Origin of the sequence: Gemmata palustris (genome assembly GCF_017939745.1) — a bacterium.
Lineage (GTDB): Bacteria > Planctomycetota > Planctomycetia > Gemmatales > Gemmataceae > Gemmata > Gemmata palustris.
Genome location: NZ_JAGKQQ010000001.1, coordinates 1,093,406 through 1,208,748, shown reverse-complemented (window position 1 = coordinate 1,208,748; position 115,343 = coordinate 1,093,406). Strand labels below are relative to the sequence as shown.

Sequence of the window (115,343 nt, the reverse complement as noted above, 5' to 3'; positions counted from 1 at the left end):
TTCGATCAACTGTCCGCTGCGGCCCGCGCGAAGGGCCGTGCCACGCGCGTCAGAGAATTCGACGTGTTCATAACCGACATCAAGGCCATGAAAGCCGAAACAATGAAGCCGGATCGGTTAAACCAGTTGCTCCTCGGCGGAAAGGAGGCTGCGCAAGCAAGGGGACAAATAATCGGCGATGTGTTGGCCGGCTTACTTCTACCCGCAGCGTACAAAGTCACGGACGCCGCAGACCGTGCCCAACAAGGCTTCGACACAACAATGGTCGCCTACGCACTCGCGTGGTACCAGCGGGTCAACGGCCGGTACCCCGATTCTCTCGCCAAACTCGCACCGACTTACCTGAGTGCGGTTCCGGGCGACCTCTTCAGCGGTAAAGAGCTGATCTACAGGCCCAACGCGCACGGTTTCCTGCTTTATAGCGTCGGAGTCAACGGCGTGGACGATGGTACTCACGGGAAAGACAGCAAGCCGCCCGGCGACGACATTATCGTGCGCATCCCGCACCTGCCGAAGCCGTGAAAGGCCCACGTTGTGCGGTGCGGCTACGCGGGGAATGGAAGTTGCGATAGAGTAACGGTAAGGAGGCCGCGAAATGTCCCTTGCCGACCAGTTCCCAGAAATTACTCAGCGGAACCAGCCGCTCGCCCCGTTCACGCACCTGAAGATCGGCGGCCCGGCCGAATTCCTCATCCAACCGCGCTCACTGGACGAACTCAACGCCGTCCTGTCCGCGTGCCAGCGCGACCGCGTCCCGGTGCGGATGCTCGGGGGCGGGTTCAACCTGCTCATCCAGGACGACCCCGTTCCGGGCGCGGTGATCCGGCTCACCGCGGAGGCGTTCACGTTCCTCCAGCGCGACGGGAAGCGCGTCACCGCGGGGGGCGGCGGTCAACTGTTCGACCTCATCGCGTTCACCGTGAAGCACGGGCTCGGCGGGTTGGAAACGCTCGTCGGCATTCGCGGTACGGTCGGCGGTAGTGTGCGGTGCAACGTCGGCGACCGTAGCGGCGAAATCAGCCAAACGGTGCGCAACGTGACTGTGCTGACGGAAGCCGGGAAAGTGCAGGTCCGCGGGCGCGACGAGCTCACGTTCAGCGAGCACCACAGCGACCTCGACGAGCCGGTGATTCTGTCGGTCGAGTTCGAGCTCGAACCCGAGGCCCCGGCCCCGGTTATGAAGCGAATGCTGAAAGCCTGGATACAACGAAAAGCCGCCGAACCGCTGAGTTTCCAGGCGTCCGTCCGGTTGTTCCGCAACCCGCCGGGCCACACCGCCGCGACCCTCATCGACCGCGCGCAAATGACAAAGGCCCGGGCCGGCGGCGCGGAACTGAGCGAGCGGAACTCGAACTACGCGGTCGCGCACCCCGGCACAACCGCGCGCGACATTCTGCAGCTCACGGAACACGTCCGCGTTAAGGTGAAAGAGCGCACCGGCGTCGCGCTCGAACGGGAGTTACACGTCTGGTGAAGCGAGCCAAGAAAGCGCCCGCCCCGCCCCCCAAAGCTCCACGAACCGCGCGGCCCATCGTCGCGGTCGTGCTCACGCTCGGCGCCGCGGGCGCACTGTTATTCGGTCTGTCGCGCCTGGGCGACGAGGCGCGCCGGAACATCGGCGCGCGCGACCGCTACGCAGCGCGGTTCGCAGACATCCGATGCGAACCACCGCCGAACACGTCACGCGAAACGTTCCTGACGGAAGTGCGATACAGCGCACAAGTTGAACCGACGTTCCAGGTTCTCGACCCCGATTTGAAGAAGAAGTTGGCAACGGCGTTCACCGCGCACCCGTGGGTCGCGAGTGTCGACGCAGTAACGGTCGAACCGCCCGACGTTGTGACGGTGGTGCTGACGTTTCGCAAGCCGATGTTGGCGGTCCTGCAACCCACCGGCAAGCGCGCGGTGGACGCCAAAGGCGTGCTGCTCCCGACCTCCGCGCCAACTGACGGCTTACCCGAACTGCTCAACGCCCCTGCACTGCCCACCGACGCGGTTGCCGGGCAGTTTTGGCCTGGTGATCTGGTCGTGCGTGCGGCATCGGTCGCGGCCGAGTACAAACCGCAGACGATCGAGAGTACCCCACAGGGCTGGCAGCTCGTCCAACGCAGCGGCCAAAAACTGATGGTGGCGAAGTAGAGTCACAGTTTCTGCGTATCGCTCCGCAGTTCTTCTAGCGCGAACTGTGACCATGTCTCGAAATGTTCCGCATCGCGGAGCAGTTCCGCGAGCGGCGCGAACCCTGAATCCACCAGCGCGTCTTCGCGCGAGCGCGCTGCGGGCGATTCCAACTCGAAGACGTGAACCACGCCGAGGTGAACGCTGCCCACCGGGGTACGGTCGTCGTTAATGAACCCGACGCACCGCTCGCGAAAACCGCAGCCGAGTTCCACCTCTTCCGTCAACTCGCGCAACATGCCGGTTTGGTAAGGATCGTCTCCACCCACGGCGTCCGCTTCACTGATGTGGCCGCCGATGCCGATCGATCGCAGTGCTTCCAGACGCTTTTCAGTACCCGCAGCGCCGCGTCGGTAGTGGAACAGTTGGTCGCCGCACTTCAGCACGATGTACGGGATGAGTTGCTTGAACGACGGATCGGTTTCGACTTCATAACGCGGACGGAACTGGAACGCGGTCGCATCGAGAATGGTCGCGCGAAACGCATCGTCTGCCGCGCGCAGCCCGTGAAAATAACCCGCAGCACGGAACTGCTCCGTTGGGATCACGAGCACCTTCTCGTCGAGCGGCATGAGCGCCTCCATCCATTGAGTGCGGTCAACACGCACGTGCTATCGCTGCTCAGAACACGAACTTCAGCACCGCCGCAGCGATGAGCGCAAAGGCGAGAATGTACAGCCCCAGCCGAATCGTGTCGTCCGCCGTGCGCCGTGCGAGGAGTTTTCGCAGCGCGACCCGGTCGCGGGATTCGATCGCGATCTGCAGGCCCAATTCGTAACTGCTCTGCGGATAATCCCGGATCGCGTCTTCTACCAGAACCTGCACGCCGTGACGCGGCGTCGGCAGCGTCGGACCCACTGCGGCGTGGAATCCGAGTTCGTCCGAGAACGCGAAGGTCGCTGGCCACAGGTCGCACCGCGTGCGGTCCGGGAGCAACTGCCATAAGTCGCGAATGAACGGCGCCGGCTCGTCGCGTTTCAGCAGCACGCGATTTCCATCCACAAGCGCCTGCACGCTTCCTAGCAAAAGCGCCGTGTCGCCGGCCTTCAGGATCGCGTCGAGGTTTTCGAGTGTGCGTTCCGGAAGCACTTCCAGCGGCCACGCGAGGTCGGCAAGTTTGCCCGTCGCGGTCCAGTCGGGTGGGTAACGGTCCGCGATCGCAAAGGGGTCGCCCAGGTGCTTGTAGAGATCGCGTGACAGCACCAGGAAACGGAACCCGAGTGCGCCGTCGGGCCGGTCCTCGACGCGCACCACTGCAACGTGCTTCTTCCCGAAGGGACTGGCGAAGTCCGCACGCGGACACGCGACCCCATTCGGGCGCGCGCCGAACAGCACCGCGATCCGCTCGGCTTCCGCGGTGTCGAACTCATCGGTTTGTGCAACAACCCGAACGCCGCGCGTGCCCAAAACGAGTGCCTGCTGAATACGAAGGTCGGGGGTCATGCGGACCCCAAAACATCGGCCATGCGGACCACGCGGTGCTCGGTCGCGGCGGCGAAAACGGCCTCGCAGAGTGCGACCGTTTCCACGTTATCGCGCCCACTGATTTCCGCCTCGGTGCCGTTCTCCACGGCAACGAGGAGCTGCGCCATCGTGCCCACGAACGCATCCGGGAACCACACGTCGTCCCACTTCGGGCGCACCCAGGTGTCGGGCTGCTGTCGCGTGCTGTATTCCAGCGTACTCGGTGTGCGGGCCGGGTACTTGGGCCAACCAATTGTGCCTTGCATCAAACCCTCTGTGCCTTCAATGCGCCACTTGATCCCGATGTCTCCGGCCGCGCCTTCCTTGCTCGGCCCGGTCCACACGTCGTCCCACGACGAAGCCCGCGCGCCCGACTCGTACTCCAGAATGTAAAGATTAATGCCGTCCCGGTGCGGGAATTTGGTTCGCGGATCGGGCCGCGTGGATGCGAGCACTCGCTCCGGCGTGCCGAGCCAGTAGCGGAAAGTATCCAGGTGGTGAATGCTCATCACGAACGTGGAGAGCGACGGCAACCCTTCGGCCCACGGCATCCAGTGCGGAATCGCTCGCATGTCGATCGTGGCCAACACGATCTCACCGAGCCACCCGCGATTGAGCACATCTTTGGCGGCGCGCACCGACTGGTCGAACCGCATGTTCTGGTTCACCGCGAGCACGATTCCCGCGTCCGCACACGCCTTCACGAGTTCCTTCGCGACCGTGATCGATAGCGCGAGTGGCTTCTGTGCGAGAATCCCTCGAAGTCGGCCCTTCCCGAGTTCCACCGCCCGGCGAATCAAGTCTGCTTGTGCATCTGGTGGTACGGCCACATCAAGGATTTCGACCTCGGGATTTGCGAGCAGCGCGTCGATGCTCTGAACGGTCGAAATGTTGTGCTGTGTTGCGACTTCCCGTGCTGTCGTCTCGTTCCGCGAAGCAATGGCGAAGGGATTGAACCCGGCGTTCCGGTACGCGACGAGGTGACAGTCCCTCATGATGAACCCGGACCCCACGCAGCCGATCCGCCAATCCAGGCGGCGGGGGAGTGTCGGCTTGTAGTTCAGTTCCACAACGGGAGAGGCTGACATCACTTCTTCCCCAACAGCAAGTCCACGACCCAGCAGCCCCGGACGTGCGGCCCGTCGCCTCGGCAGTGGCTCAGAACGTCCTCGTCATCGCAACCGGCATCCTGAAGGGCATCGGCCAGGATCGGCATCGGGGAAAAATCACGATTTTCGTACATCTGCCTTGCAAGAGCAATCACTGTGTTCGTGCGCCAGGTGTCTTTGAAATTGATCGTTCGGCGGAAGGGATTGCCGAAAATGTCACGCAAGAATGCTGCAAGGACACTCTTCTCAGCACTGACAACAAGGTCTGCTTTGTGGTGCTCTTCTTCGTCCAGCTCTACGAGTCTGAAATGCAAATGGTAGAGAAGGAACTCATCGGCCTTGCGACCCAATGCTTGTGCTCCTGCTATCAGGGCAACATAAGCCGCGGTGTTTTTCTCCTTCTCTGTAACGTGCAACGATCGCCAGACGGTCGTGAATGCGGCACGGACTATTTGAAGGCTGAATCCATTCCTTGCTGCAAAGTCGTCGTCCATCAAACGACCATCACCCCAACAGGCAGAGAGTTCTTCGACGGACAGTTCCCCGTCAGCACATTGCTCAGCGGCTTCGAGAGCAGGCCGCCAATGTTTGTCGTCGAGATACCGCCAAAGTCTACGGCAGCAACCCACAGTGAATAGCCGCAACTTCCGGTCACTCGCCTTGCCTCGGAGGAAGTCAAGCATCGGTGCCGGGTCGGTCGCCGATAGCCATTCCGCTTCGGTCATCGCACGCTCTCCGAGCTACGGTCAGCCGCGCCCACTGTTGGCTCACGCGCTCGTGAGGACACGCAGTTCGCGCGGGAGCGGGAAGCTCACGTCTTCTTCGCGAACGACGCGCGGTTCAACGGTCGCGCCGAACTTCGCACAGAGGTAGTTGATGCAGTCCTGGACGTGTTCTTCGGGCGCGCTGGCTCCCGCCGTCACGAGAACGGTGTCGCTCGGGCGGAACCACTCGTCCTTCAGTTCCGAAACGCGGTCGATGAGGTACGCGGGCTTACCGTTGGTGCGCGCGAGTTCCGCCAATCGTTGACTGTTCGAGCTGTTCTGGCTTCCGAGCACCAAAACTGCGTCGGCTTCGCCCACGAGCTTCTTCACCGCGTCCTGGCGGTTTTGAGTCGCATAGCAGATGTCGTCCTTGTTCGGCCCCACGATTTGCGGGTACTTCAGCTTGAGGGCGTCGATAACGACCTTCGCTTCGTCCACGCTCAGGGTGGTCTGCGTGAGGAACGCGAGCTTCGCATCCGCCGGAAGGGTGAGCGCCTCCACGTCGGCCGCGTCTTCGACGAGGACCATGTTCGCGGGGGCTTCGCCCATCGTGCCGATCACCTCGTCGTGCCCCTCGTGGCCGACGAGCACAATCGTGAACCCGTCGCGCGCGAACTTGATCGCTTCCTTGTGAACTTTGGTCACGAGCGGGCACGTCGCATCAATGGCCCGCAGGTTCCGTTCTTCGGAGTGCTTGCGAATCACCGGAGAGATGCCGTGCGCACTGTAGAGCACCGTTCCGCCGAAGGGGACTTCAGAGATATCGTCCACGAACACCACGCCGAGTTTCTGGAACTTCTCGACGATGGGCCGGTTGTGAACGATCTCGTGGTAGACGTACAACGGGCTGCCGTAGTGCCGCAGCGCCGTCTCCAGCGCCTCGATCGCCATGTTCACGCCAGCGCAGAACCCGCGCGGGTTGGCGAGGATGATCTTCATGCGTTACCTCCTGTGAGCGTTGTTATGGTACGCCAACCGTAACACAAGTCGAAGAGCAACCCGAGCCACGAAGGACCTAACCCCCAGCCCCCTTCCCTAAAAAGGAAGGGGGAGAAAAACCAAAAACCGAAGAGCCCCACCACCGATTCCGATTTAAGCCCCTCCCTTTTTAGGGGAGGGGTTGGGGAGAGGTTCTTCGACGCCCCGTCCCCTTCCCTTCAGGGAGGGGGTTGGGGGGTAGGTCGCCTTCGCTCCCTGAAACGCCAAACGCCACCCATTTGGGTGGCGTTGCGTGCGAGGGTTCCCGCAATCTTAACTTACTTGATTTCGACCTTCGGTTCTTCGATGTGCTTCTTCTTGTCCTTTTCGACGATCTTGCCGGTCACGGTCGCGTCCACGTCGGCCTTGCAGCACTTGCCGTGGTACTTCTCGGCGCCACCCTTGTCGTCCAGGTAGTACTTCACGTCCTTGCCGCCTTCCTTCACGATCAGAGCGTGACCGCACTTGTCGGTTTCGCTCAGGGCGCACTTGGTGCAGGTGAGCTTGCCTTCGAGCTTCTTGACGTCCTTCTTGTCTTCGGCCTTCGCGGTGAAGCCGTTCCCGCCGAACCCAACGACAACAGCGAACCCGAGCGTGAGTGCTAACGCGGCGCGCAGCATGAGAGGAACCCTTGTGTTCGGTGATTCCGGCAGCGCTGGCACTCGACGCGAGCGCCACAACCCCACCGGTCGGAGACAATATACCTATCGGTTCGCGCCCGTGCAAGAAGCGACCAAAATCGTCCATCGTCCAGCGGCCGAATGTAACATGGTATTTCGGGTACTGCGAATTCCCCTCCCCCGCCTCGTCTTATTCACAGATAATCGGTTCGCCCCAATCCGGCGGAGGGATTTCATGCGCTGGCTCGCGTGTGTTTTGGTGTTGTCACTCTGTGCGGCGATCCCCGTGTTTGTGCTCGCGGGGGAAGACGTCATCCAGCTCGGGGGACTGGTTCCCCCTCCGTTTCCCGGACCGGGCGGCGACCCGACCAACGACGCGAACTACAAGGCACCCAGGGCGGACGGGGCGGTCGTCGAGTTGCTCGACGAGGGCGTGGACCCACTGCTCCCCGTACTCATTAACGACGGCGGGGGCGAAGCCGGTACCGCCGTGCGCGAGGACCGCGACGTGTTCGCGGGCGTCGAGGCGGTCCGCGTCACGCCGATGCAGAAGTACCGGTCGAACATCCCCGGCTGGAACTTCAAGATCGTCGAAACGCCCAAGAATGCCGGCGAGTTCCGCTACCTCCGGTTCGCGTGGAAAAAGTTTGGGGGCAGCGGGTTGATGATCCAGTTCCACAACCCGGCCACGGGCTGGGGGCACCGGTTCCACGCGGGGAGCAACGTGTACGGCTGGGCGCCCTCGGTTCAACTCGCAGCGAAACCGGCGAAGGAGTGGGAAGTTCACACCCGCGACCTCTTCAAAGAGTTCGGCGCGATCAACATTACGGGCTTCGCGCTCGCGCCCCTCGACGGCACATCGGCCCTTTTCGATCACATGCTCCTCGGGCGCTCGATCGCAGATTTGGACAAAGCCACCGACGCGGCACTCGGCCGAGTGAAACCCGCAAAAGCAATGGAGAACCAAGAGCGCGACACCCACTGGGAAAACCTGATGGGAACGGATCGAGTCAAGGCGGCATCCGCGCAGCGAGCGTTCCTCGCGGCCGCGCCGAACTACGTCGCGTTCATTGACACGCAACTCGGGAAGCTTTCTGTTGATAAAAACGAGCGCGCGCGCATTCGCAAGTTGGTCGAAGAACTGGATGCGGAATCCTTCGATGTGCGGGACGGCGCGACCGACGAGTTGGTGAAACTCGGCGCGCCCGCGACCGAAGCGGTCCGCGCGCTCCTGAACAGTGCCCCCAACGACGAGATTCGGTATCGCACTAGATTGATTCTGCGCAAACTCAACGGCGAGAACGGGCCGGTGAGTCAGTCGGGTCGGCTGGCGCGGGCGGTCCGGGTGCTGGAGCGGGCGAACACGGAGAAGGCGCGCGAACTCCTCGCGCGCGTCGCCGACGGCGAGTTCGGCTTTGATATCGCCCCCGACGCGAAGGCCGCGCTCGCGCGCCTCCCGAAGGCCCGTGAGTGACTACTTGAATTTCGCGAGTTCCTGAACCGGGCGCGGGTCATCCGGTTTGAGTTTCTGCGCGGTGCGAAGACTCTGCTCCGCACCGGTGCGGTCACCCGTCGCCGCGAGCGCCTGTCCCAGTGCGAGGTGCATCTCAAACTCCTCGGGGCGAATGACCAAGCCCTTCCGTAGCGGTTCGATCGCCGCCCTCGGGTCGCCCAAGTGCTTCAGCGATAGCCCCCAGAACAGATACGCTTGTGCGTAATCGGGCTTCAGATCGATCGTCCGTTTCGCCTCTTCGACGACCTCCCGGAACCAACTCGCCGCGTCCGCGGAATTCGGGTTGGGTACCCACTCGCGCTCCGCCTTGTTGAACAACACCAGAGCCAACGTGTAGTGGGCTCTGGGATCGTTCGGATCGAGTTCCACGGCCCGGCGGAGCGCGTCGATGGCCCGATCGTAATCGCGGAGCCGGGCCAAGTTCACGCCGGCGCCCGTGAGTGCCTTACTCGTGGGGGTCCGTTGCGCTTGGGCCAGGTACAACTGCGCGGCCTCTTGGAACCGACCGTCGCGCTCCAAAACCCCCACCCGCCGATCGTCCCCGCGCGCACCGACCTGAAGTGTAACAACCTTGTCGAGATAGGGATCGGGCCACGGCGGGTCGGGGTCCAGCGCGTTCGCTTCGGACTCGTACTGTTTCGCCGCGGCCACGTCCCCGCGGACACGGGCGAGTTGCGACAGGTGAGATCGCGCCTGTTTCCGGCAGCACGGGTTGTTCTGAACAGCGGCGAAACGAACGGCCGCGGTCGCATCGTCGCCGCGCAGCAGGGCCACCGTCCCCAAACCGAAAATCGCGCGCGCTTCGCCGGGCGCCACAGCGAGTTCCTGTTGTAACAGGTCGGCCGCCCGATCGATCTCCCCGTGCTCGAGCAGCGCCTCGGCAAGTGTCAGCACACAGGCGGTGCGATATTTCGGTTGCGCGCGCGCCGCCTCGGACGCGGTCGTCAATAAGGCGATCGCACTCGGGGGATCGCGCTTGAGTGCGATCTGACCCCGCGCGTAGGGCCAGCGCGGGTCTTGGGGATCGAGCCGCGCGGCCACAACGAAGCACTGGTCCGCTTCGCGATCGAACAGGTGGGCCAGGAGGATCGTCCCGTAATCGCCCCAAGCCTCGCCCGAGCGCGGGGTCGCCACGACGCGCGCGCGGGACTTCTCCACGACCGCACTCACTTCCGCGTCGGTGATGCCCGGGGGCAGCGGCGGTTCGGGCGGTGCGTCTTTCGTTCGCCACCAGACGACCGAACCGATGACGAGCGCGACCACGGCGACGGCCCCGCCGCGCTTCCACCGGCGCCCCATGCGCGGCACTTTGGGCGCCAACGGTGCCTTTGATTGCGGCGCGCGGGGCGGGAGTGGTGATGGTGGTGGGGGAGGAAGGTTGGCCCTCATCGCGTCTTACCCTCGCCGCGCTTGAGTGTCAAGAATTGGTTCGCGCCCCCACCGGCGAACTCTTCCGTCTGAAATTTCTCGCCGTCCGGCCAGGTGACGCGCACCCACTCGACCGCGCTCGCCCCCCCGATGCCGAAGTGGAGGACCGGAGAACCGCTGCACAGGTAGCTCTCTGCCGGGTTGACGACGCGCAGGTACTCTTTTCCGCCGGCCCGGACGCGCACCTCGGCCCCGTATGCGTCACGGTTACGGACGGGGTCGAAGGCGCGGACTTTTAACCAGTTCCCGCGGTCGGGCGCGACGTTGCGCAACAGTCGCGCCCGACCGCCGATGGTCGTCACGAACAGGTCCGGCGCGCCGTCGTTGTCGAAATCGGCGCACACCAGTCCCCGGGCCACGTTCCATGAGTCGCAGAACACGCCGTTCTCGCCGGAAGCATCGCTGAACTTTCCGGTCCCGTTGTTGACGAACAACTGGTTCTTTTCCGCGTAGGTTTCCCAGAACCCGAGGCCCGTGTCGCGCCCGGGTCCGCCGCGGTGGACCTTGCCGTTGACGACCGCAATGTCCAGGGCACCGTCGTTATTGAAATCGGCCATCAGTGTCCCGAAGCCGGTCGCGCGCCACCGGGGCGAATTCAGACCCGATTCGAGAGAGCGGTCGCGGAACTGTCCGCGCGCCTCCTGGCACCAGAGGTTGTTCATCTCGGTGCCGAGGTGGGTGACGTACAGGTCCAGTTTGCCGTCGTTGTTGACGTCGCCGAGGGCCACCCCCATGCCCGCGAACGCTTTCCCCGCGATGGTAAGAGCGACCCCGCGCGAGAGCGCCTCATCCGCGAACGTGCCGTTCTTCTGGTTCACCCACAGCCGGTTCGGTTGCCCGTCGTTCGCGACGAAGATGTCCGGCCAACCGTCACCGTCGAAATCCGCGACCGAGACGCCGAGACCGGGTCCGCGCACCGCCCCGATTCCGGACGCGAGGCTCGCGTCTTCAAACTTTCCGCCGGGTTGTCGGAGATTGTGGAAGAGCTTGCTGCCCACGCCACCGAACGAATTGGGACCGCAGAAATCGAGAACCCCTTCCGGGGAGCGGCACTCGACTTTCTTGTCGTAATCGAGGTAGTTCACGACGACGAGATCGAGCCACCCGTCGCGGTCGTAATCGAGAAACGCGGCCGACATGCCCCACGACAGGTTCGCGAGGCCGGAGGCCTCGGTGACGTCCCGGAACTTCGCACCACCGAGATTGATGAAGAGTTTGGTACTGCCGAACTGCGTGAGCAAAACGTCGGGCTTTCCGTCGTTATTAACGTCGCCCACCGCCACGCCGTGATTGTGGCCGGGCACCCCGAGGCCGGAGCCCTCAGTGGCGTCTTGAAATTTCCCCGGCGCGACCTGTCGGTACAGCCGGTTCACCGAACGGGAGCCGGGGCCACCGAAATTCAGGACATAAAGATCGAGGAGGCCGTCACCGTCGCAGTCGAAAACGGCCGCACCCGACCCCATTGATTGGGGCATGAAGTACGTGCCCGTCGGACCGGGATCGTGGGTGAAGTCCAACCCACACGACTCGGTCACGTCTTGAAACCACCCGGGCGGTGGCTTTTCGGGCGCTGTCGGGTGGTCCCCGGAGGGCTTCTGACAAGACGGGACACCAACGACGAGGCACGCCGCGAGCAAACCCACGAGCGGCGCGAGGCGCCTACTCATACCGCACTCCGAAAGAGAGGTGGAGATATGAACCGAGCGCGACGACCGCAGAAAGCACCACTCGCAGGATTTTTGCCTTACTTGCCGACCGATTTCTTATCGAGATCGACGGTGATCGTCTGGCCGGAGTCCTTGGTGACCTCTAACCGAAGAGGTGTTGAATTGATCGAGAAACCGCCGAACTGCTGCTGGAACTCTCTGCTCCGGTCGGCACTCTCCTTTTGCCCACCTTGCCCCGGGTAGACCTGAACAGTCACACCAATCTTATATTTTCCGGGAACCAATTTCGCCGTAAACGATAGATCTTTCAGCGACGCGGTCGCATTTTCACTCTTGCCAGACTCCTTATCTTCCGGCTCGAAAACGAGTGTAACGATATCCGTATCAACCAGCTTCGTCTTCGGGGGCATTGTGATCTTGCCCGAGACGGCAACAGGCGCCGGAGAACCGCAACCCGCAAGGAGCATCAGGGCGAGTGAAAGAGAGGCAGTCACTCTTGAGAGCGAGAGAGTGCGAGGCATTGCGAAACGACTCCGAAAAGTGCGAGGACGGGAACGAACACGTGCCTCCCCTTGGTTGAGGAGGCACGCGAGAGAACTGCCGTATTCTCGAACATCAGAACGGATCAATAGTTATCGGGCAAGCTCTGATTGTCCTTGTAATTGAGCTGGGACGCGGCCGTGGTGTTGGTTCCGCGTTGGCTGAACGGCACGCTGCGGACGCTACCGTCGCAGAAGACGAACAGCGCACCGCTGGTGTGCGTGGAGCCCCACATGTTGCCCTGACCCACGGAAACATTATCCCGTTGGATGTCGAAGAAGCACGTGTTGTTGTTCTTATCGCCGCCGTTGCACCCGCGACCGGTGCCCCCGTACCCGCCGGAGTAGATGAGTTCTTCCCAGTTGCTACCGTGGTCGCGGCGGTACTCGTTCGGATTCAGGTACCCTTCACCCACGTAAATGGTCTGGCTCGTACCCTTCCCCGACGTGACCACAGTCAACGTCAGCCGATTCGGGTCGCCGTTCGAGCGATTGTCGAACGATTCCCAGTTCATCTTGTAGTCGGTGAACGGGCCGTTGTAACCGGGCGCGTTCCCGATGTTGTTCGAGCCGCCCGTCGAGTATCCGCCCCGCGACCGAGCCGGACACAGGTACGTCTTCACCGCAGTGGCGCTCATATTATTCGGAAGGTTCGGCGCGGCCGGCACGGTCGCGGTCCCGTTGAGGAGGGTGTTGACCCCCTTGTACAGGTTGTCTTGCTCGAGCCCCGGCAGGAGGTGGAACCCCCAACAGAGGTAGTCGGTATTAAAGGGCGGTGCGCTGTTGTTGGCCGCGTTAGCTTGGTTCGAGCCGTTGTGCGCGAGCCGCCCTCTCGTGTCGTGGTAGTTGTGCGACGCAAGACCGATTTGCTTCAAATTGTTCGAGCAACTCATGCGAGCGGCCGCTTCGCGCACTTTCTGAACTGCGGGCAAGAGCAGCCCAATCAAGATCGCAATGATCGCGATGACGACGAGCAACTCGATCAGCGTAAACGCACGCTGTGAGCGAGGGAGAGAGAGACGCATAAAAGTGTGTACCTCAAACAAGAACGGAGAAATCGAACGACCATGAAGACGCGAATCGAGCTTGCACGTGAGCAGATTGCTCTTAAAGCAAAGGTGAAAATCGCAATTTTACTTATTCTAGTTTAACACGAAGTTAAAGGCAAGTGAAAGAAACGTGGCGACAGTGAGCGATACACCTGATTATCATAATTTCGTAATATCGTGGCTTCTCATGACATGAAAGTGAGCACGACGAAGGCCAATATAACAGATTACACATTTTCTTGAAGCGATGTTCCTGAAGGTTCGGCTACCACGCGGCAAGACTTTCACTGCATTTAGGCTAGAGTGCCCATTTTTAAAGCACCGGGTCCGAATCGCAACATTGCTTATTCGTGTAAATCCAGGCTGAGAACAGGTTGAAAACCTACCCAGTCACATCCACACTGTCGCAAGTACGGATGTTTCTCCTGTTCGCTTCTCCCTGGTGTCAGATGCCGCTCCTGCTCACGTTTTTAATCTCTTCGTATTACGCACCACCAATTGCCCCTCCCCCGCGTCCGGTCCCTCCCGTCGTCGCCTCCGATCTCGCGGACTGGACCCCCAAGCCAGCCACCGGGCACGCGGCCCCGTGGGAGAAGATGACCGACAAGGACTGGATCGATGCCCGGTTCCGCGAAACGAACACCGGGCCGTTCCTGAACTGCACGATGCGCTACCCGCTCGACAAGCGCCACGAAATGGTCTACAAGGCGACCGTCGTGAAGCTCGGCGGAAAGGCTGACGCAGCCGCAGTTTTCGACCGCAACACCCTCCGAATGAACGCCGCGTGGACCGGTGGGCACCTCAACCACAGTGACCGGCGGTTCGGGCTACTGAATACTCCCACCCCGAAGGGACCGGTGATCTCGGCTTCGACCTCGGCGCCGGGTTGGGCCGACCCGCAGGGGAAATGGGACGCCCGCGTTCCGCGGTTCACCGCGCCGATCGCGCGCGAGTGGGCCCAGTACTGCGGGCTGCACGTTCACGATGACCGCGTGGTCTTCGCGTACACAGCCGGACCGCGTGCGGTCCTCGAGAGCGCAGAGTCGGTGACCGCGGGCGACTACCAGTTTGTGGCCTCGGCCCTCGAAGTCGGCCCCGGCACGACGGAAGCGAAGCGATTTCTCTGTGACCTCGTGGGCGGAAACTCGACCTCCCTTGAGGTGAAGGGGCTTTCGGTCATCATTTCGGGCACCGGCGAGCGAGTACGGCTCGCGTGGGTGCGCCACACGGGTGGAATCGCACTGGACGTCGGCGCGGCCGTCAGTGTCACGGTTGCAGCAAGCCAGAAGCCGTTGCGTTTCACGGTCGGCGTGGCCGATGTTGCGGCGAAGGACGTCGACAAGCTCGTCGCCACGCTCGCGAAATTACCCGGAACGGCCGATCTCGGCACGCTCACGAAAGCCGGATCGAAGCGCTGGGGCGCACCGCTCGTCACGAAGCTCGATCGCGGCAACGAGAGCGGGCCGTTCGCGGTGGACACGCTCACGATCCCCTACAAGAACCGGTTCAACGCACTGTTCTTCTGCACGGGACTCGATTTCCTGCCGGACGGTCGCGTTGCAATGTGTACTTGTCACGGAGACGTGTGGCTCGTCACCGTGGACGAAAAGGCCGGCACCTGCTCCTGGCAGCGGTACGCAACCGGTCTCTACCACTCACTCGGACTGAAAGTGGTGGACGGCAAGGTGATCGTTCTCGAGCGCGGACAGCTCACACGGTTGCACGATTTGAACAACGACGGCGAAGCGGACTTCTACGAGTGCGTGAACAACGACTGGCACTGTAGCGGCGGCGAGCACTCCTACGACACCTGCCTCGAAACCGACCCGCAGGGGAACTTCTACTTCTTCAAGACCGGCGACACCGACACGCCCACGGGCGGCAGTTTGATCAAGGTGAGCAAGGACGGGCGGAAGTCCGAAGTGTTCTGCACCGGGTTTCGGCACCCGATCGGGATGGGCATGTCGCCGACCGGCACCCTGACCGGCGCGGACCAGGAAGGGAACTGGATGCCGGCCACCCGCATCGATCAGTACAAGCAAGGTGGCTTCTACGGCGACATGCGAGCCCACCACCGCACCACCGCGCCGACGACCTACGACCCGCCGCTGTGCTGGCTCCCGCGCGAAGTGGACAACTCCGCGGGCGGGCAGACGTGGGTATCGAAGGACACCTTCGGTCCGCTCGCGGGACTGCCGATTCACTTCTCCTACGGGCGCTGCCGGCCGTTCGTCTTGCTCCGCCAGGAGTTGCCCAACGGTGGTGTTCAAGGCGGGGCCGCGGCGCTGGGCGTACAGTTCCTCTCGGGGGTCTGCCGCGGGCGGTTCGGCCCGGACGGGCACCTCTACGCCTGCGGGCTGAATGGCTGGCAAACTGCGGCGCAAGCGGACGGGTGCCTCCAGCGCGTGCGGTACACCGGCAAACCGCTCGACATCCCGACCGCGCTGGAAGTGAAGGGAAACACCGTTCGTTTGACGTTCAGCCGCGATCTCGATGCAAAGGCCGTCACTCCCAGCGAAAGCTACCGCTGTGCGTGGTGGAACTACCGCTGGAGCGGCGAGTACGGCTCGAAACGATGGAAGGTGTCCGACCCGAACGTGGAGGGGCAAGATGAGGTGCCCGTTCGGAGCGCGAAGTTGCTGCCCGACGGACGCACGCTGGAACTCACCTTCGACGCGCTCAAACCGGTGATGCAGATGCAAGTGGGCTACAACGTGAAGTCCGCCGACGGCAAACCGGTGGCGGGATCGGTATTCCTCACGATTCACAGCATCGGGAAGTGACGGTCCGTCGGAGACGCTTTATTCTCGTCGCAACGCCCGGCGACGAGATCACATCACCCCGCTGCCGGGTTGAGCGTCGCCGCCCACACTGCCAGCGCCACTAGAATCGCAACCGCAACGACAATGAGGGTCCACTTGAGAGCGCGCGGCATCCGCGCCTCGACAGGGGGGCGGCGGGGCGCGGTTCGTTTGATCGCGGGTTGATACCTGGTTACGGCACGGGAAGGGAGAGGCTCGATAACCGCGAACGCATCCTCAAAGGCGGGCGGGCGCGGGGTTTTGTCGGACGGGGCGATCGGTTGCGGTACGGGAGCGGGTTCGGGCGGGATATCGAGGAGCAGTCCCGATCCGGTGGAGGAGCCGCTCGGGGGCGGGAGCGTGCTCCGGGGGGGTACCGTTTCGCCCGAGGGCGTTCCGACACTGACCCGATCTTGAACCGAGACAACGGGCACCGCGGGCGAACCGACCGGATAGAGTGTGTGCGGCTCGATCGCGGCAGCAAACGCGCCGGCCGTGGCGAACCGATCGTCCGGCTTCTTCGCCATCAACCGAGCTACGAGTTCGGCAACCGCCGCCGGAACAGCGGGCCGAATCGCCTGGAGCGGCGTCGGCCGGTTGGTCTGGTGCTGGATCAGCTTTTCGATCGCGTTCCCGGTCGGGAACGGCGGGTGCCCCGTGAGCAGGAAATAGATCGTACACCCGAGCGAGTAGAGGTCGGCCCGGGCGTCCACGAGTTTGGAATTACGGGCCTGTTCGGGGGCCATGTAGTCGGGGGTTCCGACGACCGTGTGGTCGCGCGTGAGGTCGGGCGAAACCATGTCGTCCGGGTCGATCGCGCGGGCCAGCCCGAGGTCGAGAACCTTCACCACCGCCGGCTCGGTCGCTTGCGGCAGGTGGCGCTCGCCGGCCACCACAATGTTGCTCGGCTTGATATCGCGGTGGACTAGGCCGTGTTCGTGGGCGTTCTGTAAGCCCAGCGCGGCCTGGCGCGCGTACTCGCACACTTCCGTTACTTCGAGCGCCCCGTAATCGCGAATCATCCGGGCGAGATCGAGCCCGTCCACGAACTCCATCGCGAGGTAGAACTTGCCATCGACCTCGCCCGCGTCGTCCACGCGCACGATGTTGGGGTGGTCCAGTTTGCCGGTAGCTTGCACCTCGCGCGCGTACCGCCCGCGGACGGTGGGGTTCGTGACCAGCCCCGGGCGAATCACTTTCAGCGCGACCGTGCGGTCCAAACGGGTGTGGCGCGCGCGGAACACCTTCCCCATGCCGCCCTCGCCGATCTTGTCGAGGACGACGTAAGGGCCGACGACGAGGTCCGTGACCCGTCCGCGGAAAATCTTGCCGAGTTGGTACCGGGTCACGAGTTCGTGGTGAACGATGTGCCGCATCCCGCCCTGCAGGTCGGTCCCGAACGCGCTCAGGGCGCGGGACACCGCACGGAGCTGTTCGGGAGTGAACAGCCCGCTGGCCCGCAGAGCTTGGATCAGGTCTTCGGCCGATTCCAATTGCATTCCGATTCGGGCGCCGCCGGTCTCGAATCGAGGGCCGGCGCGAATGCCGGCCGATCCCGTTGCCATCATTGTAGCGCGCGAATGTCCAATTTGGTGCCACAAATCGAGCCCGGCACAACGCCCCTCGAACCGTGACCCGACGCGGACGCAAGTTTCCCAATCGACCGCGACGGACCGTCCCCAAGCTCACATTCGGGGCGCTTGGGGAGTGCCACCCGTCCCGCACGCGCAGAAATTTGCGACCACTTCATTCGCTCGAATCACGCGGAATCTCTTCAATTTGTGGGTGACGTGAACCTGGGCCGAAGGGCAAGTTGTTCCGATTGGAGCGCGAGCCGTAAATAATTCCACAAATGGCGGAATTGGTTCGTCCAAGGTAAGAGCGGATCGGTTATGATCGTTTTTGGGTGGGAGCACCACCCGACAGGAGTAGACCGCTTCCGCCGCACTTCGATTTGATTGTTCTTGGTTCTATTCCTGAGCTAATCCCTCTCGACCCCCAAGACCGCCAAACCGTCACTGCCGCAGAGGAGCCGCGTGCCCGTCCGGGCGCGTCCGGCCGTCCGCTCCCGTCGGCACGAAGCACTCGGCTCCGTGCCCTCCGATTCCGGGCCGCTCGGCCCAGCAAGGTGTGAGACCGTGGGTAAGAAATTGTACGTCGGGAACCTCGGGTACGGTGTGACGGACGAGCAACTGCGCGGGATGTTCGGCCCCTACGGGAGCGTTCAGACGGCCCAGGTCATCATGGACCGGGACACCGGCCGATCGAAGGGGTTCGGGTTCGTCGAGATGAACTCCGACCAGGAGGCCCAAGCCGCCATTGCCGGGATGAACGGGCAAATGAGCGAGGGCCGCGCGCTGACGGTGAACGAGGCCAAGCCGAAGGAAGCGCGGTCCGGGGGCTCGGGCGGTGGCGGCCGGGGCGGATCGGGCGGCCGTTACTGATCCGCAGTGGCTGTGAAGGCATTTGCCCCAGAACTTGTTTTTGGGGCTTCGCCTCTCTGCCAAGTGAACTGAGTTCCTGGCCGCCGATGAATTCCCAGCGCGGAACTCGGCGGCAACAACTCCGATCGACGTGCCACCTAACGAAGTTAAGAAATAGCCCGCCCGTAATCGCCTCGTGCTCACCGCTTCAGCACGGGTTTCGGGGTCAGGTACAGGTCCGCTTCGGCCATTCCGATCAGCACCCCGATCGTTTCGCACCTCACGTACACCGACACGAGCGGGCGCTTGGGCGTGCCGTTCGCGTGGGCCTCGGGCTTGTGCTTCAGTGCGTTGCGGAACAGCCCGGCCGGGAGGTCGATGGTGGCTTCGTCAAAGTCGAAGACCTTGGGCACCGTGACCTCGTAGTAGCCGTACTTCTCGGCGAGTTCATTGGCGGCTTTCCAGCTCGCCGCGTCGGGCCTCTCGGCGCCCGGGTCGACCTTCTTGGCCCGGTACGCGGCCACCTCTTCGTCGTACTGCTCCTTCAGGGTTTTCTTCTGCGCGTCGACCTTGTCGCCGGCCCACTGCCACTCGGCGCGCAGTTGGTCCGGCACTTGCGGGCACGTGTGGCTGACCACGCGGACCGTGACTTGCACGCCCGGCGGGGTGTTCTTACCCACGCGGAAGATCGAGCACGTGAGCTTCGCCGGTACGACGTCGCCGGGCGCCGACTTCACGCCCTGCGGGAGCGTGTCGAAGCCCCAGACGGCGCGCTCGGTCGAATTGGGGTGGCCGGAGATGTACTTGCGCACGTTGCCCGCTCGCCCGACGTCGGTTCCCGTGAAGGCGGCCGCGCGGCTTTGGAACTGGAGCGCCCCGAGGAGGCGCTCTTCCGCGGGCTTCTTCGGCGCCGGGAGCGATTCGTCCGCGCGAGCGCCCGGGGCCGCCGACACGAGCGCGATCAGCGCCGCCAGAAACAGATTCGGGCCGATGAACGCGCTCACAGACGTGCCCCGCACGGGGTGCTTTTACTGAGACAGATTCATTACGCGGTGAGGTGGCGAAGGGTTCGTGCGATGTGCCGATCGGGGCGCCGGGAGAGGTCGGCGGTTTCGGATCAGTGCTATTTGCGGGTGACGGTTTCGACGGTGGTGACGTGCAGGAACCGGGGCGGCGGCGCACCATTACCTCCCAGGCCTACGGTGTACGACACGAAGCACTCCCAGCGGCGCACGAACCAGACCGTGGTTTGTCCGTCGACGGTCGCGGTGGTGATTTTGGTCGAGCGCAACTCTTTCGCCATAGCGATGTCGTTGCGTATGGCGAACGGCAGCGTGATGAGAACCTGGGCGTCGGTGGGCGGTTCGACGTCCACCACCGCCGGCCCCCCGACCCCGATCGCCACGGCTGCAAACAATCCGATCATCGGCCCGGCCCTCGTGAATCGCGCTGCACCGGACGGGACCATAGCCGCCGGGGGCGGTGCCGTCAATCACGCGACAGAGGGGCACGTTTGGTCCCTGGCGTGGCGCGCCGGTCGGTGGCTGTGGGGGCTGTCGTATTGCGGTCGCGGGTTGTTTTTGGGGTGCGGCCCCCTGCTTGTTCCCAGGGCGCGCTCGCTGCGCGATCGACCCTGGGCTGAGGAGTCTAACCCCTTGGGGGTACCGGCACGGGTTCACCCGCGGCTCGGGAGCAACGGGCGAACCACCAACGCGCTGCGCGGTCAGTCCGCGATTTTGCAGTTTGGTAGCGCCGACTGGAGGTCTCTGATCCCCGTGGCCGTTATCCTGGGGGTGCTGCGCAGATTGAGCGTGGTAAGGTTTTTGAGCGCGGCCAGTTCCTTGGTTCCCGCGTCCGTTACCTGGGTGGAGCACAGGTCGAGCGCTTTGAGGCTCTTGAGTGCGGTAAGATCCTCGAGTCCCGCGTCCGTTATTCCCGCGCCGCTCAGATGGAGTGTGGCGAGGTTCTCGAGCACGGCGAGTTCTTTGATTCCCGCGCCCGTGACCCCTGTGCCCGCCAGTAAGAGCGTCTTGAGGTTCTGGAGTGGGGCGAGTTCCTTGAGCCCCGAGTTCGTCACCCCCGTGAAACGCAAATCGAGTTCCTTGAGGTTCTGGAGTGGAGCCAGTTCCTTGAGCCCCGCATTCGTTACTTTCGTCAAGCTTAAATCCAGCGCGGTGAGGTTCTGGAGTGGGGCCAGTTCCTTGAGTTCTGCAGCCGTATCCCCCCGGAACCTCAGTTTGAGTTCCTTCAGGTTCTTGAGCGCGACAAGTTCCTTGATTCCAGCAGCCTTGGCCCCTTTGACTGTCAGTTTGAGTTCCTTCAGGTTCTGGGCTACGGCCAGTTCCTTGAGCCCCGCCGCGGTCATTTCCGTGCGACCCAAGTCGAGCGCTTTGAGGCTCCGGAGCGCGGCGAGTTCCTTGATTCCCTCGTCCGTGATCTCCCAGCAGTCTAGCCTGAGCGTGGTGAGGCTTTTAAGCGCGGCCAACTCTTTGATCCCCGCGCCCGTTATCGCGGCGGCGCGCAGGTCGAGTGTGGTGAGGTTCTGGAACGCGGCTATCTCTTTGAGCCCCGTGTCCGTTACCCGGCAAAACAGGTTGAGTTTGGTAATGCTCTTGAGCCCGGCCAGTACCTTGAGATCCGCGTCCGTTACTTTCGTGTGGAGGAGAATAAGCTCTGTAACCGGTTTACCGGGCGCGTTCTCGTCGCGGACTGCTACCCCGCCGAGCTTCTTGACGAACGCGACGGCCTTGTCTTCGGCGTTGTCGGCGCGTGCCGAAGTGCCGAGCCACAGGGCCGATGCGGTCAGAACGAGGGCCGAGATCCTGAACATCGTTGCTCCCAGTTGCTGACGCGCGAGCAAACACCCCGAGCCCAACTCCCAACAGGGTAAGCGATCGGACGTAGCACTCAGGCGAGAATTCGGCCTCGGACGCGCCGGGCGATGCCCAGTGCGCCCAACCCGATGCCGGCGATGGCCAGCGTGGTCGGTTCCGGGGTCGCGGTCGGCAACGCGGACAGCACGAGCGTCCCGTTCGGGCTGGTGCCCATCCCGCCGCCCTCGCCCCGCAGGGTATACACGTTCCCGCCGAGCGTGACCCAGTCCCAACTGGACGGCTTGCCGAACTCCGAGCTCTCGTGAATCCAGTCCCAGTCCCAGGTCGGGTTCCCGTTCTCGTCTTCGCCGGTCCCCTTCTTGTCCCACTGCGATGCGTACCACCCGCTGTATCCCAGCACTGCGGACTCGCCCGACGCGGTGTCCTTCAGCGTCAGCCGGACCGCGAAGTTGTACGTGATGAGCCCGCTCGCGTCGGCGTCGCGGGGCGGGCCGGGGTACGCGGTCGTCGTGAACAGGGAGCGATCGACGTACTCACCGGCCTCGGACGTGACCGTTCCGGTTTGGTTGGTCCACTGCAAGAGGAAGTCGTTCCCGTAGTCGCGGGAGTATTCGACCTCCGCGGTGTACGACCACTGGATCGGCCCGGCGGTCGCGGTGCCGGCACCGGCGCCGAGGACTATCAGGTTGGCAAACAACAAAGCGCGCTTCATAGCAGCTCCGAACGAGGCTTGGGGTGGGGAGCGTAACGGAGCGGCAAAAAAGAAGCAAGGCGTGATAAGAATCTCTGACGCAGCAAAGCGTTCGCTCATTTCCGGCCCGTGAGCAGGTCCACGACCCAGCACCCGCGGACGTGTTCGCCCGGGTGCCGGCAGTGGGTCAGGACGTCGTCGTTGTCGCACCCGGCGTCCTGGAGCGCGTCGGCTAGGATCGGGAGCCGGTCGAAGGCGCGGTCCCTGTAGGCGCCCTCGGCGAGCGCGACCACCGTGGACGTGAGCCACGAAGGGTCAACAGTCACGGCGCGGAACGGGTTCCCGATGACGTCGCGCAGCAGTTCGGCTTGCCGGGCCTCTTCCCGGGCCATTCGCTCCGGGGCGTCGGGCCGCTTTTCCCGCGCGCCCGTTTCGCGGTTGAGGGTCGCGACGGCGTGGCACGCGTACCGGAGCCCGGTCGCGATCACGCGGTGGTAATCCCGGCGCAGGTACGAGCATGTGGCGGCAATGGCGGCGTTCACCTGAAGGAACTCCCGGCCGCTCCCGGAATCGTTGTGAGAGATCAGCGCGAAGTACATCCGGTCCCATTCGCTGTCGCTGGCCGCGCCGTCCGCGTAGCGCTCCGCGAGTTCGAGGGCGGGGCGGGTCAGTTGGTCCGAGAGTAGGGACCAGATCCGTCGGCAGCACCCGCAGGTGAAGAGGCGCAATTTGCGCTCGCTCATCGTGCGCCAGACGGTCTTGAACATCGGGCTCAGGTCGGCGCACGCGAGCCATTCCGCTTCGGTCATCGCGCGCCCTCCGAATCGGTGTGGTCAACTTACTTCGTGGCGCCGGTGTGCGCGTCCAGGCGCGGCGCGGTGGAGCCCGGGCGCCGGCCGTGATTGCGGATTACCTTGCCGACCCATACGAGATAGCCGAACACGAGCACCAAGTAGAGGTGTGTGTGGTCGGAAAAGACAATCGACTTGCTACCCCCACCCGACTCGCGCTCGTTCCCGCGCTTCCACTTGCTTTGAATCGTTCGGCTCTCGCTGGTTTGCGAAATCTCGAACTGGTAGCTCCGTCCGTTGGTGCCCGTCCCGTTCCCTTCAAATCGACCGTCCGGTAAGTGCGCGAGCTGCAGTTCGTGGAGGTCGAACTCGCTCCGCAGGTGGGCTTCCAGTTCCTCGAACGAGAGCGGGCGCTGGATGCCGTGGTACCGGTCCCACTCGGTAACGCCGACCGCGAACGCCAGCAGGAGGGTGGGTAGGGCCAGCTTCAGCAGCATGGGCGCGCCTCGGACTGATGTTGTGGGTGGTGCGCGGCCTCTTCCGGTGGAGGCGAAAAGGGTATTTGGGAACGACGCGCACGTTTTCCGCTCCCGGCATTTGGACCGGATCTGGTTCGCAGTCCGGCACCGGATCAACGGTCCTATGGGCGCGACCAAACCTAAAGATGCTCGCCCAATACTAGCTCCGAGGACACGCGGGCGTTACAACGAATTTGCCCCCGGCCATTGTGCGGGTCGAGCACAACGGTTCCCATTCGCGAACGGTTCACCATGCCAACACCGCAGGCCTTGATTCTCCGAGCACCCGGCACCAATTGCGATCACGAAGTGCAGACCGCGTTCGAGATGGTCGGCGGGCGCGGCACGCGCCTGCACCTGAACGCGCTCCGCGAAAACCCGAAGCAGCTCCGCGACTACCAGATACTCGTTCTCCCCGGCGGCTTCTCCTACGGCGACGACGTGGGGGCCGGCAAAGTTCAGGCCCTTTACATGCAGCACTTCCTCGCGGACGCGATGCGGAAGTTCCGCGACCAGGAGAAACTGATTCTTGGTATTTGCAACGGCTTCCAGGTGATGCTGAAAGCGGGACTACTCATGCCCCCGGATGAGGACGGCCCGCTCGCGACGCTCACGAACAACGACAGCGGCCATTACGAGGACCGCTGGATTCACCTGCAAGCCACGCCCGGGAAGTGCCCCTTCCTTAAAGGCATCGACCGCGTGGCCATGCCGGTCGGCCACGGTGAGGGCAAGTTCGTGTGCCGAAAAGAGTGGATCGCAAAGGGTTTGGAACAGGCCGGACAGGTGGCCCTGCGCTACGTGGATACGAACGGTGCTCGCGGTGGCTACCCCACCAACCCGAACGGCGCACAGGACGACATTGCGGGCATCTGCGACGCGACCGGGCGCGCGCTGGGGCTCATGCCGCACCCGGACCGGCACCTGTTCCCGACCCAGCACCCGCAATGGACGCGCCACGGGCTGAAATCCGAGGGCGACGGGCTGCAACTTTTCCGGAACGCGGTGGAGTTCTTCAAAGAGTGAAGCGGACCCGCGGGTATCGCGGGTTCGTTTCGCGCCACCGGTTTCGGACAAGCGCTGCATTTGCCTGAACGGGAAGCCGGTGGCGCAGAAACAGAATCACATCACGCCGGCAGTGCCCCGCGCAACACGAAGATCACCGACACCGCGTTGAACATCGCGTGAACGAGTACGGGCACGAGGAGCCCGTTGGTGCGCACCGCGAGCCAACCCAACCCGAGCCCCAACACGAACAGCGGAATCGGATTCGGCCAGGTGGAGTGCATCAGCGCGAAGAACGCGGCCGTCGCGTACACCGCTCGCGCCCGGCGCGCGCCGGTTCGCGTGAACTGCCACAGCAGGCCCAACCCCGCGGCCAGCACGCACGCCCAGACCACCGGCTGCCATTTCCCGCTCTGTGCCGCGAGCGCTGCGGCCACGAACATAATGATCCACGGGCGTAAACTCGTGACCTGTGACACGCCCGCACCGGGAAACTTCATGCGCCCCACGCACCACCAGAGCATGACGCCGCGAACTATGATCTCTTCGCACAACGGAGCGCCCACACACGCCTGCAACACGAGCAGAACTTGATCGCGTAGGGGGCGCCCTCCGAGCTTCGCGAGCGAGTGTTCCTCGGGGGGCAGACCGAGGTTCTGCGAGACCGTGTTCACGACCGCGTGCAGTAGCAGCACGACCGGAGTGAGGGTGCTCCAGGCGAGGACTGCGAGAGCAACTTTCCCAGCGACGCTCCCGTTCGCCCGCGGCCGCCACGTCGGGTAAAGGGAGTGGCGCGTCAGCACGAGCACACCGAGCTGAAGCGGCAGCGCGAGCACACCCGCCCACAGCATCCGCAGCGTGGCGGCTTCCGCCTTGAACTCGGGATCAATGTCCTTCGCTCCCAGTGGCGGGAATTCGGCACCGTAGACGAGTTGATAGAACCCGCTCTCGTTCAATACTTGAAACAGCACGGGCGGTACGACGAACAAAACCACGAGGACCGCGACCGTCACCTCGAAACCGCTCCACGGCACCGGAAACGGCTTCCACCGCGGGAGGAGCGGTTCGCCCCCGGGCCGCAGCGCGCGAGCCACTAACCCGGCCGGTAGCGCAACTGCCGCGACGAGTGCCCCCGCCGTCGCCATGCGTGCGACTTCTGGATCAATGGTCACGGTTGTCCCGTCCTCGCTCACTGAGTTTGGTGTCGGCGCGTGGGGCTTAAAATAACCGTCCCCGCGCCGACCGAACAGAGACCCCGGCACGAGTGACCCGCGGCCACCGGACGCGCCGCAAAATAATTTGAATCGCTCCGCACTTCGTGGACACTTCTCTGTTGAACCGGAAATGATCGGGGTGTTTGCATGCGCGGACTCTTGGAGCGATTGCTCGCCCGGCACCGTCGGGCCGCGGATCAGGGTGTGACCGACGCCGAGTTGCTCCGTCGGTTCGTCCGCGACCGCGACGAGGCGGCGTTCGAGTTACTCGTTTGGCGCCACGGCGGGATGGTTCTCGGATTGTGCCGGCGCACGATCCGCGACGAACAACTCGCCGAGGATGCGTTCCAAGCGGTGTTTCTCGTACTGGCACGAAAAGCCGGGGGCGTTCGCGGGAACCTCGGTGGTTGGCTGTTCAAAGTCGCGCGCCGGGTTTCGGCCCGGGTTGCTTCGCGGCGCGGGCCGGTCCTTCCCGTAACGGAAACGGCCGCGGAACCGAATCCCGATCCCGTCGAGCGCCAGGAACTCACAAACCTCCTCGACGCAGAGGTTGCCCGGCTCCCAGAGCGCCTCCGCAAGCCCGTCGTGCTCTGCTACCTCGGCGGACACTCCACCGAGGACGTGGCCCGCGAACTCGGGTGCCCGCGCGGTACGGTCTTGTCGCGCCTCGCAACCGCGCGGACGCGACTGGCCGAGCGCCTCGCGCGCCACGGGGTCGCCTTACCCGCAACGATCTCGGTCGCGGGCGTCGGTCTTACCGGTCGCATCGTTTCCTCGGCCACTACCACCGCGCGCCGATTTCGACTCGGTTCGCACACCCCTGGTCCTGCCACTAACCTCGCCGAAGGAGTCATTCAAACCATGAATCGTGGTACTCTACTCACCGCGTTCAGCGGAACCCTGCTTGCCGTGGCACTCGCTTCGGGGATCGGTTGGGTCGCGGCCCAGCAAGGCACAAGGACCGAACCCGTAGGAGACGGTGCTGCACCCGTCGCCAACGCGAACTCGGAACCGGCCCACACAACTCCCAAGCCGCCGGAACCGGGAGCACTCGATGAAGATAAGAAGATTCGCGACGAACGGGTGAAAAAGCTGGAATCGCAGGCTCGTGAATTGAAAGAACAAGTCAGGGCGCTGGAAAATCGCATCGAACAGTTCGCGGAAGTGATCGATAAGCACACAGCTCAGCGTACCGTCGGTCAAAAACAGTTCGACGATATCGAGACTGAACATCAAAAATTGAGTCGCGAAATTCTCAAAATGGAAGCAGAATTTGCAGTCCTCAAAAGGCGTGCGGAGAAACCCGCACCCGAACCCGACGCCGCTTTGATTCAGCAGGAAATTAACCTCGACGCGCGGGTCAAGGATTTGTCAACGGAACTCCGGTCTGCTCAGAAAGAGTTGAGAACGGCCGTTGAGCTGGGCATCGGTGAAACGACGCCCGCGATCCAAAAACAAAAAGAGAAGCTCGCCGAACTCGAAAAGCGCAGTGCGGCCCTTCAGGGCGTCGTTCGGGCCGAGATTGTTGCGCGTCTCAAAGCCGAGGCCCTCCAAACACTGCGCGAGCGGGCTGCGAAATTGTCGATAGAACTCGAAATTCAAAAGGAAATCCTTGGGGCACTGAAATCGAAACGCGACGCCGTATCGAAAGCACTCGACGAAACATTTGCCGGTGCGCGTGACATTGTCGCTATGCGAAGGGCATGTGAGACAGATTGTGTCGAATTGCGCGACGCACTCGGAAAGGTGCAAGCCGAGATCACACGATTGAATCTTCAGCGCGAAGGAATTGCCGCACCGCGGGTGGACGGAGCCGAAGCCAAACTTGACCTACTGATTCGCGAAGTTGCTGAACTGCGTAAAGAAGTTCGTGAGTTGAAGAGCAAGAAATGAAAAAATGGTCGGGCCGGTAAGTTTTCGGGGACGCTGCCAACCCCTCAACCTACCGGCCCAACACAGTCGCTCCCACATGAGCAGGAAGACGCTGCCAAACAACTCCCTGCTCACCATTTCCGATGCGCGCCGCGCCGCGGTTATTGCCGCGCTCCCGAACTTTTTTCGCTTGCGGTTGCATCTTCAACGCGCATCATTAGTTCCGATCCGCACTTTTCTCTTCGGAACCGGAACATGAGCACCCTTTCCCGCCGTGCGTTTCTTGCGACCGGGGCGGCCGCGACCTCTAGCAGTTTGTGGCCCGCGCTCGCAAACGGTGCTGAGGATGCCGCAAAGTTCAAACTCGGGCTCGTGACGTACAACGTGCCAAAAGATTGGGATCTACCGACCATTCTGAAGGTGTGCAAGGACGTCGGAATCGCGGCGGTCGAGTGCCGCACGACGCACAAACACGGCGTCGAGTGCTCACTGACAGCGGACCAGCGAAAGGACGTCAAAAAACAGTTCGCGGACGCGGGCGTCGTGTTTTGGGGGTGTGGTACCGTGTGCGAGTTTCACTCCGCCGACCCTTCTGTGGTGAAAAAGAACGTTGAGGATTGTAAGGCGTTTGTGAAGCTCGTTCACGACATCGGCGGCACGGGTGTGAAGGTGCGCCCTAACGGTATTCCAAAGGGCGGCGACGAGCAAAAGACCTTCGAGCAGATCGGCAAAGCGCTCCGGGAGTGCGGTAAAGCAGCCGACGATGCCGGCGTCGAAATCTGGGTCGAGGTTCACGGGGCCGTCACGCAACTCCCCAAGAACATGAAGACCATCATGGAGGCGTGCGGCCACAAACAGGTCGGCGTGACGTGGAACTCGAACGGGACCGACATCGCGAACAAGTCCGTGGCGGCGGGGTTCGAGATGCTCAAGCCGTACATCAAATCGTGTCACATCAATGATTTGACGAACGACGCGAAGGGCACGTACCCGTACCGTGAGTTGTTCAAACTCCTTCGCGACACCGGCTACGACCGCTACACGCTGTGCGAAGTCGGCACCGCCTACGACGTCGAGAAAGGAACCGCGTTCTTGAAGGGTTACAAGAAGTTGTGGGACGAACTGGTGAAGGGCTAAGCGAAGAACCGTGAGGCAATTCTGGGTGAACCCGCCGGTGGAAGAGATTCTCTCTGCCGGCGGGCTCACCCAGAATCGTTCCTACGGGAAGACCGGTTGAGGCACGATGCCCATCCCGGGCACCCCAATGGCACCCGGGGGGCCGATGAGGTTCCGGATCAATTCGTCCTTGATGCGATTCAACCCGGCCCCGTCGAGGTCGGCCGCAGTAAACGATCCGGGTACTTTGAACTGGCCGCTCACTTCGGCCGGGTCTTCAATGTTCGCTCGCAGCGTCACGTTCACGACGACCTGGAACTGCCCGTTGCCCACGTCTTCCACCGCGTAGGCGACATCGAAGTGAACCGCCTTCGCGTCGTCCGGCGGTTCGACGAACGCGATCAGTTGGTACCCGATTGGAGGGAGCGTTTCCGTGGCCACGAACCCGGGCGGGAGTTGGATCGGGTGGCCCCAAGACTGCGCCGCGAACGTGGTATTCACGCCGTCCGCGAACTGCGTGCGAAGTGTATTCTCGCGCGTCCCCTTGGAATCCGCCTTGCCCGCGGGCGACCGAGTTTCGGTGATGCGCAGTGATACGACCGGTTGGTCGGCACTGCTGAGCCCCTTGAGCACGTCGGCCATCCCCTGACCGAGCCGCCGGTCCGCGGCGTTCCTCTGGACGTGGGCGACGGCGGGGTCGTAGAACCGCCCGAGTTTCTCGATCACCTGCTTGCGGTGGAGCGTGTTGCGCGAATCAACGAGATAGGTCCGCAGGAACCGCGGTTCGATCGACGGCGGGCTCGTTTCTTTCGTGACGAGATCGTAGAGCGCGTCGTCCCGAACCACCGGGTTGATGACGAACCCCATGAAGAAGAAGCACACGACGCTACCGAAGAAGATGAAGACGTAGGGCAAGAACGAGGGCATCGACCCGCCCTCGCGCGCCGGGGCATCGGGTACCTCAGTGATGTCGAGCTCGATGATCCTCAGATTGACGTTGCCCTCAGCGTCCTTCGGCTCGTCGCCGTTCTTGGCCACGTACCGCGCCAGCCCCCCGAGGTCGGCCGGTTCGATCTCCCCTCGCGCCCCCCCTTCCGGGCTGCGCGCCCACGCCAAGTAGTTCAGGTACGTCACCATGTGCTCGGCGCGGGACTCGTGTTTGAGCGTAACCGAGGCGCTCCGGCGCCCGCCCAGCAGCACGTTCACAACGCTGTTCTGGTAATTCCCGTTGCTGTCGTAGTTGTGCGTGTAGTTCGCATCGACCACACCATCGACGGGCGTGACGGTGACCTGCTCGCGGTAAGCCTCGTACAGGTTGAGCGGATCGACGTAGACCCACGTCCCGGCGTTCTTCCCGCCCCGCCCGCGGAACTTCGCGAACAGGAGCCAACTGCCGACGAGCAGCCCGGCGGTTTGCAAGAACGCGACCCCGATGGGGTCGTTGTAAATGATCCCGAGCCACGTCGTGAGGGTTAACAATAGCGTGGTGATGATGATGATCGGACCGGCGACGCACCCGCACCCGGGGAGCTGGTCGGTGGTGTGAACGAACACGCCCGGCGACCCGACGCCCTCACTGTCGCGGACCGCGGTCAGGTACTCGCGGGTTCTGTCGTCGAGTTCCTCGAAGATAAACGTCGTGGACATTCCGCCTCTCCGATAGTCTCAAGTCGCGCGATAAAGTCTCGAGTCTCAAGTCGTAACGTCACGAGTCGTAAGGTCGAACTAAGGGGTCTTCAAGTCGAAGTCGTACATTGGGTCGCGTTCCGGGTCCGACTTTACGACTTTCGGACCTTACGACTTGTGACTGTGCGATTGTGCGATTACCCCACCATCTGGTGCGGGAGAAAGCGGCTCGTGTTACCGGTCACGAGCGACTCGTCTTCGCGGATGCCCATGCCGCACGCTTCGCCGTTCACGACCCAGCTCCCGAGTACCGGGTAGCGCCCGTCGTGCGGCTTCAGTTGGCTCGCGAGCGCCTGGTACACATACGGCCCGCCCTGGTACGGCCCGTCCGTGCTGTGCGCGACCCGGCCGCCGATGACGACCTCGATGTTCGCGCCCTCGCGGGCGTGGATCGGCTTTTTCACGTAACTCCCATCCGTCAGCGCGTCGAACGAGGCCGGGAGCAGGAACGGGCTGTCCGGGTGCCGCTCGTACAACAGCGGCAGGATGCTCTTACAACTGAGGATCATCTTCCACGCGGGTTCGACCCACTTGGTCGGCGCGGTGCGGAGGTGCGGCCCGAACTCCTCTTTCGTCATCCACTCCCACGGGTACAGTTTGAAGCACCGGTGGATCGGGAACCCGGTGTTGTCCACGAACACGCGGCGCGGCTTGTCGTACCCGATGTCGGTGACGTCGATGAACGAGGTCTTCGCGCCGGCCTGGATCGCCACGTCCCGCATGTACTCCGCGGTGATGTAGTCCTCCGGCGAGTCCAGTTTGGTCATCGCGGCGAAGTGGATCGGGCCGCTGTCGCGCTTGAGCACTTCCTTCCACGCTTCGATCAGGTGCTCGTGGATACTGTTGAACTGGTCACCGCGCTCGTCAATGTCCTTGAGCCACATCCACTGGGCGACGGACGCTTCGACGAGGGCCGTCGGGGTGTCCGCGTTGTACTCCAGCATCTTGGGCGGGCCGACGCCGTCGTAGGCGAGGTCGAACCGGCCGTACACCGACGGCTCGTCGTTCTCCCACGACCGGATGACGTACTCTTCAAACTCTTCGGGGATTAGGAACAGCCCGAACAGGCGCTTGTCGATGACCTCTTGCACGAGGTCGAGGCACATCTTGTGCAGTGAGTTGGTCGCCTCTTCGATGACGTCGATTTCGTAATTCGTGAACTGGTAGAACGCGGACTCGTCCCAGTAAGGCTCGCCGCGGAGCGTGTGGTAGTAGAGCCCGAACTCTTCGACCCGTTTCTGCCAGTTGGGTCGGGGATCGACGGTGACCCGGCGCACGGTCCACCTTCTTGAGAGTGAAGGGAAATAAAAAAGGTAAAAGGCAAAAGGAAGAAGCACCCGCAAAGTGCGGGTTCGGTTCCTTTTTACCTTTTACCTTTGGAATTGTTCATTCCGCGGGGCGCGGATCAGCCACCGAAGCCGCCGCCGACGCGCCCGCCGACGGAGCCGAAGCCGCCCTTCGAGACGCTGGCCATTGCCGGGGAGCGCCCGCCGCCACTCACGGAAGAGGGGCCACCGCCACCAAAGTGGCCGATGAAGATGAAGGCACCACCACCGCTCCGGGAGCGGCCGCCGACGCGCTTTTCGGCCTGCTTATCGACTTCTTTGTCGTAGTTCTGCTCCGGCCACATGAAGTACCCGGTGGTCATCAGACCGGCGCCGAGCAGGACGAGCGAGAACTCACGGGACATACGGGTCATGGCGAATCACCTGGGAGACGCGCCCCGTTGCTTGGGCGTTACTGATACTATTCGTAACGGATCACCTACATCTTTACCACGTCCGTCGAGTCTTGTGTAGAGTTTTTTCGGAGATCATGGGCAGGCGATTAGAACCGGGATCGGTCCCCGCGGAACCGATCCCAGCTTCTGCGCCACTTTTGCAACTCGCGTCGCTGGCCCCGAATACACCCGATCACTCGCAGAACATCCCGGAGACGTTCTTATCCTAAAAGCGTCCCCGGCTGAGAGTTGTTACGAGTCTCCCTGACAAATGATGCTATCCGCGGAGCATCATTGAGACGTACTTTGTCTCCAAATAGGCTTCGAGCCCCTCGTGGGCGAGTTCGCGCCCCATACCGGATTCCTTCATGCCACCGAACGGGCATTGAGGCGTTGCGGGAACCGGGTCGTTCAGACCGATGATCCCGGCCTCCAGCCCCTCAGCCATCCGCCACGCAATGCTCAGGTCGTTCGTGAACACGTATGCCGCGAGTCCGTACTTCGTGTTGTTCGCGGCGGCGATCACGTCGTCGAGTTTCGTGAAGTCCAGAACCGGCATAACGGGCGCGAACGGCTCGTCCGTCAGAATCCGCGCGTCCTGCGAGAGCCCCGTGAGGATGGTCGGCTCGAAGAAGTAGCCCTTCTCGAAGCGCGTGGACTTCCCACCCCCGGTCAGAATCTTCGCCCCCTTGCCCTTCGCGTCGTCGATGAGGGCCTGCGTGCCGTCCATCGCCTTCTTCTCGAACATCGGTCCTACCACGACGCCCTCGTCGAGCCCGTTGCCCATCTTGAGGTTCTTCGCCTCGGCGACCGCGACCTCCGTGAAGCGCTTCTCGATGTCCTTGTGAACGAAGAACCGGCTGGGGCTGATGCACACCTGACCGTTGTTGCGGAACTTGCCGAGCACCGCGGCCTTCGCGACGACCTCGGGGTCCGCGTCCGGGAACACGATGAACGGGGCGTGCCCGCCGAGTTCGAGGCTGAGGCGCTTCACTTGATCGGCGGCCTGCTTCATGAGCCGCTTGCCGACGTCGGTCGAGCCGGTGAAGCTGATCTTCCGGACCGCCTCGTTCTGCATGAACTCGTCGCTGATCTCGCTGGCCGAGCCGATCACCAGGTTGGCGACGCCCTTCGGTAATCCCGCGTCGATGAGGCACTCGAACACGCCGATGAGCGAGAGCGGGGTCTGGCTCGCGGGCTTGCACACGATGGTGCAGCCGGCCGCGAGTGCGGGCGCGATCTTGCGCGCCTGCAGCGTGATGGGGAAGTTCCACGGCCCGATCGCGCCCACTACCCCGACCGGGTGCTTGATGGTCATGTGGCGCTTGGCCGGGTTCGATTGCGGGATCACCTGCCCGTAGGCCCGCTTGCCCTCTTCCGCGAACCACTCGAAGGTGTCGGCGGAGTGCATCACCTCGCCCTTCGCTTCGACGACGGGCTTGCCCTGCTCCATCGTCATCGTGCGGGCCAAGGCGTCGGCGCGCTCGCGCATGAGGTCGGCGGTCTTCTTTAGCACCTTCGCGCGGTCGTAGGCCGTGAGCTTCATCCACGCCGGCAGCGCGGCCGAGGCCGCAGCGACGGCCCGCGCCGCGTCCGCGCGGTTCCCGAAGCTGACCTCCGCGATGTTCTCTTCCGTGGCCGGGTTGATGACCCCGAGCTTCTTACCGGTGGAGGCGTCGCACCACGCGCCGTCGATGTACAGTTGGCGGTTCTTGACGGGGGGAACAGCGGACATGCGAAACCTCCAAAATGCAGTGGCGATATGGAGGTATGCTACGGATCCGCGCGCAATCGGTTACGCACACGCGGAGAAGGGCGCGCGGGGAAATCGTCCCCGCGCGCCCTTCCCCTGTCTCCCAGCCGGCGCGACTCCCGCCACCGGCCTCGAATCGGACCGTTTAGCGCAGAATAACCCGGCGGAAGCCCTGCTTCTTTAACTCTGCGACCCGCGTTTTGGTGACTTTGGTGTTCCGCAGCCACAAATCGCCCGGGTAATCCAACCCGCGAACGACCTCGTCGTCCAACCCGTCATCGGTAATCAAGGTGCCCTCGAGCCGGATCGACCGCACGTTTTTGAGTTGAGCCAGTTCGCGCAGTTCTGCGTTACTCACTTTCGTGTTGTTCAGATCGATTCGGTCGAGAAAGGTCAAACCGGCCAGTTTGGAAGCGCCCTTGCCCGTGACGGGCGCGCCATCGAGGTACAGATCCTGCAACGACGTCAACCGTGCGAGTTCCTGAAACGCCCGATCGGTCACGCGGCTCTGGCTCAGGTCCAAAACTCGAAGGTCACTCAAGCCGCCCCACACGCTTAAAACCGCATCTGTAACGGGCACCCGGGTTAGGTCCAGCCTGGTCAACTTCTTCAAGCTCCCCAGTTCTTTTAAGCCCTCTTCGGTTGCCTTGGCGTTCTTCATGTGCAGATCCTCGAGGCTCGACACGCTAGCGAGCGCCTTCATACCTGCGTCCGTCAGGGTCGTGTTGTCCAGTTTCAGTTCCTTCAGGTACTTCAGACCGGCCAGTTCCGCGAGCCCCTCACCCGAGATCGAGGTGTTACTCAGGTCGAGGTACTTGAGTGCGCGAAGTCCGGCCAGCCCCTTCAAACCCGCGTCGGTGACGTTCGCCCCCGCTAGGCTCAGACTGAAAAGTTCCGGGAGCTGGGCCAGTTCTTTCAGGTCCGCGTCGCGCACGTCTGCCGCGGTCAGGTTGATCGTGTTGATGACGGGAAACGCGGCGATTTCTTTCAGCCCGGCGGTCGTGACTTTCGTATGGGCCATATCGAGCCAGAGCAGGCGCTCCACTCCAGACAGTGCGGCGATGCCGGTTCCTGTCACGGCCGTGTTGTTGAGGATGAGGTGGTGGAGGTGTTTCAACCCGGCGAGTTCTTTGAGGTCTTCGTCACGAACACGAACGTCCGAGAGGTCGAGTCGTTCCACGAACTCGAAACTGGCCCGCACCCGGAGCAGTTCGCGCGGGTTGTTTTTCGGAACCTCCTCGAAGACGTGTATGCTCTTCACCACTTTGGGCCGCAGCGCGAACCGCCCCCCGCGCTCCATCACGAATCGCAAGGCGCGCTCCGCGGCCTCGTTTTTACCCCACGCGGCCCACGTGTACTCCTTGTCCACCTGTCTGCATCTCGACCCGGCGGCGGATTTGTAAGTCCCCATCAACCGGTACTGTGTCGGTTTCGCATCGGAAACCGGCACCAGTGTGCCGACCCACGACTGGTAGCCCGTCGCGTCACCGGCCTTCTCAAAGCGGGTGAATGTCAACTGACCCGTGCTGTGATCGTAAGTCCCGGTGATCGGCTGGTCGTAAATGGTGCCCGCCACCTTTCCGTCCTTGATTTCCTTGATGACGAGTTCGCCGTAGAAATCGTTACCCTCGACCCACCACGTCCCCACGGGGCTGGCCTCGGGAGGTGGGTCGGGAGCTCCCGTGGCGATCGGCGCGAGGCCGAGCAGGGCAACGCCCGCGATCAGCACACTTCGGCACACGAACATGACTCGAACTCCTCGGGCGATTGTTGACTCACTTCTTCAGCGACGCGCGCCGGAAGCCGCCGACCGGCGCGTGCGGCGCAGCCTCGAACGCCGACAGGAACAGCAGATCCTTTTCCCGCTCCGCGCCCGGCACGAGCATCACGGTCGCGGCCTCCTCGCAGCTCCATTCGTCCCGGTCGTGCGGAACGAAGTAGACGAGGAGCGCGTTCCCTGCGTGCTCGATCAACAGGAACCGGTGTCGCACCGGTTCGCGCGAATCACCGACCACCGCCATCACCCCGGCCAAGTAGACCCGCTTGTCCGCGAACAGCGCGCGGTACGCGGGCGGTACATTACGAGCGGTGGTCGGGTCACTCGTGAAAGTGAGTGTGGTTTTGCTCGGCGGATCGCGCGGCGCTCGTTCCGCCGCGAGGCCCAGGCGCCCGTTCAGCACGGTGTCCGCGTCCCACGAACCCGCGAGCCGCGAGCCGACGACATTTTGCGGCGCTGGAGCGACCACCAACTTGTCCGGGGTATCGGCCGAAGCGACCTTCGAGAGCACCAGTCTGCAGTTCACCGCCTGCACCCCACGAGGGCTGCCCCGACCCAACTGCGGCTCGTCCCACGACAGCGTGAGAGCACCCTCCCGAAGCTCAAAGGCGACGCGGATCGCTCCCGCCTTATTTCCATCGGGTGGCGTCAACACGAGCGCCGGTGGCGTGGCATTCGGCTCGATCGCCCAGGTGAACGCGCGCTGGTCCCGGATCAGTCCGCGGTGAACGGCCAGAGCGCCCGATAGGTTGAAATCGAACCGGAACCCGCTCTTCTCCCAATCGGTCAGGGGGCGCTCGTCTCGGGTGCCCCCGTCCACCTTCCACTGCCCGGCTAACCTCGCACGAAGTGTGGCATTGGGATCTGGGACCGCGAGCGGCTGCGTTTGCTTTGCAGCGTCACCGTTCGTCGGGCTTGCTCGTTCGGAGTCCGGTTGCGGGCGGGAATCACCTATCGCGGCCCAACCACCGACGGCCGCCACCACAACCACCAGACCCGCGACGAGAAACTTGAGTTGAGCACCGTTGGCACGCAGGATCGCGTTCACGAGCGCCAGCGCGCCGGGAGAAGCGGACTCCGCCAGGCGCCCGGTACCGAACTCGAACGCCGCGCTCGCGGTTCTCGCGAGTAACTCGGACGGAGCCGCGACACCCACATCTGCGGACAAAACGGCCGCCACAGCACCCGCCGTCAAGCCCATGCCGCGCCGGGTGAGTCGTGCGGCGAGCATTTCGCGGGCACGAGCGAGCCGACTCGCAACCGTCCCTTCCGGCAGATTCAGCAGCGCGGCCACGTCGCGCCGCGTGCGCCCCTCCATGTCGCAGAGGATGAGCACCTGCGCGAACGTTTTCGGGAGCCGGTCCAGTTCGGCATCGAGCACGTGTCGCACGTCCGTCGCGACGGGTTCCGGGATCGGCTCGCGGGGCACCACACGACTCTCCTTCGCTCTCCGCCGAGCGGCCCGTCGGAGGGCCTCCCGCGCGGTCCGGAACGCGACGCCATGCAGCCACTGACCGACCGCACCCGCGGGCCGGATCGCCCCCGCCTTCCGCGCCAGCACCATGAACGTGGCCTGAAAGACGTCGTCCGCGTCGGCGGAGTTGCGCAGCACCCGGCGGCACACCGCCAGCACCATCGCCCCGTGGCGCTGAACCAGTTCGGCGAACGCCCCCTCGTCGCGCTCGTGGACGTACCGGTTCACCAGCGCGTCGTCGGGCACGCTCTCGTAGCGGCACCGCGCGAGTTCCGGGAGGATGTGAGCGAGCGATTTCTCCGACATTGCCACGGCTTTCTCCTGACGCCCACGGGCCGCGTCGGGGAACATTGGTCGGCCAGGGCCGAATTGTTCCCACTATTTTCACCGACCCCGAATCTCGGGCCGGCCGGCAGCGGGGCTAACAATTGCTAACATTTTCGGCCGACCGACCCGGTACCTGCATTGGCAAGCAAAAACACACTTCGAGCGGCTAACAACAACTAACATTCGCGCCTGAACTGCGACGGTTTGTGGTCATTTGTGATGACCGCGAACGGCCCTGGCACTACCGGGGTTTTTCAAGACACGCCCGATAGGGGAATTATACGCATTCAGTGAACGGAAATTCAGTAAATATTTCTCGCCCACTCGAGCGGTATTCGGGGTGAGAAAGTACGCCGGGCAGAAGCCCAGTGCTATGAAAGGTGGCTCTCCAGAGCGAAGACAGAAACGCCTCTGCCGCCGCGGAGCGGCCGGCGTTTGTAGCACCGGGCGGAAGCCCTGTGCGTTCTGTGGAGCGACAGGCAATAAAAACGCGGCCGACCCACTATTGGGTCGGCCGCGCGATTTGTTCAATCAGTTGATGTTGTGTGCGATTCGTTTAGTACCGGTCGCCGCGGCCACCGCCGCCCCCACCGTACCCGCCGCCGTAGCCACCACCACCACCGCCGCCCCCACCATACCCACCACGGTTACCGCCACGGCCGCCACCGCCACCGTAGCCACCTCCGCCCCCACCATACCCGCCACCACCACCACCACCGCCGCCGTACCCGCCACCGCCGCCCCCACGCGGGCGCTCTTCGCGCGGCTTGGCTTCGTTGACCGTCAATCGACGGCCCTGGTACTCGGCGCCGTTCATTGCGGCGACGGCTTCGTCGGCCCCGCTGGACATCTCGACGAAGCCGAACCCGCGGCTCCGACCCGTTTCGCGGTCGGAGATCACCTGTACCTTGGTGACCGTGCCGTACTGCCCGAAAAGTTGCTCCAGGTCCGCCTGCGTCGTCGTAAACGGCAGGTTCCCCACGTACAGATTCTTGCTGGCCATATCATCCCTCCCCGGACGGGCTTCTTCACCGACCCGGCCGGGAGCTCAACTGAACCGAACGCGGCATCGCGCCCGGGAAGACGTGTGTGAACAGGCCGCCGCGCGCCTTGGGGTTACCGTCGCGAAAGTGTGTGTTTAATCGCGAGAGCGGGACCATCGACGACGAGGGCGTACCGTGGAACGGGCCAGCTTGACGAGCTTGGGAGCGTGTGCAAGGCAGTAATGAACTGTCGCTAGGCTTCAAAGCCGATCCGCCGAAATACCAGACCGAGTACGCGAAGACCTGTTCAAAATCTTCCTGGCCATCCGGGGTCCGCCCCCGGAGGCTGATTTGACTATACCCGGTGAAAGAAGAAAAAATAGACGAAATCCGAAATTTCCCGCGTCGAGGGTAGACGGAGAAAGATTTTCAGACTACGCGCCCGCGTAGAGCGAGTGTTCTCTCTCCGCCCCACCTTTTCAACACGGCAATGACCGCATTTGCGCACAACTTGAGGCGGTTCGCCCACAACGATTTTTACTCTAGATGAAGGCACCCGCCGCACTTAACATAAGCTTGTTCGACCCGCCTACGTCCTCTCCGCACTTAATTCTCGGTGACGGTCATGCACGTCGGAAGCATCCCGACCGCACTTGCGCGGGCGGCCGGGTCGTACTGCGGCCGGGTGCGGCTCGCCGCGGCCCTCTTGCTCGTCGCTCTCGTGCCGACCAATGGCCGGGCCGATGAGGGCGCCGACTTCTTCGAGAAGAAAGTGCGGCCGGTCCTGGCCGAGCACTGCTACTCCTGCCACGCCGTCAGCACGAAAAAGGCCAAAGGCGGGCTCGAACTCGACACCCCAACTGGCATCCGCAAGGGCGGTGAATCCGGTCCGCTCGTCAAAGCCAAAGACGAAAACAGCTTGTTACTGAAGGTCGTGGCGCACGCCCCGGACTTTCCCGCGATGCCGCCCAAAGGGAAGATCCCCGACACGGCCGTTGCCGATCTCCAGCGGTGGGTGAAGATGGGCGCGCCGCTCCCGGCCGCAACCGCGAACCCGTCCGCGGGTACACCCGCCCGCGAGTTCTGGTCGTTCAAACCTGTAACCGAGCAGCCCGCCCCGAAGGTTTCGGACCCGAAGTGGCCGGCTCAGAAAGCGGACTTCTTCATCCTGAAGAAGCTCGACGAACAGAAACTTACCCCCGCACCATTGGCCGATCGCCGCACACTCGTGCGACGAATCTACTTCGATCTTATTGGGCTTCCGCCCACGATTGAGCAGGTCGAAGCGTTCGTCTCGGATACTCGGGCCGACGCCTACGAGCGACTGGTCGATGAGTTGCTCGCGTCGCCTCGATTCGGGGAGAAGTGGGCGCGCCACTGGTTCGATGTGGCCCGGTACGCAGAAGATAACTCCACCGGTGAATCGACGTGCCGGCCGCCGCGATTCCCGTACCGCTACCGCGACTGGGTCATCGGGGCGTTCAACGCCGACGTTCCGTTCGATCGCTTCATCCGCCTTCAACTGGCTGCCGACCTGCTCCCCGACACCCCACCGGCAGATTTCGCAGCGCTCGGGTTCCTGGGGCTCTCGCCGGTCTACCACAAGGAACCCAAGCTCTCGAAGGACGTGATCTCCGCGTTCGTCGCCGACGAATGGGACGAGCGCGTGGACGTCATTACGCGCGGGTTCCTCGGGCTGACGGTCGCGTGCGCGCGGTGCCACGACCACAAGTTCGACCCGATCACCGCGGAAGACTACTACGCGCTCGCCGGGGTGATGGCGAACACGCAGCTCGCCGAGCGCCCGCTGAAGCCCGACGCCAGCGCGAGCCAGGACGCGCTCACGACCGTCCGGCTCGACCTGCTCGACGCGAACATGCGGCTCGATTACGCGAAGGAGATGCGCGGAACGGCCGTGAAGGAGAAGAAAGACCCCACGCCGTTCGATCTGCAAATCAAGAAATTCGAGGCGCGTGTCGCGGACCTCAAGAAGAAAGAGAAGGGGCTGGATACGGGAACGATCGCGAACGTGGTTCGGGACGCCGGGACGTGGGTCAATGGGGACAACCCGGACTGGACGGTGATCGACTACCAGCCCGGTAAGTATCGCGACCTTCCCGTGTTCATTCGCGGCAACCCGGCCCGACCGGGCGCGATCGTCGCGCGCCGGTTCCCGACCGTGCTCTCGCCGAGCCAACCGCGCTCGTTCCGCGAAGGCAGCGGGCGAAAGGAACTCGCCGATGCGATCGTTTCCGACGCGACCGGGTTGACCGCCCGCGTGTTCGTGAACCGGACCTGGGGTTGGGTCTTCGGTCGGCCCATCGTTACGACTCCGAGCAACTTCGGCGCGCTCGGCGACCGCCCGACGCACCCCGAACTGCTCGACGACCTCGCCGCCCGATTCGTCGCCAACCGCTGGTCGATGAAATGGCTCGTTCGGGAACTGGTGACGTCCGCGGCGTACCGGCAATCGACCCGACACGATGAGAAGTTCGCAGCCGCCGACCCGGACAACCGGTGGTTGTGGCGCGCTCCCCGCAAGCGGCTGGAACTGGAAGCGTGGCGCGACGCGACCCTCCAGGTGAGCGGCCAACTCAACCTCGCTGGTGGCGGGCCATCGGACAACCTGGACAGCCCGCGGAGCGTTCGCCGAACCGTTTATGGCAAGGTGAGTCGCGGAGAGCGCCCGGCCGACATTCACCGACTGTTCGACCTGCCCGACCCGAAGGCCCACGGGGAGAAGCGCGAAGCGACGACCACACCGGTCCAGCAACTGTACTTCCTCAACAGCCCGTTCGTTCGTCAATCGGCCGTGGCACTGGCCAAAGCGACGACCGCGGGGAAGACAACCGAAGACGGCGTTCGCGCACTGTTCCAGCGCGTGCTCCTGCGCGACCCGACGTCCGATGAGTTAGAAACCGCCGCGCGACTGGTCCGGCCCGCACGAGAAGGTGCCCCGCCCGCGTGGGAGTTGCTCGCCCAGACGCTCCTGGCGAGTAACGAGTTCCTGTTCCTCAACTGACCGCGAGCCCTCCGATGATCCGACCCGATCTGACCGACCCGTTCGGACCGACGCGCCGGCAGTTCATTCGCGAACTCGGCGGCAGTGTGGGCTTGCTCGGGCTGGCGAGCTACCTGCAAGCCGCCGAGCCGTCCGCGGCGCCTGCGCCAACTGCCGCGTTGGGGAAGCCGCACTTTAAACCGCGTGCGAAGCGGGTCATCTTCCTGTTCATGGCGGGCGGGCCGTCACACCTCGACACGTTCGACCCGAAGCCGGCTCTCGCCAAGCACGCCGGTCAGCGCCCCGGAACGGCCGACCTGCGCACCGAGCGCGTCACGGGCGGGCTACTCCCCTCCCCCTTTAAGTTCCGCCCGGGCGGGAAGTCTGGATTGCCGGTGAGCGACCTGCTCCCGAATATCCGGGAGTGCGCGGACGAGTTGTGCGTGCTCCGAGGTGTCCACGCGATCAACCCGAACCACTCGCCGGCCGCCAACTTCCTGGCCAGCGGGCGAATCGATGCGGTCAACCCCGGGATCGGGTCGTGGGTTTCTTACGGGCTCGGCTCCGAGAACGCGGACCTGCCCGGGTTCGTCTCGCTCGGCGGCGGGTTCGGCCAAGCGGGGTTCGAGCGCAGCGGCTACCTACCCGGGCAGTTCCAGGCGACCCGCGTCGCGGCCGCGGAAACCGACCCGGAGAAGATGATCCGGCACCTCCGCAACCCGACCATCGGCCTCGAAGACCAGAAGCGCCAGCTCGAAGCACTTCAGTCGCTCAACCGCACCCACGCCGCAGCAAACGGGAACGACCCGCAACTGGAAGCCCGCATCCGGGCGATGGAGACCGCGTTCCGAATGCAGTCCGCGGCCGGTGAAGCGTTCGACATCCGGCGCGAGTCGGTGCGCGTGCGGGAAGCTTACGGGAACGGGGAGTTCGCACGCGGGTGCCTGCTCGCCCGGCGACTGGTCGAGCGGGGCGTTCGGTTCGTGCAACTGTCGATCGGCGGATGGGACCACCACGCCCAGATCAACAGTGAATTGAAGAAGTTGTGCGGCACGATCGACCAACCGATCGCGGCACTGCTGAAGGATTTGCGCCAGCGCGGGTTACTCGACGACACGCTGGTCATTTGGGGCGGCGAGTTCGGTCGCACGCCGGTATCGGAGAACGGCGACGGCCGGGACCACAACCACTACGGGTTCACCGTGTGGATGGCCGGCGGTGGGGTGAAAGCGGGTACGAGTTACGGGGCCACCGACGAGTTCGGGTTCAAGGCGACGGAGGGCCGCGTCAGCGTTCACGATCTGCACGCGACCATCCTGCACCAACTCGGGCTCGACCACGAGAAGCTGACGTACCGCTACAGCGGGCGCGACTTCCGGCTGACGGACGTCCACGGCCGCATCGTGAACGAAATCCTGGCGTGACGGCGGTCGCCTCGGTGCTGGGTCGCGCCTGCGCCCAGTGCCCTCCCCTTCCCTCACGTTTCTGAGCACTTCGGTACACATTTTGGTGCCCGACCGCGCGCCCATCCGCACCTCGATCCGGGATGCCGGCGGTGGGTGAGTCGCCCGTTCGCGGGAATTTCGGACCGTGAAGATAAGAGAAATTCACGCCCCGCAGGTCAACATGCCCGCGCCGTTTACCGATACATGCGGTGTTACCGGCTTGTCCGGGTTAGCGGGCTCGTTCCGCGCGCCGAGGTCGCAGGGGGTTAAGTGGCGGCCGCAAAGAGGATGTGTCGCGCGGTGCGGGTACTCGTCGGCGCGGGAGCTTTGATCCTGCCGGCCTGTAGCACGCTCGATACCCCCGCGCCGACCGAAGCCCCTCCCACCCCACCCCGACTGGTAACTCGACCGGCTGCGCCGAACCCGACCATTATCCCTGCCGGCGCGCAGATCAAATCGGACCAAAACGAGACGAGCGTGCCCCCCGCGCGCGGGGCGGCCGCGCTCCCACCGGTGCCAGCCGCAACGGGTCAGGGCAAGCCGCTGCCGATCGACCTGACTACCGCACTCACGCTGACCAACGCCAGCCCGCTCGACATCCAGATCGCCGGCGAGCGCCTCCGGGCCGCCGGCGCCGCGCTCGACCGGGCGAAGGTGATGTGGCTGCCGAACGTCAGCCTCGGTCTCGACTACTTCCGCCAGGACGGACAGATTCAAGACGTTGTCGGGAACGTCTTCACCACCAGCAAATCGTCGTTCCTGGTCGGAGGCGGTCCGACCGCCGTGTTCCCCCTGAGCGAAGCCTACTACGCCCCCCTCGCGGCCCGACAGGTGCTTCGTGCCCGGCGCGCGGACGTCGAAACGGCCCGGAACGATACGACCCTGTCCGTCGCAGAGGCGTACTTCACCGTTCAGCAGGCGCGCGGTGAGGTGGCCGGCTCCGTTGACGCCCTCCGCCGCGCGGAGGAGCTGGTCAAGCTGACCGAAAAGGTGGCCCCGGACCTGGCCCCGACCGTCGAAGTGAGCCGGGCGAAAACCGAGGTGTCCCGGCGCCGCCAGTCGGTGGAAGCCGCCTACGAGCGGTGGCAGGTCGCCAGCGCCGACCTGACGCGCGTGCTGCGACTCGAAGCCGGCACCCTGGTCGAACCGGCCGAAGAGCCGTCGCTCGTGGTCGAACTGATCGACCCGGCCGCGGTGCCCGACGATCTGATTCCGATCGCGCTAACCAACCGGCCCGAACTCGCCTCGGACCAAGCGCTGATCCAGGCGGCACTCGTCCGGGTCCGGCAGGAGAAGGTCCGCCCGTTCGTCCCGACGGTGGCCCTGCGCGGAACCGGGTCGCAGGTACCCGGGCTCGCGGGCGGTTATTTCGGCGGCGGGACCAACGACACCCTGAGTAACTTCGCGGGCCGGTACAGCTTCGACCTCCAGGCCGTCTGGGAAGTCCAGAACCTCGGAATGGGCAACCGCGCCGCGATCCGCGAGCGCGAAGCGGAGCAGCGGGCGTCCCTGCTCCAGTTGCTCCGCACTCAGGAACGGGTTTCGGCCGAAGTAGTGCAGGCCCACGCACAACTGCGCCGGTCCGCGAACCGCCTCAAGGCGGCCGAGGAGGGCGTGATCGACGCCGCGGAAACCGCCGAGAAGAACCTGCGCGGGTTGGTGCCGGGTAAGCGGGTCGGGGACCAGCTCGCGCTCGTGTTCCGCCCGCAAGAAGCGGTCGCGGCGGTCGCGGCGCTCGATCAGGCGTACCGCGACTATTACGGCGCGGTTGCGGACCACAACCGCGCACAGTTCCGGCTCCACCGGGCACTCGGCAATCCCGCACAGCGCTCGCCGAACGCGCCGGCGCGCCCGGCCCCGGTGGTACCGCCCCCGACGATGCCCCCACCGATCGTTCGACCAGCGAGCGATGCGCCTGCGCCCCCCGGCCCGGTACCCGCGGTGAGCGCGGAAAACCCGGTCCGACGCGCATCGCGGGCCGTGCAACCGACCGACCCGCTCCCGGTTTCCGTTTACCCGGCGGGTCAATCCCCGCGCCGGCCGTGAGTGCGAATTCGCGCCCGGTACCTGTGGGCGCGGCACCGCGGCGGGTACGATTCAATACACCCCGTCCCTAACGGTCCCGTTACGCCAATGAACCCGATCTCCGCCGCACTGCGCCGGCCGGTCACCGTGATGGTGCTGATCGCCGGTGTCGCGTTCGCCGGGCTGCTCGCCGTCGACCGGATGAAGGTTGACATCTTCCCGCCGCTCGATCTGCCGGTGATTTACGTCTGCCAGCCCTACGGCGGCATGGACCCGCAGCAGATGGAGGGGCTGATCGCGAACTATTACGAGTACCACATCCTGTACGTCGGCGGCATCCACCACGTCGAGAGCCGCAACGTCACCGGCATGAGCCTCATCAAGCTGTACTTCCACCCCGGCACCGACATGGCCCAGGCGATGGCCGAAACGGTCGCGGCGGTCAACCGGTCGCGGGCGTTCATGCCCCCGGGCACCGTCCCGCCGTTCGTGATGCGCTACGACACCGGGAGCGTGCCCGTCGGCTACCTCGTCCTCAAGAGCGAAACGAAGACGATCGGCCAGATCCAGGACCAGGCGCTGTTCAAGGTGCGCCCGATGTTCGCCAGCATCCCCGGCGTGTCCGCCCCGCCCCCGTTCGGCGGGTCGGCCCGCACCGTCGTCGTCCGCGCCGACCCGCAGCGCCTCGTCTCCTACGGGGTCTCGGCCGACCAAGTGGTCCAGGCGCTGTCGGCCGGGAACACGATCGCCCCGGCCGGGCAGATCCGCGACGCGACCCGGATGCCGCTCGTCCCGACGAACGCGATGGTGGTGAAGCCGGAAGACCTCGGCACCATTGAGGTGAAGCCGGGGGTGTTCCTGCGCGACGTGGTGAAGCGCGACGAGGTGACCGGGCGCCCGCTCATCGACGACGCCAGCGACATTACGACCGGGTACGCGCTGGTGAACGGCAAGCGGGCGGTCTACATCCTGGTCACCAAGCGGGCCGAGGCGAGTACGCTCGCGGTCGTGGACCGGGTGCGCGCCAACCTGGCGCAGATGCAGGGCGTGTTGCCCGACGACATTCAGGTGAGCTTCGAGTTCGACCAGTCGCCCTACGTCACCAACTCGATGTGGGGCGTGGTGTTCGAGGGGCTGCTCGCGGCCGGGCTGGTCGGGCTGATGGTGCTGGTGTTCCTCCGGGACTGGCGCTCGGTGGTGGTCGTCGTGCTGAACATCCCGCTCGCGCTCGTCGCCGCCCTGGTCGCTCTGTGGCTGACGGGCCAGACGATCAATCTGATGACGCTCGGCGGGCTGGCCCTGGCGGTCGGCATCCTGGTGGACGAGGCCACAGTCGAGGTCGAGAACATCCACACGCAGATGGGGAAGCACGGGTCCGTCGCACTGGCCGTGCGGCGCGGGAACATGGAAACGGCGGTGCCGCGCCTGCTCGCGATGCTGTGCATCCTGGCCGTGTTTATCCCGTCGTTCGCAATGCAGGGCACGGCCCGCGCGCTGTTCGTGCCGCTGGCCCTGGCCGTCGGGTTCTCGATGATCGCCAGCTACGTCCTCTCCAGCACCTTCCTCCCCGTCCTCTGCGTCTGGTTGCTGAAGAACCGGGAATTCGGGCGCGCCGCGGGTCACTCGGCCCCGCCCGGGGCGTTCGGCCGGGCGATCGGGGCTAGCGCCGCGGCCCGCTGGCTCTTCGTACCGGTTTACTTCGTGTTCGCGGGCGCGGTACTGGTTCTCGCGGGCCGACAACTGGGTACGGAAATCTTCCCGCAAGTGGACGCGGGGCAGTTCCAGTTCCGCCTGAAGGGGCCGACCGGGACGCGGATCGAGCAGACCGAGGCGCTCACCCAAGAGGCGCTGCGGTTCGTGAATGAGGAAGCCGGCCCGGACCGCGTCGCCATCAGTCTGGGCTTCGTCGGGATCGTGCCGCCGAGTAACCCGATCAACGCCGTGTACCTGTGGATGGGCGGGCCGGAGGAGTCGGTGACGCGGGTCGCGCTGAAGCCCGGCCCGGTCCGGCTCGAAGAGCTGAAGGCCCGGCTCCGCACGAAGTTACCGGCCCACTTGCGAACGTGGGCCGCCGAAAAGTGGAAGCGGGAGGGGGTGCCGCCGGCTACCGCCGAGGCGCGGGCCGCGGACATCCGCCTGTCGTTCGAGCCGGCCGACATCGTCAGCGAGGTGATGAGCTTCGGTTCGCCGTCGCCGATCGAGGTGGTCGTGAACGGCCCCAAAATGGCCGACAACCGCGCGCACGCGGAGAAGCTCCACGCGGAACTCGAAAAGGTGCCGGCGGTGGTGGACCTGCGGTACGCCCAGGCGCTCGACTACCCGACGGTCGAGGTCGCGGTGGACCGGGAGAAGCTCGGCCCGACCGGGGTGACCGTGGCGGACGTGGCGCGGTCCCTGACCCCCTACACCTCCTCCAGCCGGTTCACCGTGCCCAACTACTGGCGCGACCCGGCCAGCGGGATCGGCTACCAAGTTCAGGTGGAGGTGCCGTTCACCCTCGTCAACTCGATCAAGGATCTGGAACTGACCCCGGTCACGACGACGGGGGCGAGCACGGTCCTGCTGCGCGACGTGGGGCGGGTAAAAGAGGGCACCATGCCCGGCCAGATCGACCGGTACAACATGCGCCGCGTGGTGAGCATGACCGGGAACATTCAGGGTACCGACCTGGGTGCCGTCGCCCAACAGGTGGCGAAAGCGGTCGAGGCGGCCGGCCCGCCGCCGGCCGGGGTGAAGGTGGACGTGCTCGGCCAAGTCGCCCCGCTCAACGACCTGTTCCGGGGGCTGGGCCTCGGCCTCGGCGTGGCGGTCGTGGTGATCGGCCTGCTCCTGTTGGCGTACTTCCAGTCGGTCCGGCTCGCGCTGGTCTCGGTCGCCCCGGTCCCGGCGGTACTGGCCGGCGTCGCGGTGGTGCTGCTCGCGACCGGAACCACACTCAACCTCCAGTCGTTCATGGGGGCGATCACGGCGGTCGGGGTCGCGACCGCGAACGCGATCCTGCTCGTCACCTTCGCCGAACGCGCGCGGGTCGGCGGGGCGCCCGCACGCGAAGCCGGGATCGCGGGCGCCCGGAGCCGCGTCCGGCCGATCCTGATGACCAGTTGCGCCATGATCGCGGGCATGGTTCCGATGGCTCTGGGGCTCGGCGAGGGCGGTGACCAGACGGCCCCACTCGGCCGCGCCGTGATCGGCGGGCTGACCGCCGGCACCCTGACCACACTGTTCGTGCTCCCGGCCGTGTTCGCGCTTGTGATGGGCCGCGCCGGGACCGCGTCGGCCTCCCTCGATCCGTTCGATCCGGCCAGTGCGCACCACGTTCCGAACGCCGAAGCGGGCTCGCAGGAGGTTCCTTCCCATGCACCGTGACGCACCGCTCTTCGTACTCACCTTGATCGCCCTGTTCCCGGCCACCGGGTGCGAGCGCAAGCCCGCTGCGCCGGCGAACGGCGGCGCCCCCGTCACCGGCCCGCAGGTCAGTGTGGTTCGGCCGGAAATGCGCGCCGTGAAGCGCGTGGTCGAGCAGCCGGGAACGATCCTGGCGTTCGAGGAAACCGCACTCCACGCCAAATTGCCGGGACTGGTCGGGCGCATCGAGGACGACCCCGACAAGAAGGACCGGCCACCACAAGAACGGCAGATCGATCTCGGGAGCCGGGTGAAGCGGGCTCAGGTTCTGGCGGTGCTGGCCATCCCGGAACTGGAAGAGGAGTGGCAGCAGAAAAACGCCCTCGTCAAGCAATCTGAGTCCGAGATCGTCCAGTCGCAGAAGGCCGAAGAAGCCGCAAGAGCGGGAGTCGCAGCGGCCGAGTCGGGGGTCACCGTGGCGGAGGCCGGGGTCGATCGGGCGCAAGCGCAGTACGAGCGGTGGCAGAAAGAAGTGGACCGGATCGCCAAGTTGCTCACCGGCGGGGTCGGGGACAGCCAGACCCTCGACGAGACGAAGAACCAGCTCCGGGCCGCCGAAGCCGGCCGAAAGGAAGCGACCGCGCGCGTGGTGGCGGCACAGGCCGCGGTAAAGAAGGCCGCGGCGGACGAAGCGAAGGCGGGGGCCGACGTCGCCACCGCACGGGCCAAACTGGAGGTGGCGCGAGCCGAGGTGCGCCGGGTGGACGCGCTGCGGGGGTACACGACGATCAAGGCCCCGTTCGACGGGGTGGTGACGCGCCGGGCCGTGAGCACCGGCGACTTCGTGACCGGCACCGAGAAGGCCGGGCTGTTCTGGGTGGCGCGGACGGACCCGGTGCGGGTGGTGGTGAACGTGCCGGAGGCGGACGCCGGGCTGGTCGCGATCGGGCAGGACGTGCGGCTCGTGATACAAGTGCTCCCGGGACCGGAGCCGACCGGAAAAGTCATTCGGACGTCCTGGGCGCTGGAGCCGGGGTCGCGCACGCTGCGGACCGAAATCGACCTGCGGAACGAAAAGGGGGTGTTGCGACCGGGGATGTACGTTCACGCCAAATTGACGGCCGAGTTACCGTCCGCCTGGGCCGTTCCCGCCGCGGCGGTCGGGAAACTCGGCGACGACGCGATCATCTTCCTGGTCGAAGGGAGCAAAGCCGTCCGCGTGACGGCTCAGCTACTGAAGGGAGACGGCCAGTTCACTCAGGTCCGGCGGTACAAGAAACCGGGTGCGAGCGACTGGACCGATGTGACCGGAACCGAGGCGATCGCGACCCCCGCATCGGCCCTGGCGGACGGCCAAGCGGTGCCGTGACGGATCAGGTTCTGGACCTCGCACAGGAGTCGGCCGGTTTCGGGTGTTGGCGTAGCGCGAACCGCGCCGGGATCGCTCGGACACAGAGTCATTGCCCCGCCGGACCCCCGGCGCCTAGAGAATTTTCGCGCGACTTTTTCGCGGGGAGCCCCCAACGATGTTGGGTGGCGGCGAACCGCGAGTGGGAGCGCCTTCACCGAGGGAAAGTTTAGACTCGCAGAAATGCGCGAGCGATCAGCACCGAGCCGAGTGACCTCGTAGCCCTCGGCTCAGTGGCACGAAGTGGCGTTCGCGGTGGTGTTATTGTTTCCCGTCGGCCACTCACCGTTTAGCGGGTTGCTTCACGGGCGCGCGGTACAGGCCTTCCGCGAGGCCCAACAGAGCTTGCACTCGTAACAGTTCGTCGTCCAGTTTCCCGGCCCACTCTCGCACGGCCGCCGCGCGCCCGGCCCCGGCCTGTTCCCGAGCGACGTTTCGCAGAATAGTCGCGTACCAGGACGCACTCTCGCGCGCGATCCGGGCGCCCGCGATCTCCCGGGCGCTATCGAAGTTCCCCGCTCGTATCTGGGCGTGGGCGATATTGACCCACGTTACGACGCTGCACCGGAATTGATCGGCCGTGCGCGCCGCGCCGTCCACGTCCCCGGCCAGCGCTTGTGCGGAGGCGATGTTGTGCGGCGTGCCCCTCCCTTCTGGATCGGCGGCCGCGTGCTCGAGTGCTAATGCGAAACTGGTCTTCGCCTCGTCCTTCCGGCCCACCCGGGCCTGCGCCAGAGCGATGTGGTGCAAAAGGTACGCTCGATCGCCCCTACTCGAGACGTCTTTCACGATGTCCTTGGCGTCTCCGCCCGTTCGCACTTCGGCGGCCGCAACGAACCCCTTGGCGAGCAGCTCCTGCGTCGCCCGGCCGCGGTCCTCGTCTTTCCCGACCCGCGCCGGGTCCGCGGCCGGGATGTGGGCGAGCGCTTTCTTGGCCCCGGGCACGTCGTCGAGGCGCGCCAGTACCCGGACCACCGCAAGTGCCGTGACGGTCCGCCGGGGCTTGTCCACGTCCGGGAGCAGTGCGAGGGCCTTAAGAGCCGCATCCTTGGCCCCGTCCTTGTCGCCAGCCTGTAACCGGGCGGACGCGATCCCGTCCGTCTCGCCGATGTCATCGTAGCCGATCCCCGGCATCGGGCGCCCGACGAGAGCGAACACTTTCTCCTCGGCGCTCGTGAGTTCTTCCAGTGCGTTTAGTGCCGCGGTCGCGTCCCCGGCCTTGAGTCGCGCGACGATCACCGACCGGCGGATCGTTTCCCGGAGCCGCTCCCGCGCGGCCGCGTCCGTTAGCGCCTCGGTAATTTGCTCGGCGGCCCTGGTGTGGCCCGCGTGCGCTGCGGCTGTTGCGGCCTCCTGGAGCACCGTGTTCCGCGGGTTATCGCGGCGCTTCTCCATTTTCTCGGGAACGGTAGCCGCGAGGTCCAGGACCGCTTTGGCTTCACCGAACCGCCCGAGCACCGTCGCGAACCGCACCCAGCTCTCGACCGCGGCCCTCGGCCTTTTATCGGAGATCGTGCGGGCCTCTCGGAGCGCCTCGAGCGCCCCGCTCCGGTCGCCGAGTCTCTGGCGCAGTTGGGCCACGCCGCACCACAGATCGACCCGAGTATTGGCATCGCCCCCGGCCTTGTTCAGAACTTCCACCGCTTGTTTGAGTGCCTCTTCCGAAGCGCGGTTGTCCGCCGGTGGCACCGGCGCCGCGGTCGCGAGCAGGGGAAGGGCCAAGAAAGCGCAGAGTACGCGAAGCATGGCGTTTCGCACCCCGATGAAGACGTCACAATCATTAAAAATGTCACAATCATAACCAGTGATCCGGCACCGGTCGCGCACTGACAGCGACCGAACCCGCGCGGAGTGGCACCCCGGACGGCCCCCGGCGCCTGGTCCGCGGCGTAGTTTCAACGCATCGGCTTCTAACGGCCACCGATCGCATTCCCACCCCTAGAAATTGGTCGCCATCGAAACAAGCGGACTCGGTACCGAAAACGACAAATACATTTCTATATGATGGATCATTTTTTGCAGCCTCATGCAAGCCCGTTCCCGGACCCTTACCGCCATATTTCTCCATACTGATACGAGCACGATTACCTCCAGAACCCGGGTGCCTATCAACATATTCGGCCGCGGTCACAAAGACGTCTTCACCATTTCCATAAATCCCCTTGCGTTGTCCGCATCACTCAGGTAATCTCCTGAGCAACTGATCCTTACCCGTTTGTCGGGATCAGTGTGTCGGCGCTATTCTCCCTTCTCTCCTCCGCGCCACGAGGCCCATTATGTGTGCCTTTCTCTCACCCGAAGCCCGGCGGTTGCGCAAGCCCACGAGCGGCTTCACCTTGATCGAGTTATTGGTGGTGATCGCGATCATCGCGATCCTCATCGGGCTACTGTTGCCCGCCGTCCAGAAGGTCCGCGAAGCCGCGGCCCGCATGAAGTGTACGAACAACCTGAAGCAGATCGGTCTCGCGTCCCACAACCACCACGACTCCCTTGGGAGCTTCCCGCCCGGAGTGTGGGCGCCACCCGGGTCGTGGGTCGGGCCGACGCCCAATGGGAACTGGGCGACCGGCTGGAGCGACCCGAACAACAGTTGCTGCCCGTGGGGGGCCTTCAGTTGGGCGGCACGCATCCTGCCTTACGTAGAAGGTGACAACCTCTACAAGAGCATCAACTTCAGCGTGCCGGCCTACGCCCCGAACGTCCCAGAGGACACGGGCTGGGGCACCCCGGGATCGGACCGCGGCCCCGGGCAGCCGGTGATCCCGGCCGGGTTGCCGGGCGCCGGCTCGCCCAACCCGAACATCCTGGCCGCGACCAACATGCCGAAATTGTTTGTCTGCCCGTCGGCGGTGCGCGGCCGGATGGGGCCGGAGAACACGATGAAGGACTACGCGATGTTCTACGATTCAAACCGGCCGGGCTTTTCCGAGACCTGCTGCCCCGAGCGCAGTAGCGCCCCGGCGTACAACGGGATGGGCTGGATCAACAGCACCGTCCGAATCGCCGACGTGAGCGACGGGACGAGTAACACCATGCACTATGCGGAGAAAGCGAACTGGGCCAACCAGAGTTGGTGCTTCGACGGCAGCGGGTGCAACTCGTTCATCTGGGTCCACCACCAGTCCCAGGGGCTAATTACTGGTGCTCAGCCGCCGAACTGGTCGGTCAAGGGGAACAGCCGGGCGGCCACCAGTTCCCACACCAACGGCGTGGTTGTGGTGTTTGTTGACGGGCACGTAGGGTTCGTGCCCAACAGCATCGATCTCAACACTTGGATGGGCCTGGGAACCCGGAACGGGAGCGAAGTCGTCTCCCCGCCGTGACCCGCACCGCGACCCACTCGCGCTCCGCACCCGTCCCGGTGGCACGCTGCTACCGGGACGGGTGCGGAGCAGCGCGCGTTCCACTCCAGCCAATCATTCCGTTATCCCCTCCTCTCCGTGAGGCTATTCATGCTCCACTCGTTCATCCGCGCGTCGGCCGTCGCGTCGGCCGCCTGCTTGTTGCTCGCCGGGTGCGGGAACTCCGGCATCGTCTCCGTGTCCGGCACGCTCACCTACAAGGGGCAGCCGGTCACGAACGCGATCGTCCACTTCGTGCCCGAGAAGGGCCGACCGAGTATGGGGGAGACCGACCAGAACGGCCGGTTCACGCTGCTCTACGACCCCCAGACGAAGGGCGCCCAAGTCGGCAAACACAAAGTGTTCGTCATGCACAACTCTGCGGCCGACGCGGGCAAGCCCGGCTCCGTCCCCGGGGCCGCGCCGAAACTGTCGGCCGAGTCGAAAGACCTGTTCAGCAAGTACAGCGCGGACAAGTCGAAAATCGAAGTGACGATCGATAAGTCAACGGACGACCTCAAGCTGGCGTGGGATTAAGCACAAGGCACCGTGGCCTCATGCCGAGGCCCGAACCCCAGACGTATCGATGACCGGGTGGTTTTTCGGGTGGGTCCGGGCTTTGCGCCGGCCCACCTCGAGTCTTTGACTCGCCGGATGATCCGGGCGCGCGGCTTCTGTTCGCGCTCAGCGCCCGATTCCGGGCGCTCCGGGGAGGGCCTTTTCTTCGCCCTCGGTGAGTGCCCAGTAGCGATCGACCGCCAGGCCCTCCCACGACTGTGTCTTGCCCGAGGGCCATCGGATCGTCAGGCGCTCGATCTTGTCGCGCGTCCCGAGACCGAACAGAACGCGCCGGTCGCCGGACGACAGGTAACTGCCCCCTCCTTTAACAGCGCGCACGAGCTTCTCGCCGCCGGTCAGGTGCAATTCCAACCGCGCCCCGACCGCGTCGCGGTAGGGGCGCCCGATCGCCCGGATGCCCAACCAGTGATGCCCCCCCTCGTGCCGGTTCTGCAGGACGGCGACCGGCTCGTTCGTCGGGTTCAACACGATGTCCGTCCGGCCCCGGTTGTCCAGGTCGCCCAGGGCGATCCCGCGCCCCAGGTGCCGCGCCTGAAAGTACGGTCCCGCGCCCGCGGAGACGTTCTCGAAGCGCCCCTCGTGGGCCTTCTGGCCGGGCCGCCGGGTGTTGCGGAGGAGCACGGGGAACTGCTTGACCTCCGCGGGCGGGGGCGGGAAATGGACGACGTGACCGTTACTGATGACGAGATCCTCGTGGCCGTCGAGATCGAAGTCGAGGAACCCGGTTCCGAAACCGACGTAGTGGAGCCCGAGGGACGTGATACCGGTGACCTGGCTCGCGTGGACGAACTGTCCCCGACCCTGGTTCCGGTACAGCGCGTGGGTCTCGTTCTGGTAGTTGGCGACGAACACCGACAGCAGGCCCGATCCGTTGTAATCCGCCGCGTCGACCCCCATGCTGCCGGTGGAGCGGCCGATGGCGTCGTGTGCGGCGCCGCACTCGAGCCCAACTTGCTCGAAGCGCCCGCCCCCGCGGTTGAGGTAGACGAAATTGCCCGACGTGTCGTTGGCCACGTAGATGTCGGGCCGGCCGTCGTCGTCCAGGTCGGCGATCAGCACCCCCAGCCCCTTCCCGTAGTCCTTGTCCCGCACGGCCCGCTGTAAGCGCTCGCGCCCCGCGGGGCCGAGGTGGGTCAATTCGGCATAGGCGCCCTCGGGCCGGGGCACCTGGAGCCCGGCCCGCGCGCTCGCGTCCGTGAAGGTGCCGTTCCCGTTGTTGTGGTAGAGCACGTGAGGCTGACCCTCGAAGATCTTCGGCGCGCACACGTCCGGCCGGGTCTGGTCCCGGTAGTCCTTGCACGGGGGGTTATTGGCCCACGACCAGTTCACGTAGTGGCACACGTAGAGATCGGGGTACCCGTCGCCGTCGAGGTCGCCCCACCCGGCGCTCGTGCTCCAGAGCGCGTCGGTCAGCCCGGCCGGGCGGGTGACGTCCTCGAAGCGCCGCCCGCCCCCGCCGGCCGGTACGTTGTGGAAGAGCGCCAGGCGGCCGTAACCGGTGACGAGCAGGTCGGGCCAGCCGTCGTTGTCGTAATCGGCCACGGCCGCGCCGTGCGTGTAGAACCAGGGCGCCCCGCCCCCCAACCGGTCCAACCCGGCCTCCGCCGTGGCGTCCCGGAACTTGAAGCCGCCCAGGTTCTTGTACAGCTTGCAGGGGTGCCCCGTGATGACTTTCTTGTCGGGGCCGTCGAACGAGCCACCCCCCGTGAGGAAAATGTCGTACAGCCCGTCCCCATCGAAGTCGATCAGGGCCGCGCCGCCGCCGAGGGATTCCAGGATCGTGGCGAGCCCGGCCTCCTCACCGTTGCGATGCACGAAGTCGATTCCCGAGCCGGGCGTCACGTCCGCAAAGTAACCCGTTACGGGAGGCGCTGGGGGTTCTGGAGGGGGTTCTTCAACGGACCGGGAACCGCCCCTGGGGAGTAACAGAAATGAACCGGCCGCAATGGGGACCAGGGCGATCAGCACCCATTTTATCTTACCGGGCATCGGTACGTTCCTTGGAGCGGGATTCGCCCCGGTGTGCTGAGCGTCAATTCGGGGCCGACGCGGACAGCCCCTGGAGCACGCGCCGGTGGTGCTCGGCCCGCTCGACGGCGCGCACCGACTGGTAGAACTCGGCGAGCGCTTCGTGCGTTTTGCGGTGCGCGGGGGCTTTTGCGAGGGCCGTCTCGAACCAGTGAACGGCGTCCCGCGCTTTGCCCTGCCGGAGGAGGATTCGGCCCAATTCGTAGCGCGGTTCCGGGTCGTCGGGTGTTTTCTCGCGGATTAGGCCCCCGAGTTCCGCGGCGCGCTTGTTATCGGTCTGGATGCGGTCCACTTTCTCCTGGTACTTGCGCGCCTCATCAGCCTTGCCGAGCAAGCGCAGGCAGTTCACCAGATGCGTCGGGGGCACGTGGGGCGGGGCCAGGGAATCGGCCCGGCGCAGGTCGACCTCGCCGTCCCGGGGGCGATCGAGTTGCACGGCCAGCCAGCCGCGCTCGGTCAGCACCATCCAGTCGTCGGGGTTCGCGGCGAGCAGTTGGTTGAACAGGGTCAGGGCCTGTTCGTTCGCCCCCGCGCCGGCCGCGCAGCGCGCCAGCCCGAAGAGGACGGACGGGTTCCTGGGTTGCCGCTCGCGCAACTGCTCGAAGTGTTTTCGGGCCGGGTCGAAGTGCCCGAGAACCACCTGGATCTCGGCCAGCGCCAGGCGCACGCTGTCCACGTCGGGCCGGACGGCCAGGGCCTTCTCGTAGTACGCGACCGCGTCCTGGAACCACCCCATGCTCTTCGCGGTCCGCCCGCGCCGCACCAGCGCGTCGAAGTGCTCGGGCCGGCGCTGGAGCAGGTCGTCGAGGCACCGCTGGGCTTCGGCGTCGCGGTAATTGATCTCGAGCGCGGCGGCGAGGATGTCGAGGATCTCCACCGCGTCGGGGTCGTCCTGCTGGATGCAAGCCCGGAGGAACTCCTCCGCCCCGGCCAGGTCGCCCTGGTGAACGCGGAGCAGCGCCCGTTCAACTTTAACGGGCTGCGTCTCGCCCCCCTGAAGGCGCTCGCACGTGTCCAGGTGGCGCTTCGCTCGATCGAGGTTCTCGAGTCGGCGCTCGGCGCGCGCCGCGAGCAGGTGATTGGCGGGACGGTCCGGCGCGAGGCGCTGCGCTTCGTCCAGGTGCTCGAGCGCCGACTTCCATTCGCGCCGCTCGACGAGTTCCTGGGCGGCGCGGTAATGGGACCGGGCCTCGTAGTAGAGCGTCCCCCGGTACCCGGCCCAACAGAGCAGCGCCCCCGCTCCGAGCAGCGCGCTGATAACGAACAGCGGGTGTCTCCGCGCCCGGGCCACCAGCTTCGCCCTGATCGCGCTCAAGGGGTCCACCTCACACGTGTTGGCAAACGCGGTACGGGTCGCGCGGAGCGCGTCCCCGCGGGAACGGTCGCGGAACGCGCGCTCCCGACCGGGCGCTCGGGACCACTGCCCCACTCTACAAGATCAGGCTACCCATCCGAATTAATAAATGCGACGATTTTCCCGGCGACGCGCACGAGCATCGGAATGTTTGACGTGCGTTCCTTTGTAGGCCCATGAGTGCCGCGGGTGGGTACCGGTAAGAACACCGTGCGCCGGGCGAAAAGAGCGCGAGAAGTGCCTAGAAATTCTGAGCCGGCCGCATTATACCGTTACCTCGACATCCAGGAGCTGAAGTCGAGCAAGAACCTAACCTCATTCCTTCGTCGTCGGTCCGCGAGAAGCTCCGCTGACCGGACCGGCGAACACTGAGGTGAAGAGGATTGGGGTTGGGTTCCTACCCGATCAACCGCATGACACTAGCTACTTCCCCCACAACCGCCGCGGTCGGCTCGCTGGTCGTCCTCACCGGACTGATCGCGGGGCTGTGGTGGCGCGAGTACCAGACGCGCACCGGCCCGATCGACCGGCCGCTCGTCGTGTTCGTAGCGCCCACCAGTCGGTTGCCGATCGAAGCGATCGCGGCCGACTACGAGCGCGAAACCGGCCAGCGCATCGAACTGCGGTTCGGCCCGTCGGAAGACATCCTCACGAAGGTCCGGTTCCCCGCGCCGGGCGAACCGGCCGACCTGTTCCTCCCCGCCGACGACAGTTACGTCCGCCAGGCACGCGACCTGGGGCTGGTTGCAGAATCGGTTCCCATCGCGCGCGTTCGCGCGGTCGTACTCCTCGCGAAGAACAACCCCAAACGCATCGGGGCGTGGGCGGACCTCCTGCGCGACGGCGTGAAGGTCGCCGTGCCCAATCCCGGAGCCGCAGTGGGTAAACTTGCACGCGAGCACCTTGTTACCACGCGCAAATGGCTGGCACTGGAACCGCGTGTCGTCGATACCGGGACCGTCACCGAGGCCGCGAACGCCGCGAAAGTCGGCAGCGCGGATGCGGCGATCGTGTGGGACGTGGTAGCGACCGCGCCCGCGTACCGGGAGCAGACGGTCCTCGCGCTTCCAGAGTTGAAGGGCGTCACGGGGCGAGTGGAACTGGCGCTACTGAATCAATCGAGTGACGCGCCTGCGGCACGAAAGTTCGCGCGCTACGTCACCGACCCGAATCACGGGCTCGTGCGGTTCCGCGAGTCCGGGTTCAATGTGGAAGACAAGGCGGGTGGGGTCGCGTCCGCGTTGCACGAAGCGCTCGCGCCGCGCGAAGGGGCCGCACCGTGAGTACGCACCCACTCCCCCGCGACCCTCGGTCCGATGTGCCGTTCTACGCCGCGTTCGGGTTGCTCGGTGGGTTGTACGTCGGCCTCATCGTCGCGCTGCTCGTGGCCGATTTCGCCCACACGTCGTTCGGTTCCGTTGGTCGGGCGCTGGCTTCGCCGCAAATCCGCGCTGCGGTGTGGCTCAGCCTACTCAGTAGCTCGACCGCCGCGATCCTCTCCGTGTGGGTCGCGGTCCCACTCGGCTACCTGCTGTCGCGCACGCGGTTCGTGGGGCGCGGGGCGGTCGATCTGTTGCTCGATGTGCCGATCCTGCTCCCGCCGCTCGTTGTGGGGTTGAGCCTGCTCATCCTGTTCCAGACGGCCCCCGGCGCCTGGTTCCAGCGCACCATCCTGCCGGTGACTTACGCCGTCGCGGGGGTCGTGCTGGCGCAGTTCGCAGTGTCCGCTGCGTTCGCGGTGCGCACGATGCGCGTGACGTTCGACCAGATCGATCCGCGTGCCGAAGAGATCGCACTTACTCTGGGGTGCAGCCGCGCGCAGGCGTTTTGGCGCGTGACCCTCCCTGCGGCCCGGCGCGGAGTGCTCACGGCGCTGACGCTCGCATGGGCGCGGGCGCTCGGCGAGTTCGGCCCGATTCTCATCTTCTGCGGCGCTACGCGGATGCGCACCGAAGTGCTCTCAACGAGCGTGTTTCTGGAACTGAGTGTCGGGAACCTGGAAGCAGCGCTGGCCGTATCTCTGCTAATGATCGCAGTGGCCGTTTTGGTGCTGGTAGCGACCCGCGCGTTCGGGCTCCGCGGTACCGGGTTAATTTGAGGCACCGCGACTGGCACATCACCAACAATTATAACGAGTTGAATGGGCCGCGACCCCGATTAACAGGGGCGCTGGCGCTTCAGGGCATTGATCTTCGCCACGACGCTCTCGCCGATGTGCGGGAGCGGTAACACCTCGACCGCGGCACGCTTCTCGACCGCGGCCTTCGGCATCCCGTAAACGACGCTCGTGGCCTCGTTCTGAGCAATCGTGTGCCAGCCGGCGGCGCGCAACCGCAGCAGGCCCGACGCACCGTCGGTACCCATTCCGGTGAGGAGGACCGCGACCCCCGGGCGCGAACAGTTCGTCGCCGCGCTCGTGAACAGCACGTCGACCGAGGGGCGGTACGGCCAGTTCCGCGGGACCGGCGTGTACCGCAGGTGGCGATCGGCACTCAGTTCGAGGTGGTCGTCACTCGTGGCGACGTAAACCGTTCCCGCAACGGGCGGCTCGCCCTCGCGCGCGGCACGGACCGGGAGCCGGCACCAGTTCGCGAGCTGCTGAACCAGCCCCATTGCGAAGTCCGCGCCGATGTGCTGGCTGATGAGCACCGCGGCCGGGAAGTCTGTCGGGAACGTGCTCACCAGGTGGATCAGCGCCTCCGGCCCGCCGGTCGAGGCGCCCACCACCACAAGTAGCGGCAAATCGTTCGGCCCGGCCGCGGTCCCGAGCGCGGGGGCGATCACCGACCCGCTCTGCCCGGCGAGAGCCGCTTCCAAGTTCTGCAACCGGTCGATTAACTTCGTGGCGTTCTGGACCGCCCCGTTGGGACCGAGCGTGGGGGTGTCAACGGCGTCCACGCCGCCCGCGCCGAGGGCCTGGAAGACCAGTGGGAAATTCGTCGTCACGCTCACGGTCACGATCAGGATGGGGCACGGCGCGTGCTGCATGATCTGGCGCGTGGCCTCGACGCCGTTGAGCAGCGGCATCACGAGGTCCATCAGGATCACGTCGGGCCGGTCGTGGACCGCCATTCGCACGGCCTCGTCGCCGTCGGCGGCGGTCCACGCGATCGTGCACCCCGGCACGGACGCGACGACCCGCCGGAGCACCTCCCGCGCGAGCGCCAGATCGTTCACGATCCCGATGCGCATTCGTCCTTCGTGTCTAAGTGTTTAATGAGAACCGGTAATGAGTTCGCGGCCCAGATACGTTGATTCCGATCGAACGTATTCTCCTGCGGCTCTGTTAGATACCTTTAACAGCCGTGAAAACGATCCATACGAAAAGGAGAAAAAGATAGCCTAGAGAGACGATCGTAACCCTGCACACGTGCGGGCGCAATTGCGGAACTGCAATGAGAACCCGGTAGTGAACGAGAAATGATAGCACTCCCGAAACGGGGCGATCCATCATTCGTGACCCTACGAATATCCGGATCGCGCTGATGAGTAAAACGGGGAGAGGGGCGAACAACAGAGCGAAGACGACCACGTGAACGACTTGCCAAGGTAATCCAAACGGGCGAGTGCCGTAGACGGCTTCGGTTACTTTTCGCGCGTCAGGCTTCTCGTCCAACATGATGGTGAACGTGATGCCACAATAAAATAGGAATGTGATGATACCGACCAGCCAATGTAGCCGTCGCCTCATCTCCGGTGTTTCTTCCATGTCGATCCTTCAAATACACTGTCTACTTGTTGGCTAACACTAAGCACTATCTGCCGAGCCGATCAAATCCGTGACCGCCTCGATGAACCGGTTGTCATGGAAGCTGCTCTTCGTGAGGTAGGCGTTCGCGCCGACCTCCAATCCCCGAATCCGGTCCTCTTCGCGCTCCTTGTACGAGACGATGATGACCGGGAGGTCGCGGAGGCGCTCGTCCGCGCGGACCGCCTGCACGAGTTGTAACCCGTTCATACGGGGCATGTCGATGTCACTGACGAGCAGGTCGCACCGCTCGGCGCGGACCTTGTTCCACCCGTCGATCCCGTCCACCGCGATCACGACCTCGTACCCCTTGTGCAGCAGCAACTGGCGCTCGACCTCGCGCACGGTGATGGAGTCGTCCACCACCAGCACGCGCTTTTTGTGCCCGGAATCGCTCGGGCGCGTTTCGCACCGCACGAGCGAACCCGTCTGGATGAACTGGTCCATCGACCGGAACAGGTCTTCGACGTCGACGATCAGAACGGGCGACCCGTCGTCGAGGATCGCCGCCGCGCTCAAGTTGGGAACCTTGCCCAACCGCGGATCGAGCGGGCGCACCACGAGGTCTTGCTCGCCGCGGAACGAGTCCACGACGAGCCCGTATTCGCCGGTACCGTCGCTCAGCAGCACGACCGGGACGTCCGTTCCCGTGGGCGTGGGGGCCGGCATGTCGAGGAGCTGCGCGGCCATCACGAGGCCGACGTTCTGTCCGTCCACTGTAACAAACTGGCGGTGCTCGAGCGACCGCACTTCGTCGCGGCGCACGCGGACGAGTCGATCGATGCGCGTGTGCGGGAACGCATACGGTTCGCCCGCCACGTCGATCACGACCGCGCGAATCACCGAGAGGGTGAGCGGCAATTGGAGGTGGAACGCGGTCCCGGCGCCGCGCGTCGTGGCGACGCGGACGTTCCCGCCGACCTTGCGAATCGTGTCCTGCACGACGTCGAGTCCGACCCCGCGCCCGGAGAACTCGGTGACCGATGTCGTCGTGCTGAAGCCGGGCAGGAACAGGAACTCGAGCAGTTCCGCCTCGGTGAGTTTGGCCACCAGGTCGGCCGCGTTCAACCCGCGCTCGACGATCTTCGTGCGGAGCCGGTTCAAATCGACGCCCGCGCCGTCGTCGGAAACCGAAACGAGCAGCATCCCGGCCCGGTGCCGCGCTTCAACGGTGATCGTTCCCACCGCGGGTTTGTTGCTCGCGGTGCGCACGCCCGGGAGCTCCAGGCCGTGGTCGATCGCGTTCCGAATCAGGTGCGAGAGCGGCGACTCGAGTTTCTCCAGGATGTCGCGATCGACCTCGGTCGCTTCCCCGGCGATCACGAAGCGCACTTCCTTTCCCAGTGCTCGCGCCATGTCGCGGGCCAGGCGCGGGAAGCCGTGAACGCCGTCACTGAAGGGCCGCATCCGGCTCGCGATCACTTCGCGGTAGAGCCGGGCGTTGAGGTCTTCCGCGCGGGCCGCGTGGTCGTCGAAGTCCGACGTCTTTTCGCCCAACTCCTGTCGGCACGCGCCCCACTGGCGCCGGGCGTCGGAAATGAGGTTGGCGAGCTGGTCCGGGGGCATCCCGCTACTCGCGGCGTGGTAGGCCGTGTCGAGCATCGTGGCGAGCAAATCGTGGTGCTTCTTCAGTTTGAGCAGCGCCGTTGAGAACGACGGCAGCCACCGCGCTTGCACGAGCGATTCGCCCGCGAGCCCCATCAACCGATTGAGGCTGTTCGCGCTGACGCGGACCACCGATTCGGCGGGGGGAGGGGGAGCCGAACCAACCGCCCCGGCCCCCTTTGCCTCTGCTCTCACCGGCCCTGTCAGCGGAGTTTCTCGTGGACCGGCGCCGAAGGAAGGGGGGGCAGACCCTGCGCGCTCTTCGGTATTAAGCCCCTCTCCGTTTAGGGGAGGGGTTGGGGAGGGGTTGGAGGCAGAACCTAACCCCCCGGCCCCCTTCCCTAAGAAGGAAGGGGGAGCAGAAGCTTCGCGCTCAATGGGCGCAATTTGCACCTCCGCGTTCTTACACTCCTCCGCCGCTCGAGTAAATGCGCCGCTGACTGTTGCAAGTGCGTCACCCGACGCTTCGACCCATTCCGAGAACGTCTCGTTGTCGGTCGCGAGAACGCCCGCGAGTGTGGCGAGCGCGTAACGGGTCCAGTCGAGCGCGCGGGACGAGAACGGGCTTTTCGCTTCGTTCGTCGCTCGGATGAACTCGCTGACCGCGCCGGCTGCGTCTGCAACCGGCACACACTTCACGAGACGCGCGGCACCTCGAAGTTGCTTGAGCGACTCCAAAATCGGTTCGGCGGCGGTCGGATCGGTGGACACGCGCGGAACCGCGTCCGCGATGGCGCGTAGGTGCTCGCGGGCCTCCTCGCGGAACAGATCGAGCATCGAGTGATCGGGCGACAGTGCGAGCGGCTCGGCCGGAATTGCGATTCGCTCGAACGCGGGCACGGGGGGAAAGGGGGAGAAAGAATTGTCCGCAGACAGAGTCGCACGTACAGCAGTTTCGCGTGCCAGCTCCCCCTTCCCAGACAGGAGGGGGTTGCAGGGGGAACCCGCAGGGGGTTCCCCCTCACCGGGAGCGAGGGGGGACGGGGGGGGAGGTTGTCTTTCCGACTTCCCCTCCGCAATGGCCGCCAACAGCGGTTCGAGCGCGGTCACGGGCGCCGTGTTATCTGCTTCCCATGCGGTGATGGTTTCTGGGGTCAGGCGCGCGAGGCCCGCCAGGATGTCGGAACCTTGCAGCAGCACATCAATGCTCGCCGGGACGAGCCGGATCGTCCCGTGCTGCGCGGCGACGAGGGCGTCTTCCATGACGTGCGCGAGTCGCACGGCGGTGTCGATGTTAACGATGCGCGCCGCGCCCTTGATGGAGTGCGCGGCGCGCATCAGTTCTTCGAGCAGGCCGGGATCACCGGGGCGCGATTCGGCCGCCACGAGGCCCGCACCGAGGGTGTCGGTGTGAGTTTTGACCTCCTCGCGGAACAGCTCGAACATGGATGCGTCGATGGCGCTCATCGGAGGCGCTCCCGCAACGTTTGGAAGAGGCGCGCGTCGTCGAGCAGGCCGATCGATCGGTTCGCGTGGGGGAACACGCCGCGCGTCAGTTTGCCGTGCGATCGGGCGAGCGTCGGCGCGGCGGCCGCGAGGTCCGGGAGCAGCACGCGGTGAACCTGATCGACCTCGTCGGCCGCGAAGACCCACCCTTCGGACTCGCGCCGGATCACGACGAGCCGGCGCGAATCGGGGTCGCCGTCCGCGGGAGCGGTCACGCCCAGGATCAGGTCGAGCCGCACGCACAGGTGCAGCTCCCCGCGAATGTTCGCCATCCCCGCGAGCAACCCGCCGCGGTGCGGGATGCGGTGCAGCGGGCGCGGGCGGGTGACTTCGACCAGCACCGCGACCGGCAGCGCGAGCCACTCGTCGCCCAGGCGGAACACGAGGACGCTGGACTCGTCGCCCTCGCGGACCTCTTCGCGGACCGCGAGCCGCTGGGTCCATTCGGCGAGGTAGCCGGGCGGCGTGGGCGCGTCAAGGAACCGCCGCCCGGCCGCCGCGAACACCGGGCAGTTGTTGCAGTGCGTGACCGTTTCGAGTTCCGGGCACGACCGGTCCCCGCGCACACCGATGCGGTTCCAGCACTGGTCCGGCGGGACCACGGTGAGCGGTTTTGTGTTCATGCGTTCTCCGATCGGGCGAGGCGCTTGCGCAACGCCGCCGCGCGGCCGGTGTTCCCGCGGCGCTCGCACAGGCCGATCATGTGGCTGAGCGCTTCGGGGTGGTCGGGCGCGAGGTAGAGCGCCTTACCAAGTGCAATAAAGGCCGCGTCCGGGTTCCCGGCTGCGAGGTGGATGACGCCCAATAGTGCGAGTGTATTTGCGCTGGCGGGGCGAACGCGCAGGAGCGCCTCGCACTCGGTGCGCGCTTCGGCGAGGCGCCCGGAATCGGCGAGCCGGCGCGCGGTCGCAAGTTCGTTCGTGTCGTGCGGGGCGGTTCGAGGCGCGGGTGGGGCGGGCAATTCCACAACGGGGATGACCACCCGTTCGACGGGCGCGGGCAGAACGATACCCCCGCCCCCGGCGCGGCGGTACGTGCCGAACTCGCTCGGGCCTTCGAGTACAAAGCGCCCCGGTGGCAGGCGCTCGGCCTCGGCGGGGGTCAGGCACAGGCGGCCGTCGGGTGCGAGCAGCCGGTCGAGGTTCGCCATCGCCCGCTGCTTGGCATCGGGCGTCAGGTAAATGAACACGTTGCGGCACAGGATCAGATCGTAGGGGCGCTCGCCCGCCAAAAACAGTGGGTCCGCGAGGTTCCCGTTGAGGAACCGCACCTTCGATCGGATGTGCGGGAACAGTTCCCACCCGGTGCCCGTTTTGCTGAAGTACGCGGGCCGCGGGTCCGAACCGGGTTCGCGGAACGCGGACGCGGGGTACCGCGCATCGGTCGCGCGCGCCAGGTTCCGCTCGGACAGATCGATCGCGTCGATGGTGCAGGAACCCGGCGCGCTCAAGTGATCGAGGAACGCGAGCGCGAGGGAGTACGGTTCCTCGCCGGTGCTGCACGGCGCGCTGAGGACGCGGACCGCCCCGGACGAGCGCTCCGCGCGTTCGAGGGCAAAAGCCGCGAGCCGGTCGAAGAGCGCGTGACCGCCGCGGAAGAACCACGTTTCGGGGACGACGAGGTCGGCCGCGAGCGCGTCGCGCTCGGCCGGCTCGGTCATGAGGCGGGCCGCGTACAGTGACGGTTCCGCGATCCCGCGCGCGGTCATGCGCTGTTCGATGGCGCGCCCGAGAATGCTCGGCCCCAGGGCCGAGGAATCGAGCCCCAACCGGTCGCGAACGACCTTATCGATGACGGCGGCGATCACGATTCGAGCCCCGCCCCGATCAACCCGCCCGAGCCGGGCGCGATCTGCGCGAGGAGCCAATCCGGGTCGAGCAGGCGCAGGATGCCGGAGCCGTCCACGAGCGCGGGGCCGAGACTCGGCCGGCCCGGTGGTCCGGGAATGGGTTGCGTGACCGCGGGGCGGATCTCGCGGACCTCAGCGACCTGCGTGGCGAGTACCCCGACCAGCGCTTCGGGAATCCCGAGCGGGTACGGGAACAAGATGATGCGGCTGCTCAGGTGCTGCGGGCACTCGCCGACCCCCGCGAGCGCGTGCAGGTCCACGACCGGCACGACGCGCCCGCGGTACACGAACACCCCGGCGATCCACGGCGGCGCCCCGTGAACGGCCGTCAGTTGCACGCGCGGAACGACCTCGCGGACGCGGCGCACGTCCACCACGACTTTGTCCGGGCCGACTTGGAAAACGAGTCCGAGCATTTCTTTGAGTCGAAAGTCGTGCGGGGTGACCTTAAAGTCAAAAGTCGTAAGGTCGAAAGTCGTAAAGTCGAAAACCGAAAGGCAGTCAGGAAGTCGTAGTCAGGTATTGCATGAAGCGGCTAAGGAGTCGCGAAATTTCTGTAGCGAGTTGCGTGTGTTCCTCGAACTCGGATTGCGTCAGGTAGCCGACATCAAGTGCGACGTAAAGTTGAGCGCGAACCTCGCCCGCAGATCCCTTGGCAATTGACAGGAAGCGAGCGAATTCCTTATCGCCCGCGCCGCGCTCGAATCCTTCCGCGATGTTCGACATGATCGAGACGCACGCGCGCCGAATCTGGTCGCGCAACCCGAAATCGCGCGCGAAGGCGCCGGCATTTGTAGTCGCGTAAACCCGACTCGTCAGCACCCGCGCTCGTTTCCAGGCGTCAATGTCCTCGAAGCGCTCGATCTTTGCCACGACCGCCTCCGAACCAGGTTTTCGACTTTATGACCTTCGACTTTACGACCTTCGGCTGTGCCGCGTCACGTCACGTTTTGAACTGCGCGATCTCTTCGTTCAGCCCCTCGACCGAGCTGCGGAGGTGCGCCGCGGTGCGCTCGAACTCGCGGACCGACTGCGCGCTGCGGTGGGTCGCGTCGGCGATCTGGGCCATCGCGTCGTTGATCTGCTGGGCGCCCGTGGTTTGGTTCCGCATCCCCTCGTTCACCAGCGAGAACCGCCCGTTCAAGCTCCGCACCTCGTTGATGATCTCGTAGGTCATCTGGTTGATCTTCGTCACCTGTTGGACGCCGGAGCGCACCTCCTCGGCGAACTTGTCCATCTGCATCACGCCCACGGACACCGCGTCCTGCATCTGGCGGACCATCGTTTCGATGTCCAGGGTCGCGACCGCGGTCTGGTCCGCGAGGCGGCGGATTTCGCGCGCCACGACCAGGAACCCGCGGCCGTACTCGCCCGCTTTTTCGGCCTCGATCGCGGCGTTGATCGACAGCAGGTTGGTCTGGTCCGCGACCTTCGAGATGGTCGTCACCACCGCGTTGATGCTGTCGGCCTTCTCGCGGATCATGCCCAGTTTCGTGGACACGCTCGCGGTCGATTCCACGAGCTGCTTCATCTCGGTCGCCATCTTGGTCATGTTGTCGCGCCCGTGGGTGGCGAGCTCGTCCGCGTGCGTCGCGGTCTGGCTCACCTCGTTCATGGTGCCCGACAGGTCCTTGCTCGTCGCGGAGACCTCGCGCACGGACGCCGCGACCTGGGTCGTGGAGGCACTCAGGTTGTTGACCGTTTGTTCCTGGTTCCGCGCGGTCGCGGCGATCTGCGTCGCGATCGAGAGCAACTGCAGGCTGGACTCGCGCGCCTTCGCGACGATGCCGTGAATCTTGCCGATGACCGCGTTGATGCCCTCGGCGAGCTGGCCCATCTCGTCGGCCCCGTCCACGGCGATGCGGGCGGTCAGGTCGCCGGCCCCACTCGCCATCTGGCGCACGCGCTCGTTCAGGGCGGTCGCGGACTTCACGACGCTCCGGATAATGACGCCGCCGAGCAGCCCGAACACGCTCACCGCCGTGATACTCATCACGGTCGTGGCGTTGGCCCAGGCCGTGATGCTCCCGGTGATTTCGGCTTCTTTGGCCCTTGTGGACGTGTCCACGGCGGTGGCGGCCTCGCGCATGGCCTTGACGTGGTCGCGGTACGGTGGGGTGATCTTGTCGCGGAGGATCGCGGTCGCGTCCTTGCGCGTTTTCTCGTCGCGGTTCTTCGGGATGAACTCGTCGTTGGCGATCCGGAACACTTCCAGGGCCGGTTGGTGCCCCGTTGCCTCGAGAGCCTTGCGCACGGTCGGATCAATGTCCGGTTTCGCGAGCCAGTGTTTTTGGCGCTCGTGGTACTCGGCCTCGTACTCGCGGTACCGGGTCAGGGCGGTCCGGCGCTCTTCGTCGTTTCCGGCGTTGTCCATCTCGTGGAGCATCAAATAAATGCGCCCGATCACGAGCGGGGGCGGACTCATCTGGTCCAGGAGCTGTTTACGCTCCATGACCTCATGGTACGCGGACCCGCCCACGCGGTACCGGTCCAGTACGTACCCGGCGAGCGCGAGCGCGACGATGACGGTCGCGGTGTACCCGATGAGCAGAGCGTTGAGTTTTACGCGCAGAGAGATGTCGCGGAGGCGGGGCATAAGTGCGCGCCAGTGTGATTCGGGAAGATCGACACAGGCGATAGTAGCTGCTTAACGGGCGCAGTCCAGCGAGTTCGATCCGGCACCGAATCTTACCCAGTCACCGCTGAGCGCGTAGACGGAATAAGCGGTTAAAACCGTATATCCATCATCGAAAAATCGTCCGCGAGCACCTCCCGCCCCCCGAGCGCGCGAACGAAATCGAGGTGCCGACTCAGTAGATCGCCGTCCGTGGTGAGCTGGGACGTCACGCGCTCGAGGAAGTCGGCGAACGGCCACATCGTGCCGTCGGCCTGCTCGACTTCCATGATACCGTCGCTGAACACGAGGAGCCGGGCGCCTTCTGCGACCGGCACGGTGTTGGTCGCGTAAGGCAGGTCCGGCATCATGCCGACCGCGGGGGCATCGGCCTCGAGCGAATGGATGGTCCCCGCGGAGAGCAGGAACGCGGGCGGGTGCCCCGCGTTGCAGTACGCGAGTGTTTTGTCGGCCGGGCGGTAGACCCCGTACCAAATGGTGAAGTATTTGCCGTCCTGACGCTCCATCTGGAACATATCGTTGAGCTTGGTAACCACCGCGCCGGGGTCGCGCGCGTCGGCCCCGGGGATCGAGTTGGCGGAGAGCACGTTCGCGGCCGACACCGCTAACAGTGCCGATCCGACCCCGTGCCCGCTGACGTCCAGGAGGTAGAGCGCGAGGTGCTCGGGATCGAGCCAGTGGTAACCGAACATGTCGCCGGCGAGTTGCGTGGACGGCACGAACTTCCAGGCGATTCGGATCGGGCCGGACGTGAGTGGAACGGGCAACAGCGATTGGACGTACCGGGCAGCGCGGGCGAGTTCCGCGGCCATCTCGCGCTGCGTTTCCGCGAGCGCGCGGTACGCCTCATTTCGTTCCAGAAGGGCCACGAACCCGCGCGAGTGATACTTCACGCGCGCCACGACTTCGAGCTTGTCGGGGAGCTTCACCATGTAGTCGTTCGCCCCCAGCGCGAACGCTTTCGCCTTCACTGTTGGCTCTTCTTTGCTCGAAAGCACAACGAGTGGCACGTCGCGCGTGCCGGAATTGGCGCGAAAGTACCGCACCAGTTGCAGCCCGTCGATGTCCGGCATCACGAGGTCTTGCAGGATGACGGTGGGCTTGAACTCGTTCGCGACATCAATGGCGTCGGTCGGCTTGGAGCAGAACCGGAACTCGACGTCCGGCTCGTCCGCGAGCATCCGGCGCACGGTTTCGCCGACCATCGGCTGGTCGTCGACGAGCAGGACTTTAATGGGGTGCGTTTCGCGCATGGTGATATTTCACCTCGATAAGATGGTGAAGGGAAGTGCGCGGTTCGGATTGTGTGGATATTAGGGGACAAACTGTGTCGGTTGTGCCGACGGAACGTGAGGAAGCAGAAAGGCAACCTACCCCCCCGCCCCCCCGCCCTTCAGGGAAGGGGGAGCAGACGCGCGAACCCACTGGGTTTGAAACTGCGTCGATTGACAGTTCTTTCTCCCCCTTCCCTTCAGGGAGGGGGGGCGGGGGGGTAGGTTGCCTTTGGAGCGCCGATCGCGCCGCATACCTCGCGCGAGTGACGCCGTGGGCGGAGGAGCGCACGGCGCGGATGGCGCGCGGGCAGAAGCACCCCGTTTACGATTTCCTCTTCGAGTATTACTCGTTCCGGCCCGCGCACCTGTTGCGGTGGACACCGGGCTTCGGAGTCGCACTCGAAGACGCGACTCGTGCCGATGTGCAATGGAGCGAGTTCACTTCGACTGACACCGGGTTACTACTTTCTGCAAGTGCGTTCCCAGAGCACCGGCGCTCGTACCTCCAGTGGGCCGCCAATTACCTCGGGGCGGTGCTCGCGCGCGAACCGTCGTTCGCGTGCTTGGGGCTGCACGAGTGGGCGATGGTTTACCGCGACCCGAACGTGCGGCACCCCTACGTTCCGCTCCGGTTGTCGCGCGAAGAAACGGACGCCGTGGTGGACTCGCAACCGCTCCGCTGCACGCACTACGATGCGTTCCGGTTCTTCACGCCGGCCGCGGTGCCGCTGAACCGCTGGGAACTGACCCGCGTTACCACCTCCGAACACGATCAGCCGGGCTGCATTCACGCGAACATGGACCTCTACAAGTTCGCGTACAAGATCGCGCCGTTCTGCCCGTCGAGCGTGGTGGCGGACGCCTTCGAGGTGGCACGCTTCGCGCGAGAGATCGACATGCGCGCCAGCCCCTACGATTTGAGCGGCTACGGCTTCGAGCCGATCCGGATCGAAACGCGCGCGGGCCGCGAAGAGTACGTCGAGTTACAGCGCGCCGTGTCCCTTCGCGCACAGCCCGTTCGCGCGCGCGTACTGGACGTTTACGCGCGGTTGCTGGGAGCGCTGCGCGAAGAGCCTACCCCCCAACCCCCTCCCTAAAGGGAAGGGGGAGCAAGACACTCGGCGAACCGCGAGAGTTAACGAGCGGTTGTCTTTGCTCCCCTTCCCTTTTAGGGAGGGAGTTGGGGGGTAGGTTATTCGCGGTGCTGAAAAACGTGAACTACGCCGCTTGCGTCCGCGTCGCCCGTCGTTTACAACCTTCTCTCACTTCCGAGACGCGGACGAGGGAAATTGTTTAGCTCGTTGCTCTGCAACAGGGTGATGTTGCGTCACCCGAGCGCTTGCCTTGCGATACGGCTTGAGGAAGGCTGTTCCAGCACCGCTTTCGGACAGTGTACCCGTCCGGACATCCGGGTCTGGAACAACCTCGCGAATCGCGGTTCCCGGATGTCCGGACGGGTACACTGTCCGGCGGTGCCGCGAGCCTTCCACACACCAGGTCAGGATGTAGACGTTTCCCTCGTCTGCTCTCGGAAGCCCGAACAACACGACGTCCCCCAATCAAGCGGGACGCGGCGCGGATCAAGCGATACTGGAGCCTCTCCAATGGCGGCGGTTTTGACGCTGGACGATGTCCGCAAGGCCTGGGACGCGCGCGATCCTCGACTCATCACGCTGATCGAGCAACTCTGTAACCAGCCGATTCCCGCGCCCGAAACGCCGATCCGCGCGGGGGCGCTCACGTTCGATAAGTTCCTGTCTCAATTGCGCGACTGGCGCTACCGCCAGAAGACGCCCGAGGAGCAGGCGCACTACCGCATCGAGACGCTCAAGGCGCTCGAAGACCCGAAGGCGGAAGTGCCGCTCGCGGACAAACTGAAGGTCCACGAGGTGATCTTCACGCTGTGGGAATCGAACGACGCGCTCGCCCGCGATTACCTCTTACGCATCATCGCGAAGGTGCCGCTCGTTTACGGCCCGTGGAAGGCGATCAAGCGGATCTTCAAGGAATCGGAAGCCAAGAACGACACGGAGGTTTACGGCGCGATCGCGGCGCGGCTCGATATGGCGCACGCGGGCGGCAGTTACAACAAACAGGTGAGCGGCGCAACGGTCGCCTACTGCGCGCGCCGGGCCTGGCGCTACCTGCGCCGCGTCGGGCTGCACCTGCCCGCGACTTATCCCGACGTCGCGTGCGAATTCCTCGTCAACTACACCGACAACGTCCGACTGACCGGAACGTGGGTGTTCAACCACATCCTGTTCCACGACTCGAAGAAATACGGGCGCTCCAACTTCCGGTTCAGTTGGAACGACAAATCGGCCGACCCCACCAATCTGAAGAACCGCGCATACGGCGACCTCTGGAAGCGGAGCCACCGCCCGCTGTTCTCGCTCCTGGAACGTGCGAAGTCCGACGCGGTCCGTGACTATGCCACCACCGCGCTGAAGACCGACTTCCGGCAAGTGCTCCGCGACACCGAACCGGCCTGGGTCGTGCGGCTCGTCGCGGTGCCGAGTCGTGCGATTCATGACTTCGTGGTGTGGTTGCTTCAGAACGTCCCGAAGTTCGAGCAGAGCGCGTTCCGCTCACTTGGGCTGCACGAAGCGGTTCTCAAACTGTTCGATTCGCCGTCGGCCGATGCGCGGAAGTACGCCGCGAACTACGCACGCACGCACGCACGCGACCTGCCCGTCAGCGAACTCATCCGGCTCGCGAACAACGACAACGAAGACGTCCGAAAGCTCGCACGCGACCTCCTCGGCGAGAAAGACCCGCGCACGGGTGTGGGGCTCGATGCGTGGGGCCAGTTGCTCGAAACCGAACACGGCCACAAGTTCGCCGCGGACGCGATCACCAAACACTTCGGCGCGAAGGAACTCACCCCCGAGTGGTTCCAGGGCCGGATGCTTTCAGACAGCGATGAGGCGTTCGGGTTCGCCACGAAGTTGCTGCCGAAGATTCACAACTTGAAAGAACTCGGGGCCGCGTTCTTTGTGACGCTGCTCCAGAAGGTCGAGCCGAACGACAGCGACAAGAGCGAGCGCGTCGTGGATTACGCCGCGGGCGAACTCGCCAAGCACTACGAACTCGACGCACTCGATCGCGAACTGCTCAAGTGGCTCGCGCTGTTCCCGCCGACCGCGAACTACATCACCAACTGGGTGAACCAGGGCAAAATCAAGAAGGCCCAAACACTCGGGATGGACTTCCTGAAGACGATCGCGTTCCAGCCCGATTGGGACGCATCGCCCTGGTTGACTGAGTTCAAGCTCAAGAACGGCGCATGGGCAAAGGAACTGTCGTTCGACGAGAGCCGCGCCGCGACCGTGTTGCGCTGGTTCCAGGACGTGCGCAAGTTCACGACCACGGAACTCGGGTTCGACTGGCTCATGCGGCTCGTGGCCCGCAGCGAGCCGATGTACCACGACTTCGCCAGCGATCGACTCATCCGGACGTTCCTCCCGGCCGATTTCGCGTCACGTGACGAACAGCCCGCGCCCACCACAACTACCGCAGCGCCCGCGACCGGTGGGAAAGTCGATCTCGGCAAGGCGACGTTCAGCTTCACGGGCAAGCTGGCGAACATTACCCCGGCCGATGCGGAAGCGCAGGTAAAAGCCGCCAACGGCGTGCCCACCGCGAACGTGTCGCCCAAACTGCACTACCTTGTGGTTGGTGATTCGGGTTCGCCGTTCCTCGGCCAGGGCGCGAAGGGTGCCAAACACGTCAAAGCCGAGGAATTGAACTCGAAGGGCGCGAACATCAGCATCATCTCGGAGACGATGTTTCTCCAGATGCTCTCCGGTCAGCAGGTCACCGCGACGGCGGACGCCACCACACGCGGCTGCGAGCGGCTGTGGCAACTCGTCATCGCGCCCGGACCTGCGGACGCCCCGGTGGGCCGGTTCGCACGCGAATACGTCCGCCGGCACCACACCGACATCGCGCAGAAACTCACCGACAAGCCCGTTGACCCGGGCGCGGAGATCCCGTCATCGTTCCTTTCACTGGAGCGCGTGTTCCCGCTGTTCAGCGAGAGCCGCAAGCCGCTGCGCGAGTTCGCGCTGGAACTGGCGAGCTGGGAGTTCGCGCGCTGGAACCCCGGCGTCGATTATCTCGTCAGCATGGCCGACATCCCGTTTATGGACGTTCGGCGCTTCGTGGCGAAGTCGCTCCTCGCGGAAGATACGCCGCCGAACCGCCCGTTCCGTCTCGACCCCGCGAAACTCGAAGCGAGCGCCGTGTACCGATTCTGTGAATCGAACGACGAGGAGACGCGCGCGCTCGGAATGGAACTCATCAAGCGGCTCCCGAAACTCCGCGTGCCGGACGAGCTGTTCCGGCTCTCGGAAAGCCCGGATCGTAAGGTGCGCGCGTTCGTGATTCGCGCGCTGTGGACCGTCTACCGCGACCGCGGACTGACGCCGGACTGGAAGCCGCCGCTCCCACCGAAACCGACCGTCGGTGCGAAAGCCAAGAAGGACGCCGAGAAAGCTGCGGCGAATCGCGGCGAGGGCGTCCCGCACCGGCCCGAAAAGTGGCCCGCGGAGAAGCCGACCCTGAGCGAGTTCCTGCGGAGCATTCTGTTTGAGATTCCGCCGGGGCGACCGGAGAAGTCGCGCGACGCGGTCGAAGACACGGACTCCACCGACCCGAACGCGCCGAAGCCCGACAGGGTGGTGAGCGTGAAGCCGCTCCCGGCGCGCCGCGCGAAACTCGACCTCGTAGAAGTGATGCGCGACCTGGGACTGGAAGACAAACAGTTCGGGAGCGGGATTCTCCCGTTGTTGGACGAGTTCATGACCTCGCGCGGGCCGAGCGAACGCGCCGCGTGTCTGGTCGCGGTCACCCGCATCCGCCACAAGTACCCCGAACTGAAGAAGGAGGATGCGTAACATGGCCTCCAAAAAATGGCTCCCGCTCCGCGACCGGTTCCGCGCGCTGCTTTCGGTGATGCGCGCGTTCGTGCGTGTGAAAGACCAGCTCCCGGAAGACGGCTTCGATGACGCTTTCAGCGAACTCGATGATCTCGTTTACAACTTCCCGGACGAGATATTCACCGAGTTGAACGACGAACTGGCCGCGGTCGGTGAGTCCGATGCCGAATCGAACACCGGCCCTGTTGCACCGCTGATCCCAGGCGTGCCGTTCGATCGACAGATTCAAGGTCTCCGCATGCAGATCGAGCGCCTGGGCGAAGCGGTCGATGAACTCAGCAACAACGACGAGGATGAGGACGAAGACGAGAGCGACGAATCCGGGGGAACGGGCGCGCCGGAAGAACCGAAATCCGCGCCCAAAACGCTCGGCGAAGCCGGGCCGGGCAAGTCGCAGACGTACCGCGGCGACATTCGAGCCGCGGTGGGCATCGGCGGGTCGCTCGCGTTCGTGACGGTTCACCCGGAAGGTGCCCCGACCGCGCTGTACTGGCTCGACGTCGATAAGCTCAGCCTCCAACAAGACGCGCTGGAGTGCGGCGGAGCCGCGATCGCGGCCGACGGGAACACGGTCTACGTCGGCGGCACCGACAAGCGCCTCTACGAGTGCGGCAAGAAGGCGCCCAAACTCCTCGCGGGGCCGTTCGGCGGCGACATCGCGGCCATCGTGCCCGTCGCGAAGAAGCGCATCGCCGTCCTGAACGGCAAGCAGATCGACATCATTTCGGACAAGGACGGTGCGATCAAGCAGACGCTCGAACTCCCCGATACGGGGACGTGTTTGAGTGTGGACAAGAGCGGGTACTGGCTCGCCGCCGGGACCACAAAGGGCATCGTCGCGGTCTTCGACGGACAGGACAAGGACGAGTTCGAGCCGTCCGAGTCCGCGAAGCTGCACGACGGCGCGGTCACGGTCATTCAGTTCGAGCCGGAGGAGCTGCGGTTCTTCTCGGCCGGGGCCGACAACAAGTTACTCACCACGTTCGCACGCGGCAGCCTCGAACCGGAGGACAAGGGCCGTGCGAACATGCACGAGGACGTGCTGACGGCCCTTGTTCTGGTACCCGGCGACCGGTTCGTGACGGGCAGTCGCGACGCGACACTGAAGAACTGGCCGCGCCCGGGTGCCATCAAGCCGAGCACGCTAAAAGACGTAGTGGGCCGCGTCGTCGCGCTGGCGGTTGTGACGGTTTACAACCAGCCGCATGTCGCGGTCGCGTGCGACGACAACAGTATCCGGCTCATCAAGCTCGAAGCGGACGGGAAGTTCCCGGACGATCCCGTCACCGCGAAGGTGACCGGCGCCGCGGACTGGGTGCAGAACGAATTGTCCCAGCGATACGACCCGAAGCGCCGGGAGAAGGCGCTGCGGGTGCTGGCGGAGTGGAAGGATTCCGCCAGCATCGACATCCTCGGCGAACAAATCACGCGCGACCCCGACAACAAGATCCGCGAACTGATCGCGGACTTGCTGACGAAGAGTGACAACCCGCGCGTCGGGAAGATCCTCGAACGGGCGATCGGGCACGGCGACAGCAAGGTGCGCGAGATCGCGTTTAGGGGGCTGTTCCGGCCGCTGAAGCCGGACCTCCTCCCAATCGACCTCGCACTGAAGACCGGCCATGCCGATGTCGGTGTGCTCGCGATCAAGGCGCTCGAACCGCTCGCGAGGGCTGACGACCAGGCACTCACGCGGCTCGTGGACGCACTCGACGCGGCGAATTGGGACGTGCGGAAAACGGCCCTCAGTTCGCTCGAAACGGTGTACGACGCGAAGGCGCCCACCGCGAACCTCACCGCGCTCGGCTCGAAGCACGGCGACATCCGCGCAACGGCGCTGATTCGCGCTTACGAGCGCCAGTTGCTCGACGATCCGGCGGTGCAATCGGCTATTCGGCGCCGGCTCGAAGACGCCGACGCGGGCGTGCGGAAGGTCGCGTTCCTGCTCTCCGTGCTCTCGAAGCCGGAACTCGCGGGGGTGCTGCGTGCGAGCGACACGGAACTCAACCGCCAGTTGAACGAACTGGAAAAGGCCGAGAAAGCAGACAAAGCCGCGCCGCAATTGGCCACGGACGCGAAGGGCAAACTCACGCCCACAGATTACGACACGCTGTTGCAAGCGACCGCGAGTCGCGCGCTCGATACGTGCTTGCGTGGTGCCCGCGGGCTGGCGGTGCTGGGCGACCCGCGTGCGTTCGGCCTTCTGCTACAACTGAGCCGCGAAGAAGACGTGAGCGCCCGCGTCGATGTGTGCCGCGCGCTCGCCGCACTCGACGACGAACGCGCCGTGAACCGGTTGCGCTCGATGCTGTTCGACCGCGAAGCCTCGGTGCGCGACGCCGCGTACACCGCGCTCGTGAAAATCTTCGACAAGACGCCACTCTCCGTCGCAGAGTCGGGCCTGACCGCCGCGGACGAGGACGTTCGGCGCCGCGGGCTCGAGACGCTGATTCAGACGGTCAAAAAGAAGAAGCCGACCGCGCCCGGCGAACCGGGCTGGGATCTGCTCGTGCGTGCCCTCAATGACAGCACGTCGGGCGTGCGCAGCGAAGCGTTCAAGGCCGCGCTCAACCTGAAAATCGACGGCGGCGCCGCGAACACGCTCCGGTTCACACTTCAATCCATTCACCCGGCCGTGCGGCGCGAAGCGCTCACCGAAGTGACGGCGCAAGAGAAGGAAGAGTGGGCCGCGCCGCTCCTGTACGAGTTCTTCAACGACGCGGACCCCGGCTTGCGGAAGGAAGCGTTCGAGTTCGCCACGAAGAAGAATAAAGACCTCGGCGTCCTCGAAACGGCCCTCGCGTCGCGGTTCCCGGACGCCCGGAAACTCGCGGTCGAGGGCTTAATCAAGAAGCACTCCAAGGCCGCGCAGCAAGTGCTGCTTCGCGCGATCGCGGACCCGGACCGCGACGTGCGCCTGCTCGCGGTGAACGCCCTGGTCGATGACGACGCGAAGGGGCCGCTCAAGGAGGCGATGAAGAGCGACCGCGCCGACATCCGCGTGCGCGCGGCGGCGGCCCTCGCGAAGCACGGCGACGAGACCACGTATCTCCTGTTGACCGAACTCGCGTCCGCGCCCGAACCGCAGTTGAAAGAACACGTTTCGGACTGGCTCGACGCGGCCGCGAACGCGCTCTACGGCTTGGGCGAACTCGGCGACCCGCGTGCGCTTCACCTCGTGACGCCGTTACTCGACAGCCCGCACGCGCGGCTCCGCAAGGCGGCCGCACACGCGCTCGTGTGGGTTGCGAAAGCCGATACGATGTCGGCGCTGCGGTCCGCGCTCCAGAACTCCGACCCGGAGGTGAAGTACCGCGCCGCACTCGGGCTGGCGTACCTCGGGGACGCGACCGTCGTTCCGCTAATTCGCTCCACGGAAGGCAACGCGGTCGTCACGCCCGGGGAGCAGTTCACCGCGACCGTCGCTCTCGGCGCCGCGGCCGGCGTGCAGGGCACCGTGTACCTGGACAGCCCCGACGAGAAGCTTCGCGACCGGGCGCTGCTCGCCACGCTCCTGCTCGAACTGAAGGACACCGACGGCCAGCCGGAGAAGTGCATCGAGTGCGTCTCCGCGAGGGGAGCGCGGTTCCGGCTCACCGGGGCGCAGGCACTCGAATCGTTCGCCGATCCCGTCGCGTTCCGCGAGTTCGTTATCAAGGAAGTGAACGACCGCGGCGAGGACACGCCCTGGAAGGTCGCGCCCGAAGTGGTGGACGATCTCGCGAACCTGCTCGCGTTCGCCGAACCGCAACTCAAGGCGAAAACGGCGCTTCTGTTGTCGCTCTTCGACATCAAAGAACAAGCGGAGTGGAACGCGGCGTGGAGCGTTCACAGCACGCGCTTCGCGTCCGCGATCAAGGCGGCAAAAGACGCCGGAGCGAAGGCCGGGGTACCCGTCGCGTCGAAGATCACGCCGGCCCAACTCCGCGAACTCGCGTTCGGCGGGTACGTGGGCCTCGTGCGCGAACAGGGCGCGAGTGGGGGCGGTCAGCCCATCGGGAAGATTCGGCAAACGGCACTGTCGCGCATCTTCGCCATCGCCTCGAAAGATGCAACCTACAGTCGCTCCGCACAGCCGGTACTCGCGCAGGCGATGGGCGACCCCAACCAGCCGGTCCGCACGCAGGCGTTCGAGCACCTGCAAGCCCTCGGGATGGACAAGGCGCAGCTCGGGGCCGAAGCACTGGAAGCGGGCTTCACGGATCTGGGCGTGAAGGGTCTGGAACTCCTCACCGACGGTACGAGCGCGAAGAAGGGCGAAGCGGTCCTCGAGCGCGTGATGCTCGCGCGATCGGACGATCTGGCCATCGAAGCCGCGAAGCTCCTTCGCGACCGGCAGGGGAAGATCCCGGTCGCGAAGAAGGCTCTCGATGCCGTTTACGAACCGATGCGACTCCAGGCGGTGGAGTGGCTCGCGTCCGAGTACGAGGCGAGTACGGACGCCCAGAAATTCCTTCGCACCGCGGTGGAATCGCGCTACCGCAAGGTGCGCGAGAAAGCCGCCTTCGAGCTGGCCGGGAAGAAAGACGCCGTCGCGTATGATTCACTGGCGAAATTCCTCCGAGAAGCCGCCGACTACGGCTCCCAAAACGCCATCACCCAGGCGCTAACCGGGTTGGGCGACAAGCGCGCTGCGGACGCCTTCCTGGACCGCATCGAGAACGACCCGGCCGGCACCGCCGAAGTGAAGATGCTGCTCGGCGCGGCGGCCGGGTTCCGCGAACCCAAGACCGCGGACCGGCTCTTCTTGTTGTTCGACAAGCTGAAGGACCGGCAGGACGAACTCGACTCCGCGATCCTCACCGTCAGCGGGCACGACCAGTACGTCGCCGACCGCGAGGACGAGCACCCGAACGACCGCGCCGGGTGGATGAAGGACCAGCACCCGCGCCACGACGCGATCCTCGCGCGCCTCCTCGATCGCGCGTTCACCAGCGGCGACCCGGACTACATCGTCGGCACGCTGCTCGAGCCGGCGCGGTGGTCGCTCGGTCATGATGTGGACGCGATCTTCACCACGCTCTGCACCAGCCCGAACGTGCAGCTCCGGGACGCCGCCATCCAAGCTTACGGCTGGCGGGTCCGCAAGCGCAAGGCGCCGCCCGACCCGCTGCTGAAGGCGGTGAAGCACAAGAACCCGGTCACGCAGTTCTTCGCGGCCGAGGGGCTGGCCCGCGGCGGGCGCGGGGACGGGATGCAGGTGCTCCTGTCGGGCATCGAGTACCTCGAAGACACGAGCCACCGCGTGCGCGCCGTTCACGCGCTCGGCGAACTCGGTGACCCGCGCTCGGTCGACAAACTGCTCGCGCTCGCCACCGAGGACGGGAACCCGCTCCAGGAGGCCGCAACGGAAGCGATCGGGCACCTGAAGAAATCCCCGCAAGCGGACAACGTGTTCCGCCTCCTCGAAAAGCACGCGAAGGGGCAGACCGGCATCTCCCAGCGGGCGCTCGTGGGGCTGCGGTACTTCGACACGCCGAGCGGCTGGGACATCGTTCGCGCGAAGGTGAACGCGAAGGGCTACGGTTGGTTGTTGTCGCGCATTCGCTCCACGGCCGCGGAGCAACTCGGGTACAACGACGACCCGGCCACGCGCGACCTGCTGCTGAAACTGCTCCGCACCAACACCGACTATGAACTCGCGATGGCGGCGTACCGGAGCGCCCGCCGGTTGTGGGGCAAGGACTCGCTCGAACCGAACTACAACCTGATCCAGAACCCGAGCGCGAGTTCCTTCGTCGGCAACACGGGCGAGGACGGCGGCGCACTCGAGCCGGTCGTGAAGAGGGGTGACGCGCTCCGGCTCATGGACGTGTTCCCGAGTTGCCAACCGCAAATCCAGGGACAACTCGAATCCGCGCTGCTCACGCGCCCGAACCTGCCGGTAAAAGAGGCGGTCGCGTCACTGGGCCACGCGGACGAGGGAACCGTTCGGCTCGCAACCCGACTGCTCGGGCGTGTCCCAACCCCAGACGCGAGCGTGAAGGACGCCGTTGGAGGCGCCCTCACGAAGTGGTGGAAAACGTGGCAGGACCGCCGGGCGAAAGCCGGTGGGGCGATGCCATCGAGCGATGACGATGACGATGATTACTACGACGATGATGATAATGATGACGACTACGGCGGGACTAAGCCGAAGGGCAACCCGCTGTTGCTCGCCGGCGAGGTCGTCGAGAGCCTACTGTTCACCGCGGGGCGCGTCGGGGTTCAGACGGAAACGCTCGCGGGCGTCGCGAAGTCTCGGCCGGACGATCCGCTCGCGCGCGGTATTCGGCTCGAAGCCGTGCGGTGTCTCGCGCTCGGGAAGGTGACGCCCGCGGTTCTCGATACGCTCGAAGCGCTCGCGGTCGGGCCGGACGCGGACGTGCGCATCCTCAGCGCCGAGTTGCTCGGCCGGTTCGATGCGAAACGCGCGGCCAAACTCGCGGAGAAGATGCTCTCCGACCGGCCGGGGTTCAACCGGCTCGTGGTCGCGAAGGCCGTTTCCGCCGCGAACGTGACCAGCGCCGCCGCGAACGTTCACCTCCAGCCGGTCGCACTGCCGGTCTTCGTCGCCGAAAAGGACGTCAACACGCTGGCCGCGGTCGCAAAGGACCGCAAGGCGAACGAAATCGCTCGCCTCGGCGCGGTAGAAGGTTTGGGCGTGATGGCGACGGAAACCGCCGAGAAGGTATTGGTCGAAATCGGCACAGCGAAGGACGACGAGAAGGAACTGCGCAAGGCCGCGTGGCGGGCGCTCCGGCGCTCGAAGCGAGCCCGGGCACGCGGCGCCGCGAACACGCTCGCGACGATGCCAAAGGCGCTGAAGAAGGCCAAGCCCGGCGCGGATGCCAAGGGCGGCGCGGCCGAGGATGAATAAGGGCTATTTGTCGGGAGCCGGGGCACTCGGGAACCAGAGCCAGGGGTTTCAACCCCGGCTATTCCCAGCCCCCCTTCGAGGTCCGAACACGAGGACAGCCAGGGGCTTCAACCCCTGGGAGGATTCGCACGATGGCAACGACCGAGCCGACCGCCGAACTCGATACCGACGCTCCGCCCCCAGCGCCGTCCAGCGGGGCGCACCTCTCGTATGCGGGCGCGAGCCGCGTGCTGACGAGCGGGAACGCCGCGCAGGTGGAGATGTTCGGTAACCTCGACCGCGCCGCGGTGCGGTTCGATGCCACCATCAAGAACCCGCTGCGGTTCCGCGAGGCGCTCTCCGCGCTGTACGGCGTCATCGGCAGCGACTACCGGTACGCGCCCAAGGACCGCACGCAGTACATCGCGTACCTGCGGTTGAAGCGCGACGCGGCCCCGCTGGGCGTCTGGCACGCGCAGCAGGCGTACTTCGCGTGGATGCTGCGCAACGACCCGACCGCGCTCACGATCCTCGACCCGGTCGTGTCGGTCCACCCGGACCAGATCACGTTCGAGGTGTTCGGCAAGGACGAGAGCACCTACGCCTGCCTCGCGTTTCGGGGCGAGGCGTTCGACACACTCAGCGCGGCGCAGTACGGCACCACGAACATCGACTTCAGCGACGCGCTGTATTCGAGCGTGCAGCAGATCCGCGGGTACCGCGAGACGAAGTTCGCGATCGGGCACGACGCCGGAAAGCCCGCGCCGGAAACGCGCGGCGCGCTCCTCGAAAAGAAGATCCAGGTGCCGGACTCGTGGCTCCGCGGCTTCCTGCAAGTGCAGTCGGCCGCGACGCTGCCGTTCGACCACGTCCAGCTCTCGCCGATGGACCTGTACAACGTGCTGCGGCACCTGCGGATGAACGGCGACCGCAAGGGCAAGAAGCGCGGGCTGCGGTTCGAGCTGGTCCCGGCGCAGCAGCCGCGGATCGTCGCCGAACCGTGGGAAACGGTGTTCACCACCACGGGCGACGTGTTCCGCGGAAAGGCCGCGCGCCTCGTCCGCGTGTGGGGGCGCCGGCGGCTCATGACGATGAAGCGCCTGCTGCCGTTCGTGCAGAGCGTGGACGTGTACCTCCTGGGGAGCGGGCTGCCGAGCTTCTGGGTGTTCCGGTGCGGGGACATCACACTGACGCTCGGGCTGACCGGCTTCACCTCCGCCAACTGGTCGAGCGCGCTGGGCTTCGACCTGCTGCTGCCGCGCAAGACGCAGGACGGCGAGCCGACGAAGAAGGTGGTCGAGTACCTCGCGAAACAGTGGAAGGCGGATGCGAAGGAACTCGCGGCTCAAACGGGCGTGAAGGGCGCAGCGCTCGTCGAGGCCGTGCAGGTCGGGTGTCAGAACGGCGAACTGATGTACGACATCGCCAATGGCGTGTACCGGCACCGGCCGCTCACGGAGAAGCCGCTCGACCTCTCGCGCTTGCAGTTCCGCAACCAGCGCGAAAAGGTCGCGCACGACTTGCTCACGCGGCGCGGGGCGGTGCGCATCACGGGCGAGAACCGGATCGCGGGCATCGGCCTGGAACTGACCGGCACGGTGACGGTCACCGAAGAGAAGCGCGACTACCGCCCGCAGATGGTGCTCGCGGACGAGGGGCAGGTGCGCAAAGTGACCTGCACCTGTGCGCCGTTCCGCAAACAGGGCATCAAGGGCGGGCCGTGCGTTCACCTGATCGCGCTCCGGCTCGCGTTCGCGGAAAAAGAGTCGAAGAAGGCCAAGAGCGACGACGCGGTGAAGTTCGAGACGCGCGCGTTCGCCAAGCGCGACGGGGACGTCGAGAACGTCGTTCAGATCTCGCTCGAGCGCGACAAGATCAAGTACCGCTGGGGGCTGAGCGGCCAGACCATGCGGCTCCAGACGATGCGGTTCAACAGCGAGGCGGACGCGCGCCAGGCGTACTTCGCCAAGCTCGCGGACCTCGACTCCAAGGGATACCTCGACGCGATTGCGGAATAATAAGCAGTTTTCACCGCAGAGGGCGCGGAGAGCGCAGAGAAGAAAGTAGAGCGATACGCGGTTTTTCTCTGCGCCCTCTCGTGCCCTCTGCGGTGAATCCTTCGTACCGAGCCATCATGAGCACCACGACCCCGGCCCCCTCTCCCGACGCACAGACCCTGTGGCGCCTGATCGTTCAGGCCGGGGGGATGAAGGCGTACATCGACGGGCAGCTCCGCGAGCGCGGGTTCCTCGTCACGCGCCGCGACGCGGACGCGATGTCCGACCGCGAGAAGGACGCCTACAAGAAGGCGCTCAAGCAGGAGGCGGAGGAGCGCCGAAAACTGCGCCGCGAAACGTGGGGCGCGTACCGGGCGAACCACATCGTCCACCTCGGCGAAGGGGTGTTCTGGACCGACGAGCCGAAAGAAGACAAGTGGGACACACCGAACAGCGAGGAGCGCGCGGCCGAGAACGAACTGCCCGCGCTCGATAAGGCGGAGCAATTGGCCGAGGCGCTCGGCGTGACGATCCCGCAACTCAAGGGCATGGCCTACCACCGCGACGCGGCCACGAGCCTGCACTACGTGCGGTTCACGATCCCCAAGCGCGACGGCACCGAGCGCCCCATCTGGGCGCCGAAGAAGCGCCTGAAGGCGGCCCAGCGGTGGATTCTGCACCACATCGTCGAGCGCCTGCCGGTCCACGGGGCCGCGCAAGGGTTCTTGGTGGGGCGCTCGATCCTCAGCAACGCGCTGGTTCACGAGAACCCGAAAATCCTGCTGAAGATGGACATCAAGGAGTTCTTCCCGACGGTCACGGTAAAGCGCGTGAAGGGCGTGTTCCGCCGCGCCGGGTACCGCGACGGTATCAGCACGCTCCTCGCGCAAATCTGCACCGAGGCGCCGCGCGAGATCGTGAACGTGGAGGGGAAGACCTACTACGTCTCGCTCGGGCCGCGCTGCTTACCGCAAGGTGCGCCGACCAGCCCTGCGATCACGAACGCGCTCTGCCTCCGACTCGACCGCCGGCTCGCGGGGCTCGCGAAGCGGTACGGCTGGCGCTACACGCGGTACGCGGACGACCTGACTTTTAGCCTGCCGATGGAGCACAAGGGACAACCGAAACTCGGCTCGATGCTCGGGTGCGCCCGGCGCATTGTCGAAGCGGAAGGCTTCGAGGTGAAAACAGAAAAGACTCGCGTTCACCGCACCGGCGGCCGGCAGAGCGTGACGGGGCTCGTGGTCAACGGTGACAATACCCCGCGCACGCCGCGCAAGCTCCGGCGACAACTCCGCTCGGCGCTCCACAAACTGAAGACCGGCAAGCCGCTCAAGGACGGCGAATCGCTGGCCCGGCTGACCGGCTACGCGGCGTTCGTCTACATGACGAACCAGGAACTCGGCCGCAAGATGTTGGCCGACCTGCACGGCTTCGAGGACAAGCCGGAAGGCCCGGCAGTGTGAGGTTCCGTCAGCGATCTTCTGTAGCCGGGCCTTGTGCGACTGGAGAGCCACGGACGTGAGGCGTCCCGGCCGTTGTGAGGCCGGCTACAGAAGGATCACTCTTCCATACGATTTGGTATCAGTTCCGCTCCCAACGCGGAGCGCTCTCAACTCACGTCATCGCTCTCACCGACCATCAATCTTATACCTACACAATCGTCAATTAACCGGAACCGGACCGTTTGGGGCCAACGACTGCCCCAATACGTCGTTTCGCAGTTATCCGGCACCGAGCCGCCCCGTCACTCGTTCTGGATGGTTTCATGCTCCGCGCCCTCTCCGCTATTGCCGGTCTGCTGATTGCGGGGTCCGCAGCGCAAGCGGACGCGCCGAAGGTCACCGACTTGGTACGGCAACTGGAGACGGGCGGCGCCGGGGAGCGGGTGATCGCGGCCGAGCGTCTCGGCGATCTCGGCTCCGCAGCCGCCGACGCGATTCCGGCACTCACCCGTGTCGCCCGTAACGCGCGCCGCGGATCGCTCGAAGGCGACGCCGAGAGCCGTCGAGCCAACAAACATCTGTACGATGCGTGCCTGGACGCACTGACCGGCATCGGCCCCAAATCCGTGCCTGCACTTGTTGAACTGTTACCGGGTGAGAAGGATGATAACTTCGGGAGTGTTGCACGGCACATTCACTCGTTCGGCCGGGAAGCCGTTCCATCTGTCCCCGCGCTGGCAAAACTTCTGGCCGATGATAATCAGGATTTTCGGGTCAGGGTTGCCTACCTCCTCGAAGAAATCGGACCGGGAGCCGAACCCGCGATCCCCGAACTCGTTGGCTTGTTCCTCAACCCCAAGAATGAGAACGACAACCGTAAGTCGTCAGGTCCGCTCCCACCACCACCTCGGGTCGCCGCAGTGCGGGCGCTGTTGCGCATCGGTCCGAAGGGCACCAAAGCCGTTCAAGAAAAGGTGCTGCCGGTCCTGGCCAAAGAACTGAAAACCGGTGAGTCCGCTAGTGGCGGTAGCACCGAGGAGGTGCTGAGTGTACTCGGGGAATCCGGTGCTTCCATCGTCCCGGAAGTAATCGCGGCGATCAAAAACGGGGAACTGAAATTCGGACGCGAAGGAGCCGGAACAGCACTGCTCGGACTTGGGGTGACCGGCAGGCAGGCATTCGGGAAATTAATTGCTGGACCTGACATTGAAATGCGCAAGGAGATGCACGAAGTACTGCGCCGCTACCTACTGAACGAGCATTTCCCCACATACGATCCATTCGATACCTCACCACTCGACCTTACCCCGTTCGTTCCAGCGTTGGCAGCCATGCTCAAGGAGGGGGAACCGAGGCAGCGAATCGAAGTCGCGCGCACACTGAGCGACCGCGCAGACAAGGTACCGCGGGAGGTTGTGGACACGATCATCGGTCTGTTCCGCGACCCGGCGATCAAGAAGTGGATGGATCAGGAAGAGGGTGCGTGGCTGAGCGCACCCAATCTCAACAGCTTCGGCGAGGTCGGCACTCGTGCGCTCGTTCCGCTCCTCGACTCGGACTCGGCCGGGGTCCGCGAAGCCGTCATCGATCAACTCGGCCATCGAAAGTGGTCGGCGGGGGCGCTCCCAAGCCTGAGAAAATTGGCCGAAGCTTCGGACTCGCAATCGGCCCTTACCGCCGCGTTCTGCGCCGCCGCGTTAAGCCTCGACCCGAAGGACGCGGCCCGACTAGCGGACCGACGGTTCCTTCGCAATGACGACCCGAAAGTTCGAGAGTACGCAGCCGATTACCTGGGCCACCTCGATTCTCTCGGGGCACCGCACCACGAGGCGCTCATCCCGCTCCTCGAAGACAAGGATAAGGTCGCTCAATCCGCGGCCCGGACCATCTACGATCACGCCCCGAAAGGCTCCGCAGCGGCTCGTGCCTTCACGGATCGCAATCTGGTCAATGACCACAACAGTGGGCGAATTGTTCGCGTCCCCGAGCGCCAACCCGAACAGTTACCTGGCGTACCGGACCTGATTGCATCTGCAACTACCGAACGCGACGAATGGAAGCGCGCAAAGTTCGTACTCGATCTGGGCGATCGCGGTACAGCAGCGAAAGAAGCCGTCCCCGCACTAAAGAAGTTGCTGACAGACCCCGACCCGGCTCTGAGATTCGCAGCCGGAATCGCCCTCGCTCAAATCGAAAACGATCAGCCCGCGTTGCGGAAGTTGCTGACAGCCGAACTGGAGCGAGCTGCCCGCGGGCGCCCGGTTGCGTGGATCGCTACGGAGGCGCTGGAACGTCTACCACCGGACTTCCCGGAACTGATTCCGCTGATTATTCGGTGGCTCGAACACAGAAACGACGACATACGGTTTCTGTCCATCTTCCGGAAATACGGCCCAAAAGCGAAAGCTGCCGTACCAGCGATACACACCATACTGCGCGGTCCCAAAGTGCCGAACCACCACTACTTCGGAACCGAACTGAAGCCGGCGTGCGAAGCGCTCGCCGCAATTGGCCCCGACGCACGCGAAGCCTTACCAGAATTGCAGCGGCGGTTCGATACGGGCAGCATCGAAGTGGCTCTGGCCGCACGAGAAGCGATCCGAAAGATCACCGGTGAAAAGTAACCCGTGATTCCCCAGAAACTGGGTCGAAACTATTATTATCCGCCTGTCCACTAGCGTATAATTCTTGCGTCGGTGCGCCTTCTTGGGGATGATCTGCGTTTGGTCGGGTGGTCACAGTCCGCCCAGCGAGCCCCAACAGGTTAGTCGCGAGCGCGAGTGGATGCCGTCGGATGTCAGCCGGGAACCGCGGGATGTTAGCTGTTGTCAGCGTTTTTGGGTCAACGACGCGAGTCCACGAAGAGCGAAACACGTGCTGAAACTCTTGAAATATCAGCAGTTAACGCAATGTCCGGTCGGGATACTCACCCGAAGGCCCCAAAAATGTTAGCAATTGTTACCCCCGATCATGGACACGGGGCCAAAGAGCCCGTTCCGAGGGTCCGAATCGAAATGATAATTGATTCGTTGTTCCAACATGTGGCGAAGGTATTGTTTCGACAAAACACGAGTCGCGTTCACGTGCTTTGAACCGAGTCTCGCGGCTGTTACGTTTGCGTTGTTGTTTCGGTATGTCCGTCAGGGTACACTTGTCTCAACTCAAAACGATGCCGCGAGGGACGCCATGTTCACCGCAATGCTAGTCGCGTCACTGTTCGCGCCGGCGGCCGATCTCAACGAGGCCGCGCAGAAGGAACTGAAAGCGCTCGAAGGCGACTGGCTCCTCGTTTCCTGGGTCACCAACGGCACCGAGCGCGAACTGGCCGCCGACGAGCAGATCACAGTCACGGTGACCGGCGCGAAGTTCACGTTCGGCAAGTTCGGCGACGGGCAAGTCACCGCTCTCGACCCCTCCACCTCTCCCCCAATCATCGATTTCAAGATGCTCCGAAAGCCCGAATCCGGGGTGACAAACGAAGCCATTTTTAAAGTTGAGAAACACGTGCTCACGGTCGTCGTCTATCTGGGCGAGGGCAGTAAGCGCCCGGCGAACTTCGACGCGGCCGCGGAGAAAGAGTCCCAGGCCGCGAAGTTCGTTCTGAAGCGTGTCAAAAAGTGATTTGTAACACGCATATACGCGGTTAGTTTCCCAGAAACGGACCGTCTTCCTCTCCAGATTGCTAGAGCGTTTGTCTCGCAGAAGTGAGGACACTATGCTTGCGCGCCTTCGAGTCGCGGCGGCCCTGGCCGTGCTCGTTTTCCCGGCAATGGGTGCCGGTGCCGATATCACAATCGCGCCGACGCCCAAGTCGGTCAAAGACCCGGCCGACGCCTTGGCCGCCATGATCGACGGGCACCTCGCAAAAGACTGGGAGGCCCGCGGGCTGATCCCCGCCGAACAGACCGACGACGCCGAGTTCGTGCGCCGCGTGTACCTCGATGTCGTCGGGCGCGCGCCGAAGGCGTCCGAATCGCGCGAGTTCATCGAGAACGCGGCCCCCGACAAGCGCGTGAGGCTCGTCGATCACCTGCTCCGCATGCCGGGCCACGCGACCCACTTCGCGTCCGTCACGCGGGCGCAGTGGCTCCCGCAAACCACGACCAACTTCCAGCTCACGCAGTTCGGCATCCAGTTCGAGGCGTGGCTCCGCAATCAGTACCGTGACAACACGCCCGTCGATCGGGTCGTGAAGCGGATCATTACGGTCGGTCTGACAGTCAACACGCAGAACCCGGACTTCCGCTTCGTCCAGCCCAACGGCAACGACCCGGACGGCAACAACATTGTCGGGTTCTACTCCGCGAACGAGGGCCGGGCGGAGAACGTCGGGTCCGCCGTGAGCCGCCTGTTCCTCGGGATGAAGCTCGAGTGCGCCCAGTGCCACGACCACCCGTTCGCCCCGTACACCCGCGACCAGTTCTGGCAGTTCGCCGCGTTCTTCGCCGAAATGAACCCGCTCACCGGTCCGCGCCCCGGGTTCGTCGGGCCGCTCCAACCGCAGGCCGACCGCAACAAGATCGGCGTGATGGGCACCGACCGCAAGGTGAGCGCGACCTTCTTCGACGGTTCGAACCCAGCGTGGTCGCTGGAACGAACCCCGCGCCAGGAGCTGGCGAACTGGCTGGTCAGCGCGAAGAACCCGTTCTTCGCGAAGAACATGGCGAACCGGGTGTGGGCACACTTCTTCGGCATCGGCATCGTGGACCCGGTGGATGAGCCGGGCGAGAACAACCCCGCAAGCCACCCCGAACTGCTCAAGGAACTCGGCAAAGCGTTCGCCGAGAACGGGTTCGATAACCGGCTTTTGATCCGGGCCATCACCCGCACGAAGGCGTACCAGCTTTCGAGCAAGATGACGCACCCGGGCCAGGCCGACCCGCGCCGCTTCGCCAAGATGAGCCTGAAGGGACTCACGCCGTCGCAACTGTTCGACACGCTCGTAGCCACGACCGGGTTCCGCGAACCGGCCTTCATGCGGAACCAACAGAACTTCGGGTTCGTGCAGCCCAACAACCCGCGCAGCCAGTTCCTCTCGCAGTTCGCCAACACCGAGCGCGCGACGGAAACCAACACCACGATTCTGCAGGCCCTGATGCTGATGAACGGCAAGTTCATCGGCGACCAGACCGACCTCGCCAAGAGCGAGCTGCTCGCCGCGATCGTGGACATGCCGGGCTGGGACACCAAGCAGCGCGTGAGCAACCTGTTCCTGACCGCGTTCGCCCGCAACCCGACGCCGGAGGAGCTGGAAAAGTACGCCAGTTACGTGGACCGCGGGGGCGCAAAGAACGACAAGAAGCAGGCGCTCGCCGACGTGTTCTGGGTTCTGCTCAACAGCTCCGAATTCCTCTTTAATCATTAACCTCTCTGCGCCGCGCCCGCACTACAAGGCGCGGCTCCGCGCGAAATACAAGCACCAAACACTTAGCACCACTTCCGAGGAGCCGACCCATGTCTCAGATGAACCTCGACCGTCGTCACCTGCTCCGCGTCGGCGCGGTGAGCGCTGCAACGTCCATGTCCGGGTGGATGGGCCAGCTCGCGCGGGCCGCCGAAGAGAAGAAGACCAAGCCCAAGCGCTCGTGCATTCTGCTGTGGATGAACGGCGGGCCGAGCACCATCGACCTCTGGGACTTGAAGCCCGGTCACGAGAACGGCGGACCGTACAAGGAAATCGAAGCGGCTCCTGGACTGAAGATCGGCGAGCACCTGCCGAAGCTCGCAAAACACGGGAAGAATCTCGCGGTGCTCCGCGGGATGTCCACGAAGGAAGGCGACCACGCCCGCGGCACCTACCTCCTCCGCACGGGTCAACTGCCCGGATTCGCGGGCATCCAGTACCCCAGCATCGGCTCGCTGGTCTCGAAGGAACTCGGCGACTCGAAGTCCGAGTTACCGAACTTCATCAGCATCGCACCGCAGCGGTTCTTCGCACAAGAAGCGTTCGGCCCTGGCTTCCTCGGACCGGTTCACGCGCCGCTCATCGTCGGCGACGGCCAGTTCAACAACGGCCAGGGCGGGAACATCGATCAGATCCTCAAAGTCGCCGACCTGGACCGCCCGAAGAACATTGATGAGAGCACCAGCGCGGCCCGGCTCGACATGCTCCGCGACATGCAGGAAGAGTTCGCGACCACGCGCCCCGGCACGATGGCGAAGAGCCACGCCGCCGCCTACGACCGCGCCATCCGCCTCATGCAGTCCGAGGGCGGTAAGGTGTTCGACCTGACACAAGAAAAGAACGAAACCCGCGACAAGTACGGCCGCAACCTGTTCGGCCAGGGGTGCTTGCTCGCCCGCCGCTTGGTCGAAAAGAGCGTGCCGTTTATCGAAGTCACGCTCGGCAACTGGGACACGCACGGCCAGAACTTCGATCTCGTGAAGGGCTTGTGCGGCACGCTCGACGCGGCCTGGGCCGCGCTGATGGACGACCTCAAGGACCGCGGGCTGCTCGAGACCACCACAATCGTGTGGGCCGGCGAGTTCGGCCGGACGCCGAAGATCAACCAGGGCAAGGGCCGCGACCACTACCCGAACGCCTGGAGCACGGTCATCGCGGGCGGCGGCGTCAAGGGCGGTCAGGCGGTCGGGAAGACGAGCAAGGACGGCACCACGGTCGAAGAGCGCGTCACCCCGGCAGTGGACTTCCTCGCGACGGTGTGCTCGGCGGTGGGCATCGACTTCGAGAAGCAGAACATGTCGAACGTCGGGCGCCCGATCCGCATCGTCGACAAGGGCGCCAAGCCCGTCTCGGAGGTGCTCGCGTGAGTGCCGTAAAACAACCTCTCCCCGCCCCCTCCCCTAAGAAGGGAGGGGCTAAAGCAAAAACACGAGCGCTCCGTCATTTATGGTTTTGCTCCCCCTTCCTTCCTAGGGAAGGGGGCGGGGGGGTTAGGTTCTTCGTCCTCGCTCTCTTCGGTGTGGTGGGGCTGGCAGGTACGGTTCTCGCCGTGCCCGATGCCCCGGCCCTCGCCCCCGCGCCCAGAGGGAAACTGTCCAAAGTCGGCGCGCCGAAGCCGGAGGCACCGACGCTCGCTCCCGCCCCGCGACCCAGCGCGCCCAAGTTCGTTGCGCCGAAATTGAGCGACTCTTTTGAAGTTCTGGTCTTCACCAACCCGCGCCCGGTCCGCGTTCGCGTGGCCATCCTCCAAGAAGGAAAGGCGATCGGGGAGTTGTGGCGCGACCGGTTACAGAAGGCGTTCGATTTTTGTGACCGCGACGGCGACGGGTTCATCAGCGAAAAGGAAACACGGTTCGTCTTCTCCGATCAGGGGATGTCGCAACTGCTCGCGAACGGTTTCTACCAGCCGGGCGCGACCGGCGCGCCCACGCTCAGCGCGCTGGACAAGGACGGGGACGGGAAGGTCTCGTTCGAGGAATTCGTCACCTACTACAAGCGGACCGCCGAGCAGCTCATGCGCGAGCAGCCGGTCCAACCGGACAATGCCCAAAACGTGTCCGTGACGGAAGCCATCTTCAAGATGCTCGACGCCAACGGCGACGGGAAGCTGACGAAGGACGAAGTCAAGGCGGTCGAGAAGCTGCTCGCCACCCGCGACGCGGACGAAGACGAGTGCCTGAACATGCAGGAACTCGCGCCCGAACTGTACAACCCGGCCTTCGGCGGGTTCCAGCAGGTTCAAGTCGCACAACCACCGAACGGCGCGTACCCCACCGGGGCGAGTACCCAGATGGTCGTGCTGTACCGGTCCGGGCGGATTCCCGGGACGATCACGCAACAGGTCATCAAACGGTACGACAAGAACGGCGACTTTGAACTGACGAAGGCCGAAGTCGGCTTCGACGACTTGACGTTCCGGGCGCTGGACAAGGACGGCAACGGCACGCTCGATGGCGAAGAACTGGACGTGTGGCGGACCGGTGCGCCGGACCTCGACCTCACCCTTTCACTCGCGCCGAAAGCTGTTGATTGCGTCGCGAAGTTGAGCGACGAAAAGGGCGCTGCGGCCCGCGGATTCGTAATCAAACAGGTCGAAAACGGGCGTGTCGTGCTCCACGTCGGCCGGCAGCCGATCGACTTCTGGGCCTTCGCCCCCGTCGCGCAGTATTCGCAGGGCACACTGAAGCAGCAGTACGCGTACCTCTTCACCCAAGCCGCGGGCGGGAAGAAGTACATTGAGGAGAAAGACCTGACCGGCCCGAACGCGGTCCAGTTCCAGTTCGTGCGCGTGCTCTTCGACACCGCCGACCGCGACGGCGACGGGAAGATGACCAAAGACGAGTTCGATGCGTACTTCGACCTCCAGGACAGCTTCCGCAACATCAGCCTGAGCCTGACGCCCGCGGTGCAAACGCCCACGCTGTTCCAGTTGCTCGACGAGAACCGCGACGGGCGCCTCAGCGTGCGCGAGCTGCGGACGGCCTGGACCCGGCTCGTCGTGCTCGAAGAACCGGGGGCCGAGGTGCTCACCAAGAACATCATTCAGCCCTCGGTCGCGCTGCGGCTCGCGCGCACCTTCGACCGGTTCTACATCCAACAGGCGGCGGTCCAGCCGTTCAACGGGAACCCGAACCAGGTGATCGTGCCCACGAAGGGGCCGCTGTGGTTCCGCAAGATGGACCGCAACGGGGACGGCGACGTGTCCCGCACCGAGTACGTGGGGACCAAGGAAGAGTTCGACGTGATCGACGCGGACCACGACGACCTCATCAGCCTGACCGAAGCGGAAGCCTTCGACAAGAAGATGCGTGAGAACAGCGAGAAAGAGAAGCCCAGCCCACCGAAACCCGATCCCAAAACGGAGCGGGAACCGCTGAAAAAGTGATCGGGACACTCCTGAAGCGAACGACCCCGGCGGAATGTGCCCGCCGGGGTCGTATTCCGATCCGCGTCGCGATTAGCGCGTACCCGTCACCGCACTTCGACCGCTTGTCACGAGGAAGGCATCAACCGTGGTGCGTAGTCCGTCCTCGAAGGTGACGGCCGGGTCGTAGCCCAGGTCGGCACGAGTACGGCTGATGTCGGCCTGCGAGAACTTCACATCACCCGCGCGCGCGGGAGCAAAAGTCGGGGCGAGGCTCGTTCCGAAGATGTGGTTCAGCGCCTCGACCAGTTGAAGCAGTGTCACACTCCGACCGGTGCCGACGTTGTAGACGTTACCGGAAACGTTCGGGGCGACCGCGGCGCGCGTGAGAGCCTGCACCGCGTTCGCGACGAACGTGAAGTCGCGCGATTGGGTGCCGTCCCCCTGAATGCTCGGCGCGCGACCGGCGGCCATTGCCGCGGTAAACAGCGCGATGACGCCCGAGTACGGGCTGTCGGAGCGCTGGCGCGGGCCGAAGATGTTGAAGAACCGCAAGCGCACGGTTTCCAGGCCGTAAGTGTGCGCGAACGCCTGCATGTACAGTTCGCCCGCGAGTTTCGCGGCCGCGTAAGGTGATTTCGCCACCATCGGCAGGTCTTCCGTCTGCCCGGCCGAAGATGAGTTCCCGCCATAGGCGCTGGAACTGGCGGCAAACACGACGCGCCGAACGCCGGACTTTCGCGCGGCATCCAGCAGGTTCAGCGTCCCGGTGGCACAGGCCGCGTGCGTGACGGTGGGGGACTCGACACTCCGAGCGACCGACGCGAGAGCGCCGAGGTGGTAAATCACCCCCGCGCCGTTTGCCGCGCGTGCGACGGCGTCCGAATCGGTCAGACTGCCTTCGATAACTTCGACGTTGGGGTGTTGGGAGATGTTGCTCCGCAAACCGGTGCTGAAGTCGTCGAGTACGCGAACGGGAGATCCGCGGCGCACGAGTTCTTCGACGAGGTGCGAACCGATGAACCCGGCGCCGCCGGTCACGAGTGAAAGCTCAGACATAATGTGGTGTGCGCATGAGGAAAGTACACGTTGACCACCCGCCGCGGCCGGTGTCGACTTTCCTCACCCTAATCAACGCTGCGGTTACCGTCTACGCCGGCTGCAGCGTGAAGACCGCGAGTTCGGGCCGGACCCCGAACCGGAACCGCCAACCGAAACCCACGCCGGTGTTCACGTAGAGGTGCCCGTCGCGAACCGGGTACAGCCCGGCGGCCCAGCGCCGGGCGTTTTTATTCAAAAGGAGGCGCCCGACCCCGGGCCAGTTGATTTGTCCGCCGTGCGTGTGACCACTGAGGATGACGTCCGCGCGGTGGCCGTCGAGGTGTTCGACCGTGTGCGGGTTGTGCGCCAGAAGAACCCGGGGAGTTTTCTCGCACGCGCTGCCGAGGGCGGCCTTCAAATCGGCTTCACCGCTCCAGAGATCATCGACGCCCGCGACGAGCAAGCCGGCCCCACCGCGTTCGACGCGCACGGACCGGTTCCGCAGCACGTTAACACCCTCGGCTCCGAGCGCGTCCGTAATTACCCGGTCCAAACCCGGGTGGCGCCGCGCGCCGCGCGCCGTGTGAACCGAAAAATCGTGGTTCCCGAGCACCGCGAACACGCCGAGTGGGGCCTTCAGGTGTCGGAACAGCTTCGCAGCGCTCGCGGCGTGGTGCGGGCCGCGGTCGATAAAGTCACCCGTCAGTGCGATGAGGTCGGCGCGCTCCTCTGCAGCGCGTTCAATGGCGCTTTCGAGGTATCCCGCAGGAATGTGTGCGCCACAGTGGAAATCACTCAGTTGAGCGATTCGCGTGCCCGCGAGTGCGGTCGGTAGCCCGCGAACCGGCAAAGTAACACGATTCACCGCGAGCCAGGTCGGTTCGACGTGATACGCGTACCCCAGGCGCGCCCAGTTCTGGCCCACAAAACGCGCTAACCGGCCACCGATAGAACCGTGTGGCCCCGGCGGCAGATTTGCACCATAAACACGGCGCGGGGACTGGTGAACGAGGGAAGGAATCATGAAGAACGCGCCCTCGGAAAAAACTCGACCCAGATGATTCTAGGCCAAACTTTGAGGGCGCGTGCGACTTGAAGATTCAAAGTCTTCAAAAACAACCACGGGGCGAGCCAAAGCCCGCCCCGTGACTGAGAGTGGTCAGCACCCGGCACGACTACTTCTTCGGCCCCTTCTTCGGCGGCTGGGGCTTCTCGTCGTCCTCGTCCCCTTCTTCCTCATCGTCTTCATCGTCCTCGTCGTCTTCATCCTCGTCATCGAGGTCGTCGTCGAACTCGTCGTCGTCGAACTCGTCGTCGAGGTCGTCGTCGTCGAGGTCGTCGTCGAGGTCATCGTCGAGGTCATCGTCGAGGTCGTCGTCGAGGTCGTCGTCGTCGTCGTCGTCGTCATCATCGTCATCGTCGTCATCGAACTCGTCGTCTTCGTCGTCGGCCGAGAGCACCGGCGCGAGGAGCCGGTCGAGCCACGACAGCGGCTCCTCCGGTGCGGCGAACTCCAAAGGAAACAGGGCGCAGGCAGCCATGCGGTCGATCCTCGTGTACGGGTGACGGCCGGTGGACCGGATAGCCCACTGCTATCGGCGTCCGCCGACCCGAAATCCAATTTTCAAACCCGTTCGCGGGTGGGCACCGGTTCCCGCGGCGGTGTTAGTGCTTCGGTCGGTAGAGCGGTCAGAACTCACACAGGTTCACAGGGCGCATGAATCAAGTATTGAACCGCGAGGGCGCGTCCTCAAGTGCGGTCAAAGGTAGGCGCTTCTTAGGGACAGATTCCGAGGGTGTCAAGCGCTCATTCCGAAGTTTCTAAAGTTCAGTAAAGGCCTAGAAAATCTGGCTTTGTGTCACGGTTCGCGGCATTTCTTATAATCTTTTTTGTCCGCTCCAAGAGGGAACCCGGAGATCCGATGCCGACACCCGACGGGGACGCTCCCGCGACCCAACCCGATTGGCTCCTGATCAAAAACGGGCGGATGCCGGACTGGGGGCCGCTGTACACCGAGACCCCGCCCGACCCCTTCAGCCCCGACGCACCGTTCGTTGCCGAACCGTGGAACACGGTCACCGCGACCTTCTTCGTATTCATCGCGCTCGCGTTTGTCTGGCGCGTCCGCGGGCGGTACCAAGATTTCCCGTTTCTGACGGCGTGCATGCCGATCCTGCTCGCCGGCGCGATCGGCGGGGTACTGTTCCACGGCACCCGCACTCGGGTCGCGTACTTTCTGCTCGATGTGGTGCCGATCTCGCTCCTGGGTTTGGCCGGTTCGCTGTTCATGGCTTACAGGCTGTGGGGCCGCAGATCGTGGACCTACTTTTTGCCCGGCGTCGGCCTGTTCTACATCGTGGTGAACCGGGTACTGTTCCGTGCGATCGCTCCCGTAAACGAGCAGTGGAGCGTGAACCTGTCCTACGCCGCGCTCGCGCTCGTCGTCCTGTTGCCGATCGCGCTCGTCTTGTGGCGCACCCGGTTCCGGCACGGCGGGTGGGTGGTTGCCGGGGTCATCAGCTTCGCGATGGCGTGGTGCTTCCGGCTCGTGGACCGCGAGATCGGCTCGACGCTCCCGATGGGGAGCCACTGGCTCTGGCACACGTTCGGGGCGATCAGCACCGCGCTGGTGATCCAGTTCTTCTACAAGGTCGAGGGGGAAAAAGCGGCCGCGTGAAAGGAGAAGAAATGCGCCGCGGATGAACACAGAAAACACGGATCAGACACAAAGCAGAAGGCAGATTGGCCACAAAAAAGCACAAAGGGCACAAAAGAAAACCACGAGCAGAACTGGTTCAAATTCGTTCTCTCTCTTCATGTCTTCTTTTGTGCCCTTTGTGCTTTTTTGCGGCCAATAGGATTTGGTTTTAATCCATGTTATCGGTGCTCATCCGCGGCACATTTCTTCTCCTTTCACGCGGCCCGCGCGGTGCCACTCAACGTCGCAATCTGCGCTCCGCTCCGATACAACAACTCCCCACAACACAACAAAGGTTCCGGCCCCATGCTCACACTCGGCAAGTATTCGATCGGGGTCGGTGACCGGTTCGCGCACCAGGCCAAGGCGCAGCTCCAGGCGTGCGTCCTCGCGGCGAAGAGCGGTGTCGAAGTCATCCCGGTGTGGAACAAGTCGAACCGCGAGCACACCATCATCGGGTCCGAACCCGCGAGCGTGCGGGGCGCCGCCGACGCCGCGGTGCGCGAACTGAAGTGGGCCAAGCCCTACCACGTTGACGCCGACCACATCAGACTCGATACGGTCGAGCGCTTCCTCCCGTCGTGCGACTTCTACACGATCGACGTGGCCGACTCCATCGGCCAGCCGACGAACGCGAACGCGGTCAAGATCTTTACGACCCGGCACCCGGAGTTGCTCGGTACGCTCTCGATCCCGGGCACGGCCGAACCGTTCACGACGACCCCCGCGGACATCGAGCGCGTCGTCGGGAAGTACCTCAAGGCCGTCAAGGACGCTAGCGCGATCTACCACAAGATCGCGTGGGCCAAGGGCTCCGACAACTTCATCACCGAAGTGTCGATGGACGAGACCGAGACGCCGCAGTCGCCCCAGGAGCTGCTCCTCATTCTCGCCGCACTCGCCGACGAGGGCGTGCCCGTCCAAACCATCGCGCCGAAGTTCACCGGGCGGTTCAACAAGGGCGTGGACTACGTGGGCGACGTGGCGCAGTTCGAGCGCGAGTTCCGCGACGACCTCGCGGTGATCGCCTACGCGGTGAAGAAGTTCCGGCTCCCGGCCAACCTGAAACTGAGCGTACACTCGGGCAGCGACAAGTTCTCGCTGTACGGCCCGATCCAGCGCGCGCTCCGCGACACCGGGGCCGGCCTTCACCTGAAGACGGCCGGTACGACCTGGCTGGAAGAAGTGATCGGCCTCGCGGAATCCGGCGGCCCGGGCCTGGACCTGGCGAAAGTCATTTACGCAAAAGCGCTCACGAAGAAGAGCGAGCTCTGTGCCCCCTACGCAACCGTGATCGACATCGAGGCCTCGAAGCTCCCGACCTCGGACGAAGTGTACGAGTGGAACTCGGAACAGTTCGTGAGCGCCCTCCGGCACGATCCCGCGAACTCACAGTTCAACCCGTCGCTCCGACAACTCGTTCACGTCGGGTTCAAGATCGCGGCGCAGATGGGCGAGCAGTACCTTCAGATGCTGAAGACGTGCGAAGCGGCCGTGTCGCGCAACGTCACGAGTAACCTGTTCGATCGCCACCTGAAACCGCTGTTCATCGGGTAGGCGAACGGCCGGCGCGAGCCGCGCTGGTGGGAAATTTGTGCCGCGCGAACACCACGAAATGTCCACAACGATCTGACCTGAGAACGATCCGCGAACGGCCAGTGCGAGTTACCAGCCGGCTCACGCCGGCCGTTCGCCTTGAGGAAGCCATGACCGATCTCTTTAATCTCAAGGGCGAAGTGGCGGCGGTTCTCGGCGGCACGGGCGTGCTCGGCGGAGCAATGGCCGACGCTCTGGCCGCGGCCGGCGCGACCGTCGCCGTCGTGGGGCGCAGCGAGGAGCGCGGGCTGGAGCGCGTCCGCGCCATCGAAAAAGCCGGCGGTAAGGCGATCTTCCAAAGCGCGGACGCGATGAGTCGCGAATCGCTCGTTGCCGCGCGCGACGCGATCATTGCGAAACTCGGCAACGTGACGGTCCTCATTAACGGCGCCGGCGGCAACAAGCCCGAAGCAACCGTTGCGCCCGGGGGCGACTTCTGCAAAATGGGGATCGAGGGCTGGAGCGCGGTCTTCGACCTGAACCTCGTCGGCGGAACGCTGCTCCCGTGCCAGATTTTCGGCGAGAAGATGGTCGCGGCCGGGCGCGGGAGCGTCGTCAATATCGCGTCGATGGCGAGCATCACCCCGCTCTCGCGCGTGGTCGCGTACTCCGCGTCGAAGGCCGCGGTACTGAACCTCACGCTCTGGCTCGCGCGCGAGTGGGCCACGAAGGGCGTGCGCGTGAACGCGATCAGCCCGGGGTTCTTCCCGGCCGAACAGAACCGGCGCATGCTGCTCAAAGACGACGGCACGTACACCGAGCGCGGTCAGGCCATCGTGAGCCACACGCCGATGGGCCGCTTCGGGAGCGCGGAAGAACTGGCCGGCGCCGTAATCTGGCTCGCCTCCCAGCGCGCGTCCGGGTTCGTGACCGGCCAGAACATCGTCGTGGACGGCGGGTTCTCGTCGGTCACGATCTAGTGAAATCGCAACCCGCTCCCGATCAGTCGAACCATTCGTCCGCGGCATTGAAGGCCGGGAGCGCGAAGACGATCGTCCTCAACCCGGCACCGCTCACAACACGGTGCCGCGTGCCCGGTTCGATCCAGATCACGGTTCCGGGTTCCAGTTCGTGCCAGATCCAGTTCAACTCGATCTTGCCCGTTCCCTCCAGAATGTAGTAAACCTCCGTGGTTTCCCGGTGATAGTGCCGGGCGGAATCGGTGATCGCGGTGACGTGGAGCGAACACGGGGCGCCGTCGGCCGCTGTGAGCGGGCGCGTGCTCACCCCGCACGGGCACGGGACACTCGGCGCCTCCGCCAGTTTCCGCACCACGAGCCCGGCCGTTGTGGTCTGCATACATCGGCTCCTCAGCGTGAACACAACGTCACCGGCCCGCACCCGGCTTCGAGAGGATCTCAACGTGCCGCGCCCCCTGCTCTGCTCACTCGTGCCGCTCGCGCTGTTCGCAGTCGGGTGCGGCTCCGAACCGCCGGCCGTTGCGGGCTCGTCACAAACTTCGACGACCGCGAGCGATAAGCCTTCGGACTTTCAACCCGCCGCGTGCGGAAAGGTCACGGGGTTCGTGACGTGGGCCGGGGCGGTTCCCGCGGTGCCGCCGGTAACAGACGTGCGCCCGCGTGCCGACGGCCCCGGTCTCGAAACGCGAACGCTCCCTCACCCCTACGCGCCCCACATCGATCAGTTCACACGCGCTCTCGGCGGGGCCGTCGTGTACCTGCGCGAAGTGAATCCGGCCCGCGCGAAGCCATGGGACTTGCCCCCCGTCGGCGTTGAGATCCGCGACGCGCGAATCGTAGTCAACCAGGGCGATCGGCTGTCCGCGCGCGTGGGGTTCGTGCGCCGCGGAGAGTCGGTGAAGGCGCAATCGCGCGAGCCGGTGTTCCACGTCCTGCGCGGGCGCGGGGCCGCCTTCTTCGCGCTACCGTTGCCCGACGCCGACGCACCGCTCGAGCGCCAATTCGACACCTTCGGCCGTATTGAACTGACGAGCGCCGCCGGGTTCCCCTGGCACGCGGCGGACCTGTTCGTCTGCGATCACCCGTACTACGCCGTTTCAGACGCGGACGGCAGGTTCCAGTTCACACAGGTTCCCGAAGGAACCTACGACCTCGTCGCGTGGCACCCGAACTGGGCGATCACCGCGAAGGAGCGGAACCCTGAAACCGGTCTCGTGAACCGCATGGTGTACGGGCCGCCGTTGGAAAGCTCGCGCCCGGTGGTGGTCGCACCCGGTCGCACCGCACTCGCGAACCTGACCCTTCCGAAGTGAGGGCGAACGCTCCTCGCTTGTCGGGACGACCGCAGTTACCTGGGAATCAGTTCGTCGATAATGGCCTGGCTAACAATTGCTAACACTTTGGCCCCGTACAAGTTCGTTCCGACGCGGCAACGCACCAACTACTGGCACTTCAATGACTTAACGACATTTTCGCTCTTCGCGGACCAGCACCACGGGCTGACAATGACTAACATTTCCGGCTTCTGGGCGGCCGTTCTGCTCGCTTCCGGCTAACGCAGTTACCATCTCTCGGCTGAATTTCACCGGCTCGATGGGGCCGAAACCAGCACCCGCCACTCCGAAGGATTCGACACCTAGTTCACCAATGCCAAATTTTACGCTAGTGGACACAAGAATACAAACAAGTTTTGCGTTCGCGACTGGACTGGAGACACAATCCACACCGGGCCGTAACTCGATAACATTTCGTCCGGCGCGCGCTGATCGCGGCATTCGGTGCGCACAGCCGGCGCGGGTCACCTGGAATAGCTAGGATAATTCTTGACAGAATTAACATGACAAAAATGATTAAAATCGAACGCGAGTCGTTTTATTAACTGTGTCGCCCCTGTTTCATTTCTCTCCCGATGTGGCACACTGCATTTGCATTCGGTACACTCCCCAAACGCCACCGGCCGGAACGAAGGTAGCGAACTCTGCGGCGCTACGCCGCGGGCGGTAACGAATTGTGCCTTCCAGAAGCTCGCGGGGTCTTACTGGTTAAGACCCCGATTCGCTCTAATCTCCGGCAGCGAGTCAGTACCCCGGCCGGGTGGCTCCTTCTCCCCAGGTGACGTACCGTGCCCGACGTGTGGTCCGAATTTCTGCCGCACCCGTGGAACCTGATCGCCACCGGCACGGTTGCGGCGGGGGCGCTGTTCGGGTTCATCGGCCTGTCGGCGTTCTTTGGTATCTGGGCGGAACGAAAAGTGTCCGCGCGGATGCAGGACCGTGCCGGCCCGACCCGCGTCGGCCCGTTCGGGCTGCTCCAATCGCTCGCGGACGGCGTCAAACTCATCGTGAAGGAAGATGTCGCGCCCGCGGGGTCCGACAAGCTCCTGTTTCGGCTCGCGCCGTACCTCGCGTTCTGTGCAAGTTTCTGCGGGTTCCTCGCGCTGCCGTTCGGGGCCGGGTTGGTCGCGCAGGATTTGAGCGTGGGCGTGTTCTTCACGCTCGCGGTTCTGTCGAGCGAGGTGTTCGGCATCGTGCTGGCCGGGTACGCTTCGGCGAGCAAGTGGTCGCTGTTCGGTGGGGTGCGCGAAGCAGCTCAAGTGGTGAGCTACGAAGTCCCCCGGGCAATGTGTGTGGTCGTGCCAGTGTGCGTCGCCGGGACGCTGAACCTGAACACGATCGGCGCGCAACAGGTGGGCGGGTTCTGGAACTGGAACCTGTTCCACGACCCGTTCACGTTCGTCGGGTTCTTCATCTTCTTCATCACGAGCACGGCGAGTTGCAAGCGCGCGCCGTTCGACCTGGCGGAAGCCGAGAGTGAGTTGGTCGCGGGGTTCCACACGGAGTACAGCGGCATCCGGTGGTCGTACTTCTTCCTCGCGGAATACGGCAGCATGTTCGCCGTCAGTGGATTGGCCGCCCTGCTCTTCCTCGGGGGGTGGCACACAGGATTCTTGCCGTTCGAGCCGTCCGCAGCGGAACACTTGGGCTTTTGGGCAGGTAACCTGCTGAACCTCGCGGTGTTCGTGGGTAAGTGCTGGGCGCTCGTCCTGGTGATGATTTGGGTCCGTTGGAGTTTCCCCCGACTCCGCATCGATCAGGTGATGATGACGTGCCTGAAGTATTTCCTGCCGATTAGCTGCGTCTTGCTCGTTGGCGTGTGCTTGTGGCAGTTGGTGGTGCCAGCACCCGTGGCACTCGCGGTGAAGTACGCGCTCGCGTTCGTGAGCGTGGGTGTTCCGCTCGGGGTGTTCGCGAGCCTGTTCCGCTCGGCGGGGACGGCCTCGGTCCCGGTGGGCCAACTCCCCGGCGCTTGGGGCGGGCAGCCCTCGACGCTCCCGGGGCGGCGATGAGCGCAGAAGCCAGACCGACCCTCCGCCCCTACCTCGTCCTGCTCTTGCTCTGGGCGCTCTATTTTCACCCGCTGATCCTGCACCCCGCGCAGACACTGCGCGCGCTGGATTTCGACCAACTCACCGAACATCCACCGGCGAAGGCGCTCTTCCACCGCATTCCCGAAAGTGCCATCGGTGCTGTACCCAGTTGGGTCGTTGCGCTCCACGTTCTTGCGGCCGGCGCGTTCGCCTACTGCTACGCGCGATCGCACGATTTGAACGAAGTCGGAAGTGTCGTTGCGGCCACGGGGTTCATGCTGTCGTCGAAGTGGATGACGCACCTCCTGCTCGCGGGCCACGCCGTCGCCGCAGGCCTCGCGTGGCTGCCACTTGTGCTGCTGTTCGCGGAGCGCGGAATCACGCGGCAAAGTTCGTGGCCGGTGCTGTATACAGGAGTCACGCTCGCGCTGCTTACGCTCGGCACGCACCCGCAGTGGGCCTTCTACGCGGTCGTGTTCGCGGTCGCGTGGACGCTTCCGCGGGAGCGCGCCCGCGTCCCTCGGTGGCTCTTGTGCTGGGCCGGTGCGGTCGGCATTGCGGCGGCGCTATCGACGGTACAATTGGAAGCCGGGCAGTGGTCGGTGCGCAGCGGAAATCTCGAAGCAAATGGCGCACTGAACATCGGGCTGCCGACCGCACTGGCACTCCTGGGGCCGTCACTGTCGTACTCGCCGCCGTATTCGTGGGAGATGCAGGGCGTCTTCGGTGTGTATTGGCTCGCGGCGGCGGTTGCGGCACCCCTGATCGCGGGAAAGCGCGCACGCTGGCAGTTCGGGGTATTGTGCGGACTGGTCGTGTTCGCGCTCGGGGGCGCAGCGCTGATCGACTGGCTACCCGTTTTCAACCTGTTCCGCGTTCCGACGCGAATGCTCCTCGTCGCCGCGTTTCCGCTCGCGTTCCTCGCGGGAGCGACCACTCACGCGCTCACGCAATCCACTTGGTCCCTCGAAACGCGCTCGGCGCTGGCGCGCGGGTTCCGCCGCGTGGTGATCTTCGTCGGCGTACCGGCGATCGTCGGCATGTGGTTCGCGGCCGGGCAAGTGTGGTGGGCGTTCATTGCTTACTGGACCACAGCGGTACTCGTGCTCCCACTGTTCATCCGCGTTCTTCAGAACCAAACCGTGCGCGTGCGAACACGAACGGGGCTGTGGCTCGCGGTTCTGCTCGCCGATCTCGTCGCGCCGATTGCCGTGCTTCCCGCGGTGAAGCCCCGAGCAGAATTGAATCCCGCACCGGTTCTGTCCGAACCTCTCAAACCATAGCCGGTGTCATAGTTTACACCCGCACCCGATCCGTGAAACGCGCACGAAGCGCCCGCGCGCACGCGGCGGTGATGTTGTTGTCGCGAACGCTCAGGTGGCGCACGTCTTCGAGGTGAGGGGAACCGGCCAGCGCGCGTGCCCCCACGTCGCCGACGCGGTTGTTCCACAAGTCGAGGTACGCGAGGTTACAGACGTGCGGCGACCGCGCCAGCGCACGCGCCCCGACGTTCGACACGGAACAGGCGCGCAGGACCAGTTCCGTGAACCGCTCCAGGTGCTCGCACGCGGCAAGCGCCTGTACGCCCGCGTTCCCGATCCCGTTCATGGACAGGTTCAGCGTCGGCCCGTTCAGTCGGCCCAAAATCGGCGACTGCGCAAGTGCCGCCACCCCACGGTTCCCGATTCCGGTATTCTGAAGTTCGAGCACGTTCAGCGTGTTCGCCAGCGGGGACTCGGCCAGCGCGACGAGCCCGGCGCACCCGAACCGGTTGCGGTACGCGGACAGCGAAACCAGTCGTTTCAGGTGCGGTGACTCGACGAGGAACCGCATCCCGTCGGCCGTGAGTTCGGTCGCGGACACGTCAAGCGCCGAGAGATTGACCAGCGGCGCGGACGCGAGAAACGCGGCGTCCGTGTCACTCAGAGTGGCTTTCACCGTGAGTCGGCGCACGCCGGTCGCGCGCGCACCGGCCATCATGCGCGGGAAGCCGACCTCGACGGCCGGGCCGTATAGTGTGAGTTCGCGGACGAGGGCGAAGTTCGCGGACCTCAGGAGCCGCTTGCAGCGCCGTTCCGTCATCTCCTCCTGTTCGGGGCGCACGTTCCGCAGCGTCGGGAACGCGGTCGCGCCGACCGCGTACCGCACGCCCAGGTACGGCCGGAGCCCGGCGCCCGCGGAGAGCCGCTCCAGAGCGGCCACGCCACCGAGTGTGATGCTCGCCCCCTCCACCCACGCGGCCAGCGGCGAAGAGAACCACGCATCGAGTTCCAGGTCGCGCTGTTCGCCAGCGGCCAGTTCGATGCTCAACAGCCCGCGCGTGAATCGCCACCGATTGCGCGGTGAAAACGGCTCGAACGAGTACACGGGCGGGGTCGTGGTGGTCAGGTGCATGGCGAACCCGAACGGGCGGTGGCCCAGCTCGAAGAACCGGCGTGCGAGGGTGCCGAGCCACCGCTCCGAGTGGACCGCGATGAGCCGCTGTTCGATCGATTGGAGCTGGGCCACGCGCCCAACGTCCGAAGTCGGGCGCGCGAGTTCCACTTGCACGCGAATCAGCGCCGCCCGTGCCCGCGCGTCGTCCGCGGAGGGCAGCCCGGAAACGTCCGCGTTCTCCTCGAGCCAGTCCGCGAGCACCAGGCGCGGCGTGTCATCGGCCGGCGCCGACCGGCAACTCGCGAGCAGCGCGAGCAGGTCCGGGTTCAGCGGCGACGGCGGGGCGAAACGCGGCGTCACGGTCGGCTACCTCTTAAAGATGCGAACGCGCGTTCGTGCGGGAATATTCTTGCGGGCGGACACGCGGCGACTTATCCCTATTCTTTTCCCAACGTGCCGGCCCTCTCCACACGACCCGTCCGATGTCGCTACCGCTCATTTTGTTCGTTCTGGTCGCCACCGCAACGTGCGTTTCTGCGGTCGGGGTGGTCGCGTCCCGTAACGTGGTGCGGATGGCGGTCTGGCTCCTCTTCACGCTCACCGGCGTCGCGCTCGTCTACTTCTTGCTCGGGGCCGAGTTCGCGGGCGCGGCGCAGCTCATTGTGTACGTCGGCGGGACGCTCGTTCTGGTCGTGTTCGGCGTCATGCTCACGGCCCACGGCCCGCTGCGCGAGTTGCGCACGAAGCGAGTGGAGTGGATCGTCGGGTGCGCGCTCGGCGCGGCCCTGTTCGCGCTGCTCGCGGTGGTGTCGCTCGAAATCGGCTCGCCCCCACCCGAGGACGATGCGCTCCCGGGGCCGGGGCCGCTCGGTCTGAGCTTCCTGGGTGTGACCGAGACCAGCCCGAAGGGGCCAGTTAGCGGGGTTCCGGCCGGCACCCCGCCGGCGCGCACGCCCGTCGCGTACCTGCTGCCGTTCGAGATCGTGTCGGTCCACCTGCTCGTGGTTCTGGTCGGGGCCGCGTACCTTGCTCGCGCGAAGCGCAAGCGCGTGAAACCATGAACGAAATCGGGCTGACACCGTTCCTGCTCCTCGGTGCGTTCCTGTTCGCGTGTGGCGCGGTGTGCGTCGCGTCCAAGCGGAACGCGATCGGCATCCTCATGGGCGTCGAACTGATCCTGAACGCGGCCAACGTGAACCTAGTCGCGTTCGCGCGGTTCAACACCGGGTTCCGGCTCGAAGGGCAAGTGTTCGCACTCATGGTCGTGGTGCTGGCCGCCGCGGAAGCGGCCGTCGCGCTGGCCATCATCCTGAACTTTTACAACAACCACGCCACCGTGGACGTGGACGAAGCGAAGGACCTCAAAGGGTAGTTCCGAAATCCGGTTCCCTGCCGAAAAACAAGCGATTTCGGCGCGGTGTTTTAGCTTGCAACCGGAACTCGGAACCTGGAACTCGGAACTGACCTGATGCTCGACTGGTTCCAAGCCGTTCCCGGGCGCTTGTACGTTGTCAGCACGCTGCTACCGCTCGCGGCGTTCGCACTGTTGCTCGTCGCGGGCGGGGCGCGCGCACTGTGCCGGCCGTTCCGCGAACACGGCGGGTTCGCGAGCAAACTGTATTGGGCGCTTGGTGGCGACACCCCGCTGAAAACCGGTGCGTACTTCGCGACCGCGTTCATGGCCTGTTCCGCGGCCCTCGGTATCACCGGTCTGGCGAACTTCCTGGCCGACCCGTCCGTCGGTGAACAGCGGTCCGCACGGTGGAGCGAGCGCGTCGACTGGATTCGCCTGGGGCCGCTCGATTCGGCTTCCCCGCCCGTTTGGGAAAAGCAGCACGACGCGGACCGGACGCTGCCCACCCCGAAGCCCGCACTGGCGCTGGAACTCGGGTACAAAATCGACGCGCTCACGGCCGTTGTGTTCGCAATGGTCACCGTAATCGGGACACTGATCTTCGTCTTCTCGCTCGGGTACATGAGGGACGAGACGCAGAAAACGGTGGACGACCATTCCGTGGCTCTCGCTCCCCACGCCGAGCACTTTCACCGGCGCGGGCGGTTCGGGCGGTTCTTCCTGTACCTGTCGCTGTTCTGCTTCTCGATGCTGAACCTGGTGATCGCGGACAACCTGTTTCAGGTGTTCGTGAGCTGGGAACTCGTCGGCGTGTGCTCGTTCTTCCTCATCGGCTTCTACTACGAGCGCCCGAGCGCGGCGCGCGCGGCGAACAAGGCGTTCATCGTGAACCGCATCGGGGACGCGGGGTTCCTGGTCGGAATATTGATCGCATGGACGTACCTCGGCACACTGAACTTCGACGAAATGAACCGCCGCGTGCGGTCCCCGGAGCGCGACAGCCACACGCGCCTGAGTAGTGCCAATCAGTTCGTCCGCGTGAACCCCTCGGACGAGCGCGACCGCTACGGCGTCCCGCAGTACACACTGCCCAAGCAGGGGGACGGCTCGCACCTCGCGCTGTTCCCGATCGTGAAACCGGGGCACTTTGACGGCATCCAGGCCGGCGGGCACAAGGAGGGCAAAGCGCCCGTACCGCCGGTCGCCACGTACACGACCTACGGCGTGATCCCGTACTGGCTGTTCGTGGTGATGGGGGTCGGCATTTTCATGGGGTGCGCGGGCAAGAGCGCACAAATTCCACTACAAACGTGGCTCCCGGACGCAATGGAAGGCCCGACGCCCGTGAGCGCGCTCATCCACGCGGCTACGATGGTCGCGGCCGGGGTGTACCTCGTCGGCCGGTGCCACCCGCTGTTCGCGCCCGAGGTGCTACTCACCATCGCGTACATCGGCGCGATCACACTCTTTATTAGCGCAACAATCGCCCTGGTGCAAACGGACATCAAGCGCGTACTCGCGTACTCCACGTGCAGTCAACTCGGTTTCATGATGCTCGCGCTCGGCGTCGGCGGGTGGGTCGCGGGTCTGCTGCACCTCACCACGCACGCCTTCTTCAAAGCGCTGCTGTTCCTGTGCTCCGGCAGCGTCATACACGGGTGCCATCACGAACAAGATTTGAGGAAGATGGGCGGCCTGAAATCGAAGATGCCGGTCACCGCGTTCACGATGCTGATCGGCGTGCTGGCGATCTCCGGGGCGCCACTTCTGAGCGGGTGGTACAGCAAGGATATGATCCTCGCCGCCGCACTGGGGTACGTCAGCGTACACCGGGAACACGCGCTCCTGTTTGTGCTCCCGGCGCTGACCGCGGGGATGACCGCGTACTACATGTTCCGGCTCTGGTTCCTCGCGTTCACCGGCGCGCCACGCGACCGGCACGTTCACGAGCACGCACACGAATCGCCCGCGGTGATGACGGTTCCGCTGGTCGCCCTCGCGGTGTTTAGCGTGGGAATCGCGTGGGGCTGGCCGGTGTGGGAAGTCGAAGCGAGTTACCTCGGCCACGTGTTGCACAAAGTCGAGCCGATCAGCGTGAGCATCGGCTTCGCCGCGGAGAAGGTCCAGGAGCACCACGTCCACCTGTACGCCGGGGCGGTCGCACTGGGGCTGGCAACGATGGGGGCGTATCTCGCGTTCAGTGCCTTCTACCAGAAAGTCCCCTCAACCGAAGCGCTCTACGCACGCGGACCCGCGTGGTACCGGTTCCTCCTGCGGAAGTGGTACTTCGACGAGGCCTACGACGAGGCGATTGTGAACCCGACGCTGCGACTCGCACACGCCGCCGCCGCCGCGGACAAGCGTCCCACGGAACAGGCGCACCGCGACGAACCGGAGCCGCAATCGAAACGGTTCGATTTCTTCACGCTCGACGGCATTTTGAACGCAATCGGCCAGTCCGCGGGGGCGCTGGGACGGGTGCTCCGCGGGGCGCAAACCGGGTTGATCCGGTCTTACGTCCTCGCGCTGGCCTTGACTGCTGCGCTGTTGTTGGGGATGCTCGCGGTTCTGGCGAAATGAAGAAAACGGCGAAAAGAATTTTTGACCGGAAGAATCGGATAAACGGGATCAAGAAAGAACGCGGTATTCGATCCTGTTAGTCCTGTCAAAAACTCTTCTCCGCCTCATCTATTAAGGCTAAGGAATGCCCGAGTCGGACCTCACCTGGCTATCCATTCTCGTGTTCTTACCGGCGGTGTGTGCGGCCGGGTTGCTCGCGTTCCCGTCGAAGTGGACGGAGGCGATGCGGTGGTGGGCCACGTTCGGCGCGGCCGGGACGCTGTCCATTGCGCTGTGCGTCGTCGTCGGGTATTACAACCTTCTCGACCGGCGCATTGACGCGAACGGCAAACCGGGGCACTCCGTTCACACGCGGCTCGACAACCGCGCGGACAAGGCCGCCAGCGGCGCGGCGCAACCGATCCCGAAGAAACTCGACCCGAACGATTGGGTCGCGCGCCGGGCCTGGATCTCGCTCTTTAACATCCAGTACGCGCTCGGCGTGGACGGCATCAGTTTGCCGCTCGTGGTGCTCACCGCCCTCGTGGTGCTGCTCGCGATCGTCGCGAGTTGGAAGATCCAGGAATCCGTGCGCGGGTACCTCGCGCTGATACTGCTTCTGGAAACGGGCGTGATCGGCGCGTTCCTCGCGCTCGATTTCTTCCTCTTCTACGTCTCGTATGAACTGATGCTGCTCCCGATGTACGTCCTCATCGGGTTATGGGGCGGCGGTAACCGCAAATATGCCGCACTCAAGTTCGTCATCTACACACTGCTCGGCGGCGTGTGTTTGCTGGTCGCGATGCTCGCGCTCTATTCCGTGAACGCACGCGACTTCGTGGACCAGGCCGAAGTGAAACAGCGCGCGTTCGATTTCCAGAAGAAGAATCCGCACCTCACTGCCGAAGATGCCGCGAACCAGGTCGAAGTTCACACCTTCGACTTCGTTACGCTGTCGAAGGTCGGCCGCGCCGCGTCACTCGTTCTCAGCGGCCAGGAAGACCGCCTCGCGGTGAAAACGGCCGTAGTAGAGGAGCCGAGTAAGGGAGACGATGCGAACAAGGTGAAGCTCTTCGCGCCGGGTGTGGACCGCGACGCGGCCCTCGCGCGTTTGAAGGCTCAACCGGTATGCACGAAGCAGTTCCAGTATTTCGTGTTCGCGCTGCTGTTCCTCGGCTTCGCGGTAAAAGTACCCATCGTTCCGCTGCACTCGTGGCTGCCGGACGCACACGTCGAGGCCCCGACGCCCGTCAGCATGATCCTCGCGGGCGTATTGCTGAAACTCGGGGGCTACGGACTGATCCGCGTGGCCTTCCCGGTGTGCCCGTGGGCGGCGTCCGAACTCGCGTGGTGGGTGGGGTTGGTCGGGGTCGTGGGCATCGTTTACGGCGCGCTCGTCGCGATGGGGCAAACCGACTTCAAAAAGTTGCTCGCGTACTCGTCCGTCAGTCACATGGGGTTCGTGGTGCTCGGGCTGGCGAGTTGGGGCAGCGCGTCGCGCTCGCAATACTGGCAGTGGGGCGTTGACGGCGCGATGTTCCAGATGGTCGCGCACGGGATCACCGCCTCGGCGCTGTTCTTCATTGTCGGCGTGGTGTACGACCGCGCCCACCACCGCGACCTCAACCGGTTCGGCGGGTTGAAGGAACCGATGCCGCTCTACGCGGGCCTGAGCGCGATTCTGTTCTTCGCCTCGATGGGGTTGCCGGGTTTGTGCGGGTTCGTCGGCGAGTTCTGCGTGTTCATCGGCGCGTGGAACTTCTCCCCGGCACTCGCGATCCCGGCCGTGGCGAGCGTGATTCTCACCGCGGCGTACCTGCTCTGGACGTGGCAGCGGGTCTACCTCGGCACGAACGCCGCTACGAAGAACTTCCCCGAGTTGTCACCGCGCGAGGCCGTGTGTTTACTCCCCTTCGCGCTGCTCGCGATCGGGCTGGGTGTCGTACCGGGCCTGCTGCTGTTCAACTGGATGGACCCGAGTGTGGCCGGTTGGATCGAGAACCTGGCCCCACTGAAGCCCTGAGTCGTTCAGATCCAGACAAGAGTTTTCACCGCAGAGGGCACGAGAGGGCGCAGAGAAAGACCGGGTTGAGCATGGATCTTCCGGTCTTTGCTTTTCTCCGCGCCCTCTCGTGCCCTCTGCGGTGAAAACTCTTGCACCCGACCGCGCGTGACACGCACTTTGCGGCGCGATACACTCCGGTGGCTCCTTTTTCTCCACGGGAGTCACACCATGCACAGTCGCCGACAGATCCTCAAAGGCGCGGTCGCTGCGTCCGCGCTCACCGCCTCAACGGTTCACACCATGACTCACGCCGAAGAATCGAAGCCCAAGCTCAAGGGCCGCACGAACCAGTCGGTCGCGTTCTGGTGCTTCAACGCGCGCGGCGAAAAGTGGAACACCGAGAAGGTGTGCGCGGTTACGAAGGATCTGGGCTGCAAATCGGTCGAACTGATCGCGCCGGAAGATTGGGGCGCCCTCAAGAAGCACGGCTTGGTGTGCGCGATCGCGCCCAACGGGATGCCCGGCGCGCCGTTCATGCGCGGGTTCAACAACGAGAAGTTCCACGACGAGATCATCGAGCGCACGGGCAAGACCATCGATGCGTGCGCAGATGCTAAGTACCCGAACGTGATCGCGTTCGTGGGGTACAAGTGGACGAACCCGGACGACCCGAAATCGGCCGCGATCTCCACCGACGATGCGTTCGCGAACTGTGTGACGGGGCTGAAAAAGCTCGCGCTCCACGCCGAGAAGAAGGGCGTGACGGTGTGCCTCGAGCACCTCAACACGCGCGACGACTCGGACCCGATGAAGGGCCACCCCGGGTACCAAGGCGACGACCTCGATTTCGTGGCGCGCGTGCTCAAAAAGGTCGGCAGCCCGCGCATCAAGCTGCTCTTCGACATTTATCACGTTCAAGTGATGCACGGCGATTTGCTCCGCCGCATCGACCAAACGAAAGACCTGATCGGCCACGTTCACACGGCCGGCGCACCGGGGCGCGGGGAACTCGACGACCTCCAGGAAGTGAACTACCCGGCCGTCATCAAGAAGCTGATCGATGTGGGTTACACCGGCTACATCGGACACGAGTTCATCCCGACGCGCGACCCGCTCGCGGGATTGAAACAGGCCGTGACTCTTTGCGACGTGTGAGCGGGCCACACAACACTTCCGGGAATAATTCCGCTCTGCCGGCGTCGATGAGGATAACTACCGGTGGCCGCCCGACGGAGCCACCTTCCCGTCTGCGGTACGAACCCGGCACCGGGTTCCGGCGAGCGTCCGTATGGAATGGCTCTGCGCGCTAATCTGCGGTCTGGTTTTTGTTGCCACTGTCGGCCACTTCGCTTGGGTGGCGGTCGCGGCCATCTTTAGGGCCGCCTTCGGCAACGAACACCCGCCCGCTGGTCGCACGCACCGACCCTACCGCTATTGCCCGGCGTGCGGGGCTGAAACCGAAGAGCGCGACCGCGACTGCCCGCAATGCGAGATCGAACTCGATGGAGTACTCGCGCGCAGTTTGCACCGCGTCACCACGGCCGAACGCGAGATCACCGGTCTCCTCGATCGGGCCGAACTCGATCCGGACACGGCCGAGCGCGTACTGAATCAGCTCAAGGCCCGCGCGCGAACGCTGCAAGGGCTGCAGGTCGAAAAGGCCAAGCCGCTCCCACGAGCAACACCCGTCACGCAGCCCACCGCGCCCGCCGACGCAGTGGAACTGATCTCTTCGCCGGAACAAGAAGCTGCTCCCGAGGTGGTTCCCGAACCACTCGCGCCGGCGCTCGCCGCGCGCGAAACGAACGAGCGCATCGCGCCGCAGCCCGTTCCCGGACCGGAGTCAACACCTGCGCCGCAATCCCCACCCGCACCCCCAACGCCGACGAAGCGCAGGGTCTCCGGGTTCCTCGAAGAACACAACATCCTTTGGGGCGAACTGGTCGGCGGGTTGCTCATCGTCGGGTGTTCCATCGCGCTCGTCGTCACACTGCGGCAAGCGATCGAAGCGATTCCGTACTTCCGGTTTGTACTGTCGGCCGCGGTCACGCTCGCCCTCTTCGGCGTGGGGCAGTACACGCTGCACCGGTGGAAGCTGACCGGGACGAGCCGCGGGATGCTCGTCATATCAATGCTGCTGACGCCACTCACGCTGCTCCTGCTCGCGCCGCCGTTCACCGAAGGGACACAAGGCGCCCCCGACGTCGCCGTGAAAATTGTCGCGCTCGCGGCGTTCGTGGGGGTGGTGCGCACCGGCGGGCGCGACCTGATCGGCACCGAGCACCTCCCCGGCCCCGTCGACCGGCGCTGGCTGCTTTCACTCGCAGTGGTCGGTGCGACCGGAACGCAGCTCCTGCCCGCGGAACTGGCGTCGGCGTGGTTACCGCTGGCGTGCTTCGTGTTGGCGTGCGGCGCGACGCTCGGCGGGCTGTCGTGGTACCACCCCGCTCAGCGCCGCGAACCGATCGCCGACAAGAGCGGGACCGCGCTCCTGATGTTCGTAGGGCTCGCGGCGTTCGCGCTGGTGGCCGTGTGGGGGCTGTTCGTCGTCCGTGATCCCGCGCAACTGGCTGCTCGACTTGCCGGGCTCGCGGTTCCACTGGCGCTCGCGGGCGTGCCCGTCGTGGAAGCCGGCGTGCTCGTGCTCCGGCGCGTCACGTCCGCCGGGTTGCGAACGATGGGCACCGCAGTCGCGCTGGCCGGGTTCGCGACCATCACGACGGGCCTCGCGCTGGCCTGGCCGGACCCGCTCGCGCTCTTGCTCGTGTCCACCGCAACGGGCCTGTTCCTCACGCGGGTCGCGTTCCGCGAGCGGCTCCCGTGGGTACATGTCGGCGCGGTCTCGCTCCTCGCCTTCGCGGTCGTGCTCGGTTTTCACGGCATCGTGGGAAACTGGACCGCACCGACTGCGTTGAACGAAACGCTCGGTTCCCCCGCGAGCGGCGCGGTTCTGACGGGATTCGCGCTCGTACTGGCCCTTCTCGCCGAGTTCCTGGCCCGGCGCACATCGACTCAAACGTTGAGCTACGCGATCGGTGCGCTCTGCGCCGGGGCACTCGGGCTGCTCGTTGTGAACTGGCACGGCACCCAGTTCCCCGCCACCGCTGCGTGCGCACACGTTGCGGGCGCGATCGGGCTCCTCGCGAGCAACTACCGGTGGAAAACACGCGCGCTCGCGCACGGCGGGTTGTGGCTCGTCCTCGCGGCGACGATGTGGGCGCTCTGGTGGCAGGCCCCGCGACAACCCGACTTATGGGGATTCGCAATCGCCCTGGAAGCGCTCGGTTTCACGTCCGTCGCGCTCGCGCTGCGCGGGGTACACCGAGGCGCAACCGCCCTGCTCCGCCGCGCCGGGCGCGACGTGTCGTTCGCCGCTTGCGTGCTCGCGGTCGCCATTGCTGCGACCTCGCTCACGCACCTGAGCCCGTGGCACACCGGCACGCTCTTCGCGCTCGCGGCCACGAGCTTCGCGCTCGCACGACTCACCGGCAACGCGGTGCTCACGTGGGGCGGATCGAGTGTCGCGTTGCTCGGGCTCTTGCACCTCGGCGTTTTCACTTGGGACGTGAAGCCGGAAACGCGCGCGGTCGAAATTGCGATCCTCTCACACGCGACGCTCGCCATGCTCGCAGCGATTCTCTGCCGCAGACAAGCCCGCGTCTTCGGTGATCCGCTCTACTGGGCCGCCCGGCTCTCAACAGTTCTCGGCGTGCCGCTGCTGTTCTTCCCGGCAGAAGGATGGGCACTCGCGTGCGCCGGATTCGCGGTGTGGCTCGGGGCGCTGTGGCTCGCGTTCGTGCTGGTGTGGCGCGAGAAGGGCGCGTTCTCGGGGTTCCAGGCGGCAATCACACTTGGGGCTTTGCTCGCTGCGTTCGGTTGGATCGAACAACAAGACTGGTGGCGAACAACGAAGCTCGTGCTCTACGATCCGCGCGCCCTACATACATTCGGCCTCGCGCTCGGCGCCCTCGCGCTGGTGTGGGCCGTCGCTCGGCGCACGCTACGGGCAAACGCGCGTGCCCGAGAACTCTGGTGCGACGACGCATCGTCGCTCGATCGAC

At 64.8% G+C, this 115,343-nt stretch carries 82 protein-coding genes (2 of these 82 running past the window's edge); 40 read left to right on the top strand and 42 right to left on the bottom strand.

Annotated elements, in window-relative coordinates; translation table 11 throughout:
* The 3 genes from J8F10_RS04875 to J8F10_RS04865 all read left to right on the top strand — a co-directional run.
* Positions 1-522: the 3' portion of a hypothetical protein gene (locus J8F10_RS04875; RefSeq protein ID WP_210652737.1), read on the top strand. 1,104 nt of this gene lie to the left of the window's left edge; only the last 522 of its 1,626 coding nucleotides appear in the window; its start codon lies beyond the left edge, outside the window; the stop codon is at positions 520-522.
* A 73-nt stretch (positions 523-595) separates the two neighbouring features.
* Positions 596-1,474 carry a UDP-N-acetylmuramate dehydrogenase gene (murB, locus tag J8F10_RS04870; protein ID WP_210652736.1) on the top strand — a complete coding sequence of 293 codons (879 nt, stop codon included), beginning with the start codon at positions 596-598 and terminating at the stop codon, positions 1,472-1,474.
* Positions 1,471-2,139, top strand: a complete 669-nt coding sequence (locus J8F10_RS04865) for a hypothetical protein (protein WP_210652735.1) — start codon at positions 1,471-1,473, stop codon at positions 2,137-2,139. The genes murB and J8F10_RS04865 overlap by 4 nt, the downstream gene beginning before the upstream one ends.
* A 2-nt stretch (positions 2,140-2,141) precedes the next feature.
* On the opposite strand, the gene J8F10_RS04860 is transcribed toward J8F10_RS04865, so the two are convergent.
* The 6 genes from J8F10_RS04860 to J8F10_RS04835 all read right to left on the bottom strand — a co-directional run bounded on the left by J8F10_RS04860 (position 2,142) and on the right by J8F10_RS04835 (position 7,113).
* A complete protein-coding gene (locus J8F10_RS04860) occupies positions 2,142-2,750 on the bottom strand; it encodes a phosphoesterase (RefSeq protein ID WP_210652734.1) in 609 nt (202 codons plus the stop codon).
* A gap of 49 nt (positions 2,751-2,799) precedes the next feature.
* Positions 2,800-3,621, bottom strand: a complete 822-nt coding sequence (locus J8F10_RS04855; RefSeq protein WP_210652733.1) for a hypothetical protein — start codon at positions 3,619-3,621, stop codon at positions 2,800-2,802.
* The gene (locus J8F10_RS04850) at positions 3,618-4,730 is read right to left on the bottom strand and encodes a Gfo/Idh/MocA family protein (protein WP_210652732.1); all 1,113 of its coding nucleotides are present in this window, start codon (positions 4,728-4,730) and stop codon (positions 3,618-3,620) included. The genes J8F10_RS04855 and J8F10_RS04850 overlap by 4 nt, the downstream gene beginning before the upstream one ends.
* The gene (locus tag J8F10_RS38430) at positions 4,730-5,476 is read right to left on the bottom strand and encodes a hypothetical protein (RefSeq protein ID WP_246522923.1); all 747 of its coding nucleotides are present in this window, start codon (positions 5,474-5,476) and stop codon (positions 4,730-4,732) included. The genes J8F10_RS04850 and J8F10_RS38430 overlap by 1 nt, the downstream gene beginning before the upstream one ends.
* 42 nt (positions 5,477-5,518) lie before the next feature.
* The gene (ispH, locus tag J8F10_RS04840) at positions 5,519-6,454 is read right to left on the bottom strand and encodes a 4-hydroxy-3-methylbut-2-enyl diphosphate reductase (protein WP_210652731.1); all 936 of its coding nucleotides are present in this window, start codon (positions 6,452-6,454) and stop codon (positions 5,519-5,521) included.
* A gap of 317 nt (positions 6,455-6,771) precedes the next feature.
* Positions 6,772-7,113 carry a DUF6370 family protein gene (locus J8F10_RS04835; RefSeq protein ID WP_210652730.1) on the bottom strand — a complete coding sequence of 114 codons (342 nt, stop codon included), beginning with the start codon at positions 7,111-7,113 and terminating at the stop codon, positions 6,772-6,774.
* A 235-nt stretch (positions 7,114-7,348) separates the two neighbouring features.
* On the opposite strand from J8F10_RS04835, the gene J8F10_RS04830 reads away from it, so the two are divergent.
* Positions 7,349-8,587, top strand: a complete 1,239-nt coding sequence (locus tag J8F10_RS04830; protein WP_210652729.1) for a hypothetical protein — start codon at positions 7,349-7,351, stop codon at positions 8,585-8,587.
* Here J8F10_RS04830 and J8F10_RS04825 read toward each other — a convergent pair whose 3' ends face one another.
* The 4 genes from J8F10_RS04825 to J8F10_RS04810 form a co-directional block, all read right to left on the bottom strand.
* A complete protein-coding gene (locus J8F10_RS04825; RefSeq protein WP_210652728.1) occupies positions 8,588-9,946 on the bottom strand; it encodes a tetratricopeptide repeat protein in 1,359 nt (452 codons plus the stop codon).
* A gap of 65 nt (positions 9,947-10,011) precedes the next feature.
* Positions 10,012-11,721 (bottom strand): CRTAC1 family protein, encoded by a 1,710-nt coding sequence (locus J8F10_RS04820; protein ID WP_210652727.1) that lies wholly within the window; start codon positions 11,719-11,721, stop codon positions 10,012-10,014.
* 77 nt (positions 11,722-11,798) lie between these two features.
* Positions 11,799-12,242 carry a hypothetical protein gene (locus tag J8F10_RS04815; RefSeq protein WP_210652726.1) on the bottom strand — a complete coding sequence of 148 codons (444 nt, stop codon included), beginning with the start codon at positions 12,240-12,242 and terminating at the stop codon, positions 11,799-11,801.
* 104 nt (positions 12,243-12,346) lie between these two features.
* Positions 12,347-13,285 carry a DUF1559 family PulG-like putative transporter gene (locus J8F10_RS04810; RefSeq protein WP_210652725.1) on the bottom strand — a complete coding sequence of 313 codons (939 nt, stop codon included), beginning with the start codon at positions 13,283-13,285 and terminating at the stop codon, positions 12,347-12,349.
* A gap of 440 nt (positions 13,286-13,725) precedes the next feature.
* On the opposite strand from J8F10_RS04810, the gene J8F10_RS04805 reads away from it, so the two are divergent.
* Entirely contained in the window at positions 13,726-16,092 is a 2,367-nt protein-coding gene (locus J8F10_RS04805) for a DUF6797 domain-containing protein (RefSeq protein ID WP_210652724.1), read from the top strand.
* A 53-nt stretch (positions 16,093-16,145) separates the two neighbouring features.
* Here J8F10_RS04805 and J8F10_RS04800 read toward each other — a convergent pair whose 3' ends face one another.
* Entirely contained in the window at positions 16,146-17,609 is a 1,464-nt protein-coding gene (locus J8F10_RS04800) for a serine/threonine-protein kinase (protein WP_210652723.1), read from the bottom strand.
* Positions 17,610-18,248: 639 nt separating this feature from the next.
* Here J8F10_RS04800 and J8F10_RS04795 point away from each other — a divergent pair.
* Positions 18,249-18,554 (top strand): RNA recognition motif domain-containing protein, encoded by a 306-nt coding sequence (locus J8F10_RS04795; RefSeq protein ID WP_210652722.1) that lies wholly within the window; start codon positions 18,249-18,251, stop codon positions 18,552-18,554.
* A gap of 179 nt (positions 18,555-18,733) precedes the next feature.
* On the opposite strand, the gene J8F10_RS04790 is transcribed toward J8F10_RS04795, so the two are convergent.
* From J8F10_RS04790 to J8F10_RS04765, 6 genes are all read right to left on the bottom strand, one after another.
* Positions 18,734-19,537: a hypothetical protein gene (locus J8F10_RS04790; RefSeq protein WP_210652721.1), complete on the bottom strand. Its 804-nt coding sequence runs from the start codon at positions 19,535-19,537 to the stop codon at positions 18,734-18,736.
* Between the two features lie 119 nt (positions 19,538-19,656).
* Positions 19,657-19,959 (bottom strand): hypothetical protein, encoded by a 303-nt coding sequence (locus J8F10_RS04785; protein ID WP_210652720.1) that lies wholly within the window; start codon positions 19,957-19,959, stop codon positions 19,657-19,659.
* A 297-nt stretch (positions 19,960-20,256) separates the two neighbouring features.
* Positions 20,257-21,363 (bottom strand): leucine-rich repeat domain-containing protein, encoded by a 1,107-nt coding sequence (locus J8F10_RS04780; RefSeq protein ID WP_210652719.1) that lies wholly within the window; start codon positions 21,361-21,363, stop codon positions 20,257-20,259.
* Positions 21,364-21,440: 77 nt separating this feature from the next.
* Positions 21,441-22,079, bottom strand: coding sequence for a PEP-CTERM sorting domain-containing protein (locus tag J8F10_RS04775; protein WP_210652718.1), 639 nt, complete (start codon positions 22,077-22,079; stop codon positions 21,441-21,443).
* A gap of 95 nt (positions 22,080-22,174) precedes the next feature.
* Entirely contained in the window at positions 22,175-22,867 is a 693-nt protein-coding gene (locus J8F10_RS38425) for a hypothetical protein (protein ID WP_246522921.1), read from the bottom strand.
* A 29-nt stretch (positions 22,868-22,896) separates the two neighbouring features.
* A complete protein-coding gene (locus J8F10_RS04765) occupies positions 22,897-23,346 on the bottom strand; it encodes a hypothetical protein (protein WP_210652717.1) in 450 nt (149 codons plus the stop codon).
* A gap of 273 nt (positions 23,347-23,619) precedes the next feature.
* Between J8F10_RS04765 and purQ the strand changes: the two genes are divergently transcribed.
* A complete protein-coding gene (purQ, locus tag J8F10_RS04760) occupies positions 23,620-24,393 on the top strand; it encodes a phosphoribosylformylglycinamidine synthase I (RefSeq protein WP_210652716.1) in 774 nt (257 codons plus the stop codon).
* Between the two features lie 101 nt (positions 24,394-24,494).
* Here purQ and J8F10_RS04755 read toward each other — a convergent pair whose 3' ends face one another.
* The gene (locus tag J8F10_RS04755) at positions 24,495-25,544 is read right to left on the bottom strand and encodes a CPBP family intramembrane glutamic endopeptidase (protein ID WP_210652715.1); all 1,050 of its coding nucleotides are present in this window, start codon (positions 25,542-25,544) and stop codon (positions 24,495-24,497) included.
* Positions 25,545-25,733: 189 nt separating this feature from the next.
* On the opposite strand from J8F10_RS04755, the gene J8F10_RS04750 reads away from it, so the two are divergent.
* Entirely contained in the window at positions 25,734-27,479 is a 1,746-nt protein-coding gene (locus J8F10_RS04750) for a sigma-70 family RNA polymerase sigma factor (RefSeq protein ID WP_210652714.1), read from the top strand.
* Between the two features lie 234 nt (positions 27,480-27,713).
* Positions 27,714-28,595 (top strand): sugar phosphate isomerase/epimerase family protein, encoded by an 882-nt coding sequence (locus J8F10_RS04745; RefSeq protein ID WP_210652713.1) that lies wholly within the window; start codon positions 27,714-27,716, stop codon positions 28,593-28,595.
* An 81-nt stretch (positions 28,596-28,676) separates the two neighbouring features.
* Here the strand turns inward: J8F10_RS04745 and J8F10_RS04740 are convergent, their stop codons facing one another.
* The 7 genes from J8F10_RS04740 to J8F10_RS39710 form a co-directional block, all read right to left on the bottom strand.
* Positions 28,677-30,221, bottom strand: a complete 1,545-nt coding sequence (locus J8F10_RS04740; protein ID WP_210652712.1) for a hypothetical protein — start codon at positions 30,219-30,221, stop codon at positions 28,677-28,679.
* Positions 30,222-30,397: 176 nt separating this feature from the next.
* A complete protein-coding gene (locus J8F10_RS04735; protein WP_210652711.1) occupies positions 30,398-31,537 on the bottom strand; it encodes a glutathionylspermidine synthase family protein in 1,140 nt (379 codons plus the stop codon).
* 128 nt (positions 31,538-31,665) lie between these two features.
* Complete coding sequence (locus tag J8F10_RS04730) at positions 31,666-31,959, bottom strand: hypothetical protein (RefSeq protein WP_210652710.1); 294 nt, start codon at positions 31,957-31,959, stop codon at positions 31,666-31,668.
* Between the two features lie 298 nt (positions 31,960-32,257).
* The gene (locus tag J8F10_RS04725; protein WP_210652709.1) at positions 32,258-33,715 is read right to left on the bottom strand and encodes an NAD-dependent succinate-semialdehyde dehydrogenase; all 1,458 of its coding nucleotides are present in this window, start codon (positions 33,713-33,715) and stop codon (positions 32,258-32,260) included.
* Positions 33,716-33,878: 163 nt separating this feature from the next.
* The gene (locus J8F10_RS04720) at positions 33,879-35,480 is read right to left on the bottom strand and encodes a leucine-rich repeat domain-containing protein (protein ID WP_210652708.1); all 1,602 of its coding nucleotides are present in this window, start codon (positions 35,478-35,480) and stop codon (positions 33,879-33,881) included.
* 28 nt (positions 35,481-35,508) lie between these two features.
* Positions 35,509-37,290 carry an RNA polymerase sigma factor gene (locus J8F10_RS04715; RefSeq protein ID WP_246523946.1) on the bottom strand — a complete coding sequence of 594 codons (1,782 nt, stop codon included), beginning with the start codon at positions 37,288-37,290 and terminating at the stop codon, positions 35,509-35,511.
* 577 nt (positions 37,291-37,867) lie between these two features.
* On the bottom strand, positions 37,868-38,314 hold the full coding sequence (locus tag J8F10_RS39710; RefSeq protein WP_210652706.1) for an RNA recognition motif domain-containing protein: 447 nt from the start codon (positions 38,312-38,314) through the stop codon (positions 37,868-37,870).
* 605 nt (positions 38,315-38,919) lie between these two features.
* Between J8F10_RS39710 and J8F10_RS04705 the strand changes: the two genes are divergently transcribed.
* The 5 genes from J8F10_RS04705 (at position 38,920) to J8F10_RS04685 (ending at position 49,479) form a co-directional block, all read left to right on the top strand.
* Positions 38,920-41,316, top strand: a complete 2,397-nt coding sequence (locus tag J8F10_RS04705; RefSeq protein WP_210652705.1) for a PSD1 and planctomycete cytochrome C domain-containing protein — start codon at positions 38,920-38,922, stop codon at positions 41,314-41,316.
* 14 nt (positions 41,317-41,330) lie between these two features.
* Positions 41,331-42,719, top strand: coding sequence for a DUF1501 domain-containing protein (locus J8F10_RS04700; protein WP_210652704.1), 1,389 nt, complete (start codon positions 41,331-41,333; stop codon positions 42,717-42,719).
* 321 nt (positions 42,720-43,040) lie between these two features.
* Positions 43,041-44,786 carry a TolC family protein gene (locus J8F10_RS04695; RefSeq protein ID WP_210652703.1) on the top strand — a complete coding sequence of 582 codons (1,746 nt, stop codon included), beginning with the start codon at positions 43,041-43,043 and terminating at the stop codon, positions 44,784-44,786.
* An 87-nt stretch (positions 44,787-44,873) separates the two neighbouring features.
* Complete coding sequence (locus tag J8F10_RS04690; protein ID WP_210652702.1) at positions 44,874-48,131, top strand: efflux RND transporter permease subunit; 3,258 nt, start codon at positions 44,874-44,876, stop codon at positions 48,129-48,131.
* A complete protein-coding gene (locus J8F10_RS04685; RefSeq protein WP_210652701.1) occupies positions 48,121-49,479 on the top strand; it encodes an efflux RND transporter periplasmic adaptor subunit in 1,359 nt (452 codons plus the stop codon). The genes J8F10_RS04690 and J8F10_RS04685 overlap by 11 nt, the downstream gene beginning before the upstream one ends.
* A 321-nt stretch (positions 49,480-49,800) precedes the next feature.
* Here the strand turns inward: J8F10_RS04685 and J8F10_RS04680 are convergent, their stop codons facing one another.
* Positions 49,801-51,264 carry a hypothetical protein gene (locus J8F10_RS04680; protein WP_210652700.1) on the bottom strand — a complete coding sequence of 488 codons (1,464 nt, stop codon included), beginning with the start codon at positions 51,262-51,264 and terminating at the stop codon, positions 49,801-49,803.
* A 530-nt stretch (positions 51,265-51,794) separates the two neighbouring features.
* Between J8F10_RS04680 and J8F10_RS04675 the strand changes: the two genes are divergently transcribed.
* Both J8F10_RS04675 and J8F10_RS04670 read left to right on the top strand, forming a co-directional pair.
* Positions 51,795-52,841 carry a DUF1559 family PulG-like putative transporter gene (locus tag J8F10_RS04675; protein ID WP_210652699.1) on the top strand — a complete coding sequence of 349 codons (1,047 nt, stop codon included), beginning with the start codon at positions 51,795-51,797 and terminating at the stop codon, positions 52,839-52,841.
* Between the two features lie 129 nt (positions 52,842-52,970).
* Complete coding sequence (locus J8F10_RS04670; RefSeq protein WP_210652698.1) at positions 52,971-53,396, top strand: hypothetical protein; 426 nt, start codon at positions 52,971-52,973, stop codon at positions 53,394-53,396.
* A gap of 147 nt (positions 53,397-53,543) precedes the next feature.
* On the opposite strand, the gene J8F10_RS04665 is transcribed toward J8F10_RS04670, so the two are convergent.
* Together J8F10_RS04665 and J8F10_RS04660 are read right to left on the bottom strand one after the other, a co-directional pair.
* On the bottom strand, positions 53,544-55,427 hold the full coding sequence (locus J8F10_RS04665; RefSeq protein ID WP_210652697.1) for a CRTAC1 family protein: 1,884 nt from the start codon (positions 55,425-55,427) through the stop codon (positions 53,544-53,546).
* Positions 55,428-55,470: 43 nt separating this feature from the next.
* Positions 55,471-56,781, bottom strand: a complete 1,311-nt coding sequence (locus tag J8F10_RS04660; protein ID WP_210652696.1) for a tetratricopeptide repeat protein — start codon at positions 56,779-56,781, stop codon at positions 55,471-55,473.
* Positions 56,782-57,233: 452 nt separating this feature from the next.
* Here J8F10_RS04660 and modA point away from each other — a divergent pair, with 452 nt between their 5' ends.
* Both modA and J8F10_RS04650 read left to right on the top strand, forming a co-directional pair.
* Entirely contained in the window at positions 57,234-58,103 is an 870-nt protein-coding gene (modA, locus tag J8F10_RS04655) for a molybdate ABC transporter substrate-binding protein (RefSeq protein ID WP_210652695.1), read from the top strand.
* Positions 58,100-58,918 (top strand): ABC transporter permease, encoded by an 819-nt coding sequence (locus tag J8F10_RS04650; protein WP_210652694.1) that lies wholly within the window; start codon positions 58,100-58,102, stop codon positions 58,916-58,918. Before modA ends, J8F10_RS04650 begins: the two co-directional genes overlap by 4 nt.
* A gap of 59 nt (positions 58,919-58,977) precedes the next feature.
* On the opposite strand, the gene cheB is transcribed toward J8F10_RS04650, so the two are convergent.
* From cheB to J8F10_RS40230, 9 genes are all read right to left on the bottom strand, one after another.
* Positions 58,978-60,012 (bottom strand): chemotaxis-specific protein-glutamate methyltransferase CheB, encoded by a 1,035-nt coding sequence (cheB, locus tag J8F10_RS04645; RefSeq protein WP_210652693.1) that lies wholly within the window; start codon positions 60,010-60,012, stop codon positions 58,978-58,980.
* A gap of 94 nt (positions 60,013-60,106) precedes the next feature.
* Positions 60,107-60,529: a hypothetical protein gene (locus J8F10_RS04640; protein ID WP_210652692.1), complete on the bottom strand. Its 423-nt coding sequence runs from the start codon at positions 60,527-60,529 to the stop codon at positions 60,107-60,109.
* 39 nt (positions 60,530-60,568) lie between these two features.
* Entirely contained in the window at positions 60,569-63,580 is a 3,012-nt protein-coding gene (locus J8F10_RS04635) for a hybrid sensor histidine kinase/response regulator (RefSeq protein WP_210652691.1), read from the bottom strand.
* A complete protein-coding gene (locus J8F10_RS04630; RefSeq protein ID WP_210652690.1) occupies positions 63,577-64,242 on the bottom strand; it encodes a chemotaxis protein CheW in 666 nt (221 codons plus the stop codon). The genes J8F10_RS04635 and J8F10_RS04630 overlap by 4 nt, the downstream gene beginning before the upstream one ends.
* Complete coding sequence (locus tag J8F10_RS04625; RefSeq protein WP_210652689.1) at positions 64,239-65,426, bottom strand: CheR family methyltransferase; 1,188 nt, start codon at positions 65,424-65,426, stop codon at positions 64,239-64,241. Before J8F10_RS04625 ends, J8F10_RS04630 begins: the two co-directional genes overlap by 4 nt.
* The gene (locus J8F10_RS04620; protein ID WP_210652688.1) at positions 65,423-65,884 is read right to left on the bottom strand and encodes a chemotaxis protein CheW; all 462 of its coding nucleotides are present in this window, start codon (positions 65,882-65,884) and stop codon (positions 65,423-65,425) included. The genes J8F10_RS04625 and J8F10_RS04620 overlap by 4 nt, the downstream gene beginning before the upstream one ends.
* Positions 65,885-65,969: 85 nt before the next feature.
* A complete protein-coding gene (locus J8F10_RS04615) occupies positions 65,970-66,341 on the bottom strand; it encodes a four helix bundle protein (RefSeq protein WP_210652687.1) in 372 nt (123 codons plus the stop codon).
* Positions 66,342-66,411: 70 nt separating this feature from the next.
* Positions 66,412-68,064, bottom strand: a complete 1,653-nt coding sequence (locus J8F10_RS04610) for a methyl-accepting chemotaxis protein (RefSeq protein WP_210652686.1) — start codon at positions 68,062-68,064, stop codon at positions 66,412-66,414.
* A gap of 131 nt (positions 68,065-68,195) precedes the next feature.
* Positions 68,196-69,356 carry a SpoIIE family protein phosphatase gene (locus J8F10_RS40230; protein WP_210652685.1) on the bottom strand — a complete coding sequence of 387 codons (1,161 nt, stop codon included), beginning with the start codon at positions 69,354-69,356 and terminating at the stop codon, positions 68,196-68,198.
* A 317-nt stretch (positions 69,357-69,673) separates the two neighbouring features.
* Between J8F10_RS40230 and J8F10_RS04600 the strand changes: the two genes are divergently transcribed.
* The 10 genes from J8F10_RS04600 to J8F10_RS04555 all read left to right on the top strand — a co-directional run bounded on the left by J8F10_RS04600 (position 69,674) and on the right by J8F10_RS04555 (position 93,386).
* The gene (locus tag J8F10_RS04600) at positions 69,674-70,474 is read left to right on the top strand and encodes a 3-methyladenine DNA glycosylase (RefSeq protein WP_210652684.1); all 801 of its coding nucleotides are present in this window, start codon (positions 69,674-69,676) and stop codon (positions 70,472-70,474) included.
* A 507-nt stretch (positions 70,475-70,981) separates the two neighbouring features.
* Positions 70,982-74,275, top strand: coding sequence for a BRCT domain-containing protein (locus tag J8F10_RS04595; RefSeq protein ID WP_210652683.1), 3,294 nt, complete (start codon positions 70,982-70,984; stop codon positions 74,273-74,275).
* A 1-nt stretch (position 74,276) separates the two neighbouring features.
* A complete protein-coding gene (locus tag J8F10_RS04590) occupies positions 74,277-81,176 on the top strand; it encodes a HEAT repeat domain-containing protein (protein WP_210652682.1) in 6,900 nt (2,299 codons plus the stop codon).
* 131 nt (positions 81,177-81,307) lie between these two features.
* Positions 81,308-83,173 carry an SWIM zinc finger family protein gene (locus J8F10_RS04585; RefSeq protein ID WP_210652681.1) on the top strand — a complete coding sequence of 622 codons (1,866 nt, stop codon included), beginning with the start codon at positions 81,308-81,310 and terminating at the stop codon, positions 83,171-83,173.
* Between the two features lie 116 nt (positions 83,174-83,289).
* Entirely contained in the window at positions 83,290-84,618 is a 1,329-nt protein-coding gene (locus J8F10_RS04580; RefSeq protein ID WP_210652680.1) for a reverse transcriptase family protein, read from the top strand.
* Positions 84,619-84,920: 302 nt separating this feature from the next.
* A complete protein-coding gene (locus J8F10_RS04575; protein ID WP_210652679.1) occupies positions 84,921-87,221 on the top strand; it encodes a HEAT repeat domain-containing protein in 2,301 nt (766 codons plus the stop codon).
* Positions 87,222-87,783: 562 nt separating this feature from the next.
* A complete protein-coding gene (locus J8F10_RS04570; RefSeq protein ID WP_210652678.1) occupies positions 87,784-88,218 on the top strand; it encodes a TIGR03067 domain-containing protein in 435 nt (144 codons plus the stop codon).
* Positions 88,219-88,312: 94 nt separating this feature from the next.
* On the top strand, positions 88,313-89,962 hold the full coding sequence (locus J8F10_RS04565; RefSeq protein WP_210652677.1) for a DUF1553 domain-containing protein: 1,650 nt from the start codon (positions 88,313-88,315) through the stop codon (positions 89,960-89,962).
* Positions 89,963-90,051: 89 nt separating this feature from the next.
* Positions 90,052-91,368, top strand: a complete 1,317-nt coding sequence (locus tag J8F10_RS04560) for a DUF1501 domain-containing protein (protein WP_210652676.1) — start codon at positions 90,052-90,054, stop codon at positions 91,366-91,368.
* A 182-nt stretch (positions 91,369-91,550) separates the two neighbouring features.
* Complete coding sequence (locus J8F10_RS04555; protein ID WP_210652675.1) at positions 91,551-93,386, top strand: EF-hand domain-containing protein; 1,836 nt, start codon at positions 91,551-91,553, stop codon at positions 93,384-93,386.
* 72 nt (positions 93,387-93,458) lie between these two features.
* Here J8F10_RS04555 and J8F10_RS04550 read toward each other — a convergent pair whose 3' ends face one another.
* The 3 genes from J8F10_RS04550 to J8F10_RS04540 form a co-directional block, all read right to left on the bottom strand.
* Complete coding sequence (locus J8F10_RS04550; RefSeq protein WP_210652674.1) at positions 93,459-94,424, bottom strand: NAD-dependent epimerase/dehydratase family protein; 966 nt, start codon at positions 94,422-94,424, stop codon at positions 93,459-93,461.
* Between the two features lie 91 nt (positions 94,425-94,515).
* Positions 94,516-95,271, bottom strand: coding sequence for a metallophosphoesterase (locus tag J8F10_RS04545; protein ID WP_315854070.1), 756 nt, complete (start codon positions 95,269-95,271; stop codon positions 94,516-94,518).
* A 310-nt stretch (positions 95,272-95,581) separates the two neighbouring features.
* Entirely contained in the window at positions 95,582-95,947 is a 366-nt protein-coding gene (locus tag J8F10_RS04540; protein WP_210652673.1) for a hypothetical protein, read from the bottom strand.
* A 381-nt stretch (positions 95,948-96,328) separates the two neighbouring features.
* On the opposite strand from J8F10_RS04540, the gene J8F10_RS04535 reads away from it, so the two are divergent.
* The 3 genes from J8F10_RS04535 (at position 96,329) to J8F10_RS04525 (ending at position 99,621) form a co-directional block, all read left to right on the top strand.
* Positions 96,329-97,084, top strand: a complete 756-nt coding sequence (locus J8F10_RS04535; RefSeq protein WP_210652672.1) for a ceramidase domain-containing protein — start codon at positions 96,329-96,331, stop codon at positions 97,082-97,084.
* 327 nt (positions 97,085-97,411) lie between these two features.
* Positions 97,412-98,662 (top strand): tagaturonate epimerase family protein, encoded by a 1,251-nt coding sequence (locus tag J8F10_RS04530; RefSeq protein WP_210652671.1) that lies wholly within the window; start codon positions 97,412-97,414, stop codon positions 98,660-98,662.
* Between the two features lie 149 nt (positions 98,663-98,811).
* Complete coding sequence (locus tag J8F10_RS04525; protein ID WP_210652670.1) at positions 98,812-99,621, top strand: SDR family oxidoreductase; 810 nt, start codon at positions 98,812-98,814, stop codon at positions 99,619-99,621.
* A 22-nt stretch (positions 99,622-99,643) separates the two neighbouring features.
* On the opposite strand, the gene J8F10_RS04520 is transcribed toward J8F10_RS04525, so the two are convergent.
* Positions 99,644-100,000 (bottom strand): cupin domain-containing protein, encoded by a 357-nt coding sequence (locus J8F10_RS04520; protein WP_210652669.1) that lies wholly within the window; start codon positions 99,998-100,000, stop codon positions 99,644-99,646.
* A 64-nt stretch (positions 100,001-100,064) separates the two neighbouring features.
* Here J8F10_RS04520 and J8F10_RS04515 point away from each other — a divergent pair, with 64 nt between their 5' ends.
* From J8F10_RS04515 to J8F10_RS04505, 3 genes are all read left to right on the top strand, one after another.
* Positions 100,065-100,934, top strand: a complete 870-nt coding sequence (locus J8F10_RS04515; RefSeq protein ID WP_210652668.1) for a hypothetical protein — start codon at positions 100,065-100,067, stop codon at positions 100,932-100,934.
* An 809-nt stretch (positions 100,935-101,743) separates the two neighbouring features.
* Complete coding sequence (gene nuoH / locus J8F10_RS04510) at positions 101,744-102,967, top strand: NADH-quinone oxidoreductase subunit NuoH (RefSeq protein ID WP_210652667.1); 1,224 nt, start codon at positions 101,744-101,746, stop codon at positions 102,965-102,967.
* Complete coding sequence (locus tag J8F10_RS04505; protein ID WP_210652666.1) at positions 102,964-104,271, top strand: hypothetical protein; 1,308 nt, start codon at positions 102,964-102,966, stop codon at positions 104,269-104,271. Before nuoH ends, J8F10_RS04505 begins: the two co-directional genes overlap by 4 nt.
* A 13-nt stretch (positions 104,272-104,284) precedes the next feature.
* On the opposite strand, the gene J8F10_RS04500 is transcribed toward J8F10_RS04505, so the two are convergent.
* A complete protein-coding gene (locus J8F10_RS04500) occupies positions 104,285-105,724 on the bottom strand; it encodes a TIGR02996 domain-containing protein (RefSeq protein ID WP_210652665.1) in 1,440 nt (479 codons plus the stop codon).
* Between the two features lie 122 nt (positions 105,725-105,846).
* On the opposite strand from J8F10_RS04500, the gene J8F10_RS04495 reads away from it, so the two are divergent.
* From J8F10_RS04495 to J8F10_RS04470, 6 genes are all read left to right on the top strand, one after another.
* Complete coding sequence (locus tag J8F10_RS04495; protein ID WP_210652664.1) at positions 105,847-106,425, top strand: NADH-quinone oxidoreductase subunit J family protein; 579 nt, start codon at positions 105,847-105,849, stop codon at positions 106,423-106,425.
* Positions 106,422-106,736, top strand: a complete 315-nt coding sequence (gene nuoK / locus J8F10_RS04490) for an NADH-quinone oxidoreductase subunit NuoK (protein WP_246522911.1) — start codon at positions 106,422-106,424, stop codon at positions 106,734-106,736. The genes J8F10_RS04495 and nuoK overlap by 4 nt, the downstream gene beginning before the upstream one ends.
* Positions 106,737-106,832: 96 nt before the next feature.
* Entirely contained in the window at positions 106,833-109,298 is a 2,466-nt protein-coding gene (locus J8F10_RS04485; RefSeq protein ID WP_210652663.1) for an NADH-quinone oxidoreductase subunit L, read from the top strand.
* Positions 109,299-109,422: 124 nt separating this feature from the next.
* The gene (locus tag J8F10_RS04480; RefSeq protein WP_210652662.1) at positions 109,423-111,300 is read left to right on the top strand and encodes a complex I subunit 4 family protein; all 1,878 of its coding nucleotides are present in this window, start codon (positions 109,423-109,425) and stop codon (positions 111,298-111,300) included.
* Positions 111,301-111,510: 210 nt separating this feature from the next.
* The gene (locus tag J8F10_RS04475) at positions 111,511-112,437 is read left to right on the top strand and encodes a hydroxypyruvate isomerase family protein (protein ID WP_246522908.1); all 927 of its coding nucleotides are present in this window, start codon (positions 111,511-111,513) and stop codon (positions 112,435-112,437) included.
* 133 nt (positions 112,438-112,570) lie between these two features.
* Positions 112,571-115,343, top strand: partial view of a hypothetical protein gene (locus tag J8F10_RS04470; RefSeq protein WP_210652661.1) — the beginning only. Its footprint extends 3,407 nt past the window's final position; only the first 2,773 of its 6,180 coding nucleotides appear in the window; it begins with the start codon at positions 112,571-112,573; its stop codon lies off the right edge, out of view.

Bases quoted from the DNA above. Each gene is read 5' to 3' on its own strand.
- murB (WP_210652736.1), top strand. From the start codon at position 596: ATGTCCCTTGCCGACCAGTTCCCAGAAATTACTCAGCGGAACCAGCCG.
- J8F10_RS04860 (WP_210652734.1), bottom strand. From the start codon at position 2,750: ATGCCGCTCGACGAGAAGGTGCTCGTGATCCCAACGGAGCAGTTCCGT.
- J8F10_RS04855 (WP_210652733.1), bottom strand. From the start codon at position 3,621: ATGACCCCCGACCTTCGTATTCAGCAGGCACTCGTTTTGGGCACGCGC.
- J8F10_RS04850 (WP_210652732.1), bottom strand. From the start codon at position 4,730: ATGTCAGCCTCTCCCGTTGTGGAACTGAACTACAAGCCGACACTCCCC.
- J8F10_RS38430 (WP_246522923.1), bottom strand. From the start codon at position 5,476: ATGACCGAAGCGGAATGGCTATCGGCGACCGACCCGGCACCGATGCTT.
- ispH (WP_210652731.1), bottom strand. From the start codon at position 6,454: ATGAAGATCATCCTCGCCAACCCGCGCGGGTTCTGCGCTGGCGTGAAC.
- J8F10_RS04835 (WP_210652730.1), bottom strand. From the start codon at position 7,113: ATGCTGCGCGCCGCGTTAGCACTCACGCTCGGGTTCGCTGTTGTCGTT.
- J8F10_RS04830 (WP_210652729.1), top strand. From the start codon at position 7,349: ATGCGCTGGCTCGCGTGTGTTTTGGTGTTGTCACTCTGTGCGGCGATC.
- J8F10_RS04820 (WP_210652727.1), bottom strand. From the start codon at position 11,721: ATGAGTAGGCGCCTCGCGCCGCTCGTGGGTTTGCTCGCGGCGTGCCTC.
- J8F10_RS04815 (WP_210652726.1), bottom strand. From the start codon at position 12,242: ATGCCTCGCACTCTCTCGCTCTCAAGAGTGACTGCCTCTCTTTCACTC.
- J8F10_RS04810 (WP_210652725.1), bottom strand. From the start codon at position 13,285: ATGCGTCTCTCTCTCCCTCGCTCACAGCGTGCGTTTACGCTGATCGAG.
- J8F10_RS04805 (WP_210652724.1), top strand. From the start codon at position 13,726: ATGTTTCTCCTGTTCGCTTCTCCCTGGTGTCAGATGCCGCTCCTGCTC.
- J8F10_RS04800 (WP_210652723.1), bottom strand. From the start codon at position 17,609: ATGCAATTGGAATCGGCCGAAGACCTGATCCAAGCTCTGCGGGCCAGC.
- J8F10_RS04785 (WP_210652720.1), bottom strand. From the start codon at position 19,959: ATGATCGGATTGTTTGCAGCCGTGGCGATCGGGGTCGGGGGGCCGGCG.
- J8F10_RS04780 (WP_210652719.1), bottom strand. From the start codon at position 21,363: ATGTTCAGGATCTCGGCCCTCGTTCTGACCGCATCGGCCCTGTGGCTC.
- J8F10_RS04775 (WP_210652718.1), bottom strand. From the start codon at position 22,079: ATGAAGCGCGCTTTGTTGTTTGCCAACCTGATAGTCCTCGGCGCCGGT.
- J8F10_RS38425 (WP_246522921.1), bottom strand. From the start codon at position 22,867: ATGACCGAAGCGGAATGGCTCGCGTGCGCCGACCTGAGCCCGATGTTC.
- J8F10_RS04765 (WP_210652717.1), bottom strand. From the start codon at position 23,346: ATGCTGCTGAAGCTGGCCCTACCCACCCTCCTGCTGGCGTTCGCGGTC.
- purQ (WP_210652716.1), top strand. From the start codon at position 23,620: ATGCCAACACCGCAGGCCTTGATTCTCCGAGCACCCGGCACCAATTGC.
- J8F10_RS04750 (WP_210652714.1), top strand. From the start codon at position 25,734: ATGCGCGGACTCTTGGAGCGATTGCTCGCCCGGCACCGTCGGGCCGCG.
- J8F10_RS04745 (WP_210652713.1), top strand. From the start codon at position 27,714: ATGAGCACCCTTTCCCGCCGTGCGTTTCTTGCGACCGGGGCGGCCGCG.
- J8F10_RS04740 (WP_210652712.1), bottom strand. From the start codon at position 30,221: ATGTCCACGACGTTTATCTTCGAGGAACTCGACGACAGAACCCGCGAG.
- J8F10_RS04730 (WP_210652710.1), bottom strand. From the start codon at position 31,959: ATGACCCGTATGTCCCGTGAGTTCTCGCTCGTCCTGCTCGGCGCCGGT.
- J8F10_RS04725 (WP_210652709.1), bottom strand. From the start codon at position 33,715: ATGTCCGCTGTTCCCCCCGTCAAGAACCGCCAACTGTACATCGACGGC.
- J8F10_RS04720 (WP_210652708.1), bottom strand. From the start codon at position 35,480: ATGTTCGTGTGCCGAAGTGTGCTGATCGCGGGCGTTGCCCTGCTCGGC.
- J8F10_RS04715 (WP_246523946.1), bottom strand. From the start codon at position 37,290: ATGTCGGAGAAATCGCTCGCTCACATCCTCCCGGAACTCGCGCGGTGC.
- J8F10_RS39710 (WP_210652706.1), bottom strand. From the start codon at position 38,314: ATGGCCAGCAAGAATCTGTACGTGGGGAACCTGCCGTTTACGACGACG.
- J8F10_RS04705 (WP_210652705.1), top strand. From the start codon at position 38,920: ATGCACGTCGGAAGCATCCCGACCGCACTTGCGCGGGCGGCCGGGTCG.
- J8F10_RS04700 (WP_210652704.1), top strand. From the start codon at position 41,331: ATGATCCGACCCGATCTGACCGACCCGTTCGGACCGACGCGCCGGCAG.
- J8F10_RS04690 (WP_210652702.1), top strand. From the start codon at position 44,874: ATGAACCCGATCTCCGCCGCACTGCGCCGGCCGGTCACCGTGATGGTG.
- J8F10_RS04685 (WP_210652701.1), top strand. From the start codon at position 48,121: ATGCACCGTGACGCACCGCTCTTCGTACTCACCTTGATCGCCCTGTTC.
- J8F10_RS04680 (WP_210652700.1), bottom strand. From the start codon at position 51,264: ATGCTTCGCGTACTCTGCGCTTTCTTGGCCCTTCCCCTGCTCGCGACC.
- J8F10_RS04675 (WP_210652699.1), top strand. From the start codon at position 51,795: ATGTGTGCCTTTCTCTCACCCGAAGCCCGGCGGTTGCGCAAGCCCACG.
- J8F10_RS04670 (WP_210652698.1), top strand. From the start codon at position 52,971: ATGCTCCACTCGTTCATCCGCGCGTCGGCCGTCGCGTCGGCCGCCTGC.
- J8F10_RS04665 (WP_210652697.1), bottom strand. From the start codon at position 55,427: ATGCCCGGTAAGATAAAATGGGTGCTGATCGCCCTGGTCCCCATTGCG.
- modA (WP_210652695.1), top strand. From the start codon at position 57,234: ATGACACTAGCTACTTCCCCCACAACCGCCGCGGTCGGCTCGCTGGTC.
- cheB (WP_210652693.1), bottom strand. From the start codon at position 60,012: ATGCGCATCGGGATCGTGAACGATCTGGCGCTCGCGCGGGAGGTGCTC.
- J8F10_RS04640 (WP_210652692.1), bottom strand. From the start codon at position 60,529: ATGGAAGAAACACCGGAGATGAGGCGACGGCTACATTGGCTGGTCGGT.
- J8F10_RS04635 (WP_210652691.1), bottom strand. From the start codon at position 63,580: ATGAGCGCCATCGACGCATCCATGTTCGAGCTGTTCCGCGAGGAGGTC.
- J8F10_RS04630 (WP_210652690.1), bottom strand. From the start codon at position 64,242: ATGAACACAAAACCGCTCACCGTGGTCCCGCCGGACCAGTGCTGGAAC.
- J8F10_RS04620 (WP_210652688.1), bottom strand. From the start codon at position 65,884: ATGCTCGGACTCGTTTTCCAAGTCGGCCCGGACAAAGTCGTGGTGGAC.
- J8F10_RS04610 (WP_210652686.1), bottom strand. From the start codon at position 68,064: ATGCCCCGCCTCCGCGACATCTCTCTGCGCGTAAAACTCAACGCTCTG.
- J8F10_RS40230 (WP_210652685.1), bottom strand. From the start codon at position 69,356: ATGCGCGAAACGCACCCCATTAAAGTCCTGCTCGTCGACGACCAGCCG.
- J8F10_RS04600 (WP_210652684.1), top strand. From the start codon at position 69,674: ATGGCGCGCGGGCAGAAGCACCCCGTTTACGATTTCCTCTTCGAGTAT.
- J8F10_RS04595 (WP_210652683.1), top strand. From the start codon at position 70,982: ATGGCGGCGGTTTTGACGCTGGACGATGTCCGCAAGGCCTGGGACGCG.
- J8F10_RS04590 (WP_210652682.1), top strand. From the start codon at position 74,277: ATGGCCTCCAAAAAATGGCTCCCGCTCCGCGACCGGTTCCGCGCGCTG.
- J8F10_RS04585 (WP_210652681.1), top strand. From the start codon at position 81,308: ATGGCAACGACCGAGCCGACCGCCGAACTCGATACCGACGCTCCGCCC.
- J8F10_RS04580 (WP_210652680.1), top strand. From the start codon at position 83,290: ATGAGCACCACGACCCCGGCCCCCTCTCCCGACGCACAGACCCTGTGG.
- J8F10_RS04575 (WP_210652679.1), top strand. From the start codon at position 84,921: ATGCTCCGCGCCCTCTCCGCTATTGCCGGTCTGCTGATTGCGGGGTCC.
- J8F10_RS04570 (WP_210652678.1), top strand. From the start codon at position 87,784: ATGTTCACCGCAATGCTAGTCGCGTCACTGTTCGCGCCGGCGGCCGAT.
- J8F10_RS04565 (WP_210652677.1), top strand. From the start codon at position 88,313: ATGCTTGCGCGCCTTCGAGTCGCGGCGGCCCTGGCCGTGCTCGTTTTC.
- J8F10_RS04560 (WP_210652676.1), top strand. From the start codon at position 90,052: ATGTCTCAGATGAACCTCGACCGTCGTCACCTGCTCCGCGTCGGCGCG.
- J8F10_RS04550 (WP_210652674.1), bottom strand. From the start codon at position 94,424: ATGTCTGAGCTTTCACTCGTGACCGGCGGCGCCGGGTTCATCGGTTCG.
- J8F10_RS04540 (WP_210652673.1), bottom strand. From the start codon at position 95,947: ATGGCTGCCTGCGCCCTGTTTCCTTTGGAGTTCGCCGCACCGGAGGAG.
- J8F10_RS04535 (WP_210652672.1), top strand. From the start codon at position 96,329: ATGCCGACACCCGACGGGGACGCTCCCGCGACCCAACCCGATTGGCTC.
- J8F10_RS04530 (WP_210652671.1), top strand. From the start codon at position 97,412: ATGCTCACACTCGGCAAGTATTCGATCGGGGTCGGTGACCGGTTCGCG.
- J8F10_RS04525 (WP_210652670.1), top strand. From the start codon at position 98,812: ATGACCGATCTCTTTAATCTCAAGGGCGAAGTGGCGGCGGTTCTCGGC.
- J8F10_RS04520 (WP_210652669.1), bottom strand. From the start codon at position 100,000: ATGCAGACCACAACGGCCGGGCTCGTGGTGCGGAAACTGGCGGAGGCG.
- J8F10_RS04505 (WP_210652666.1), top strand. From the start codon at position 102,964: ATGAGCGCAGAAGCCAGACCGACCCTCCGCCCCTACCTCGTCCTGCTC.
- J8F10_RS04495 (WP_210652664.1), top strand. From the start codon at position 105,847: ATGTCGCTACCGCTCATTTTGTTCGTTCTGGTCGCCACCGCAACGTGC.
- nuoK (WP_246522911.1), top strand. From the start codon at position 106,422: ATGAACGAAATCGGGCTGACACCGTTCCTGCTCCTCGGTGCGTTCCTG.
- J8F10_RS04485 (WP_210652663.1), top strand. From the start codon at position 106,833: ATGCTCGACTGGTTCCAAGCCGTTCCCGGGCGCTTGTACGTTGTCAGC.
- J8F10_RS04480 (WP_210652662.1), top strand. From the start codon at position 109,423: ATGCCCGAGTCGGACCTCACCTGGCTATCCATTCTCGTGTTCTTACCG.
- J8F10_RS04475 (WP_246522908.1), top strand. From the start codon at position 111,511: ATGCACAGTCGCCGACAGATCCTCAAAGGCGCGGTCGCTGCGTCCGCG.